This is a genomic window from Shimia marina (assembly GCF_001458175.1).
Lineage (GTDB): Bacteria > Pseudomonadota > Alphaproteobacteria > Rhodobacterales > Rhodobacteraceae > Shimia > Shimia marina.
Map to the genome: position 1 here is coordinate 57,672 of NZ_CYPW01000001.1, position 114,050 is coordinate 171,721.

Consider the following 114,050-nt stretch of genomic DNA (forward strand, 5'->3'; position numbering starts at 1 on the left):
GCGGCTGGTGATGGAAGCGCGGGGCGTGTTTGATGCACTTGGCATTGTGAACATCACCTCGCTGATTGCCGATGGCAGCTTTGGCCTGCCAGATCAGGCGCCTTTTGATCGCATTATTGTCACCGCCGCTGCCGAGGACCCGCCCGGCCCCCTCTTGGCGCAACTCAAGATTGGCGGTATTATGGTGGTGCCCGTCGGACAGTCAGATGCGGTTCAGAGCCTGATCCGCGTGCGGCGCACCGAAACCGGATTTGACTATGACGAAATGCGGGCCGTGCGTTTTGTGCCTTTGCTGGAGGGTGTGGCGCGGGAAAATGACTGATTTTGGGGCGCTTTCCCCTTGGCATTCCCGTAAGCTTTGACCATGTGAGGGCGCAAAGGTACAAAAACGCAAAACAGCGACCACAACGCAAACATGTCACAACTCCCCGTGACACAAACAACAGCGGCTTTGGCATCAGACCCCACCTAAGGGGCCGCATGTGAGGATTTCGAGATGGCTTATTCCATGCCCAAAAGCGCCCGTTTGATTGGCACCGGTCTGGCACTCAGTGTATTGGCGGCCTGTGAGGGTGGCTTTGATTACGACTTCCGCGGCGATGTTGGCGGCGGGCTGGACACCAGTGATGCGGCGCTGACGGCAACCGCCAAACGCCCGCAACCCGATGACCGGGGCGTGATTTCCTATCCGAATTATCAAGTGGCGGTGGCCCAGCGGGGCGACACTTTGCAGGATGTGTCACAACGCGTGGGCATTCCCGCCGAAGAGTTGGCCCGCACCAATGGCATCGCGGTGGATGCCGCGCTGCGCCAAGATGAGATCATCGCCCTGCCCTACCGCGTGGCAGAACCCTCTGCGGCCACAGGTGGCAGCGGCATGGTCACCCCTCCGGGCGGCGTGGACATCGCAGCATTGGCCGGTGGGGCTATCAACAATGCCGATACCTCTGTGCAAACAGAAACGCTGCAGCCTGTGGCACAGCCGCCCAAAGATGCGCCAACGGGTGTGGAACCGATCAAGCATATTGTGAAACGCGGTGAAACCGCCTTTACCATCGCGCGGCTGTACAATGTCTCCGTACGGGCCTTGGCCGAATGGAATGGGCTGGGCAGTGATTTCACCATTCGGGAAAATCAGACGCTGTTGATCCCGCCAGCGGATCCGGCCGCAGAGAAGAAAGCGCAACAAACCGCAGCGACCAGCGCGGCCGCCACCAGCAAACCCGGCGAAGGCTCCCGCACGCCGACACCGCCGAGCGCGTCACAACCGCTGCCTGATGACAGCGCCACAGCCGCAGCCGCAACGCTTGAGCCGCCCAAAGGGCCTGACCTGTCTAAAGAGCAGAGCGCCAGCACGGCGGCGATGAGCTATCCGGTGTCCGGCAAGATCATCCGCCCCTATGCCAAGGGTAAGAACAATGGCATCGACATTGCCGGTGACGCCGGCGCGCCGGTGTCTGCCGCAGCAGACGGAAAAGTCGCGGCCATCACCACAGATGCGGATGACGTGACCATTCTGGTGGTGCGCCATCCCAAAAATCTGATGACGGTCTATTACAACGTGGCGGATGTGAAAGTGGCCAAAGGCGCCAACGTCAAACGTGGACAGGCCATGGCGGCGCTGCCTGCGGAAAATGCCTTTGTGCATTTTGAAGTGCGGGACGGTTTTGACAGTGTGGATCCAGCGCCTTACCTGAAATAGGGCGCGGGCATTCACGGGACAACGTGGCGGTGTGGCAGGCTGCGTTTCGTCCCGACGTCAGCCGCAGGAGACAGCGATCAAACGCTCTTATGGCGCGCCGCCAGCCCCCAAACACAGCCCTAATTGGGGGCCAGCTCCCAAACACAGCCTTAAATTGGGGGCCAGCCCCCAAACCCAGCCTTAAATTGGGGGCCAGCCCCCAAACCCCCGGGATATTTCTGTCAAGAGGAAGCGAGTGGGCTTGTCTCTTTGGATCAGGGAAGCGCGACACCTTCGCGGCCTGCGAGATCCAGGAAGAACTGCCAAGCGACACGGCCAGAGCGCGCGCCGCGTGTGGCCTGCCATTCAATCGCTTCGGCGCGCAGGCGTTCTGGATCCACAGCGACACCATGGGCGGCGCAATAGCCATTAATCATTGCCAGATAGGCATCCTGTGAACAGGGGTGGAAGCCGAGCCAGAGGCCAAAGCGATCGGACAGGGAGACCTTTTCTTCCACCGCTTCCGCCGGGTTGATCGCACTGGAGCGTTCGTTTTCGATCATATCGCGTGGCATCAGGTGGCGGCGGTTGGAGGTGGCGTAGAAGACCACATTGTCCGGGCGCCCCTCGATGCCGCCATCCAGCACCGCTTTGAGGGATTTGTAATGCTGATCATCGTGGCTGAAGCTGAGGTCATCACAGAACAGGATGAAACGTTCCGAGCTGGCGCGCAGCAGGTTGAGCAGACGGGAGACGGTGGGCAGGTCTTCGCGTTGCAGTTCAACAATTTTCAGCGGGAAACCTTCGGCCAGCACCTGCGCATGTACGGCTTTGACAATGGAGGATTTCCCCATGCCACGCGCGCCCCACAGGAGGGCGTTGTTGGCGGGCAATCCACGCGCGAACTGGCGGGTGTTGTCCAAGAGCGTGTCACGGGAGCGATCAATGCCCACCAGCAGATCCAGCGCGACGCGGTTGATCTGAGCCACCGGTTCCAGACGGTCAGGATCCACATGCCAGACAAAACCATCCGCCGCAGCAAAATCCGGCGCGGCCAGAGGTGCGGGGCTCAGGCGTTCCAGCGCCTCGGCGATGCGGGTCAATGTGATGTCATCCATGGCGGGCCTCCGAAGTTGCTGCGCTTAAAAAGCACTTTCTTTGCACAACAACAAGGGCAGGCAGGTCGCAAAAAACGCGCCCCAAAGAGGCGCGTTTTGATCTTACTGGCAGCGGCGTTATTTGCTGTCGATGTCGGCGAGGTCTTCGGCCTCTTCGTCATCTTCAAAATAGACGCCCTCTTCCTTGAGTTTGGCGATGCGTTTTTTGTCCACACGGCGCACGAGGAAGATGGAGATTTCATAAAGCCCATAGACCACTGAGAAGAGGATCAGCTGTGTCACCACATCGGGGGGCGTGACCAGAGCGGCCAGCACCAGAATGCCCACCATGGCGTATTTACGCACAGAGGCCAGCCCATCGGCACTCACCAGACCCGCTTTGCCCATCAGGGTCAGCAGAACCGGCAACTGAAAGCACAGACCAAAGGCCATGATGAATTTCAGCGTGATATCAAGGCTTTCATTGACCTTACCAAAGAAGGTGATCTGCACCCCTTCGCTGGCTTCAGGGGCTGTGGCCGCCACAGCACCGGGCACGTCTTCGACCGCTGGCGCCATGAAGTTCGCAAAAACCGAGGCCACATCAGCAAAGCCGAGGAAGAATTGCATCGCCAGAGGGGTCACAACCAGCTGCGCAAAGGACGCGCCCAGAAGGAACATGAAGGGTGAGGCAATCATGAAGGGCAGGAAAGCGCCTTTTTCACTCTTATAGAGCCCCGGTGCCACAAAGCGCCAAAGCTGATAGCCGATCACCGGGAAGGCCAGCGCAAAACCGCCCACCATGGAAATGCGAAACAGTGTGAAGAGATATTCCTGTGGGGATGTGAACTGCAACGTGGGGGAGGGATCACCCAGATCACGCAACACCTCCACAATGGGGGCCACAAGGAAATGCAGCACGTGTTCGGCGATGAAATCACCACCGACGGGGATGAAGAAGAAGCTGATCGCCGCCACAAACGCCAGAACCGAGCGGATCAGGCGCGTGCGCAATTCGGCCAGATGCTCAATCAGCGGCGCAGCGCTGTCCTCAATCTCATCTGTGTTGCTCATGCCTCATCCTTCTTCGGCGCATCCTTGGCGGCCTTTTCAGCCGCGGCTTTCTCTGCCGCCTCTCTGTCCAGCCGTTCCTGTGCCATTTCTGCCGACTTCTGGCGGATTTTTTCCGCCGCTTCGGCGCGTTCTTTGGACAGCCGTGTGGTTTCGGCCCCCGGCTCATAGCTCATGGAGCGTTTGACCTCATTGGCGCTGTCATTGATGGCATCGGTGGCCGCTTTGAGCGGATTGGACACTTTGTTGAGCCCGTCGGTGGCGCCTTTCAGCGTATCGGTGACATCCTTGACGCCGGCCTGATCCGCCGCCTGGTTCATGGCGGAGGAAAACTCCCGCGCCATGCCTTTGGCCTTGCCCACAAAGCGCCCGACAGTGCGAAACAGCACTGGCAGATCTTTGGGGCCGACCACGATCAACGCGACAACACCAATCACCAAGAGTTCCGGTAATCCCAAATCAAACATCAGAAATGGGCCTCAGATCAGACTTTGTCTTTGTCGGTTTCCGGAGTGACATCCTTGGCCGTATCCGCCGCTTCTTCTTCCAGTTCCTGCTGGCCTTCGTTGATGCCTTTCTTAAACGAGGTGATGCCTTTGCCCACTTCACCCATCAGGCCGCTGATTTTGCCGCGGCCAAACAGCACCAGAACCACAACCGCAATCAGAAGAATGCCCGGCAGACCAATGTTTCCAATACCCATGATGTCTCTCCCATGTCTCAGGCGTTTGCCTGCAAATTTAAACCTGTCTTGTACCTACCCCTTGGCAGAAAGGGGGAAAAGGCACGCGCGGGACTGAATGGCGGGAAATTACAGGTTTTCACGGGCCATTTTGACACTATTCTGTCAGGTGACATTATTTTGTCAGTAATAAGGGGAATCGCCAGATGGCCAGCTCGCAAAATCGCTCTGATCGGCTCTTTGCCCTGATGGAGATGCTCAAAGATGGGGAGTTGCATCGCGCAGAAGATCTGGCTGCGGCTTTGGCGGTATCCCTGCGCACGATTTACCGGGATATGAAAACGCTGGCAGCCAGCGGTGTGGCCATTGAAGGCGCACGCGGCACCGGCTATCGCGCCAAGGCCGCGCTGACCCTGCCGCCGCTCAACCTGACCGAAGAAGAGCTTGAGGCCCTGCATATCGGGCTGGCGGTGGTGGGCACGGGCATGGAAGGGCCGCTGCGGGCGGCGGCGGAAAGCCTGAGCGCAAAAATTGATGAAGCGCTGCCGGAAGAGGTGGGCGGCTTGGCGCAGGGGTTTGGTTTTGCCAGCTACCCCTTTGATCAGAACGTGCAGGCGCTGCGCCATCTTGAGCCGCTGCGCACCGCGATCCGGGCGAAACAGAAGCTCAGGATTGTCGACAGCCAACAGGACACTCGCGATGTGCGGCCTCTGAAACTGGCCTATTGGGGGCGGGTCTGGTCCCTGGCGGTCTGGGATGAAACCGCCCATGGCTTTGCCAGCCTGCGGGTGGACCAGCTTGCCGAGGTCACCCCCCTGCCCGGCCTGTTTGTGGAAGAACCGGGCAAGAGCCTGAGAGATTTTGAAAAGCAGCGTTAGGTTCAGGCCTGGGCCGGGAACACAAAGCAGCGGTCGCGGCGGATGGTCAGCCAGAGCGCGGTGCCCTCTTTGGGCAGGAAGACATTGGGCACGGTCACCTTCAGATGTGAGGCGTCGTGATCCATTTGAAATTCCACCAGACTTTCATTGCCCATAAAACGCGCGCGGGTCACGATGCCACGCGCCGCCACCCCATCGGAGGCTGTGGGCAGCGGGCCTTTGCCAGCGCGGTCAAAATCCAGCTTGAGATGCTGTGGACGGATCACGATCTCCACGGGGGCCCCATCGTCCAGACCCGGCGTGAGAAACTGACCAAACGGGGTTTCGGTCAGCGCCCCATGGCTGGTGGAGCGGATCACGTTGATGTCGCTGAAAAAGGCCACGGCCTGTTTGTCCACCGGGGCGTTGTAGATGTTATATGGCGCGCCCTGCTGCACGATTCTCCCGTTGCGCATGAGCGCAATGTCATCAGCCATGCGCATGGCCTCTTCGGGCTCATGGGTCACCAGAAGGACGGCGGTGTCTTCCTCTTTGAGCACAGCGAGGGTTTCATCGCGGATGCCATCGCGCAGGCGGTTATCAAGGCCAGAGAACGGCTCATCCATCAACATGATGCGCGGGCGTGGTGCCAGCGCGCGGGCCAGCGCGATGCGCTGTTGTTCGCCGCCGGAGAGGACATGAGGGAATTTGTCGATGGCCCAGCCCAGATTGACCTTGGCAAGGAGTTCCTGAACGCGGGCGCGTTTGGCGTCTTTGCTGCCCTTGAGGCCAAAGGCGACATTGTCACAAACGCTCAGATGGGGGAACAGCGCGAAATCCTGAAACATCAGGCCGATCTGGCGGCGCTCTGGCGGGACACGAAAGACGGTGTCGCAGATCAGATTGCCGTCCACATAGATTTCACCGCTGTCCTGCATGTCCACACCGGCAATCATACGCAGCGTGGTGGATTTTCCGCAACCGGAGGGGCCAAGCAGGCAGGTGACCTTGCCAGACTGCAGAGACAGGGAGACATCATCCACAACCTGGCGATTGCCAAAGCGGCGGCGCAGGTTGCGGATTTCAAGTCGGGGTGTGAGCGTGTTGGTTTGCGATTGCACCTGAAGCCTCATGCGATCCCCGAGCGTTTCCATCGGGTTTCGCGCAGATGTATCAGCCCCCCACGCGTGCATCAACCCTGCGACTGCCCAAGGCAACTGCGGCAAAACCGATGGCCAGAACAATCACGCAGATCTGCAGAAGCTGTTCGTATTTATGGCCCTCATAGAGCAGCGCGGAAAACACAGGATTGTCGCGGAACATATAGGTGATGGCACCGGTGAAGGCGGCGGCGAAACTGACCATATAAGACCAGAGCGGCACGTCCCGCCCGGTCAGAAGCCCAACCACCAGAACCGGGGTGAGGAACATGGACGCCGTGCCAGAAACAGCCACCGCATCAAACAGGGTCTGATTGCCCCAAAGCGTCAAGGCCCCACCCGCCAGAGCAAAGACCACCATGGCGATGCGCCCACCGGCAAGCGAGCGTGGCGCGAGCCGCAGTTCCTCAACCACCAGACGCGCGGCAGAGCTGAGAGCGGAATCCAGCGTCGACAGGGCGGAGACCAGAAGGGAGACAATCAACAGGGTGAAGACCCAGCCCGGCAACATGGTGGCCCATGTGCCAATCAACTGGCCTTCATAAGCGGCCCCTTCCAGAGAGGCTTGAATGCCAAAAAATCCAAAGGCCAGAATGCAGAGGGTGGAGAGCCAGAAGGCGTGGAAGAAGCTCTTACGCGTGGTGGCGCGATCGGTGAGGAAGCCGCGATCCATCATCACCGGGTCATGCACGGGATAGGAAAACACCTGCAGCGCGGCAACCAGCAAGAGCACCCAGCCGTTGTGCGGGCCTGACGCGCCCGGCGCGGTCATGACGGCGGCAAAGTTGAATTCCGGGCGCAGCACAAGAGCAACAAAGGCAGCACCGAAAACCACAAGGAAGAGGCTCATCTGCACCACATCAGTGCGCAGCGCCGCAGAGAGCCCGCCCCAGGCCGAATAGGCCAGCGCCAGCACCCCGACTGTGAGAATGGCGATGGTGCCGATATTGGCCACATCCGGCAAGGCAGCGCTGAAAATCAACCCCACCACCAGCAGGTTGGCAAAGACCTCAGACAGCAGGCGCAGGGCGATCACGATGTTATAGGCGCTGGTGCCGGTGGTGCCAAAACGCTCTGATAGCCAAGATTGCACCGACCCCGCCCCCTGTGCGCGCATGCGGTCGACAATATACCCACCGGTGAGGAAGGAGCCGTAATAGGCGGCATAGGCCAGTGTGCCGGCAATGCCGTAGTAAAAGCCAAGAATGGCGGCATTCATCAGCGAGCGGGCAAAGATCCATGTGGTCACCTGAGAGAGCACCAGCGTCCAGAGCGATGGGGCCTGTCCGGCCTCTGATTGACCACCAAAAAAGCTGGCCACCGAGGCGCGTCTGGGGGCGAACAGCAGACTGAGAAGGATGATGGCGGCAAAAATGGAAATGATGGCGGTGGCCTGCATGGTCTTGTCCCCAGGTTGGTGAGACCTTTCGCCTAGCAGCCCGACATGTTGCGCACCAGCCGCCCCACAAAAATGTGAAAGCCTGTCAGGGAATTACCCGGCGTCCACCAGATCAAATGCCACTTCGGCGTGCTTCTGGCCGTTGACCTGCACCGCAAGCCTATGTGGGCCGGGGTGCAGTTTGAAGGTGGAGGCGTTTGCCTTGAGTGGATGTTTCTTGGTCAGGTCCAGACGGCCGCCTGCGGGCAGTTTGCCCTGTTTGAGCTTAAACACTTTCTGGCCGGTTTTGCCGTCTGGGCGGTGGAAGGTGAGCAGGTAATCCACCAGCACCGGGACGGGCTGTTTGGCATCGGTTTGCAGCGTCACCGCCACGTTCAGCGCATCCCCAATGGCGATCTGATCACCGCCCACTGAGAGAGACACAACGCTGACCGGCGCGTCTGCGGCAAAGCCCAGCAGAGCCAGCGCATCGGGATGTCCGGCTTTCACAGCGGTGCGCAGGGCATGGCGGGTCATCCAATCGAGCTCTTTGGCGGCCTGCGCGCCTTTGACCTGCCACGCGGTGAGATGCTGCACGACAAGATCGGTGTCGATCTTGGAAATGTCGTTGAGGTGATTGGCAACCGAGCGCGTGACATAGCGGGTTGGATCGCTGTGCAGCTGCGCGAGCAGCGGCAGGGGAGCAAGCGGATCAATGTCGATCTTTTTGGCCCATGGCAATTTGGGACGGGTGCCTTCGCTGACCAGACGGCGCACATGGTAGTTTTCATCCTGCGCCCAGTCCGCCAGACGGGCGAAGGTTTCCTCAGGCCAGCGGTTCAGGAAGGGGCGGATGTAGAACTCCATCGAGAAGCGCTGTGTTGCGGCGTGCAGCAGATCAAAGCTGCGGTCGCGATGGTCTTCCAACCCGTGGCGCACCGCAAGAATGCCGGGCACCGCATGAATGAAACGCCCGAAATCATCGTCTTTGCGTGTGGGATCAAGCGCGGGGGGCATGGCGGCCTCCAGCTGATCCGCCATAGTGGGGAAATCTGGCGCGAGGCGTTTTTCGACACAGTCAGCAATCCATTCCATGCGCTCCATGAACTCACGCTCAGGGAAGCCAGCAACAGCGTCCGCCTGAAAGGCCTCCGCGTCAAAACCGGGAATCCCGGCAGCATATTCTGCCGCCAGATCCGCCATGCTTTCTGCGTTAAAAATATGGTCTTTCAGTGAAAACCCCTGTGTCACGCCTGTACCTCGCGCCATAAAAATTCCTTTAGCTGGCAGAGGCGAAAGCGCCACCGTCCAGCAACACGTTTTGCCCTACAATGAAGCCTGCATGATGTGAGCAGAGGAAGGCGCAGGTTGCACCAAATTCATCCGCGGTGCCATAGCGACCCGCGGGGATGGTGGCGGCGCGCTGTGCCTGTGCCTCTTCCATGGTGATGCCCTGCTGCTGTGTCACGGCAGTGTCCAGCGCCACGGCGCGGTCGGTGGCATGGATACCGGGCAGCAGGTTGTTGATGGTCACGCCTGCGCCTGCCACCTGACGGGCGGTGCCTGCCACATAGCCAGTGAGACCCGCACGTGCGGCGTTGGAGAGTCCCAAGACCGGGATCGGAGACTTCACGGATACGGAGGTGATGTTCACCACCCGGCCCCAGCCACGTTCCATCATGCCGGGCACCAGCGCTTTGATCAGCGCGATGGGCGCGAGCATATTGGCATCCAGCGCGGCAATGAAATCGTCGCGCTCCCAGTCTGTCCACATGCCGGGAGGCGGGCCACCTGCGTTGTTGACCAGAATATCCACACCCTGTGCAGCCTCAATCAGACGGGCCTGCCCGTCCTCGGTGGTCACATCACAGGCGATGGCCGTGACCTCTACCCCAAACTCCGCACGAATGGCCGCCGCCGCCGCCTCAAGCGCCTCTGCGCCACGGGCATTCATGATCAGATCGACGCCTTCTGCGGCCAAAGCACGCGCGCAGCCCAGCCCCAAACCCTTGGATGAGGCGCATACCAGCGCCCGTTTACCTTTGATTCCCAATTCCATGCGATTCTCCCCACTGTTATGAGCACAAGAAATACCCAAATCTTTCTGGATGCCAGTATTCTTTCTGGATGCCAGTATAATGCCGACGCTAGGGCATGCTGCTGCCATATTTGTCCAAGAGGAAAGATGCGTGTAAAGGCCGTCTCAGGTTTGAAGTAGAAAGTAGAGTACAGTGTCAGAGGTTCACAATTCTTCGCTGCCGTCCCAGAGGCTGCCCGTTTATCGGGCTGAAGCTCTGACCGTGACGGATGGGGCAAATCTGGGAGATGCGCTCTCCTTTGCCGAAGAACTGGTGCCCGATGATATCTATACGCTGAGCGCGGATGCGCAGGAGCAGAGTCTGGCTCTGCGTACGGATGGCGAAGGCCAGAATTATGTTGCGGGTGGCGCGGGGCTGGGCACGGCGGATGCCCGTATTTTTCTGGATTGTGTGGCAACTTTCATGCCCCCCAGCGGAGACACCATCGAGGTACTCGTGCTGGTGGAAGTGGATGATGACGGCGGCGTGGTGCAGATTTACGGCGCGCCTCTGGCCCCCCTCACCCCCAAGATGGCCTATGTGCTTGTGGGGATAGACCGAGCAGCGGCCTCTACCCGTCTGGCACAGCTGGCCTGTGTGAGTTTCACCAAAGGCACCCGGATCACCATGGCCACCGGGGAACAGAAAGCAGTGGAAGATCTGCAAGTGGGGGATCGGGTGCTGACGCGTGACGATGGGCCCCAAGAGCTGCGCTGGATGGGGCATACCGTTCAGCGGGCCACTGGCGAATTTGCACCGATCGTGATCACAGCCGGAACGCTCAACAACACCGGGGATCTGCGGGTAAGTCCCGATCACCGGCTGTTTGTGTATCAACGACAGGACCATATCGGTGTGGGGCGCAGCGAGCTTCTGGTCAAGGCGCGTCATCTGGTGAATGGTGACACCGTCTATGCCGCCGAAGGTGGGTTCGTGGACTATTACCAGATCATGTTTGACACCCATCAGATCATTTTTGCCGAAGGAATTTCGGCGGAGACCATACAGATGGACATGCGCACGAAGGCGGCGCTACCCAAAGAGGTCACCGAAAAAATCCACCAGCACAGCGGCCACAATGGTCGGCGCAGCGCGCCTGCCCATCTTGAGGTGCATGAAAGCCTGCTGGATCGCCCGGATGCGGTTGAGTTGCTGCGCCGCGCCTCTTCCAAGTAGGATTGAGCCGCTTTTCCTTGCGAAAAGACGCTGTGGGACCTATACGCGCGACCATGTTGGACACGAGCACAAACCGCCCCGAATTGCCGCCCGAGATTGCGCGCCGTCGCACCTTTGCGATCATTTCGCACCCGGACGCCGGTAAGACCACGCTGACAGAAAAGTTTCTTCTGTATGGTGGTGCCATTCAGATGGCGGGTCAGGTGCGCGCCAAAGGGGAAGCCCGGCGCACGCGCTCGGACTTCATGCAGATGGAAAAGGATCGCGGGATTTCCGTATCCGCCTCGGCCATGTCGTTTGATTTTGGCAATTTCCGCTTCAATCTGGTGGATACGCCGGGCCACAGTGACTTCTCTGAAGACACCTATCGCACGCTGACCGCTGTGGACGCGGCAGTGATGGTGATTGACGGTGCCAAAGGTGTGGAAAGCCAGACGCAGAAGCTTTTTGAAGTCTGCCGTCTGCGGGACCTGCCGATCCTGACCTTCTGTAACAAGATGGACCGCGAAAGCCGCGACACTTTCGACATTATTGACGAAATTCAGGAAAACCTCGCGATTGACGTGACCCCGGCCAGTTGGCCGATCGGTGTCGGGCGCGATTTCCTTGGCTGCTATGACATGCTCAACGACCGGTTGGAGCTGATGGATCGCGCCGACCGGAATGTGGTCGCAGAAACGGTGCAGATCGCAGGTCTGGATGATCCGAAACTGGCCGACCATGTGCCGGAGCATCTGCTGGAACAGCTGCGCGAAGAGGTGGAAATGGCCAAGGAGCTGCTGCCGCAGCTGGATCCGCAGGCGGTGCTGGAAGGGCATATGACTCCGATATGGTTTGGCTCTGCGATCAACTCCTTTGGCGTGAAAGAGCTGATGGATGGCATTGGCACCTATGGGCCTGAGCCGCAGGTGCAGACCGCAGAGCCACGTAAGATTGCCCCCGAAGAGAAGAAAGTTGCAGGCTTTGTGTTCAAGGTGCAGGCCAATATGGACCCCAAGCACCGCGACCGTGTGGCCTTTGTGCGCATGGCCTCTGGGCATTTCAAACGTGGCATGAAGCTCACCCATGTGCGCACCAAGAAGCCCATGGCGATTTCCAACCCGGTGCTGTTCCTCGCTTCTGACCGGGAGCTGGCAGAAGAGGCCTGGGCGGGGGATATCATTGGTATTCCCAACCACGGCCAACTGCGCATTGGGGACACGCTGACCGAAGGGGAAGCGCTGCGGGTTTCGGGCATTCCGAGCTTTGCGCCGGAATTGCTGCAAGGCATCCGCGCAGGCGATCCGATGAAGGCCAAACACCTTGAAAAGGCGCTGATGCAGTTTGCCGAAGAAGGGGCGGCCAAAGTGTTTAAGCCGATGATTGGCGCGGGCTTCATCGTGGGGGTTGTGGGCCAGCTTCAGTTTGAGGTGCTCGCCAGCCGGATCGAGATGGAATACGGTCTGCCGGTGCGGTTTGAACAGAGCCAGTTCACCTCTGCGCGCTGGGTGCATGGCACCCGCCAAGCGGTTGAAAAATTTGCGGATATGAACAAGCAACACATCAGCTATGATCATGATGGCGATGTGGTGTTCTTGACCCGTCTGCAGTGGGACATCGACCGTGTGGCCCGCGATTATCCTGATGTCACGCTGAGCGCGACCAAGGAAATGATGGTCTGACACAGGTTGCGATTGCACGGGGATTTTCCCCGTGCGAACATCGCCCCATGACTGAGACATCCCTCACCTACCCCGGCGGTTTCGCCTATATGATGGAGCGCTACGAAGGCCGGCGCGATCCGTTTGACTTTGGGCCTGAAGACCTGCCTGCAGTGGACGTCAATCTGGGAGTGCTGCGGGAGGCGATTGTGCCGGAACGCGCCGCACAGAAAGGCCCGGCGGATCCCAATACAAGCTGGGTCCGCAAACGGCGCCAGATTGCGGAGGAGTTTGTCGGCCTTAGCGAGCTGGCCTTTTTGAATGCGCAGCTGATTTCCAACCTGCGCAAGCGCGCCTATCCGGCGCAGGCTCCGGCGCTGTTTCGCCGGATCTGGGCGGAAGAGGCCGATCACCTGTTGGGCACACTCAATCTGCGCTGGCTGGTGAGCTCGGTGCAGACTTTTGCCGATCATGGGGAAACCGCCGCACAGCGGGAGGCCGGACAGGGGCTGCGCATGCTGTTTGGCATGATGAAGCTTTATGAATTTGAGCGCAGTTTTGGTGGGCTGGACCCCAGCAAGGAGCATGGGTTTGGCAAACGTGTCAAAACTCGTCTGCCGCTGGATATGGAGCCGTTTTCACTGCTACATGGCGGGCTGGATATCAATGTGATCGCCCCCGTGTGGGAGCTGTCGCAAAAAGACCCGGTGATTGCGCCCTTGGCGGAGCATCTTTTGCAGGAGTTGATTGCAGAGCGCGGTGGCGTGTTTCGACGGCTGGCGCAGATGCGCGCCAAGAAGGCACGGCAGCAGGCGCGCAAATGACCAGACCCGCAGCCAGCTGGGGCGTGGTGGCCACCATCAAAGCCCCCGCGCAGGAGATCCTCAATTTTGCGGCCCATCATCTGGAGCTGGGCGCGCAGCATATCTGGATTTATCTGGATGCCCCCAACCCGGAGGTGAAGCCCTTTCTGAAGGCGCATCCACAGGTCACACCGGTGAGCACCGGCGAAAACTATTGGATCAAGGCGCGCGGGAAGACACCGCCGATGCATCAGGTGCGTCAGTCTTTCAACGCCCGACATGCCTATCAACGGGCGCAGCATGTGGACTGGCTGCTGCATTGTGATGTGGATGAATTCCTCTTCTCCGAGCGCGCGATTGGCGATCAGCTTGCCGCGCTGCCTGCGACCTGTTTGAGCGCCCGCGTGCGCCCGGCAGAAGCCTTGAGCAACCCCGATGGCAGCGCCGATCCGCTGTATTTCAAATCCTTCATCGAAGACAAAGCCGCGCGGCGGCGGATTGTGGCAGAGGTGTACCCCACCTTTGCGCCCTATCTTAAAAACGGCTTTGTCAGCCATGTGGCCGGAAAGATGTTTGTGCGCACCGGACAAGAGGACATGCGGCTGAAGATTCACAATGTCTTTCAGGGGGAGCAGCAAAACCCCGGTCAGCAGGCGCTGACGGACATGACACTCCTGCATGTGCACACCGCCGGTTGGGCCCATTGGGAACAGAGCTTTGTCTATCGCCATGCCAAAGGCTCTTATCGCGATGAACTGGGCGCGGCACAGGCGGAGGGCAAGGGTGGGCTTAATCTGCACAAGCTTTTTGCCCATCTGGCACAGGAGCCCGATGGGCTGCGCGATTTTTATGAGGCGGTCTGTGTGGCGCATCCAATGTTGCTGGAAAAACTGGCCGCGCATGGTGTTTTGCAAGAGCACCGGCTGGCTTTGGCGGTAAAACGGCGGAAACACTTCGCAGATTTTGAGCCAAGTGTTTCCCAGTAAACGTCAATTCCGACGGTAATGTCGGTTTCGTTGACCTGAGGCCCTGGGTGTTATAGAAGGCGTCGTGGATCGAATTCACCGCGTGTTGCGGGGCCATACGGGCCTGATCCTGAAAGCCGCTACGGGCCAAAGAGTGTCCGTAAATCACGGATACATATGACAAAATTCTCTGATCTGAATCTGAACCCGAAGGTGATGAAAGCCATCACCGAAGCTGGTTATGAAAGCCCAACCCCCATCCAGGCAGGCGCGATTCCTTCTGCGCTGGAAGGTCGGGATGTTTTGGGCATCGCGCAAACCGGCACAGGCAAGACCGCCAGTTTCACTTTGCCCATGCTCTCACTATTGGCCCGTGGACGCGCCCGCGCCCGGATGCCGCGCAGTCTTGTGCTGTGCCCAACGCGGGAACTGGCCGCGCAGGTGGCAGAGAACTTTGACACCTATTCCAAACATCTGAAGCTGACCAAAGCGCTGTTGATTGGCGGGGTGAGCTTTAAGGAACAAGAGCTGATCATCGACAAGGGCGTGGACGTGCTGATCGCCACCCCCGGTCGCCTGCTGGACCATTTTGAGCGTGGCAAGCTGATCCTGTCTGACGTGAAAGTCATGGTGGTGGATGAAGCGGACCGCATGCTGGATATGGGCTTCATTCCCGATATTGAGCGCATCTTTGGCCTGACACCTTTCACCCGTCAGACGCTGTTCTTCTCGGCCACGATGGCACCAGAGATTGAGCGCATCACCAACACTTTCCTGTCCAACCCGGAACGCGTGGAAGTGGCCCGTCAGGCCACAGCCAGCGAAACCATTGAGCAGAATGTTGTGATGTTCAAAGCCTCTCGCCGGGATCGTGAAGGCAGCGAAAAGCGGCGGGTGCTGCGCGCGCTTCTGGATGCGGAAGGCGACACGTGCACCAATGCGGTGATCTTCTGCAACCGCAAGACGGATGTGGACATCTGTGCCAAGTCTCTGAAGAAATATGGCTATGATGCCGCGCCAATCCATGGCGATCTGGATCAATCGCAGCGCACCAAGACACTGGATGCCTTCCGGGGTGGCGAACTGCGCCTTCTGGTGGCCTCTGATGTGGCCGCGCGCGGCCTTGATGTGCCCAGCGTGAGCCATGTGTTCAACTTTGACGTGCCGGGCCATGCGGAAGACTATGTGCACCGGATCGGGCGTACCGGCCGTGCCGGGCGTGAGGGCAAGGCGATCACCATTTGCAGCCCGCGCGACGAAAAGCAGTTTGAAGCGGTGGAAGCGCTGATCCAGAAAGAGATCCCGCGCATTGAAAACCCGGTGAAGGTTGAGCCCCGCAAGCCGCGCAAACCCAAGGAAGAGGCCCCCAAAGCGGAGGCCAAGCCTGAGGTGCAAGAGGCAGCAGCAGAGCCGCGCAAAGCGCCCGCGCAGGGCGGACGCGATGACACCCGTGGTCGCAGCAACAGCAACACGCGCGGACGTGGCCGTGGTCGCTATGACCGTCGCGACGACAATCAGGTTGTTGGCATGGGCGATCACATGCCCAGCTTCATCGCGCTTAGCTTTGAAGAACGCCGCAGCCAGTAAGGCGCCCCGCACCAACAGAGGGGCGGCGCTGAATACAAACATCTGATGCCAAGCATCAAAAAAGGGCCCTTTTGAGGGCCCTTTTCTTTTGTGCGGGTGCTGTTTTTGCTCGGATGGTGGGATGTCAGCTCAGGCGGCTGACAATCACGGTCACTTCGGGCTTTTTGCCAATTTCATCGCGCGCGCTGTTGCGGACGATGCGGCGGATGTCACCTTCGAGTTTGTCGTCATCAGAAAGCGTTTTCTCTTTCGCGCGGCCCAGATATTGGGTGACGTCCTCTTCGAGCACATCCACCAGCGGTGCCTGAGAGCGGCCGATTTCTGGCAGACCCATCAGTTCGCACCAGGCCTCGCCCAGTGGCTCATCATCTTCATCCAGCAGGATGGTCACGATCACATGACCATTCATCGCCATGCGCAGTCGATCACGCACGATGCCGTCCAGCGCGCCGATTTGCGCACTGCCGTCCAGATAGGTGCGACCGGTTTCCACATAGCCCGCAATAGAAGGCTGATCCCCGGTGAGGTCCAGCATGGTGCCGTTGACCGCGACAATAGAGGCGCGGCCGCTGGCGTTTGCGAGCTTGGCATGCTCCCGCAGGTGGCGGTGTTCGCCGTGGTTCGGGATCACCATGGTCGGGTTCACGATCTCATGCATGCGCGCCAGATCCGGGCGGTTGGCATGGCCGGAAACGTGATATTTGCCAGAGCTGTCATCGACCACATCCACGCCCATTTCAGAGAATTGGTTGATGATGCGGATCACGCCTTTTTCGTTGCCCGGAATGGTCTTGGAGCTGAAGAGGAAGAGATCGCCTTCTTTGAGCTTGATGCCATTGTATTTGCCGCGGGCGAGCTGCGCGCTGGCGGCGCGGTGTTCCCCCTGAGAGCCGGTCACCAGCAACATCAGGTTTTCGCGCGGGATGGTGGCGGCATCTTCGGGGCTCACCACCTTGGGGAAACTGTCGAGCACGCCGGTTTGAATGGCGGCTTCGATCATGCGGCGCATGGCGCGGCCCATCAGGCAGATGGAGCGCCCGGCCCGGTCGCCAGCCTCTGCCAGCGTTTTCACGCGGGCCACGTTGGAGGCAAAGGTGGTGGCCACAACCATATTGGGGGCCGCAGATACCAGCGCCTCAATCTCTGGCCCCACAGAGGCTTCAGAGCGGCCTGCATGGGGGGAGAAGACATTGGTGCTGTCACAGATCAGCGCCTTGACCCCATCTTTGGAGACTTCGGCCCAGAGCGCGGGATCAAAAGGTTCGCCAACCAGCGGGGTTTCATCCAGTTTGAAATCGCCAGAGTGGATCACGCGGCCTGCCGGGCTGTCGATGACCAAAGCTGCGCTTTCGGGAATGGAGTGGCTGACCGGCAGGAAGCCCACTTTGAACGGCCCCACTTCGGTGACCTCAGGCCATGGGGAGACGGTGCGCACCATCTCTTCGGGCTGTCCCCGATCCGTCATCTTGTGACGGGCCAGATGGGCGGTGAAGGCGCGCGCATAGACCGGCACCTCCAGTTTGCTCCAGTAGTGCCCCACAGCGCCGATGTGGTCTTCGTGGCCATGGGTGATGAACACGGCCTCAAGCCGGTGTTTGTTTTCTTCCAGCCAGCGGATGTCGGCAAAGATCAGGTCAACACCCGGGCTGGTTTCCATGTCGGAAAAGGCCACGCCAATGTCGACGAGGATGAGACGCTCATTGTCTGCTGGCCCGTAGCCGTAGACATAGGCATTCATGCCAATTTCGCCGGAGCCGCCGAGCGGCAAATAGATTAAGCGGTCGCTCATGCGCCCTGCTCCTTGTTAAAGTCGTGGATGACGGTCAAGCCGTGCATCGTTAAATCATCTTCGATGGAGTCAAACAGATGGTCGCCCTGCTCAAAGAGCGGTGCGAGCCCACCTGTGCCCACCACTTTCATCGGGGCGCCGTATTCGGCCTTGATCCGGGCAATGATGCCTTCGATCAGGCCGGTGTAGCCCCAGAACACCCCAGACTGAATACAGCCCACGGTGTTGGTTCCGATCACTTTTTCCGGCTGGCTGACATCGACGTGGGGCAAGGCCGCTGCGCCGGAGTGCAGCGCTTCCAGACTGAGGTTCACCCCCGGTGCAATCACGCCGCCCACATAAGCGCCATCCGCTGCCACAACATCAAAGTTGGTGGCGGTGCCAAAATCCACCACAACCACATTGCCGCCGTGACGGTCATAGGCCGCCACCGCATTGGCCAGACGATCCGGCCCCGGCTGCGCCCCCTGATCCACGCGCGGGGTATGGGGCAGTTTGCAATCGGGTTTGCCAACCACCAGCGGGCGGCAGTTGAAGAACCGATCCGCAAAGACCCGCAGGTTCCAGACCACACGTGGCACGGTAGAGGAGATAATCACATCGGTGATGTCCGCATCGATCCCATAGTGATTGATCAATGTGGAGTACCACGTGAAATAGGCATCTGCCGTGCGCGCGTGGTGCGTGGAGGTGCGCAGTGTGCAGAGAAATTTTTCACCATCCCAAATGGAGAACACGGTGTTGGTGTTGCCACAGTCAATGGTCAGAAGCATGGGTGGAGATCCCCCTTAAGTGCGGATCAGAAAAAAATGTCTGCCGCGGGGATGGCCACGCGGCCCTTCGCGGTCTTCAACACCAGATTGCCTGCGCTGTCCACTGTTTCAAAGGTTCCTGTCGTTTCGTCACGTGTGGTGCGTGCTGTGATCACCTCACCGATACGCGCAGCCCGGGCCAGCCAGGCGGTACGGATGGGCTCAAACCCATAGGTGGCAAACTGTGCTTCCCACTGTGCATAGGCCGGGGCCAGCGCATCCAAGAACTCTTCGGGACTGACCGCAGCGCCGGTTTCAGACAGGAGCGACACCGGGCGCGTGGCCTGTGTCTCGACCGCGCCTGTATCTGGTGCCTGTGCCAGATTGACGCCAATGCCGATGGCGATATGGCTGACTGCGCCGCCCGCCATGCCCGCGCTTTCCAACAAAATGCCCGCCACTTTGCCACCATTGAGCAGCACATCATTGGGCCATTTCAGAGACAGCCCGTCGCTGCGGCCGGTGACGGCGACAAAGGCATCATAGAGTGCCAGCGAGGCCACAAACGACCGCAGGGCCACCTGATCGGGGCTTTCGGCGGGACGCATGACCAGCGTGCCGGCAAAATTGCCATTTGGGTCCACCCATGCGCGCCCACGGCGCCCACGCCCCTGCGTCTGGCGCAGGCCGAGGATCCATTCCGGCCCGGCAAGCTGGGGCGCAATCCGTGCGGCTTCGGCGTTGGTGCTGTCCACTTCCGCCAAAACACGGCGACCATAGTCCTGAGGCCAGTTGCTCATCGTTTGTGTCTTCTCACCAGATTTGTTTGCTTGGTCGAAACGACCCGTCCCAATGCCCCTATCAAATGAAACGGCGCGCCCCAAGGGGCGCGCCTCATTCTTTTACCGATCCTCTACAGATCAGTGATGTGGCATCAACGCGGCAGCGGCGGTCTGTGCTGCGCTGTCAACGCCAAAGAAATTCACAATCCCCAGAAGCATCACCGCAGCGCTGGCGGCAAGCAGGATGTTCTGTACCGGGGAGCGCGCCTGATCAAGGCCGTCCGTCTCTTCACCGAAATACATGAAGTACACGATGCGCAGATAGTAGAAGGCCCCAATCACAGAGGCAATCACACCGGCAATCGCCAGCCATGCCAGCCCGCCTTCGAAAGCGGCGCGCAGCACATAGAGCTTACCAAAAAAGCCGAGGAATGGTGGCACACCTGCCAGCGAGAACAGCAGGAACAGCATGGCCAGTGCGCGGCCTGAGGACTGTTTGGAATACATGTTCAGGGAGGCAATGTCGGTGACCGGACGTCCGTCTTTTTCCATGGAGAGAATGAAGGCAAAGGTACCGATGTTCATCGCCATGTAGATCGCCATGTAGACCAGCATCGCTTCGATCCCAAGCGCGGTGCCCGCCGCAAGGCCCATGAGGGCGTAGCCCATATGCGCAATGGAGGAATAGGCCATCAGGCGTTTGATGTTGGTCTGACCAATGGCCGCGATGGCGCCAAGGAACATGGACAGCACAGAAAGCAAGGCCAGGATTTGTTGCCAGTCGCCAATCACACCGCCAAAGGCATCAAAGAGCACCCGTGCAAAAAGCCCCATAGCGGCCAGTTTTGGCGCGGTGGCAAAGAAAGCCGTGATCGGGGTTGGTGCACCTTCGTAGACATCCGGGGTCCACATGTGGAACGGCACGGCAGACACTTTGAACGCCAGACCAGAGACCACAAAGGTCAGGCCAAACAGAAGACCCAGCGGCGCATGGCCATGGCCGACCGCTTCGATGATGCCCGCAAACTGCGTGGTGCCTGAGAACCCATAGACCAGCGAAGAGCCATAAAGCAGAAGACCAGAGGACAGCGCCCCGAGCAGGAAATATTTCATCCCCGCTTCGGTGGATTTGACGCCGTCACGACGCAGGGACGCGACCACGTAGAGCGCCAGAGACTGAAGCTCCAGTCCCATGTAGAGCACAATCAGGTCGCCTGCGGAGACCATGGTCATCATGCCCACCATCGCCAGTGAGACGAGGATGGGATACTCAAACCGTAGCATGCCACGGCGGGACATGTGATCTTGTCCCATCACCAGAACTGCCGCCCCGGACAGCAGCATCGCCACTTTGGCAAAGCGGGAGAAGGCATCGTCGTTGAAGGTGCCATTGAACGCTGCATTGTCGCCGTTGCCGGACACACCAATCCAGACCCCAAGCAGGATGAACACCCCGGCCGTGACCCATGTGAGCAACGGTGCGAGCTTGTCCTTCCCGGTATAAACCACGGTCACCAGCGCCAGCATGGCATAGAGAGCCAGAAGGATCTCTGGGAGAATGATATTCAGATCAGCCTGAAGCATATCTCAAGCGCTCCTTAGTGCGACGCGGCTTGGTCAACGGACGCGCCGTGAGCCAATGCGGTTTCATAGTTAGAAATCAGGTTTTCAACCGATGTGTGGATGATGTCCGTGATCAGTGAGGGGTAGACCCCCAGGATCAGGGTCATGGCCACCAGCGGAGCAAAGATCATCTTTTCACGGCTGGTCATGTCGGTGATCGATTTCAGGCTTTCCTTGATCAGATCGCCAAAGACCACGCGGCGGTAGAGATACAGCGCATAGGCCGCCGAGAAGATCACCCCAGCCGTGGCCACCAGTGCCACCCATGTGTTGACCTGGAACACGCCCATCAGCGTCAGGAACTCCCCAACAAAGCCGGAAGTGCCCGGCAGGCCGACATTGGCCATGGTGAAGAACATGAAGATGGTTGCATAGGCTGGCATGCGGGTCACAAGGCCGCCATAGGCGTCGATGTCACGGGTGTGCATCCGGTCATAGATCACACCCACACAGAGGAAGAGCGCGCCGGAAATGAAGCCGTGGCTCAGCATCTGGAAGATCGCGCCATCAATGCCCTGTTGGTTGGCGGCAAAGATGCCCATGGTCACATAGCCCATATGCGCCACCGAAGAATAAGCAATCAGCTTTTTCATGTCTTCCTGCACCAGTGCCACCAGCGAGGTGTAGACAATAGCGATTGCAGACATCCACAGGATCAGCGGCGTCATGACCTCTGATCCAATTGGGAACATGGGCAGGCTGAAGCGCAGGAAGCCATAGCCGCCCATCTTCAGCAAAATCGAGGCCAGAACCACCGAGCCCGCAGTTGGGGCCTGAACGTGGGCATCGGGCAACCATGTGTGCACCGGCCACATCGGCATTTTCACCGCAAAAGAGGCGAAGAAGGCCAGGAACATCAGGGTCTGCACGCCACCAATCACCGTGAAGCCCAGAACATGCATGGTGTCGGATGCAAATTCATGGGTCATGAGTGTTGGAATGTCGGTGGTCCCCGCCTGAACAAACATCGCGACCATCGCCACCAGCATCAGCACCGAGCCAAGGAAGGTATAAAGAAAGAATTTGAAGGAGGCATAGATGCGGTTTGCGCCGCCCCAGATGCCGATGATCAGGAACATCGGGATCAGGCCTGCCTCAAAGAACAGGTAGAACAGCACCAGATCCAGCGCCATGAACACGCCCAGCATCAGGGTTTCCAGAAGCAGGAAGGCAATCATATATTCTTTGACGCGCTTGGTGACGCCCCAAGAGCCCCAGATCACCAAAGGCATGATGAAGGTGGTCAGCATCACAAAGAGCACCGAGATGCCATCAACCCCCATTTTATAGGTCATGCCCATGACCCATTCGCGTTCTTCCACAAACTGGAAGCCCGGATTGGAGGGATCAAAGCCCGCAAGAATAAACAGCGACACAAGGAATGTGATCACTGTGGTGGTCAGAGCGACGCGTTTGGCATTGCGCTGTGCCATCTCATCTTCGCCGCGCAGGAAGATCACAAGGATCAGCGCTGCAAACGTCGGCAAGAAGGTGACAAGGGAGAGCAAGCTGTCGTTCATTAGTGCGCTCCTCCGCTGAGCGTCATCCATGTGATCAGCACAACGATGCCGAGGACCATGGCCAGTGCATAGGTAAAGATGTAGCCGGACTGTGCGCGGCCCGCCAATTTGGTGACCCAGGGCACAATGCCCATGGCGAGACCGTTGATGCCGCCGTCAATGACGTCACCATCGCCGCGCTTCCAAAGGAAACGTCCCAAAGCCTGCGCCGGGCGGACAAAGATGAAATTGTAGATCTCGTCAAAGTACCATTTGTTGAGCAGGAAGAGGTACAGCGGACGCTGGCTCTCTGCCCATTTGGCCGGCATGGACGGGTTCCAGATGTAGAACCACAGCGCCATCACAAGGCCTGAGAGCATTGCGATGAACGGGCTGACCTTGACCCATGTTGGCACGTAATGCGCATCGTGCATGACGTGGTTGTCCGGGTGGGTGAAGATCGCCCCTTTGGGGGCCTCGCCGTGATGTGCCATGGCCACAGCCGCATGCGCCGGATCGTCATGTTTGGCCGCGTGATCCTCATCCCAATGCGCGTCATGAGAATGATCGTCTTGCTTGGCCTCGGCATGATCGTCTTTGTGACCCTCCGCATGGTCTTCGCTGTGCTCTGCATGATGCGCAGGCACGCCGTAGAACTTGTTGACCTGATCATGATCACCAAAGAAGGAGCCATACCAGATCATGCCTGCAAAGATCGCCCCAAGTGAGAGCACCCCCAGCGGGATCAGCATGACCATCGGGCTTTCATGGGCGTGATCATGGGTGTGTTTGTTGCCACGTGGCTCGCCATAGAAGGTGAGGAAGATCAAACGCCAGCTGTAGAAGCTGGTGAGCGCGGCCGCCACAACCAGCATCCAGAAGCCATAGCCTCCGGCAGTGCCCGCATAGGCGCTTTCGATCACGGCGTCTTTGGACAGGAAACCGGCAAAGCCAATATGCGTGAGCGGGATACCCACACCGGTGATGGCCAGGGTGCCGATCATCATCGCCCAGAAGGTATAGGGGATCTTCTTACGCAGACCGCCGTAGTTGCGCATGTCCTGCTCGTGGTGCATCGCGTGGATCACAGAGCCTGCGCCAAGGAAGAGCATCGCTTTGAAGAAGGCGTGCGTGAAGAGGTGGAACATCGCCACGGAATAAACGCCGACACCTGCCGCCACAAACATGTAGCCCAGCTGAGACATGGTTGAATAGGCGATCACACGTTTGATGTCGTTTTGCACCAGACCGATGGTGGCGGCCACAAAGGCCGTGGAGGCACCAAGGAAAACGATGAAGGCTTTGGTGTCGCCAGCATATTCCATCAGCGGCGACATGCGCGACACAAGGAAGACACCGGCGGTCACCATGGTTGCCGCGTGGATCAGAGCGGAGACCGGGGTCGGGCCTTCCATCGCGTCCGGCAACCATGTGTGCAGGAAGAGTTGGGCCGATTTGCCCATCGCGCCAATGAAGAGCAGGAAGGCCAGCAGGTTGGCCGCATTCCAATCACGCCACAGGAAGGTGATGGTCATATCCGCCAGCGCCGGGGCGGCAGCAAAGATGTCATCGAACTTGATGCTGTCGGTCAGCATATAGATGCCAAAGATGCCCAGCAGGAAACCAAAATCGCCCACACGGTTGACCACGAATGCTTTCATCGCGGCCGCATTGGCCGAAGGTTTCTTGTAGTAAAAGCCAATCAGCAGGTAGGAGGCCACACCCACACCTTCCCAGCCAAAGAACATCTGAAGCAGGTTGTCGGCCGTCACCAGCATCAGCATGGTAAAGGTGAAGAAAGAGAGATAGGCGAAGAAGCGCGCCTTGTAGTGCTCGCCCTCTTTCCAGTTCTCATCATGGGCCATGTAGCCCATGGAATAGAGATGCACGAGGGCGGAGACCGATGTCACAACGATCAGCATGATCGCGGTCAGACGGTCCACGCGAATGGACCAGGCGGTGTCCAGGTGGCCGGATTGGATGAAGTCCAGAACATGCACCTGTTTGACCTGTTCGGCATCCAGACCGATGAAGACGATCCAGCTCAGGAAACAGGACCAGAACAACAGACCGGTGGTGAGCCATTGTGCGCCTTTTTCGCCAATCACCCGCCAGCCGAAGCCTGCGACCAGAGCGCCGAAAAGCGGCGCGAAGAGGATGAAGCTTTCCATGATCGCTTAGCCTTTCATCACGTTGACATCTTCCACCGCGATGGTGCCGCGGTTGCGGAAGAAGGAGACGAGGATGGCCAGACCGATGGCAGCTTCTGCGGCGGCCACAGTCATCACGAAGAGCGCGAAGACCTGCCCGACCAGATCGTCGAGGAATGCCGAGAAGGCCACAAGGTTGATGTTCACAGACAGCAGAATAAGTTCAATCGACATCAACAGAATGATGATGTTCTTCCGGTTCAGGAAGAGGCCGAAAATGCCGATGACGAAAAGCGCTGCCGCCACGCCTAGGTAGTGTTCCAAACCAATCATATTTGGTCCCTCGGTTCTTTTTATCTCTTCCGGGGGGCTTACAGCCCCTGCCCCGGTTTTACGTCTTTCAGTTCCATCGCGTCTTTGGGATCGCGCCACATTTGCTGCAGCACGTCCTGACGTTTGATGTCTTTGCGGTGGCGCAGGGTCAGCACGATCGCCCCGATCATCGCAACCAGCAGGATCAGACCCGCCAGTTGGAAGAGCAGGAAGTATTGATCATAGAGGATCAGACCCAGAGCCTGCGTGTTGTGGGCATCGGTGGGGGTGACAGCACCGCGCAGGGCCTGCGCCTCATCGGCAAATTGCCAGACGCCAAAGGCCATGCCCAGTTGCATGAGCAGGATCACCCCGATCAGCAGCGCGAGCGGCATATATTGTGCCATACCTGCCTTAAGTTCGGCGAAGTCCACATCCAGCATCATCACCACAAAAAGGAAGAGCACGGCCACGGCCCCGACATAGACGATGATCAGAAGCATCGCCACAAACTCTGCCCCCAACAGTACAAAAAGCCCCGCCGCGCTCAGGAACGCGAGAATAAGCCAGAGCACCGAGTGCACCGGGTTGCGGCTGATGACGGTGAAAAACCCGCCGGTGATCACGCAGATCGAAAACAGCCAGAACGCAAGAGCTGCGATGGTCATGTGTCACTTCCCTCTTTTTCCGCCAGAACCTCCTGCACAATTTCCATTGCGCGGGTGGTGGCGGGGATACCTGCGAACATCGACATCTGTCCGATGGTTTCCACGATTTCTTGTTTTGTGGCTTCCACTTCGATCAGGTGCCGAATGGTGAGCCGAATTTGAGAATCTGCCTGAGCGCCCAGCATGGTCAGCGCGCCCAAGGTCAGCAGCAGGCGGGTCTTGGCATCAAGCCCACCCTGATTGATGGTGTTGCCAAAGAACATCTCCATGACGTCTTTGGGCATGGTGGGCCAGAGCGCCTCAAACCCTTTGGGCGTGAAGGATTCCAGCGCAGGATTGAAGGCTTTGGCCATCTCCTGATACTGGGCGAACATCGCCTGATAGGGATTTTTGCTGTCGCTCATCGGGTCTCACTCTTTACTGAGGCATCAACGGTACGGGGCGTCGATTTCCAGGTTGCGTGCGATCTCTGCTTCCCAACGTGCGCCATTCTCCAAGAGCTTGGCCTTGTCATAGAACAGTTCTTCGCGGGTTTCGGTCGCAAATTCGAAATTTGGGCCTTCGACAATCGCATCCACCGGGCAGGCCTCCTGGCAGAAGCCGCAATAGATGCATTTGGTCATGTCGATGTCATAACGCGTGGTGCGGCGGGAGCCATCTTCGCGGGGTTCTGCATCAATGGTGATGGCTTGCGCCGGGCAGATCGCCTCACAGAGCTTACAGGCAATGCAGCGCTCTTCGCCGTTTGGGTAACGGCGCAGGGCATGTTCACCACGGAAGCGCGGCGACAGCGGGCCTTTTTCATGTGGGTAGTTCACAGTGGCCTTGGGTTTAAAGAAATACTTCATGCCCAGTTTGAAGCCACCGATGAAATCCTTCAGCAGGAAGTAGCCGGCGGCACGTTTGTAGTCGATTGCCGTCATATCAGCCTCCAATCGCCCAGCGGGCATATGCGCCGCCGAAGAGTTCGAATTTTGCAAGGAAAGACACCAGCACAACCCAGATCAGGGACATGGGCAGGAAGACTTTCCAGCCAATGCGCATCAGTTGGTCGTAGCGGTAGCGCGGGGTGATTGCCTTCACCATCGAGAAGATGAAGAAGACAAAGCAGATCTTAGCCAGCATCCAGAAAATGCCATCAGGCAAGAAGTTCACCGGGGACAGCCAGCCACCAAGGAACAGCAGGGACACCAGCGCGCACATCAGCACGATGGCCACATATTCGCCGATCATGAACAGCAGGAAGGGCGTGGAACTGTATTCCACCTGATAGCCGGCCACCAGTTCGGATTCCGCTTCGGGCAAGTCAAACGGGGGGCGGTTGGTCTCGGCCATGGCGGAAATCAGGAAGAGGAACAGCATTGGGAAATGCGGCAGCCAGTACCAGCTCAACGCACCATAGTTGCCATCCTGTGCGTTGACGATGTCACCAAAGTTCATCGAGCCGGTGGTGATGATCACACCGATGATGATCAGGCCCAGCGAGACCTCATAAGAGATCATCTGTGCCGCAGAGCGCAGCGAGCCAAGAAAGGGGTATTTGGAGTTGGAGGCCCAGCCGCCCATGATCACGCCATAGACTTCAAGCGAGCTGATCGCCATGACATAGAGAATGGCCACGTTGAGATCAGAGACCACCCAGCCATCGTTGAAAGGAATCACCGCCCAAGCGATCAGAGCCATCACGAGGCTCACCATTGGGGCGAGCAGGAAGACCACTTTGTCAGAGCCCGCCGGATACACGATCTCTTTCACCGCATATTTCACGAAGTCGGCGAAACTCTGTAGCAGGCCAAAGGTGCCCACGACGTTGGGGCCACGGCGCAGCTGCACGGCGGCCCAGATCTTACGGTCGGCATAAAGCAGGAAAGCCAGCGCGACCAGAAGCGGCACGACAACCAGCAGCACCTGCCCAAGTGTCAGGAGGAAGATGCCGAGGTATGTGGTGGTAAAGAATTCAGTCATGGGTCCTCACACCGTGGGTATTCCGTTGTCTTCGCAGTCTGCGACAACGACTTCTGCGTCAATTGTCTTCAGACCACGCGGCAGCGCGGGGGAGATGGTATAGACCGCATCTCCACTCCAGAGGCCACCTTGATTATCTGTTGTTGTGCGCACATGGCGCGCAAAACCGAAGCCGCGGATCAGCGCGTATTGCGCCGCGGCACATTCAGCGTAGTCATGCACATCTTCTGCATCCCGCGCGCCGCTCATGGCGACGCGGAAATTCACCAAATCCCCTTCCAAAAGGCGGGTTTCCACGCCTTCGTAGATGGGATCAAACGCGACTTCGCCGCGCGCCACCTCCCCGCCGGTCTGCGCCGTGCAGGCCGAGAGCCCGGCCAGAGCGACTGGAGCAAGCAGGATATGACGGAAAGACAGAGACATGTTCTTGATTATTCCGCCGCCATCTTGGTTTCGGACCGCGCTTTGGCCGCTGCGGCGAGCTCTGCCATCAGCGCGCTGGCGCGTGCGATTGGATTGGTCAGATAGAAGTCGGAGACCGCAGATTTGAAATCACCGTTTTTCAGCTTGGCAGGTTCCAGCGGCTGCCATTCATTTTCCACAACCTGATCGATCTGTTTGAGGTGCGGCACCTCTTTCACCAGCGCCTGACGCAGCTGCGCCAGCGAGTCATAAGCCAACGTGGCACCCAGCTCTGCGCTCAATGCGCGCAGGATGGCCCAGTTTTCTTTGGCCTGCCCCGGTGCGAAGCCTGCGCGCATGGCCAACTGTGGGCGTCCTTCTGTATTTACGAACAGTCCGTTTTCTTCGGTATAAGCTGCGGCTGGCAGGATCACATCGGCGCGGTTTGCGCCACGATCGCCATGGCTGCCTTGGTAGATCACAAACGGCCCTTTGGCGATGTCCACTTCATCCGCGCCAAGGTTGAAGATCACCTCAGCCCCCTCGGTGGCGACGTCCAGACCACCAGAGGTCACCGCGCCCAGATCAAGCGCACCAACACGGGACGCCGCGGTGTGCAGCACCAGCATTTTGCCGCCCATCTTTTCGGTGGCCGCCATGGCGTTGCTCAGCACGGCCACGCCGTCCCCTTCGCCAATCGCGCCCTGCCCCACGATCACGATGACACCCTCTTTGGTGGCGGAATCATCAACCAGCGCGCCAAGGGCTGCGCGATCTGCGCCAGCGTGCGTGTAGTCATAGGTCAGATCCATGGTGCCATCACCAATCACGGTGACATTGGCCCCTTTGCTCCAGGCCTTGCGAATGCGCGCGTTCAGAACCGGCGCTTCGTTGCGCGGATTGGTGCCAATCAGGATGATCTCTTTGGCACCCTCAATGTCTTCGATGGAGGCGTTGCCCACATAAGCAGAGCGGTTGTCCGCCGGAATAGGCGCGCCATTGGTGCGGCTTTCAATGGCCCCACCGAGCCCTTCGACAATCTGTTTCAGCGCAAAGATCGCTTCGACTGGCGCAAGATCCCCGACCAACGCGGCCAGTTTCTTGCCTTTCATGGCTGTGGCAGCAGCAGAGAGCGCCTCGCCCCAGGTTGCGGGCTTCAGCTTGCCATCGACACGCACATAAGGCGTGTCCAGACGCTGACGGCGCAGGCCGTCCCAGACAAAACGGGTTTTGTCCGAAATCCACTCTTCGTTCACGCCGTCATGGTTGCGCGGCAGAATGCGCATAACTTCGCGGCCCTTGGTGTCCACGCGGATGTTGGAGCCAAGCGCATCCATCACGTCGATGGTTTCCGTCTTGGTCAACTCCCAAGGACGGGCGGTGAAGCTGTAAGGCTTGGAGGTCAGCGCGCCCACCGGGCAGAGATCAATGATGTTGCCCTGCAGGTTGCTGTCCAGAGTCTGGTTCAGGTAGCTGGTGATCTCCGCATCTTCGCCACGACCGGTTTGCCCCATCTGAGTGATGCCGGCCACCTCGGTGGTGAAACGCACACAGCGGGTGCAGGAAATGCAGCGGGTCATGGTTGTGGCCACCAGCGGGCCGAGGTTGAGATCATCCACCGCACGTTTGGGCTCTTTGAAGCGGTTTTCGCTTATGCCATAGGCCATGGCCTGATCCTGAAGATCACACTCGCCACCCTGATCGCAGATCGGGCAATCCAGCGGGTGGTTGATCAGCATGAATTCCATCACACCTTCGCGTGCTTTTTTGACCATGGGGGAGCTGGTTTTCACCACCGGCGGTTGACCCTCTGGCCCCGGGCGCAGATCGCGCACCTGCATGGCGCAGGAGGCGGCGGGCTTGGGCGGCCCGCCGACAACTTCCACAAGACACATCCGGCAGTTGCCTGCGATCGACAGGCGCTCGTGGTAGCAGAAACGCGGGATTTCGACCCCGGCCTGTTCGCAGGCCTGGATCAAGGTCATTGCGCCCTCTACCTCGACTTCTTGCTCGTCGATGATGATTTTGCGGAGGTCAGACATGCTCACTTCGCCCTCAAATACACGCCGATCTGGCTGTTTCGTTCGATTTCTATCCGCCCGAGCGCACAGAATGTTTCGGGATCGTCGTAAGACGCGCCCTTATGCTTGAAATAGGCCTCACCACGGGCACGCATACGCGCCTTTTCGGTGTCAGACCTCATATAGCTTTTGATTTCTTCGTCGCTGTAGCCCAACTGACGGGCCTTGCGGATCAAGCCCCAGCCATCAGAGAGCCCCTTGACGGTGCGCGCATCAATACTGTCGCAGACTTCGGAAATTTCAAAAGCGACCAGCGCCCAGTAAAGCGGATCGTCAATCTCTTTGACCTCCCGCAGAGGGGGATTGGCCAGCGCCATGCTGCCAGTCAAAATGGCGGATACCAGAACGGCAGACATCAACGGTTTCATGCGGACACTCCTTTTGCATTGGCAAAGCAAGTCTTTGCCGCGCTCAGGTGGGACGCAGGACGCGCTGATAGGCAATAACAACCGGGGTATGTCAGATAACAGGTCACGGACGACAGAACCCCTCGAGTTGAATTTTGTCATCCACAGGAATGAGCCCTTCGCTTTCAGGGCCAACAACCCACTCCACATTGGAGGTGCCATATTCACTGATGCAGTATTTGACCGCCTCATGGGCCCCGGCCTGACGCGCACCGTTCAGGCTTTGGTTGACGCGAGACACAGAGACCGTGAAGTGATCACGCGCATCCTTGCTGACTTCTTTGGCCTTGGCCTTGAAGACAAAACCGTCGAAAGCGACGGAGGTGCGCTTGTTGCGGAAACTATCGCGGAAGCCCTCACCGCATGCCGAAAGCGCTGTGGCTGCGACAAGCAGCACCGCGATAGAGGCTGGCGACAAACGCTGGCTGTTTACGATAGTTCTGATCATGGTCTTGGATTACTCCGCTGCAATGGCGCTTTTGCGCCCGGTTTTATTGGCTTTGATCCGGTCCTCGATCTCATCGCGGAAGTTGCGGATCAGGCCCTGAATTGGCCAGGCCGCCGCATCGCCAAGCGCGCAGATCGTGTGGCCTTCAACCTGTTTGGTCACATCCCAAAGCATGTCGATCTCTTCGATCTCTGCTTCGCCTTTCACCAGACGATCCATCACGCGCATCATCCAACCGGTGCCTTCGCGACACGGGGTACACTGACCACAGCTTTCGTGTTTGTAGAATTTGGACAGACGCCAGATCGCTTTGACGATGTCGGTCTGCTTGTCCATGACAATCACCGCAGCCGTTCCCAGGCCAGAGCCAAGGTCGTTGCGCAGATAGTCAAAATCCATGATCGCATCGCGCATGTTTTCGCCACGCACACAAGGCACGGAGGAGCCACCGGGGATCACCGCCAGCAGATTGTCCCAGCCGCCGCGAATGCCGCCGCAGTGCTTCTCTATCAGTTCCTCAAAGGAGATCGACATCTCCTCTTCGACCACACAGGGATTGTTCACATGGCCGGAAATACCGAAGAGTTTGGTGCCTGCATTGTTGGGGCGACCAAAGCTTGCAAACCACTCGCCGCCGCGCCGCAGGATGGTCGGCACGACTGCGATGGATTCCACATTGTTCACCGTGGTCGGGCAGCCATAAAGACCTGCGCCCGCCGGGAAGGGTGGCTTCATGCGGGGCATGCCTTTTTTGCCCTCAAGGCTTTCCAGCAGAGCGGTTTCTTCACCACAGATATAGGCCCCTGCCCCGTGGTGCAGGAACAGGTCAAAATCCCAGCCGGAGCCCGCTGCGTTTTTGCCCAGAAGACCCGCATCATAAGCTTCATCAATGGCTGCCTGCAGCGCCTCGCGTTCGCGGATGTACTCGCCGCGGATGTAGATGTAGCAGGTATGCGCATTCATCGCGAAAGAGGCAATCAACGCCCCTTCGATCAGCGTATGCGGATCGTGGCGCATGATTTCGCGGTCTTTACAGGTGCCGGGCTCGGATTCATCGGCGTTGATCACCAGATAGGCCGGACGGCCATCGCTTTCCTTGGGCATGAAGGACCACTTCAGGCCGGTCGGGAAGCCCGCACCACCGCGCCCACGCAGGCCAGAGGCCTTCATGGTGTCGATGATCTTGTCACGCCCCTCTTGGATCAGCTTTGCGGTGCCATCCCAATGACCACGCGCCTTTGCACCTGCCAATGTACGGTCATGCATGCCGTAGAGGTTGGTAAAGATACGGTCTTGATCTTGGAGCATCCCGTTACCCTTTGTCTTCCTGACGCGCGCGCCAAATTCTGAATATCAACACCAAGGCGAAGACAAACCCCGCCAAAGCGATCAGATCGAGCAGGGCCCGCGTGCGCTCTGGCAGCGCAAGCCATTCCCCGATCACAATGGCTGCAATCCAGAACAACCCCGTGCCTGCGATCACCAGAGCCGCAAAGCGCCCCTGTTTGGCAGTGGGAGAGTTCTGAAAATCAGCCGCCATGGATTAATCCTCGTACACGTCGCCCTTGGCGACTTTCTTTGAGAATTCGGTCTCTTCGCCAGCGGCAAGGAGTTTGGCCTGTTCGACCCAGCCGTCCCGTTCAATGCGGCCCTTGAAGGAGAGCTTGTCATCCATTTCTGCAATGTCGTCAGCCCCCCATGCTGCGATCTGTGCAAAAGATGTCACGCCAGCATCGTGGAGTTTCTTCTCCAATGCAGGGCCAACACCTTTCAGCTTTTTCAGATCATCAGAGCCTTCAGAGACCTCTGGCGCAGATTTTGCCGCCTTTGGCGCATCCGCTTTTTTGGCTTCTTCCGCCTGTTTCACAGCCGGTTTGGGCGCGGGCGCAGGTTTGGGTGGCTGGCCTTCGGCGGCACGGCCTGCAACCACACCGTCCTTGCCCACCCATGGGGTCAGGATTGGCACTTCGGTGCCGTCAATGCGCTTGATGCTGTCGCCAATGTCGGTCGCCAGTTGCACGGAGGCATTGTATTGCGTCTTGCCGCTGTCATGGTCCGTCAGGCTGGTCAGGCCGGCAAGCGGCTCGGAGGCGTAACGGCCATTCTGTGGACCCGGCGTGGGCACCTTGCCTGCGGCCATCTCATCCAGCATCTTGGCAAAGCCTTCGGCGGTCAGATCCTCAAAATAGTCTTTGCCGATCTGTGCCATGGGGGCGTTGGTGCAGGCCCCGAGACATTCGACCTCTTCCCAAGAGAATTTGCCATCTGCCGAAAGTTCATGCGGCTTGGCAGCGATTTTATCTTTGCAGACCGCGATCAGATCTTCTGCGCCGCAGATCATGCAGGAGGTGGTGCCGCAGATCTGAATATGGGCCACAGAGCCCACTGGCTGCAGCTGGAACATGAAGTAGAAGGATGCCACCTCAAGCACGCGCATATAGGCCATGCCAAGCATGTCGGCGACGGCCTCAATCGCGGGCTTGGACAGCCAGCCTTCCTGTTCCTGCGCGCGCCACAAAAGCGGGATCACGGCAGAGGCCTGACGGCCTTCGGGATATTTGGTGATCTGGCCTTCCGCCCAAGTCTGGTTGGCGGCGGTGAAAGCAAAGCTTTCGGGCTGTTCGTGATACAAACGGCGCAGCATTAGCGGTCGATCTCCCCAAACACGATGTCCATGGTGCCAATGATGGCGGCAACGTCAGCAAGCTGGTGGCCGGTGGCGATGTGATCCATCGCCTGCAGGTGCAGATAGCCCGGCGCGCGCAGCTTGGCGCGGTAGGGTTTGTTGGTGCCATCCGCCACCATATAGACGCCAAATTCGCCTTTGGGCGCTTCGACAGCGGCGTAGACTTCACCGGCAGGCACGTGGAAGCCTTCGGTGTAAAGCTTGAAGTGGTGGATCAGGCTTTCCATCGAGGTTTTCATATCGCCGCGTTTGGGCGGGGTCAGCTTGCCGCGCGACAGCACATCGCCGGTGGCTTCGCGCAGTTTCACGATGGCCTGACGCATGATGCTGACCGACTGGCGCATCTCTTCCATGCGCATCAGGTAGCGGTCATAACAGTCGCCGTTTTTGCCAACCGGAATCTGGAATTCAAACTCGTTGTAGCACTCATAAGGCTGCGCGCGGCGCAGATCCCATGCCATGCCCACAGAGCGCGCCATCACACCGGACATGCCATAATCAAGCACGTCTTTTTCGGTGACCACACCAATGTCCACATTGCGCTGTTTGAAAATCCGGTTTTCGGTCAGCAGGTCATCAATGTCCTGGATGACCTCTGGGAACTCGATGGCCCATTCTTCGATATCATCCACCAGCTTGTCCGGCAGATCCTGATGGACACCACCGGGGCGGAAATAGTTGGCGTGCAGACGCGCACCACAGGCGCGCTCATAGAACACCATGAGCTTTTCACGCTCTTCAAACCCCCAGAGCGGCGGGGTCAGCGCGCCGACGTCCATCGCCTGTGTGGTGATGTTCATCAGGTGGTTCAGCACACGGCCAATTTCGCAGAACAGCACGCGAATGAGCTGGGCGCGGCGCGGCACCTCTGTGCCGGTCAGTTTTTCAATCGCCAGACACCATGCATGTTCCTGGTTCATCGGCGCCACATAATCGAGGCGGTCGAGATAGGGCAGGTTTTGCAGATAAGTGCGGCTTTCCATCAGCTTTTCGGTGCCACGGTGCAACAGGCCGACGTGCGGGTCGCAACGCTCAACGATCTCGCCATCCAGCTCCAGCACCAGACGCAGCACGCCGTGGGCCGCTGGGTGCTGCGGGCCGAAGTTGATGTTGAAGTTGCGGATCTTCTGTTCGCCGCTCAGCGCATCCACGCTGCCGTCGTCAAATTTGGAGCCGTCCATCATTTGTCTACTCCCTGTGTCCCTTTGGCCGGAAACCGATGATCCACAGCCACACGATCACTGCTGGCGGAAAGGCTGCGCTGAGCGCCCACCACTTTGAATATCCGACGCGCGGCAAAATCCGCCAAAGAGGTATGGCGGCCAATACCAATGCTACGGAAGCCAGTTGCGTAATTTGTATCGAAATTTCTAGCCACAGCATTGCCAGTTGGGCAGCAGACATGCGCATTGGAGTCACCACAAACTGATCTAATGGCTGAATTTCCAATTGATACTCCCATCACTTGTCTACACCGGTTTTCTCGTCACCGGGCAGGATATAGTTGGCCCCTTCCCATGGCGACATGAAATCAAACTGGCGATAGTCCTGTGTGAGCTGCACAGGCTCATAGACCACGCGCTTCTGCACTTCGTCATAGCGCACTTCGGTGTAGCCGGTGGTCGGGAAATCCTTGCGCAGCGGGTGGCCACGGAAGCCATAATCGGTCAGCAGGCGGCGCAGGTCCGGGTGATCGGAGAAGATGATGCCGAACATGTCAAAGACTTCGCGCTCAAACCAGTTGGCAGAGGGGTGCACCGGCACAATCGAGGGCACCATTTCATCTTCGCGCACAGACACACGCAGGCGCACGCGCTGGTTCTGGAACATGCTGAGGAAGTGATAGACCACATCAAACCGTTTCGCACGCTCTGGGTAGTCTACAGCCGTCACATCCACCAGAGTGGAAAACCGGCAGGTTGCATCGGTTTTCAGGAAGGACACAAACGGCGCGATGTTGGCCGGGGCCACATCAATTGTCAGCTCGTCAAACGCCACATCCCAGCCAATGACACAATCCGGACGCTTGAGTTCAATGTAAGCGCCAAGTTCTTTGAGGTCTTCGCTCATCTTTCAATGGTCCCCGTGCGGCGAATTTTGCGTTGCAGCTGCAACAGACCATAAAGCAGGGCTTCGGCGGTCGGAGGGCAACCGGGCACGTAGATGTCGACAGGCACAATACGGTCACAACCGCGCACCACAGAATAGCTGTAGTGATAATAGCCGCCGCCATTGGCACAAGAGCCCATCGAGATCACATAGCGTGGCTCTGGCATCTGGTCATAGACCTTGCGCAATGCAGGTGCCATTTTGTTGGTGAGCGTACCTGCCACGATCATCACATCAGACTGACGTGGGGAAGCGCGTGGAGCGATGCCAAAACGCTCTGCATCATAGCGCGGCATGGAGGTGTGCATCATCTCAACCGCGCAGCAGGCCAGACCAAAGGTCATCCAGTGCAGAGAGCCGGTACGGCCCCAGTTGATCAGATCTTCGGCATTGGTCAGCAGGAACCCTTTGTCCTGCAACTCAGTATTCAGCGCCTGAGTGACAACTTCCTTGTCCACACCAGCGGTATTTGCGCCCGTCATCACTCCCATTCCAAGGCCCCTTTCTTCCATTCATAGGCAAAGCCAATGGTCAGGACAGCGAGGAACACCATCATGGACCAGAAGCCGATCATCGAGACATCTTTGAAGGCCACCGCCCAGGGGAACAGGAAGGCAATTTCGAGATCGAAGATGATGAAAAGGATGGAAACGAGGTAGAACCGGACGTCAAATTTCATACGCGCGTCATCAAATGCGTTGAAACCACATTCGTAGGCAGACACTTTTTCCGGATCAGGATGGCGAACGGCCAGAACCACGGCTGCGAGGATGAAGACCAGTCCAAGACCTATGGCGACGGCCATGAAGACGAGAATGGGGAAATATTCCCTGAGTATCTCTTCCAAAGGTAGCTCCTTTCATGCCCGCATCTGCGGCGCAGTCAAATGGCTGTAAAGGCTCTCTGCGGGTTTACTCCCGCCCCTTGCCGGGGTCAATAATTCCCGCGATATTTTAGATGGGTATAAAATTGGTTAATATTGTTTATTTTCAAAGCATTAAGCCAATTTCACAAAGACGTGCGTCAATCGGCCAACCAGTTTTTTTGTACCGTCCCCCTTGAATACTGGACATTATGTCTTTGATTCCACGTCCTGCGCTTTTTCCGACTAAAATAGTCATATTAGCGACTCTCCCGATGCATTTCTGCAATGCCTCTCCCGACAGAAACGCGGCAACGCTCAATTTCCGCTCTGCGCATTGTCGCGCGACCACCACCACAGGATGAAAGCAGCTTACTCGCAATAGCTTACCCCATAAAGAAACCGCGACCACCCAGTGTAGGGTGATCGCGGCGGGAAGACCTAACATCGCATTGCAGCTCAGTTGAGCGCAGCAGGGTCCGCGCAGTTTCTTGCAAAAATGCGGCCTATCGCGCCCAGGACGGCTTTTCCTTATTGAAAAACGCCTGAATGCCATCTTGGGCCTCCTGCCCTTCCCAACAGGCCACCAATTCCCCAATGGTGTGATCAATCACCGCATCATCGATGCGCGGGCCCAGCGTGCGCGCAAGGGTTTTGGCGCGCGCCACAGCCTGTGGCGCGCAGGACAGATAAGGCTGCACTTCCGCCTCAACGGCCGCGTCCAGCGTCTCGGAAGAGACGGCTTTGGCCAAAAGCCCCAAAGTCACCGCTTCGGCGGCACCAAACAGGCGCGCAGACATAAACACGCGCCGCGCCATGGCCTCTCCCATACGCGACAGAACATAAGGACCGATGGTGGCCGGGATGAGACCCAGTCTGGTTTCGGTCAATCCCATGGTCAAACTGTCCATGCCAATGGCCACGTCACAGACGCTGGCCAGCCCAACACCGCCGCCAAACGCATTGCCCTGCAGCCGGCCGATCAACGGCTTTGGCAAGGTGTTCAGAGCCTGCAAGGCCTCCGCCAGTTTGCGCGCCTCTATAAAGCGCGTTTTTGCATCGGCGGCCATCTGAGCTTGCATCCAGCCCAGATCCCCGCCTGCACAAAAGCTCTTGCCCGCGCCAGTCAGTACAACCACACGCACAGTCTCATCCGCGCCCAGCGCCTGTGCTGCTGCTTTCAACTCCACGATCATCTGGCCGGACATGGCATTGTGCTTTTCGGGACGGTTCAGGGTGAGAGTGGCAACACCCCGGTCATCCATGTCAATCAAAAGTGTCTCATAAGTCACTGGTGGTGTTCCTTATCTTTAAAGAGTGGGCAAACTGCGCATGTTGCGTGCCAGATCTGCGGCCTGTGCGAGGACATCGCCATCAAGCCCGGTACTATAGCCCAAGGTCGTCAGCCGCCCATGCACCGCTTCTGTGGCAACATTGCCCGCAGCTCCCGGCGCATAGGGGCATCCCCCTAGCCCGCCGACAGCCGCATCAAACACCCGCAGCCCGTGATCAAGGGAGGCTTCGATATTGGCCAGCGCCCGTCCAGACGTGTCGTGATAATGCCCGGCCAACCGGTCTGCTGGAACGTGATCCAGTACCGCTTCAAGCATTGCGGTGATGGTTTCAGGTGTCCCCTGCCCGATGGTGTCTCCAAGGCTGACTTCATAGCAGCCCACCTCATGCAGATGCTGTGCCACCTTTGCCACCGCCTGTGGGGGGGTTGGCCCATCGTAGGGGCAATCGGTGACACAGCTGACGTAGCCGCGCACCGGGAGGCCAATCTCTTTGGCCGCCGCGACAATGGGAGCAAAACGCTCAAAACTCTCTGCGATTGTTGCGTTGATATTGGCCTTGGAAAACCCTTCAGAGGCGGAGCCGAAGATCGCAATTTCATCCGCCTTGGCGGCAACGGCTCCCTCAAAACCACGCATATTGGGCGTCAGCGCCGCATAGTGCACCCCGTCATGTCGACAGATGCCTGCAAGGACGTCGGCACTGTCCGCCATCTGCGGCACCCATTTCGGGCTGACAAAGCTGGCGACCTCAATACGGCGAAACCCGGCGCGGCTGAGACAGTCGACCAGTGCGATTTTCTCCGCCGTGGGGATCTGACGTTTTTCATTCTGTAACCCATCACGCGGGCCCATTTCAAAAATCTCAACGCGGGATGCCATGGGTCAGGCTCCTTCCGGCACGGGGTAAAAATCCTGCGTGTAGAACTCCTGTTCGCCATCTTTGGCACGGGCCGCCACATAGGCTGGACGCGCAGCAATGCGGTCGCGATAGGCACATAGCTTTGGAAACTCTGCGAGATCCACATAGTAAGGTGCAGCAAAGAGATTGAACCCCATCATGATGTCCGCTGCCGAAAATCCTTGCGCCAAAAGGAACTCCTGATCGCCGAGCAGGCTTTCCAGCGCGCCCAGCGTGGCGTGCAACCGCATGGTGGTGAGCTTGATGACCGTTGGGGAGGCCTGCGCCGGGTCACGCAGAAACACATGCGACATGTTCAACTGTTCCAGCAGAGACGCCTGAGTTTCGGCAAAATGCACCATTTGCAAATACCGCGCGCGGTCGGGCGTGCCGGGCAAAGCGGCCAAGCCAGCCTCTGGATGGGTTTCGGCAAGATATTCAACGATTGCGCCGCTTTCAAAGAGGCACATCCCGTCAATTTCCAGCGCAGGCACACGCCCTGCGGGACTGAGTGCGCGCATGTCCGGCTGGCGCATGGTGCCTGCGCGGATGCTGTGCATGACAATCTGTGCAGAAAGCCCCAGCTCTTCTAACAGCCAGAGCACCCGAAAGGAGCGTGAAAAGGGGACGTGATGCAGCGTGATGCTCATGCGTCTTCCTCTTCTTCCAGCAGGATCAGCGCCGTGCCATCTTCCACTTGCGCCCCTTCAGCAACCACAACATCCGCCACGACACCATCGCGGGGAGCCAGCATGGCGTGTTCCATCTTCATGGCTTCCAAAATGGCAAGACGATCCCCCTGGGTCACCTCTTGCCCCGCAACGGCGAAGACCGCCTTCACAAGCCCCGGCATCGGCGCAACAATCGTGTTGCCACCGGCCCCGACATCCTCTTCTCGCTCAAGCGGATCCACCACCACAAAGCGGTATCCATTGCCCCAGAACACCGTCAGTTCTGCACCGTCGCGAGCCGTACGGGCGGTGACCTTGGTGCCCTCCACCCACCAGCTCCCGCCCCGGAACGTGACGCGATGTGTCGCATCCTCAAGGGCAACCAGATACTCTGCGGTGTCGGTCACCGTGACATCCACCGAAAAGGGCACATCATTGTGGATCAGGGACAGGCTATGGGTCAGAGAAGACCACAGAACCAGCGTCTCGGCCGGCGCAGATCCATCCAGTGGCCGCAACCCCAAAGCTGTCAGCGCCGCCACCGCACGGGCTTTGGAACAGGCCGTTGGCTGGGTTGCGAGTGCGTCCATGTGGCGCTCGATCAAGCCGGTGTCCACGCGCCCGGCGGCAAAATCTTCCTGCGCGGCCAAAAGCGCCAGAAAGCTGACGTTGGTGACCGTGCCGCCCACATCCGTGTGGCGCAGCGCATGTTCGAGCTGTTTGAGCGCCATAGCCCGGGTTGGCCCATGCACCACAAGCTTGGCAATCATCGGATCGTACCATGGGCTGATCGTGTCGGCGGCGCGCACACCACTGTCGATGCGCGCATCCTGTGGGAACGCAAGGTGGGACAGGGTGCCGGTTGCGGGCAAAAAGCCCTTGGGCACATCTTCGGCATAGATCCGGGCCTCAAAGGCATGCCCTGTGATGCTGAGCGCCTCTTGCGTTTTGGGCAGAGGCTCGCCTGCGGCCACCCGCAATTGCCACTCGACAAGATCCACACCGGTGATCATCTCGGTCACGGGATGTTCGACCTGAAGGCGGGTGTTCATTTCCATGAACCAGAACCCATCGGGCCGCAGACCATCGCTGCCATCCACGATAAACTCAATGGTGCCTGCCCCTTTGTAGCCAATGGCCTCGGCCGCCCGCACTGCTGCTTCCCCCATGGCGGCGCGCATCGCCTCTGTCATGCCCGGTGCGGGCGCTTCCTCGATCACCTTCTGGTGCCGACGCTGCAAAGAGCAGTCGCGTTCAAACAGATGCACCGCCTCTGTGCCATCGCCAAACACCTGCACCTCAATATGGCGGGGGCTGGTGACAAATTTCTCGATCAGCACATCGGGATTGCCGAAGGCTGTGGTGGCCTCCCCCTGCGCGCTGGCCAGCGCATCCGCAAATTCAGCAGGCTCTTGCACAAGCCGCATGCCTTTGCCGCCGCCGCCCGCAACCGCCTTGATCAGAACAGGGTAGCCGATTTCTGCAGCCTGCTCTGCCAGAAACGCACCGTCCTGATTGGTGCCGTGATAGCCAGGCACCACCGGCACATTGGCCTCTTCCATCAAGGCTTTGGCCGCATCTTTGAGGCCCATCGCACGGATCGCGCTGGCGGAAGGGCCAATGAACGTAAGCCCTGCGGCCTCAACAGCCTCCACAAACTCAGGGTTTTCCGACAGGAAACCATAGCCCGGGTGGATGCCCTGCGCGCCGGTATCCAGCGCCGCCTGAATGATCACATCCCCTTTGAGATAGCTCTCTGCCGGTGCTGCACCGCCGATGTGCACGGCCTGATCGGCCAGCGCCACATGTTTGGCGGTGGCATCCGCATCAGAGTAGACGGCGACGGTTTTCACGCCCATGGCACGGGCGGTCTCCATCACGCGGCAGGCGATTTCGCCGCGATTGGCAATCAGAATTTTATCAAACATCGGGCGCATCCTTTGTGTTGAGACGTCGGACCGGGGGCTGCCTGCCCCCGGACCCCCGGGGATATTTTAGGGTCAAGAGAAGATCACATGCGGAAGACGCCAAATTTGGTCTCTTCAATTGGGGCATTCAAAGACGCCGACAGGCTCAGATGCAGCACGTCGCGGGTTTTGCGCGGGTCCACAATGCCATCGTCCCACAGGCGTGCAGAGGCGTAGAGCGGGTGGCTTTGCTCTTCGAACATATCAAGCGTTGGCTGTTTGAAGGCCGCTTCTTCTTCCGCTGACCATTCCCCCCCCTGACGCTCGATGGCATCGCGTTTGACCGTCGCCAGCACACCTGCGGCCTGCTCGCCGCCCATCACAGAGATGCGGGAGTTGGGCCATGACCACAAGAAACGCGGCGAATAGGCCCGACCCGCCATGCCGTAATTGCCCGCCCCAAAGGAGCCGCCCACCAGCATGGTGATTTTCGGCACTTTGGTGGTGGCCACGGCGGTCACCATTTTGGCGCCATGGCGGGCGATGCCTTCGGCTTCATATTTCTGCCCGACCATAAAGCCGGTGATGTTTTGCAAGAACACCAGAGGAATGCCTCGCTGGGAACAGAGCTCCACAAAATGCGCCCCTTTGGCCGCGCTTTCAGAATAGAGCACCCCATTGTTGGCGATGATCCCGACGGGGCAGCCTTTGACATGGGCAAAACCGCACACCAGCGTTTCGCCAAAGCGCTTTTTAAATTCGTCAAACCGCGAGCCATCGACGACGCGGGCAATTACCTCACGGATGTCATAAGGCGTGCGCAATCCGCCCGGCACCACACCGAGAATATCCTCAGGGTCATAGGCTGGCTCTTCTGGCGACTGCCACGCGACGGTCTGCGGTTTGCTGCGGTTGAGATGTTTGAGCGCATCGCGCGCCAGGGCCAGCGCATGGGCATCATCATCTGCGAGATAATCCGCCACACCGGAGAGACGCGTGTGCACATCCCCGCCGCCCAAATCTTCGGCGCTGACCACCTCCCCTGTGGCCGCCTTCACCAATGGCGGGCCTGCCAGAAAAATGGTGCCCTGCTCTTTGACGATGATGGTCACATCAGACATGGCCGGAACATAGGCGCCGCCGGCGGTGCAGGAGCCCATCACCACAGCGATCTGGGGGATGCCCTTCGCGCTCATGTTGGCCTGATTGAAGAAGATGCGGCCAAAGTGATCGCGATCCGGGAAGACTTCATCCTGCTGGGGCAGATTGGCCCCGCCACTGTCCACCAGATAAACGCAGGGGAGATTGTTCTGCTCTGCAATTTCCTGCGCGCGCAGATGTTTTTTCACGGTCATCGGATAATAGGTGCCGCCCTTTACGGTCGCATCATTGCAGACAACCATGACCTCCTGACCATGCACGCGCCCGATGCCTGCCACCACGCCAGCACAGGGGGCTGCGCCCTCATACATGCCATGCGCTGCGGTCGCCCCCACCTCCAGAAACGGCGACCCCGGATCCAGCAACCCGGCCACGCGGCGGCGCGGCAGCATTTTGCCCCGGCTTTCATGACGGGCGCGGGATTTTTCACCGCCCCCCATTCGGGCAGCCTCAGCCACCTCACGCACGGTGGCGAGCATCTCCAGATGTGCCGCGCGGTTGGCGGCAAACTCTTCGGATCCTGTGATGATTTTGGATTGCAGCTTCATAGGCCCCCCATCTTGGATTGTGGCGCTGAGCTATGGCGTCTGTGCTGGACTGCGCGCAAAGTTCCAGCGGCCCGAAGGTCGACGCCGCGCGGTATTTGACGCAGCTCAAACGGGTTTGTTTTTCGTTTTTGACTCATATCAGAGTTGCGACTCGGCAAATCCCCTACGCGGGACTCACGACATGGAATAACAATGAAAGAATGGGTCTCACCATGAAACGTATCAGTACTGTTTTGGCTCTTAGCACAGCAATCGCGACAGTGGCGGGTGGCGCAGCCTATGCGCAGTCTGCGGGGGATTGGACCTTGGGGATCGGTCTTGGCTACCTGAACCCGAAATCCGACAACGGCACCGTGGGCGGCGCAGCGGCCACCATCGACAGCGACGTGCGCCCGATCTTCACCGCAGAATATTTTGTCTGGGACAATATCGGCATCGAATTGCTGGCGGCGACGCAGTTCAAACATGAAATTTCTTTGGACGGCAACGCAGCGGCCACCACCAAGCACCTGCCGCCCACCCTCTCGATCAACTACCACTTTGACACCGGGTCCAAATGGTCGCCCTACGCCGGGATCGGTCTGAACTACACCGCTTTCTCCGATGAAAAGCTGATCGGTTCCAACACGTCCATCGAACTGGACGACAGCTGGGGCGTGGCCGTGCAGGCCGGTCTGGACTATCAGATCTCTGAAAAAGGCGCAGTGCGTCTGAACGTGCGCTGGTTTGACATCGACACAGACGTCACCATTGGCGGTAACGCAGCGGGCACCGCTGAGATTGACCCAATTCTGGTTGGCATGTCCTACGTGCATAAATTCTGATCCTGATGGGTCAGGGCACCCTGCCCTTGCATGTGACCGGCCTTTCACAAGGCCGGTCATTTTGTTTTTAAACAGCCCAGCTGTCAGGCCTGTGCGCTCATTAGTTCACGACCAATCAGCATGCGGCGGATTTCGCTGGTGCCTGCGCCGATTTCCATCAGCTTGGCATCACGGAAGATGCGCCCCACCGGATTGTCAGACAAATAGCCCGCGCCCCCCATGGCCTGCACCGCCTGATGGGCCTGCGTCATCGCCACTTCGGAGGCATAGAGGCAGCAGGCCGCCGCATCCTGACGCGTGATACGGCCCTCATCACAGGCTTTCGCACATTCATACACATAGGCGCGCGCGGAGTTCATCGCGGTGTACATATCCGCAATTTTGCCCTGCATCAGTTGGAAGTTGCCAATCGACTGACCAAACTGTTTGCGCTCCACCATATAAGGCATGATCTCATCCAGACAGGCCGCCATGATACCGGTGCCAATGCCTGCCAAAACAACCCGCTCATAGTCCAACCCCGACATGAGTACAGCGACGCCCTTGCCCTCTTCGCCAAGGACATTTTCAAACGGCACTTCGACATCTTCAAAGATCAGTTCAGCCGTATTGGAGCCACGCATGCCCAGTTTGTCAAAATGCGGGCTGGTGGAGAAGCCTTTCATCTCTTTCTCGATTAGGAAAGCGGTGATGCCGCGCGGGCCTGCATCTGGGTCGGTCTTGGCATAGACCACAAGCGTATCCGCATCCGGGCCATTGGTGATCCAATACTTGTTGCCGTTGAGCACATAGCGATCATTGCGCTTCTCAGCACGCAGCTTCATCGACACCACATCAGAGCCGGCTGAGGGTTCGGACATGGCCAAAGCGCCGACATGTTCGCCCGAAATCAGGCGAGGAAGGAACTTGGCCTTTTGCTCTTCACTTCCGTTGAGCTTGATCTGATTGACGCAGAGGTTGGAGTGCGCGCCGTAAGACAGGGACACAGAGGCGGACGCCCGTGCGATTTCTTCGACCGCGATCACATGCGCCAGATAGGACATGCCTGCACCGCCATATTCCTCAGACACGGTCACACCAAGCAGCCCCAAATCGCCAAACTCTTTCCAGAGCTCGTTTGGAAATGCGTTCTTCAGATCGATCTCCGCCGCCATGGGCTTGATACGCTCCTGAGCGAAGCGATGCACCATCTCACGCAGCGCGTTGACGTCCTCACCCAAGTCGAACTTCATCGTGTGCATGAACATTGGGACCCTCCTCCGAATTATTTGAACACTTGTTCATATAACTAGTCTGACTCGCTTTTTGGATCAAGAAAAATTCCCAACACGTACGCAAACAGCACAAGGCAGGCCACGCGACCTGCCTTTGGCGGACCCTATTTTGAACAAACGTAAGGATCGCCCTTAAGAGGTTTTTGCCTCAAGCGCGGGATAGCGCAGAGCGAGGGAGAGCCCCCGCGCCACGAAGCTGACCATCAATGCGGCCCAGAGGCCGTGATTGCCCCAAAGCGGCACCATCACCAGCACGCACAGGAAGTAAATGATCGCAGAAACGGCCATCATGTTGCGCATATCGCGGGTCTGAGTGGCGCCGATAAAGATGCCGTCCAACATGAACGGCGCAATGCCCAGTACAGGTGACAAGATCACCCATGGCAGAAAATCGCGCGCCAAGTCCCGCAAGTTGAGCGACGTGGTCATGGCGTCAATGATGAGCCCACCCAATCCCCCATACACCACACCCAGCAGAACGCCGCCAACTGCGGCCCAGATCCCTGTCATTTTGGCCGCACGACGCAAAGCTGAGCGATTGCGCGCGCCAACAGCCTTGCCGGAAAAGGTTTCCACAGCAAAGGCAAAGCCATCCAGAGTATGAGCCGTAATATAGAGAAACTGCATCAAGATCTGATTGGCCGCCAAAGTATCATCTCCGAAATCGGCACCAAACAGCAGAAAAGACATAAAAATCGACTGCAACATCAGAGATCGCAACAAAATATCTCCGTTCACGCGCGCCATTTCTCCAAGCGCCGCGCGATCCAGAATGCGGGCAACCGACTTCCATTCAGGGCTTTCGAAGACCTCTCGGCACATCCAAAGCGCCAATGCACAGCCGGAGACTTCTGCGATGAGCGTGGCAAAAGCCACCCCTTCAACGCCTAAGTTGAGCCCCAGCACAAACCAGAGATCCAGCAGGATATTGAGGCCGTTCATCCAAAGCTGCACCACCAGCACGGCCTTGGTGCGCTCCTGTGCGATCAGCCAACCGGTCACCCCATAAAGCGCAATTGCGGCGGGCGCAGACCAGATACGGATCTGCAGATATTGCGCGGCCAGTGCCTCAACTTCGGGCGAGGCGGGAGACAGCCAGAATGCAGCTTTGAATAGCCCCACCTGCGTGAGGATCAGCAGGACACCCGCAAAGAGGCCGATCACCACGGCACGCGTCAGCATAGCGGCAACTTCACCGTGACGGCCTGCTCCAAGTGCTTTGGCCGTCAGGCCGGTGGTGCCCATCCGCAGGAACCCAAAAATCCAGTAGAGTCCCGCCAGTACCACTGCGCCAATACCGACGGCGCCAATCGGCGCAGCCTCCCCCATCTGTCCAACAACACCCGTATCCACCGCGCCCAGAATCGGCACAGTGGCATTTGAGATCACAATCGGAAGCGCGACATGCAAAATTCGCCGATGGGATATATCCCCTAGCTCACCGGTGGCCGCCTTAAGGTCATTCATCCCGTGTTGGCATCAAGAAATGGCCGGTGGCCTGTGCATAGAGCACGTCGCGCTGATCTTGCCAGGCCTCCACATGCACAGAAGCATAGCGGCGCCCAGAGCGGTTGACCCGCGCGCGGGCATAGGCATCACGCGGCAGTCCGGACCGCAGATAATCGACCGTAAAATCAATGGTCTTGGGCAGACGTGGCAGATGCCCTGCGGTCAGGCTTTCCATTGTGATGCGCCCGCTTTCGATATCATCCCACAAGCCGGACCACGCCAAGCCGATCACGGCAGTGGTTTCCAAAAAACCTGCGGTGACGCCCCCATGGATGGCGGGCAACATAGGATTGCCAATCAGCTTGTCATCAAATGGCAGGATGGCGGTGAGTTCATCGCCGCGGCGCTCAAACTCGATGCCGAGGAAATTGATATAGGGAACACCGTGCACAAGCGCGCTCATCGCCGCATCGCGGCGTTGCTTCACGACCTGTACAGGTTCGGGACGGGACCGGGCCATGGATCAGCTCCTTTGCACAGTGAAAGTACCGGTGGCGGTCGCCACTGGCAGCGCGTCATCGTCATCCACTGCGGTGGCACGAACAAAAGCAACAGAACGCGTGATATGATAGCATTCAGCCTTGGTGCGGATGCTTTGCCCCGGCGTGGCGGCGCGCATGTAGTCAATACGAAGATCGATTGTTGCCGTGCTGGAGGGCGACGACGGGTGGCACATGGCAGCCGCTCCGCAGCAGGTGTCCATCAAAGCGAACACAGCTCCGCCATGCAGAACGCCTGTTTCTGGATCCCCAACAATATTATCATTGTAGGGCAGAACCATCTCCGCCTTACCGTCCCCGATATTGGTCAACTTCATGTCCAACGCTTTGCAATGCGGAATCGCATTTATGAAGTGTTCCGCCATTTTTGCTTTCTGGGTATCCATTCGCTCTCTCCGCCCGCAATCCGTCATTTATGAGCGTCAATTGTCGCGGTGTTCAAGGGGGCGGTTGCTCTTGCTGCAGATGCAAACTAAGTTTCGCTTTCAAGGAGGCCCTGCAAATGTCTGATACTCGCCTGAGCTTTAAGGAAATGTGCGCACGATTCGACGTGACCCCACGAACCCTGCGTTATTATGAGTATATTGAACTGCTTCAGCCCGAACGCGAAGGACGCAGCCGGTACTTCGGCCCCCGCGAAGTCGCACGCATGACGCTGATCATGCGCGGTCGCCGGTTTGGCATCAAACTCGAAGACATTCGTCAATGGCTCCTCATCTATGAACACGAAGGCACTTCAGCACAGATGCAGGCCTTTGTGGATATGGCCGATCGCCAAATGGAAGAGCTCGAAGAGCAGCGGCAACAGCTTGAGGAAGCGATGCGTGAACTCAAAGAACTGCGCGACGAAACTGCGGGCTTCTTAACGAAAGCGACCAGCTGACCTTCTTTTTAAGACGAAAGCCGCCATCGGCATCGTCGCCATGACGTCGAGGTCTACAGCTTAAACTTATGCAGAAAGCTCCCGCATTTCGGGGGCTTTTTCTTTTGCCTGCGCTCGCCTGCAGCGCGGTTTTTTCCGGGAAAGTCCGCCTGATCTTACTTAAAAAAATGATCCTACGTCACATAGAATTGTGACGTGACGTCCTACTTACGTTAACGTCAAGCACTATAGTAAATCAATTCCCGAAGCCCATTTTGTAACCACCTTCCGACACGAAAGGACGCAATGATGAGCGAAGACACGATGACCATCCGCGAGATGTGTGACGCTTATGACGTCACACCTCGGACTCTTCGGTTCTATGAATCCAAGGAACTTTTGTTCCCAATTCGCGAAGGCCAAAAACGTTTGTTCACCAAACGTGACCGCGCCCGCCTCAAGCTGATTTTGCGCGGCAAACGGTTTGGGTTCTCGCTTGAAGAGATCCGCCAGCTTCTCGACCTTTATGACATGGGCGACCAACAGGCGACCCAGATGCAGCGCACCTATCAAGTGGCGCAGCACCGTCTCAAGGACATGGAAGAACAGCGCGATGAACTCAACGAGGCGATCCATGACCTTCGTGAACAGTTGAAGTGGGGCGAGCAATTCATTGCTGATCTCCAAGATCATAAAGACGCCGCGCAGTAAGCGCTGCACAGACATTCCGTAACGGATCATCCAAAGGGAAGAGGCCAATGCCAACATATACCGCACCCGTCAAAGACATGCAGTTTGTCCTTCACGAAATGCTGAAAGTTTCGAGCTCTGACATTCCGGGCTACGACGAGCTGGAAGCTGAATTCACCAATGCCGTTCTGGAGGAAGCCGGCAAACTGACAGCAGATGTGCTGGCACCGCTGAACGTGGTGGGTGATCAGGAAGGCTGCCGTTTTGAAAATGGCATCGTTTACACTCCGACTGGCTTCAAGGCTGCATTTGAGCAGGTCAAAGAAGGCGGCTGGACCGGGCTGGATATGCCCGAAGAGTATGGCGGTCAAAACATGCCGTACCTGCTGGGCACCGCCGTTGGCGAGATGTTCTCTGCCTCCAACCAAGCTTTCACCATGTATCAGGGCCTGACCCACGGGGCCGCAGCTGCGATCCTTGCGCACGGCACAGACGAGCAGAAAAACAAGTGGCTGCCCAAGATGGTCTCCTGTGAGTGGACCGGCACCATGAACCTGACAGAGCCACATTGCGGCACTGATCTGGGCCTGATGCGCACCAAAGCCGAGCCACAGGACAATGGCACCTACAAAATCTCCGGCCAGAAGATCTTCATCTCCGCCGGCGACCATGACATGGCCGACAACATCGTGCATCTGGTTCTGGCAAAAGTGCCCGGTGGCCCAGAAGGCATCAAAGGCGTGTCCCTCTTTATCGTGCCGAAATTCCTCGTGGATGACGAAGGCAACATCGGCGCGCGCAATGGCGTTTCTGTTGGCAACATCGAAAAGAAGATGGGCATCCACGGCAACTCCACATGTGTGCTGAACTACGACGAAGCCGAAGGCTATCTGATTGGCGATCTGAACAAAGGCATGCGCGCCATGTTCACCATGATGAACGAAGCGCGTCTGGGTGTGGGCATGCAGGGTCTGGCTCAGGCGGAAGCCGCCTATCAAAACGCTCTGGCATATGCCAAGGATCGCCTGCAGGGCCGTGATGTGACCGGTGTCAAGAATCCGGATGGTCCAGCCGATCCACTGATCGTGCATCCTGATATCCGCCGCTCGCTGATGGATCAGAAATCCTTCGTGGAAGGCGCACGTGCGTTCATCCTTTGGGGCGCGACCATGATCGACAAAGCACATCGCAGCGAAGACAAAGATGCTGATGGTCTGGTCTCCCTGCTGACGCCGGTCATCAAAGGCTTCCTGACCGATGAAGGCTATGACATGACCGTGAAGGCACAGCAGGTCTACGGTGGTCACGGCTATATCGAAGAATGGGGCATGAGCCAGTTCACCCGTGATGCGCGTATTGCGATGATCTATGAAGGGGCCAACGGCGTTCAGGCGCTGGATCTGGTCGGTCGTAAGCTGGCTGTCGATGGTGGCAAGCACGTGATGGCCTTCTTTGATCTTGTGAAGACCTTCTGCAAAGAAAACGGGGAAGACGAGGCTCTGAAAGACTTCGTGGAACCGCTGAAAGCAGCCTCCAAGGATCTGCAGGCCGCGGGTATGTATTTCATGCAGGCTGGCATGAAGAACCCAAATGACGCGCTGTCTGGCTCCAACGACTTCATGCATCTCTTTGGTCACGTCTGCCTCGGCCTGATGTGGGCACAGATGGCCAAGGCGGCGAATGCTGCGCTGGCATCTGGCGCAGGCGACGCAGCGTTCTATGAGACGAAACTGGCAACAGGTCGTTACTATATGGCACGACGCCTGCCTGCGACTGGCATGCATCTGGCACGCATCCAAAGCGGTGGCGACACCGTGATGGCTCTGACTGCCGATCAGTTTTAATCAGGCTGGGCGGGGTCTCCCCCGCCCTCCTCTCGTTTCTGGCGTCACTGTGGAGGACAGATGCCCAAGCGTTTCAGACTGACCCGTCGGTTCCCAGTTGCCATGACTGAGGACGGCTACCGCAAGCTCAGAAGCTTTGCGGCACAGGCAGGTCTGGATGAAGGCGAAGCGCTTTCGTTTCTGTTTGAGAACTTTGACACTGTCACGGACCACGAACAACTGGCGCAGCGCCTGCGCCAGTTCAACGCGACTTTGGACGCACGAAAACGCTGACAATGGCCGCGCATCACATTGCCAAGGGGAGGACGGCATGACAATCAAACTCTACTGCTTTGGGGAAAGCGGACATTCCTACAAGGCCGCTCTGGCGCTGGAGCTTTCCGGCCTCGACTGGGCCCCAGTGAAAGTTGATTTCTTTGCCGGAGAAACCCGATCCGACGCCTATCGTGAGACGGTCAACGAAATGGGAGAAGCCCCTGTTCTGGTGGATGGGGACGTGAAACTGTCTCAGGCCTCCGTGATTCAGGACTACATCTCTGAAAAAACCGGTAAATTTTCCGGCAAGGATGACGCGGAGCGTCGCGAGATCCTGCGCTGGCAATTCTGGGACAACCACAAGTTCAGCTCTGTTGCTGGCGTGACCCGTTTCCTGATCCACTTCCTGCCTGCTGATAAGCAGCCCAAAGAAGTGATCGCATTCAATCAAGGCCGTCTGAAAGCGGCCTATGATATTTTGAACAAACACCTTGAAGGCCGCGATTGGATTGTGGGGGAAAGCCTGAGCAATGCCGATCTGACCTGCTGTTCGTATCTTTACTACCCTGAACCCTTTGGTTTTGACCGCAGCCAGTGGCCCAATGTTGATCGCTGGCTGAGCAATATTTCCGAAACACCGGGGTGGAAACACCCCTATGACCTGATGCCCGGCTCCCCCGCGGACCGTGCCTAAAATCGCCTGATAATAGGAGACCACAATGACCGAAGCCTATATCTATGACGCCGTGCGCACCCCGCGCGGCAAAGGCCGCAAGGACGGCAGCCTGCACGAGGTGACTTCTGTTGCCTTGTCAAAGACTGTTCTGAACAGCCTGAAAGAACGCAACGGCCTCGAAGGCCACGCCGTGGAAGATGTGATCTGGGGCAATGTGACCCAAGTCAAAGAGCAAGGCGGCTGCCTCGCACGGACGGCCGTGCTCGCCTCCGATCTGGATGAGCGCATCCCCGGCCTGGCCATCAACCGTTTCTGCGCCTCCGGCATGGAAGCCGTGAACCTCGCCGCCAACCAAGTCAAAGGCGGCGCGGGCGATGCCTATATCGCTGGCGGTGTTGAGATGATGGGCCGCGTGCCAATGGGGTCGGATGGCGCGGCCATCGCCGTTGACCCATCCGTGGCCATGGACATGTATTTTGTCCCACAGGGCATCTCTGCTGACATCATCGCAACGGAATATGGGTTCACCCGTGATCAGGCGGACCAACTGGCCATGGAATCTCAGCGCCGGGCGGCAATGGCTTGGGAAGAAGGTCGTTTTGACAAATCCATCGTGGCAGTCAAAGACATCAACGGGCTGACCATTCTGGACAAAGACGAATACATGCGTCCGGGCACAGACATGCAGTCACTGGGCGGTCTGAAGCCAGCGTTTAAAGAACAGGGCGAAGTGATGCCCGGTTTTGATAAACTGGCGCTGATGAAGTACCCGCATCTGGAGAAGATCAACCACATCCACCACGCCGGGAACTCCTCTGGCATCGTGGACGGCTCTGCTGGTGTTCTGATCGGCAACAAGGAATTTGGTGAGAAATACGGCATCAAGCCCCGCGCGGTGATCAAGCAGACCTGCAAGATCGGTCTGGACCCAACCATCATGCTGACCGGTCCTGTCCCTGCGACTCAGAAGATCCTGAAAGACGCAGGCATGGCGATCAGCGACATTGATCTGTTTGAAGTGAACGAAGCCTTCGCTTCTGTTGTGATGCGCTTCCAGCAGGCCTTTGAGGTGGATCCTGAACTGATCAACGTGAACGGCGGCTCGATTGCCATGGGTCACCCGCTGGGCGCGACCGGTGCGATCATCATTGGCACGCTGCTCGACGAGCTTGAGCGTCAGGACAAAGAAACAGGTCTGGCCACGCTCTGCATCGCATCCGGCATGGGTGCTGCCACCATCATCGAACGCGTGTAATCCGCCGACAACAGGATAAGAGACATGACTGATTTCACAATGAACGTCGGCGACAACGGTGTCGCCATCATCACCTGGGACGTGGCTGACAAATCCATGAACGTCCTGCGCAGCGAGTCTTTTGGTGAGCTGAACGCGCTGATCGACGAAGTGCTGTCCAATGACGACATCAAAGGCGCTGTGATCACTTCCGGCAAAAAAGGCACCTTTGCGGGGGGTATGGATCTCAACGTTCTGGGTTCCATCCGTGAGGAAGCGGGTGATGAGCCTGCGCAGGCGCTGTTTGATTTCACGATGCAGGGCCACCAGTTCCTGCGCAAAATCGAACGCGCGGGCATGGACCCGAAAACCAACAAGGGCGGCAAGCCAATTGCCTCCGCGCTGCCGGGCACCGCACTGGGTATTGGTCTGGAGCTGCCGCTGGCAACGCACCGGATCTTCTGCGCCGACAATCCAAAAGCCAAAATTGGCCTGCCTGAAATCATGGTTGGCATTTTCCCAGGCATGGGTGGCACCACGCGTTTTGTGCGCATGATGGGCGCGATGGCGGCCTCCCCCTTCCTGCTGCAGGGCAAGATGGTCGACCCGAAGAAAGCCAAAGCGGCTGGCATCATTCATGAAGTGGTGGACGATCCTGTCGCCGCAGCGACCGAATGGGTGCTGAACGCCACAGATGCGGACATCGTGAAACCATGGGATGCCAAAGGCTACAAAATGCCGGGCGGCGATCCGTATCACCCCGCAGGCTTCATGACCTTCGTGGGTGCCTCTGCTATGGTCAACGGCAATACCTGGGGCGTGTACCCAGCGGCCAAAGCCATGCTTTCTGCGATCTATGAAGGGGCGCAGGTGCCATTTGACACAGCTCTGAAGATCGAAGCGCGCTGGTTTGTGAACGTTCTGATGAACCCGTCGTCTTCTGCCATGATCCAGTCCCTGTTCATCAACAAGGAAGCACTGGAAAAAGGCGCAAACCGTCCCGACGTTCCAGATCAATCCGTCAAGAAAGTTGGCGTTCTGGGCGCAGGCATGATGGGCGCAGGCATCGCGCTGGTATCTGCACAGGCGGGCATGGATGTTGTGCTGATTGACACCTCTCAGGAAGCGGCGGATCGCGGTAAAGCCTACACAGAGACATATCTGGACAAGGGCATGAAGCGCGGCAAGGTGACGGCCGAGAAGAAAGAGGCCATGTTGGGCCGCATCAATGCGACCACAGATCTCAACACCCTCTCTGACGTCGACCTGATCATCGAAGCCGTATTCGAAGACGTGGGTGTGAAGGCGGAAATGACCAAGAAGGTCGAAGCCATCATTCCTGAAGACGCGATCTTTGCCTCCAACACCTCGACCCTGCCAATCACCGGTCTGGCCGAAGCCTCTGTGCGCAAGGAGCAGTTCATCGGCATTCACTTCTTCTCCCCGGTGGAGAAGATGGCCCTGGTGGAAATCATCAAGGGCGGTGAAACCGGCGATCGTGCGGTTGCCAAGGCGCTGGACTATGTGCGTCAGATCAAGAAGACCCCAATCGTTGTGAACGATGAGCGCTTCTTCTACGCCAACCGCTGCATCATTCCTTACATCAACGAAGGCGTGATGATGGCTGGCGAAGGCGTTGGCCGTCCGCTTCTGGATCACGCTGCACAGCTGCTGGGCTTCCCAGTGGGTCCGGTTCAGCTGGTGGATGAAACATCCTTTGATCTTGGCGCGAAAATTGCCAAGGCGACCATGGAAGCCATGGGCGATGCCTATCCGAAATCCGTTGCAGATGACGTGACCTTCTGGATGGTGGAAGAAGGCCGACTGGGCCGCAAATCCAAAGGCGGCTTCTTTGACTACGATGAAAAGGGCAAGCGCCTTGGCTATTGGGAAGGCTTCAACGAGAAATTCCCTCTGCTGGAAGAACAGCCTGATGTTGTCGAAGTTCAGCACCGCCTGATCTTTGCGCAGGTTCTGGAAGCTGTGCGCGCATTGGAAGCCGGTGTTCTGGAAGACATCCGCGAAGGCGACGTTGGCGCGATCTTGGGTTGGGGCTTCATGCCATGGTCCGGTGGCCCCTTCAGCTGGCTCGACATTGTAGGTGCCGCTTGGGCTGCGGAGCGTTGCGACGAGTTGGCCGCAAAATTCGGCGACCGTTTTGCGTGCCCACCGCTGCTGCGTGAAATGGCGGACAAAGGTCAAACCTTCTACGGCCGCTTTGGCCCAGCTGCAAAAGCTGCCGCCTAAGTCACTCTTCAAAAAAATGAAAACGCCCGGACCTTTTTCAGGTCCGGGCGTTTTGTGTTTACCCGTAAGCTTTGCTTGATGTGGCGTCAGGCCGCCTGCCTGAGCTCTGGAACCGGCACTCCCAACGTTTTGACGCGGCCAGTTTCCAGCAACGCCTGCGCCGCGTTCACAGGTAGCATTTTATAGTTAGGCGCTCTACCAAAGCGCGGCCGCACCCCTGCACGCAATCCCCAGAAGCATTGGGAAAACGCAAGTGTGCCCCCGTTCACAAACACCATCTGATCCTCCGCAAAGACCGGGAGCACCGCAGACAGGCTGCCCTGTGGCTCAATACGCTCGACACCTTCGACAATCTCCAACGCAGCGGCAGGGAGCAAGGCATAGGGATCGCCCCAAGCATCCCGCACGTCAGGGCTTTCCACAAGAATACCCTGATGCGGAGGTACAATCAGATCCTGTCTGTTTTCCAAAGTGCCCTTTGGCACATGCAGAGGCCACAGAGGGCGTGGCGTCAATTGTTCAGAGGTAAAAACAACCTCAGGAACCAGCGCTGTGATGCGCTGAAATCCTGCGTCAAATGTGAGAACCTCGTCGCCTATACAAAGCCGCTCTACAAGCGCCCATCCCCCGGGCGTCGCCACGCGGCTTCCGGCAACAAGACCACAGCCAACTGTTAATAAGACGGGTTTCTCTCCCGTTGTTTGTTTGCGCGCTGCCAAAGCAAGACGCGCCCTTTCTCTCAGTGTGCCCACCATTCCATCCACCAAATTCTAGAGGGTTTTCCATCCGAGTGCTTGCCACTGCACGTTTTCAATGTGCGCGCAGTTGGCCGCAATTGGGATTATTTTGTGTCGGCATCTAGAATTGGTAAACAATTCCAATTGGATAGCGGGCATTCGATCGAAAATTTCAACAAAATCACTTCTAACTTTTGCAACCCAAACGTCAGTTCAGCCTCTATGACTGCACACCCCACAAACAGAGAAACCGCCGATCGCGCACATTAATTTCCAGAAAACCCCTCAACCCGTGCGTATTATTACCGACTTTTCATTTCCCACGACAGATAGCAATGTGCCCGCAAAATTTTTATTCGGGAGGAATCGCCCATGGGTTGGATGGCTGACGAAACAGGATTGGAAAAATGCGCGGCGAACTATGTGCCGCTGACCCCGTTGTCCAGTCTCAAACGCGCTGCACAAGTCTTTCCTGAGCGGCTTGCACTGGTGCATGGTACAACACGTCTATCTTACCGGGCCTACTATGAGCGGTGCAGTCGACTGGCATCTGCCCTCAAGCAGCGCGGCGTTGCACCCGGAGATGTGGTGGCCACGCTGTTGCCCAATGTGCCAGAAGCCGCCGAAGCGCATTTTGGCGTGCCCGCCTGTGGTGGGGTTCTGAACGCGATCAACATCCGTTTGGACGTGGCCACTGTGGCCTACATCTTTGAGCATGGGGAAGCCAAAGTTGTTTTGGTGGACAGCGCCTTTGTGTCTTTGGCCGAAGCGGTCGTGGCGGAAATGTCGGGAACGCCGCCTCAGATCATTGAGGTGGCGGCGCCAGAGTTTGGACATCCCGCAAGTGGCCGGCATCCCACATATGAGCAGTTGATCGAGGAAGGCGCGCCCGATTTCGAATGGATCATGCCCGAAGATGAATGGGAGAGCATTGCGCTGAACTATACCTCGGGGACCACGGGCAAACCAAAGGGCGTGGTTTATCACCACCGGGGGGCCTATCTCAACGCCATGGGGCAGGTCCTGAGCTGGCGGATGACGCTGCACCCCGTGTATCTGACAATCGTGCCGTTGTTTCACTGCAACGGATGGTGCCACACTTGGATGATGCCCATGGTGGGCGGCACCATTGTCTGTTGTCGCGACATCACCGCGAAGAACATCTTTGATGCCATCGCCGATGAGGGCGTCACCCATTTTGGCGGCGCGCCTATTGTGTTGAACACTTTGGTAAATGCCCCCGAAGCAGAACGGCGCGGCTTTGAGCATGTGGTGGAGGTCTTCACCGCGGGGGCTCCCCCTGCCCCGGCCACTTTGGCAAAGATTGAACCGATGGGCTTTCATGTCACCCAGGTCTACGGGCTGACCGAAGTCTATGGGCCAGCGACGGAATGCCTTTGGGACACAACGCGTTGGAACGACCTTGAAGGCACGGAACGGGCGGCCATCAAAGCACGTCAGGGCGTGCCGATGCCCTTTATGGATGACATCACCGTCATGGACGAAAAAATGGAGCAAATTCCGATGGATGGTGCCGCGGATGGTGAGATCATGATCCGTGGCAATGCGGTGATGAAAGGCTATCTGAAAAACCCGGAAGCGACCAAAGAGGCCTTTGCTGGTGGATATTTCCACTCTGGGGACATCGCGGTACAGCACCCCGACAGCTATGTGCAGATCACGGATCGCGCCAAGGACATCATCATTTCCGGCGGTGAAAATATAAGCTCCGTCGAAGTGGAAGGCGTGCTGATGCATCACCCCGCCGTGAGCCTCGCCGCAGTTGTGGCAAAGCCCGATGAAAAATGGGGCGAAGTGCCCTGCGCCTTTATCGAGCTTCTGGACGGACAGAGCGCAGACGAAGCCGAGATCATCGCTTTTGCCCGCAAAGAACTGGCCGGGTTCAAGACACCCAAGAAGGTGGTTTTTGGCGAGTTGCCCAAAACCTCAACCGGGAAAATTCAGAAGTTTGCCCTGCGCGAAGCCGCCAAAAACTTCTGAGCACGCGGACCTGCACTGGCATAAATTAGCACAGGTTTGCCAGTTGGCGGGCCTGACACAAAAAGTTGCGGCAATTGCGAAACCGCTCTGATAAGATTGCTGCAACGACCCAAAATGGCACGGATATGAGCAGTAACCCAAAAATCGAAGATGATCTGCGTGAAAAGATCATCTCTGCGCCCGATGTGATTCTCGAAGACCGCGATCTGATGCGCGCGCTGATTGCAGAAAATGAAAAAACCATGGGCGGCAATATTGTCGATCTGCGCGGCATTGCGATGGAACGTCTCGAAGCGCGGCTTGATCGTCTGGAAGACACCCACCGCAGTGTCATTGCCGCCGCATATGACAATCTGGCTGGCACAAATCAGGTGCATCGGGCGATTCTGCGGATGCTGGATCCGGTTGAGTTTGAGCGCTTCCTGCATGATCTGGGCGGCGAAGTTGCCGATATTTTACGCGTAGATGCCATCCGGCTTGTGCTTGAAACGGAACAAGAGACCGATGGCGACCACGCCTTGGCGCGTTTGGGCGATGTTTTGTCCACAGCCGCGCCGGGCTTTATCGAAGACTATCTGACCGGTGGACGCAATATACCACAGCGTCAGGTCACGTTGCGCCAAGTGCAAAGGGGCCGCGCGCTGGTCTATGGAGAGGATGCGGACTGGATCCGCTCTGAAGCCTGTCTCAAGCTGGATTTCGGTGCGGGCAAACTGCCCGGTCTTCTGGTGATGGGAGCGGAAGATCCACATCAGTTCACACCGCAACAAGGCACTGATCTTCTGGCCTTTTTTGCCGGTGTCTTTGAGCGCGCGATGCGCCGCTGGCTGGCGTGATCAGCCCGGCCGCGCAGGAGGCTCTGGAGCGCTTTCTGGCGCATAAGGTGGCGCTGGAAAATGTTTCAGATAACACCGTGGCGGCCTATCGGCGCGATGTGTCTGATTTCATTACGTTTATGACAATGCACAGGGGAGAGCCGCAAGGGCTGGCCCCGCTGAAAGACATTGACGTTCCGGATATGCGCAGCTGGATGGCGCAGGCCAGAAGCAGCGGTATTGCGCCTCGGTCTTTGGCGCGTAAGCTCTCGGCAGTAAAGAGTTTTTACCGCTGGCTGGCAGAACGCGAGGGCTTTGAACCAACGGCGGTGCTGGCCATGCGAGCGCCGAAATTTCAGGCCAAGCTGCCACGTCCGTTGGCGGAAGATGCCGCGCTGCAAGTGCTTGAAACTGTTGAACTTCAATCACAGGAAGACTGGGTCGGGGCGCGCGATGTCGCCGTGATCACCCTGCTGTATGGTTGCGGATTGCGGATTTCAGAAGCCCTTGATTTAAAAGGCAAAGACGTCCCCCTTCCTGAAACCCTGCGGATTGTTGGTAAAGGCGGTAAGGAACGGCTTGTGCCCGTGTTGGATGCGGCGCGCGCGGCGATGGAACACTATATTTCCCTTTCACCTCATATGGTTACAGAAGATGGCGCCGTATTTCGTGGCGTAAGAGGTGGCCCATTGAGTGCGCGCGTGGTGCAGAAAACCATGCAGCAGACACGGCAACAGCTGGGGTTGCCCGCAAGCGCGACACCACATGCACTGCGCCACAGCTTTGCAACGCATTTGTTGAGTGCTGGCGGGGACTTGCGAGCTATTCAGGAGCTTTTGGGCCATGCCTCTCTGTCCACGACACAGGCCTACACGCAGGTGGATACGGCCCGTTTGATGGAAGTCTACAACCGCACCCACCCCAAAGCGTGATCTGAACGCCTGCAGGGGTGTTAACACTTTGGAGGTCGGCGAAAGTCACGTCTGTATTGCGTCGGTATTCCAACAGCAACGCGGCGGTGGATTTTGCGCGATCAACATCTTAACCGACCGCGCGTTGCGCCCCTTTGGGGATCACTTCATAGCCCGGCTCCTCGGGCTCATCATCCACCATCTCTGACGGGAAGCCCGGAGCCTGCACGCAAAGCCCCGTGGCCTCCTCCAGCCGTTTGATGATGTTGGGGCTGAGTTCTCTTTCCCCATAGCGGGCAATGGCGTCGTCAAACATCGCAATCATCAGCGGATTGAGTTCAAGCGGCACACCGGCGCGGTCGGCCACATCCTGAAACAGGCCGATGTCCTTTTTGACCAGATCCATGGTGAAAGAGATGTCGCGCGAGCCATTAAGGATGACCTGACTTTCGGTTTCATGACTGAAGGAATTGCCAGAGCTGATACGGATGGCCTCATAAGCGGTGTTGAGATCCATGCCTGCAGCGGCGCAAGTGGTGAGCGCCTCGGCACTGGCCACCAGATGCGCGGTGGCAAGATAGTTTGTGACCACTTTGAGCACGGAAGCCGAGCCGAGATCGCCGGTGTGCAACACACGCCGCCCCATGGTGGTGAGCAGCGGCAGGACGCGTTCAAAGGTGGCGCGATCACAGCCCGCGAAGATGGCGATATTGCCGGTATCTGCCCGGTGACAGCCGCCCGAGACCGGACAATCCACCGCCGCACCCCCTGCGGCGATGACCAGCGCGCCAAGGCGTTTGACCTCGGCCTCATCAGTGGTGGACATTTCCATCCAGATCTTGCCGGGACGGACCTCTGGCAGCATCTCCTGCATCACAGCATCTGAGGCGGCGGGGGACGGCAGGCAGGTGATGACCACATCACAAAGGCGCATCATCTCCGCCGGGCCAGAAACCGCCTTGGCCCCATCCGCCAGTTTGTCCGCCACAAGATCAACGTTGAGATCATGGACATAAAGCTCCTTGCCGTTTCTGAGCAGGCTGCCGCTGAGTTTGCCGCCCACGTTGCCCAATCCGATAAATCCAATTTTCACAGGCTCTCTCCCCCTATCCTCCATTGCAGCCTGACGCGGGATGAGATGCGCGGCAGGTCGGGGCGCGACACATCTGGCGTTTTTGTACCTATTGCTTGCCAAAGAGATGGCCCGGTGCATCGGCGGCAAGCGGCGCGCCGGAAAGCTGGGCCATGTGCCAGGCCAGCGCGGTGTTGGAGCTGAATACCGGCTTGTTAAGCGTGGCCTCTAGATCGGCAATCAGATCCAGCGTTTGCAGGTTGGTACAGCTGAGAAACACCGCCTCCACATCTTGCAGACCCACTTGGGTTGCGGCGGCTTTGACGGAGGTGGCGGTGATACGAGCGACGTTCTCCTCCCCCGCTTCGCCAAAAGACACCAGTGCAGGCACCGAAATGCCTGCGGCCTCAAAGGCGTGTTGCACAGGCAGGGAGACCTCGGACACATAAGGTGTGACCATGCCGAGGCGACGGATATCGAGCGCGCGGCAGGCGGCGATGGCGGCGGTGAGCGGGTCGGTCACGGCGGGGGTTTTCACACCCTGCCCAACAAGCGCGGCGACTTTGGCGGCCCCGATCATGGTGGTGCCGGAGGTGCAGCCGTAGCCAACCACATCAAAGCGCGCGGCGGGTGGGAAGAGCGCAGCACTGGCAGGCAGCGTTTGGGACATTTCCTGCAAAGTGTCGGTGGTGACTTCGGCGCCTGAGGCCACACGGGAGGTGTAAAGCGCGAGGTTGCGGGAGGGGAAGAGGCGGCGGAAATCCTGCTCCAGCGTTTCGTCGTATTTGAGCACGATGAGGCCCAGCGTGTGTTGGCCAGAGGCGGGGGGGCCGAGCGTGAAAGGGATGGTCTCCATCAGGTTACCTCAGGATCGGGAGGGCTGCGGGGGCGCGGGTGGAAAGGAGTTCGCAGCCATGCGCGCGCAGGACGATGTTTTCTTCGTGCACCTGAAAGCGGCCCGGGGCGATTTCCACGCCCGGCTCCAGTGTGAGCACCATGCCGGCGCGCAACTCGGTGGTGTCATGTGGGGTGAAGCTCGGCCATTCGGTGAGCGTGACACCAAGGCCATGGCCGAGACGCCCGGCGCCGGGGGTGGCACCCTGCGCGGTGAGGCTTTGGGCAAACATGGCGTGCACATCACAGGCGCGGTGGCCGGGGCGCAGGGTGGCAAGCACGTGGTCGGTGGCTTGGTAGAGTTGGTCGTAGGCGCGTTTGGCGGCGTCATCGGCGCGGGTGATGGCGAAGTTGCGGTCAAAATCGCAGAAATAGCCATCGAGCACTGCGCCGGTGTCCAGCATAAGGATGTCGCCTGCGATGAGTTTCTGATCGCCAGCGGGGGAGATGACATCGCCGTAGCCGCCCTGCCCTGCGCCGCCAGCGGTATAGCTGACCCAATCGGCGCCTTCCTCCAGCAGCACACGCTGGAAATCGCGGAAGACCTGCGCGTGGCTGCGGCCTTCGGCGGCGTAGTCAGAGATGCGGGCGAAGGCGCGATCGGCCACGGCGCAGGTGGCACGGATTTTGCGGATTTCGACCTCTGATTTGATTTCGCGGGTGCGTTGGACTGTGTCGGTGGCGTCGACAAAGCGGCGCGGCGCGAGGGTTTGGGTAATTTTTGTGTAATCGGCCAGCGGCATGCGCAGCTGGGTTTCAAGGCCCATAGGCAGGCCGATGGTGCCTGTTTCAGGGACGATTTCGGCAAGGGTGTCGCTGAGCAGGCTCAGGCCGTCGTCCTCCGGAAAGGGCGCGTCCCATGTGCGGATGTCGGTGATCCATGTTTTGCCCATGAGGTCGGCGCCGATGGCGGGGATCACGGCGATGGGTGTGCCGGTGGCTGGGATGAGGACAAACCACGGGCGGGCGGGGCTTTCCCAGAAGCGGGTGAGGAAGCCGGTGGTGTAGAAGATGTCGGCGGATGAGGTGAGCAGCAGGGCGGAGTGGCCTGCGTGGGCCATGGCGGTTTGAAGCCGGGTGATACGGGTCTGGAATTCCGCAGGAGGGAAACCGCGGGCAGGCATCGGCTCAGACATCTTCGGGTCCTTCGCTGACGATCGTCAGAATGCGGGCGTCTGGACCAAGGTTTGGACGTTTGAGCAGCGCGGCGGCGACACCTGCCACCCCAGAAGGCGTGCTGGCGATGCCGTGGGCTGTGAGGATCTCGACAGCCGCGCGGGCCTCCTGCTCTGAAATGGTCACGAAGGTGTCGGCATCCATCGCCAGCCCATTGAGCGCCACCATGGAGGCGGTTTTGCAATCCAGCCGCCCCATCTCAGAAACCGGGCCGCTGGTGTCCACAAGCTGACCCGCGCGGATGGACTCGATCAGCGCAGGGGCCGCTTCGGGTTCGACCACGATGATCTGCGGCGCATCGCCCCAAGTGGCGCGTGCAAAGGCCGCGACGGCGGCGGCGAGCCCGCCAACACCGGCCTGCAGAAAGATATGCGTGGGCGGCGCGGGGATTTGCGCGGCGGCCTCTGACGCCATTTGCAGATAGCCTTCCATGACGCGGTAACCCGACGCCTCACTGCCAGCCCATGTGCTGTCAGAAAGCAGCGTCCAGCCTTTGTCCTCTGCTGCGGCTGCGGCGGCGGCCATGCTGGCTTCATAATCCTCTCCCGCCCAAGCGACCTCGGCCCCCTGCGCCTCAAGACGCGCACCAAAGGCGGCTGGCACGGTGTGGGAGAGATAGATCACCGCCTTGGCACCAAACAGCCGTGCGCCAGCTGCGACGGACAGGCCATGGTTGCCGGCCGACGCGGTGACATAGGTGCGGCCCGTCAGCGCCCGCGCCCAGTCTTGCGGCTGTGCGCGGGCCGCATCATGGGCGATGGCGTAGGCGGCACCCAGCGCTTTGAAGGACCCCAGCCCCATGCGCGCGCGTTCATCCTTGATGTGAAACCGCGCAATCTGCAGCATCTCCGCCAGTGCTGACATGTCATGCAGAGGTGTTGCGGCATGCGCAGGACAGAGCGCCAGCAAACGCGCCACTGCGGCGGCATCGCGGCTTGGCAGGGTGTCGGATTGGCGGCGGGGCAACCCATGGCTGCGGTGGGGATTGGTGAGGGTGTCACACATGGTCTGAGCTGGCTTTCCAGAGGGCGGGCAAGTGGACTGCGCTCTCCTGAGAGAGCGAAGGGTTGACAGCAGCGGACTGCTCGACACAGGCTACCGCAGGATTTTGGGCAGTTTGCCTGATTTACCTCAAAATTCGCCCGATCTGCCCTCAGTTCTGAAATAAGAGCCTCAAATGCCCGATACCCTGGATGATATCGACCGACGCCTGCTCTCCGCCGTGCAGAAGAACACCCGTCTGACGGCTGATGAACTCGGAGAGATCGCGGGCATCTCCCGCTCCGCGGTGCAGCGCCGTCTGGCAGGCTATCGGGCGGAGGGCATCATAGAGGCGGAGATCGCGGTGGTCAGCGCCAAGGCCGTGGGGCGGCCGATGACCTTTCTTGTGGAGGTGGAAATGGAACGCGAGCGCACGGATCTACTGGATGAATTCCGCCGATCCATGCTCACATTGGATGATGTGCAACAGTGTTATTACGTGACCGGACAGGCGGATTTCATCCTCGTGGTCACCGCTCAGGATATGGGCGCCTATGAGGAGTTCAGCCGCCGGGTCTTCAATGACAATCCCAACATCCGGCGCTTTCATAGCAATGTGGTGATCGATCGCGTCAAGGCCGGGTTACAGGTGCCACTGAGCTGACCGCGCGCGGCGCTTATGACGCTGGCCAGAGGCGCGCCAGCGGACGCCGCGCTGTCTTGCTCAGCCGCAGCAGCTACAGGAGGAGCTGTGCGCAATGGGCTGCACTGGCTCCAAGTTACCCTCGCCCAGTGGCAGCTCCCCGGTGAGTGCAGGCGCTGGGATCTGCAGCACAGTGGCGATGCGGATCAAAGTGGCTTCTGGCAGCGTCGCGCTTGCGGAAGCGGTTTCCAGCTTGGTCAGTTGCCGCTCTGTCAGGCCCACGAGCTTGGCGAGCTTCGGCCGACCGATTTTACGTGCCTTGCGCACAGTGTTGAGACGCTGGGGATCAATCGTAAGCGCAGTCATAACAGGGCCCTTGAGTACAGTTTTCGGGACCATTGCATAGGCTGCAGGCGGGCTGCTGCCAAGCAGGAAAAGACTTTGCTCTTTGTCCTGCTGCCGATGGCACGGCCTTATGGCGCAGGCAGCTCAAATGGCACGGTATAGAGCACCAGCAACGCCAGAGTGACGGCAAGTGTCATGAGCATGATCACCACACACAGATCGCGGCACCAGGCGTTGTGTTTTAAAAAGGATCGAATGGCTTTCATCGCACCTCACAGCAAGTTGGCTGAGAGACAGATAGGCATGGCGCAGGACGGCTTCTTTAGAAAGTCGGACAGTTGTTGTGGAAGAAACGCCAAAGCGCGGAGCAGAGACCCGCTAATAAAGTAGGACAGAAAGGGTGCATGGAGGGGCACAAACAGCGGCATTTAAAGGCACCGCCCTTGCACCTTTATATTGCATGCAATTACTTAAAATCAATCAAAGGCGATAAAGAGACTTGCTCATGCACAAGGCATATGTTGGATTTTCTGCACCAGTTGGATACGACTACGAGTATCCAGCTGAAAAAACGGCTCAGGATACGCGCAGTTCACCGAATCCTATTTTGGTTGGCGTTACAGGTCTTCTCATTCTGTTTGATGAAATCTGGTTCCCATGTCGCAGTATTTGTCCTCAGTCAATGCGGAGCCTTGATTACGTCAAATTCGTCAACGAAGAATTTGACAGCCTTCACCTAGATGACAAACAGGTGGCCCCCCTTCTGGAGGAAATGCCGCAACATATACCTCTTAAGGAGCTGCACCCTGAGGGGTATTCACGCTTTATGGAGCTTCACTACGGGTCAGGACGTCCTGACAATCATACGCACGCCCTTTCGGTCTTTGGGGCTACGTTGGGCGGCGACCCAAGTCCGCGCAATCTCATCCGTGATATGCTGCTGCTGGATATGATTTCAGAAGATTTGACTCCAGTATTTAATGGTCTCACTCGTAAGATTCCCTATCCAGACGAATTCCTATGGCAAAAGAGAGATGATGAGGATCACTCCCTGCGTATCGCCGACCGGGCGCTGACCATTGCCGGACTATATGATCTGACCGGACATGCCGGCCCATATCACCCGGTGTTTGAAGAGCTTCGTGAACATGAGTTCATCCAGTCTTTCCGGAAATGGATTCGTGGCGAAGCCTCTTCGCTGCACAACAGATCGATAGACGATGTGGTGGCTGAGATCGAGGAAACGACAACTGAGTTTGGCCACCGTGCGCGCCGCACATCAATTGGCAAAGATGGTCTAAAGGATGTGACCGTAACATTTACAAAAGACCTTGTATTGAGTGCCATCCCTGGTGCCTCGGCTGTTGAAAAAGCCCTAGGGATATCGAAGCAACGCAGGCAGGCAGAGAAACACAAGATGAACACGTTTGTGGCTGAAGGTCAGGCAGCTCTGTGGAGAGAGAAAGTCTCAGTTACCCCATATTTTGACTGATCATGTGCCTCAACCTTCCGTTTTGGGACAGATCTATCTTTTTTGGCTCACTACGCACAAAGCCGCCCAGTATCTGGGCGGCTTTGTGTTGTTTTCGCGAGGCCCCGGATCATGTCCGGGGCGGGGTTTAGCCGATGATTGCGTTCAGTGTGGCCGAAGGGCGCATCACTTTGGCTTTCAGCTCAACAGAGGGGCGGAAGTAGCCGCCGATGTCTGCGGCTGGGCCTTGGGCGGCTGCGAGCTCGGATAGGATGGCCGCTTCGCCTTCTGCCAGCGCTTTGGCAACAGCGGCGAACTCTGCCGCCAGATCGGCGTCGTCAGACTGTGCCGCCAGTGCTTCGGCCCAGTAGCGCGCAAACCAGTAGTGGCTGTCGCGGTTGTCAGGCTGACCCACTTTGCGGGATGGGGAGCGGTTGTCGTCCAGAATGCCCTGGGTTGCGGCCTCGGCTGCGACGCCCAGAACACCCGCTTTGGCGTTGCCTTTGACATCCGCGAGGAAGTTCAGGCTTTCGCCAAGAGCACAGAATTCGCCCATGGAGTCCCAGCGCAGGTGGTTTTCTTCGACCAGCTGTTGAACGTGCTTTGGTGCGGAACCGCCAGCACCCGTTTCAAACAGACCACCACCCTGCATCAGCTTCACGATGGAGAGCATTTTGGCGGAGGTGCCAAGCTCAAGGATCGGGAACAGATCGGTCAGGTAATCGCGCAGCACGTTGCCGGTGATGGCGATGCTGTCGGCACCGGACGTGATGGTTTTCAGGGACTGTGCGGTTGCCTCACGTGGCGCGAGGATCTGGAACAGGTCCGCCTTGCCCGCCGCTTCCAGTGCCGGGGTGACGTATTTGATCAGCTCAGCATCATGGGCGCGGTTTGCGTCCAGCCAGAAGATCGCCTCGGACCCGGTCAGACGCTGACGGTCCAGAGCCAGTTCGATCCAGTTCTCAATCGGGGCTTTCTTCACGGTGCAGGAGCGCCAGATGTCACCCGCCTCAACGTTGTGGCTGTGCAGCGTGTCACCGTTGGCCAGAACAACGCGGATGGTGCCGTCTGCTGGGGCTTCAAAGGTGGTTGGGTGGGAGCCGTATTCTTCCGCCTTTTGTGCCATCAGGCCCACGTTTGCGACGGAGCCTGCGGTGGTCACATCCAGCGCGCCGTTGGCTTTGAAGAAGTTGACGGTTTCATCATAGACGGTGGCATAGCAGCGGTCCGGGATCACGCAGTTGGTGTCACCCTTGTTGCCAGCCTCATCCCAGCCTTTGCCGCCAGCGCGGATCACGGCAGGCATGGAAGCGTCGATGATCACGTCAGATGGCACGTGCAGGTTGGTGATGCCTTTGTCGCTGTCCACCATATACATGGAGGGACGCTCCAGCGCGGCGATCTCTGCTTTGATGGCGTCGGCGTTGTCAAGCGTGTCGATGGCGGCCAGAACCGCGCCCAGACCGGAGTTCGCAGAACCGCCAGCTGCTGCGATGGCTGCGCCGTGGGCGTCCCAGACCGGGCCAAGCCATGCTTTGACCGCGTGGCCAAAGATGATCGGGTCGGAGACCTTCATCATGGTGGCTTTCATGTGCAGGGAGAACATGGTGCCGTCGGATTTGGTGTCTTCAATGGCCTCGGCCAGGAAGGCACCCAGTGCTTTGGCGGACATGAAGGTTGCGTCAGCCACAGTGCCTTCTTCCAGCGGCCAGCCGTCTTTCAGAACGGTCACGGCGCCGTCTTTGGCGACAAATTCGATTTTCGCATCACCGGCCTGATCCGCAGAAATGGTGGCAGAGACTTCGTTTGCATAGAAGTCATTGCCCGGCATGGAGGAGACTTTGGTTTTGCTGTCAGAGGCCCAAGCGCCCATGGAGTGTGGGTTGTTCTGAGCAAAGTTTTTGACCGCACGTGCGGAGCGGCGGTCGGAGTTGCCTTCGCGCAGCACTGGGTTCACAGCGGAGCCTTTGATGCCGTCGTAACGGGCGCGGATCGCCTTTTCTTCGTCCGTCTGTGGTGCCTCTGGATAGGACGGGATGTTGTAGCCCTGCCCCTGCAGCTCTTCAATCGCGGCCACCAGCTGTGGCACAGAGGCGGAGATGTTTGGCAGCTTGATGACGTTAGCGTCAGGGGTTTTCACCAGTTCGCCCAGCGCGGCCAGATCATCAGACTGGCGCTGATCGTCGGTGAGGTTTTCCGGGAAGGTCGCGATGATGCGGCCCGCCAGAGAAATGTCCGGGGTGCCCACGGTGATGCCCGCGGCAGACACAAATTTGCGGATGATTGGCAGGAAGGACGCGGAGGCCAGCTCCGGTGCTTCGTCTACAATGGTATACAATATGTCAGGCGTTTTGTTTTCAGCCATTTTTCTCACATCCTTTTTTGCGTCAGGGGTGTCTGTGACTTGCGGTATCGGATCAGCGGATCCGATCACATCCGAATGGTTCTCCTCTGCCAGCGGCGGGACAAAAAACGCCCGCACGACGGCATCGTGCGGGCGCTGTATAGGCCGCTGCGGGCCAAAGATCAATTCCGTGTTGCCTGTCAGGCAGAGGCTTTTTGCCGCGTATCCTGCATATAGGCGTCCAAAGCGGCAATTTCCTGCTCTGAGAGGCGCAGGCCGAGTTTGGACCGCCGCCAGATCACATCTTCGGCGGTGCGGGCATATTCCTTCTCCATCAGCCAGCGCACCTCAGATTCTGTGAGGGTGGCGCCGAAATCAAGACCGAGATCGGCCTCTGTTTTGGCCGCGCCAAGGACCTCTGTGGCCTCGGTGCCGTAGGCGCGGATCAGGCGGGTCGCCCAGCGCTCTGTCAGGAAAGGGTAGCTGCGCAGAAGCTCTGCGATTTTGCTGGGCACCTCCTGCACCTCAAAATCGCCGCCCGGCATGGCCACCCCTGCGGTCCATGGTGCGGTGGCTTCGGGGAAGAAGGGCACAATCTTGGCCAGCGCGGCCTCCGCCAACTTACGATAGGTGGTGATTTTGCCGCCAAAGACGTTGAGCACCGGCGCGCCTGTGTCATCAAGATTAAGCACATAGTCCCGCGTTGCCGCCTGTGCCGAGGATGCCCCATCGTCATAGAGCGGACGTACACCAGAATAGCGCCAGACGATGTCTTGAAGCCCAATGGGTTTGTCAAAATAGTTGGAGGCAAAATCGCAGAGATACTGCGCCTCCTCGTCGGTGCAGCTTGGCGCGGTGTCGGCGTCTGTGTGTTCTTTGTCGGTGGTTCCGATCAGGGTGAAATCATCCTGATAGGGAATGGCAAAGATGATGCGGCCATCTTCGCCCTGAAAGAAATAACAGCGGTCATGATCAAACAGGCGCTTGGTGACAATGTGGGAGCCGCGCACAAGGCGCACCCCCGCAGAGGAATTCTGCTTCATCACCCCACGAATGATATCGGCCACCCAAGGCCCACCGGCATTCACCAGAGCGCGGGCGCGGGTCACACGCCGTTCGCCACTGTCCACATCTTCCATTTCGATCTGCCACAGCCCCTCGCTGCGTTCAGCAGAGATCACTTTGGTGCGGGTGCGGATGGTGGCGCCGCGCGCTTCGGCATCACGCGCGTTTAGCACCACAAGGCGGCTGTCTTCGACCCAGCAATCGGAATATTCAAAGGCCTTGGTGAATTTGGATTTCAGCGGCTTCCCTGCGGCATCGGTGGTGAGATCCACCGTACGGGTGCCGGGCAGGATTTTACGCCCCCCCAGATTGTCATACATAAACAGCCCCATGCGGATCAGCCAGCTGGGACGGCGGCCTTTCATCCATGGCATCACAAATGAGAGCACACGGGAGGTGGGGGTTTCACTGTCAAAGCGCATGTCTTTGTGCATGGGCAACACGAAGCGCATCGGCCAGCTGATGTGGGGCATGGCGCGCAGCAGGGTTTCGCGCTCAATCAATGCCTCGCGCACCAGACGCACTTCAAAATACTCCAGATAGCGCAGACCGCCGTGAAACAGCTTGGTGGAGGCCGAAGAGGTGGCCCAGGCCAGATCCTTCATTTCCGCCAGTTCGACGGAGAGCCCCCGCCCCACCGCATCGCGGGCGATGCCGCAGCCGTTGATGCCGCCGCCGATGACAAAGAGATCAACGGTTTTTTCTGTTTGCGCTTCCATTGGAACACCTTCGAACATTTTCGCGCCCTTACGAACAAAAAAATGTTCGCAGGTCAAGAAATTTCCACGTGATCGCGCAGGTTTTCATTGTAACTTCATAAAAACCCTGCCACGGCTTGGCAGATCAAAACGAAGAATAACGAACATGCGCAACAGTTTCCGCGAACGTGAAATCCTAGACATCGCCCGCAGCAGCGGCAAAGTGACCGTTGAAGGGCTGGCCGCGCATTTTGATGTGACGGTGCAGACCATTCGCCGGGATCTGACCCAACTGGCCAATGCCGGGCGACTGGAACGGGTGCATGGCGGCGCGGTGCTGCCGTCGGGTGTGCGCAACATTGCCTATGAAGAGCGCAGTCGGGTGAATGCGGAGGCCAAGGCGGCCATGGCGCAGGCCTGTGCGGCGCAGATCCCCAATGGCTCCTCCCTGTTCATCAATATCGGCACCAGCACAGAGGCGCTGGCCAGCGCGCTTTTGGGGCATGACGGGCTTTTGGTGGTCACCAACAATCTGAATGTGGCGCAGATCCTCGCGGGCAACGAGCGCTGTGATGTGCTGTTGACTGGCGGCCGCCCACGGCCCGAAGATGGCGGGCTGGTCGGGCCGATGGCCATGCGGATGGTGCAGGAATTTGCCTTTGACATCGCAGTGCTGGGCTGTTCGGCCGTGGCAGAAAGCGGCACGGCTTACGATTTTGCCATTGATGAGATTGTGGTGTCACAGACCGCCCATGCGGCGGCGCGGGAAACCTGGCTGCTGGCAGATCACAGCAAGTTTCAGCGCAACGCCCCCACACGTATTCTGGATTTTACTGAGGTGGACCGGCTTTTCACCGACGCCCTGCCAGAGGCGCTGACGGAGGTGTGCCGGGACAAGGCCACCGAAGTGACGCTCTGCCCCTGAGGACGCCCTGCCCTGCGTTAACTGACGCTGCGCAACCCGGCGTTGCGGTATTCAAAGCGCGGGACTGGCTCTATGCTGTGCACATCGAGCCCGCCCCAGCCGCGAATCCTGCCAGAGATGCTCTGTCAGTCACAGCAAGAGACCGGCGCAAGCTGCTTTGGAGGGGCGTCCGTTGGCACACGCTCCAGAGACAATGATGCAAAATACCCGAAGGAGGCCCATGATGACGGTCACACAGCTTTCCCCCGCCCCGACTGCAGAGAGTGATCTGGATGCGCTGTTGCTGGCGCAGAAAAAGGCGGCGCTGGCCGATCCGATGCCAGATCATGCCAGCCGCATTCGCCGGTTGGACAAATTGCACAATGCCATTTTAGACAACCGCGACCGCATGATTGCAGCCTGTCGCGCGGATTTCTCCAATCGCGCGGCGGCAGAGACAGAAATGGCGGAAATTGGCCCGGTGCTGGAAGGCATTGCCTATTACCGCAAGCGTTTGAAAAAGTTCATGAAGCCACAGCGCCGCCACACGCCGCTGGTGGCCATGCCAGCGCGTGTCGAGGTGCATTATCAGCCGGTTGGTGTGGTGGGCATTGTGGTGCCGTGGAACTTCCCGTTCTTTCTAGGGCTGTCGCCGCTGGTGGGGGCCATCGCTGCAGGCAACCGCGCCATGATCAAAACCTCCGAATATGCCCCGGCCTCAGGCGCGTTGATGCAGGAGATGCTGGCAGAGATTTTTGCAGAAGATGAGATCACTGTGGTCACAGGCGGGGTCGAGGTGGCCACCACCTTCACCAAATTGCCGTTTGATCATCTGGTGTTCACCGGCTCAACGCAGGTCGGCAAGATCGTGATGCGCGCAGCGGCGGAAAACCTGACGCCTGTAACGCTGGAACTGGGCGGGAAATCCCCGGCGATCATCCACCCGGACTACCCATTGGATGAGGCCGCAAGCCGGATCGGATTTGGCAAAGGCTTCAATGCCGGACAGATCTGTGTGTCCCCTGACTATGTGCTCTGCCCGCGCGACAAGGTCGATGCCTTTGCCGCCGCGTTCACCAAGGCCATGTCGAGGTCTTATCCATCCTTGCGTGACAATGACGATTACACCGCGATCATCACCGATCAGCAGAAGGCGCGGCTGGAAAGCTATCTGAGTGATGCGGAGGCCAAAGGGGCCAATGTGATCCGCATCAACCCCAAAGACGAGGAGTTCACCGGCACACGCAAAATGCCGCTGACCATCGTGTTGGGCGCGACCGATGAGATGCTGGTGATGCAGGAAGAGATCTTTGGGCCGATCCTGCCGATCCTGCCCTATGATACAATGGACGCCGCGCTGGCCTATGTGCATGAACGCCCACGTCCGCTCGCGCTGTATTACTTTGACTGGGACAAGGCGCGCGGCGATGACATTCTGGCGCGCACCCATTCTGGCGGTGTCTGTATCAATGACACCGTGATGCATGTGGGCGTGGACGACATGCCCTTTGGCGGCATCGGCCCGTCAGGCATGGGGCATTATCATGGCGAAGAAGGCTTCCGCACCTTCTCAAAGGCGAAGGGCGTGCTGCGCAAGGGCAAGATCAATGCCACCGCTTTTGTGGCGCCACCCTGGGGCAACTTTATGTACAGGCAGCTTATGAAAATGCAGGCGCTGCGGTTTCGCAAGCGCAAGATAGACTGACAAGCTGGACTGAGCGCGCCCAAAGGGGCGCTTTGTCCACAGAGGCCGCGCGCTCACATCTTCTTTTGCGGAGGGATATGTGTGGCGCGCTGCTTTTGCGCCTCAAGGGTCAGCCGCTCCCGGACATCCTCTGCACTGCTTGAAGGGCTGAGCAACGCACTCTGCAGTTCACTTGCGGCGCGGGAGTATCCCATCGACCACCCGGTGAAGCGCCGAGATGAAATGTCATCCACTTGCAGCACCTGAAAGTCCGTATGGCGCTTGTCTTTGGCGATGCGTGGCAACAGATCGTCAACGATGTCTGCAGTACCTTCAAAATACTGATAGTAATGCTGATGACAGCGATACAGAAACCCCGTGATGCCATGCGTCGCGTTGAACTTAAAGGCTTCGCGCAGAATCTCCATATCAACGGTTTCGAACGCAGGATGCAGGCTTAAACTGTTGTAAATTACGAATTTCAAGCGCGAACTCCTCGCATATTCTATTGGAGGTCATAATACTCCTAAGGTGAATATCCCCTTTATACTCTCCTAATAAGAGCATTGCACTCATTACGAATTCTTTATGACGAAATCTTTGGACGCAGGATATCGCTCGTGTTTTGATCTGGCGCTTTGATTAGGGGGGCACGCGGCAGTGCGGTCAGCGGCGTATCACAGGAATGTTGAACCATTTTTACCCACGCCCACATCAAGGCTTCAGGCTGGTGCCAAGTGCGTTTTATGAAGGGTGGCGAGCCGTGGAGGACTCGAACCCCCGACCTGAGAATTAGAAGTTCCCTGCTCTAATCCAGCTGAGCTAACGGCCCGCACTTCTGATCGGTGTATCAGGCAAATCTGTGGCCTTGTCAACGTGGTAGAGCGCGCTGCGCACAGCGAAAATGCCCGCCTAATTTAAGGATCTTGGGACCGGTCAGAAGCGGAAGCATACGTCTTTTTGAATTGGGGGCGAGGCGTGCCTGCCAAGACGCACCACTGGCAGGGATCATTGGTTATTTTGATGATACCACAGCTTTTTCCGATTTGACCCACGTGGCACGCCAGCGTCACAAATGTGTTACACAGGCTCTCGCGGCCACACTCAGGCGTCAGCCTCCAGCTTCCGGAAATACTCTCAATGCCTCTTTTTCTTGCCGTCGTGTCTGTCACATGACGCCGTCTCTGCTTCTGATCATTCTGTCGGCGGCGTTTTTGCACGCTTTGTGGAATGCCATTGTCAAAGGCGCGCCAGATCGCACGCTCGTGCTTGGCTTTATTGCGCTCGGACATGTGGTTCCAGCGCTGTTTGTGTTGCCCTTCACCGGCCTGCCCGCCCCGGCCTCCTATCCGTTTATCATCGGCTCCACGGTGGTGCATTGGGGCTATTACTGGTTTTTGCACATCGCCTATCGCACCGGGGATCTCTCCGTGGTCTATCCGATCTCGCGCGGCATCACGCCGGTGCTGGTGACCACGGGCGCGGTGGTCTTTGCCGGGGAATATCTGCCCTTTGAAGCCTGGATGGGTATTTTGCTGATTTCAGCAGGTATTGCCTACCTGTCGCTGGGTGGAGCCGGGCAAGGAAAAAACCTGAGCGCCATTGCCGCAGCGCTGGCCACAGGTGCCATGATTGCGAGCTATTCGCTGATTGATGGGTTTGGCATCCGGCTGTCTCAGAACAACCTTGGCTATATTGCCGTACTCTTTGTGGCCGAGATTTTTGTGGCGGTCTTTGTGCTCACCACCCGCTGGGAGCGGGTGCATCGCCTTGCGCCGCGTCATGTGCTGACGGGGTTGGCCGGTGGGGTGATCTCGGGGCTGGCCTATGCGCTGGTACTTTACGCCAAAACCCTCGCACCGTTGGGCATTGTCTCAGCGCTGCGTGAAAGTTCGGTGATTTTTGCCGCGTTGATCGGGGTGATGTGGTTTGGAGAAGGCCCCAAATCCAACCGGCTTTTGGCGGCAAGCATTGTGGCGGTGGGTATTGTGGTGCTGGCGTTTTACAAGTGAGGGGCTGGCGATATCGGCCTCCCGGCCCGACACGATATACTCAGATCTTCGCGCATAAAAAATGAGGCCCCGAGGGGCCTCATAGTTACGGGAAGAAAGAGATGTCTTTGGCGTCAGCCGGGCCAAGGCAGCGAGTAGGTCTTGACGTTGGTGAAGAATTTCATCGCTTCGATGACCCCTTCCTTCACGCCATTGCCGCTGTCTTTGATCCCGCCGAAAGGCGACATTTCAATCCGGTAGCCGGGTTGCTCCCAGATGTTGCAGGTGCCCACGTTCAGACCATTGATATAGGCAATCGCCCGGTTCAGATCGTTGGTGCAGACGCCAGAGGACAGGCCAAACTCGGTGGAGTTTGAAATTGCCATGACCTCATCGTCATTGTCGGGCACGCGCACGATGGGCACGATGGGGCCAAAGGTCTCTTCCATGACAAGTTCACTGTCATGGGGGACTTTGTCGACCACGATCGGCGGCAGCAAAGCGCCCTGACGGCCCGGATGATACAGGATCTCTGCCCCATCCCGTTCGGCCAGATAGACCCGCTGCTCAAACAGCTCAGCGGCCTTATCGTGAATCACACAGCCCAGCTCGGTTTCAGGATCCTGCGGATCGCCGAATTTGATGGATTTGGCCTTCTCAAGCACCAGTGGCACAAAGCGATCTGCCACGCTTTCCTGAACCAGAATGCGTTTCACCGCCGTGCAGCGCTGACCGGAGTTGCCGGTGGCCCCGGCCACGGCGATGGTGGCCGCCTTATCCAGATCCGCATCACTGAGATCGTTACAGATGATCAGGGGGTCATTGCCGCCCAGCTCCAGCGCGGTGCGTTTGTACCCCGCCTTGGTGGCAATCATCTTGCCCACAGGCACACCACCGGTGAAGGTGATGATGTCGATGTTGTCATTGGTGATCATTTCATCACCAATATCGGCTGGCAGCCCGGTCACCACCTGGAACATCTGTGGCGGCAAGCCCGCCTCATAGAGGATATCCGCCAGCGCCAAAGCCGTGAGTGGTGTCAGCTCGGTGGGCTTGCAGACCATGCAGTTGTTGGTCGCAATCGCCGGGGCGATTTTGTGGCTCACCATATTGAGCGGGTGGTTGAAAGGCGTGATGGCGGAAATCGTGCGCACGGGTTCGCGGGTGGTGAAGATCTTGCGCGCCTTGCCATTGTGGGTCAGGTCACAGGAGAAAATCTCTCCATCATCCTTGAGCGCCTCAGCGGCAGCAAACTGATAGACGTCCTGCGCGCGCTTGGTCTCATAAATGGCGTGCTGGTGGCAGATGCCAAGCTCCAGTGTCAGCCATTTTGCCAGATAGTCGCGGCGTTCCCCAATCAGCTCTGACGCCCGATGCAGGATCTGGCTGCGCTCATAGCGGGTGAGTTTTGGCGTGTAGTTCGCCGCAATCTCAAAGGCCTGACGCGCATGTTCTGCCGTGCCTGCAGGCACCGTGCCAACCACCTCATTGGTGTAAGGATAAAGCACCGGGATGGTGTCTTCGGTGAAGACAACCTTCCCATCAATGCGCATCCCTTCGTTGCGGATTTCCGTTGTGGACATGGTTTGATCTTTCATGGCGTTACAGCGCTGCCGCTGTTGTGGCGTAGAAGAAGGCATCAAAGTTGCGCAGCACGGGTGCCTCTGGCAGCTCGATCACGCGGTTCACGATAAAGGGCACTTCCTGCTCGGTCAGGCCGCCATGGCTGCGCAGCGGCTCTTTCAGAGCGGCCAGATCATGGCGGTGCTCAGAGGTGCCGATGGTGACGTTTTCACCAGAGATCACCACAAGATCGCCAATCCGGTCACCGGGCAGCTCAAAGCGCTCCATGGCCTCTTCTTTGTCCACCGCCAGAATGATGCCGTCCTGTGCGCTCAACTTGGCGATCATCTCCGCGCGGTCTGCACCTTCGGGCAGATAGATGGTTGCAAAAGAGCCCAGCGCGCCATGGTGCACCACATAAGGGTCAGTGATCGGCAGGATCACGCGCGCGGCGTCTTTGCCCAGCCACTCATCCATCAGATCCTGAGTATAGATCACATTGGGCGTGCCATCTGCGTGGTGCTTGGGCTTCATGCCGTGGTCAGCGGTGACCACGATGGCCGCGCCCAGCGCGTCCAGTTCGCCCAGATAGCGATCAAACATTTCATAGAAATCCAGCGCGCCCTGCTGTTCTGGAGCGAATTTGTGCTGAATGTAGTCCGTGGTGGAGAGATACATCACGTCCGGCTTGAATTCTTTGAGCAGCTTCACACCGGCGGCGAAGACAAATTCGCTCAGTTCAGCGGAATAGACTTCTGGCACTTCCATGCCGAGCCACTCAGAGGCGTTGTCGATGCCATGCTCTGCTTTGGTGGTTTCGCCGGAGCGTTCGGAGGAAAAGGCCACCGCGCGGTCTTCGTCAAACTTAAGACCAGCGCCCAGAAGCGCGCGCAGCTTGTCTTTGGCGGTGACCATAGCGACGCGGGCGCCTGCTTCGTAGAACTGAGAGAAGATGGTTGGCGCGCGCAGGAAACGCACATCGTTCATCATCACTTCTTCGCCGGTATCAGGATCAATCAGATAGTTGCCGCAGATACCGTGTACTTTTGGTGGCTGGCCGGTGGCGATGGAGAGGTTGTTGGGGTTGGTGAAGGACGGGATCACCGAATGCGCAAGACGGTCAGTGCCGGTTTCGCGCATCTTCTTGAGGTTAGGCATCAGGCCTTTGGCGATGGCGACTTCCAGATACTCTGGCTCGCAACCGTCCAGACAGATGGCAATCGCCGGGACCTTTGGGGTGGGATAAACGCGGGTGTTCGCTTCTACGGGCGCGTGAATGGTCATGTGATATTCCTTTGTAAACTTTAAGCGGCCAGCTTGGCGCGTTCTTGAAGGGCCAGAGCCGGAGGCGCGGCACTCGCCACCCCCATTTCCGCCAGCGTTTCTTTGGCGGCGGTGACGACCTGCCGCATGATGTGTTCGTCCATCTGCCCGATGCAGCCGACGCGGAAACTGTCCACAACGGTCAGTTTTCCGGGATAGATGATAAAGCCCTTTTCTTTCATCAGCGCATAGAACTGATCAAAGACGAAGTTCTCATCCGCAGGGCAGAAGAAGGTCACGATGATCGGCGACAACCAGCGGTCTTTGAGCAGGGTTTCAAAGCCAAGCTCGCGCATGCCTTCGACCATCACATCGCGGTTGCGGGCATAGCGTGCGCCACGGCCTGCTACGCCGCCTTCGACCTTATGCCCCTTCAGCGCTTCAAGGAAGGCCGCAACCACATGGGTTGGTGGAGTGAAGCGCCACTGACCGGTCTTGTTCATGTGCGCCCATTGGGCATGCACATCCAGCGACAGGGAGTGGCTGTTGCCCTTGGCGGCCTCAAGCTCGCTCTTGCGGGCAATGATAAAGCCAAAGCCGGGCACGCCTTCGATGCATTTGTTGGCCGAGGACACCATCGCCTCATAGCGGATGTCGGCGACTTTAAGCTCGATGGCCCCAAAGGCGGACATGCTGTCGATCAGCAGTTTGCGACCCGCGCCATAGGTGGCTTCAGAGATTTCTTCAATCGGGTTCAAAATGCCGGAGCTGGTTTCGCAGTGGATGGCCACAACATGGGTGATGGCGGGATCCTCTGCGAGGATTTTGGCCACTTCCTCACCGCGTGGCGGGAGATAGTCCCCTTTGTCCAACACGATGTGTTCGCGGTTCAGATACGCCAGCGTCTGGGCAGACCGTTTGCCATAGGCGCCATTGGCCAGAACCAGTGTCTTGCCATCTTTTGGGATGAAGGAGGCAAGCATGGCCTCCACTGCGAAAGAGCCGCTGCCCTGCATGGGCACGCAATCAAAGTCATCCGCCCCCTCGCCCAGCATCTCAAGTAGCTGGCTACGCATGGATTTGGTCATGGCGCGGAAATCATCATCCCAGCTGCCCCAATCACGCAACATCGCCTCTTTGACCGCGTAAGACGTGGTCAGTGGGCCAGGTGTTAACAGGAAGGGTTCCCCCAATTTGGGCGGGGCAATTTGCGTCTTCTGAGCGACCATTTCAGCTCTCCGAAATTGATTGTTGAGAACAGCATTGCAGCAATGGCATCTATATGTGAAATTGCAAATATCAATCGTTATATAGGCTCAACCTATAAGCAAAGTCAGGGACAAAAATGCGTCACAGCCAGCTGAAAGCCTTTCATCATGTGGCCCTCATGGGCGGCTTCTCCAGGGCGGCGGAGGCCTTGTTTTTGTCGCAGCCTGCGATCTCTGAGCAGGTGCGCAAGCTCGAACAGGATCATGACGTTCTGCTGTTTCACCGTGAGCGTAAACGGGTGCGCCTGACCCTCGCCGGAGAGCAGTTGTTCCGCCTGACCAAGCAGTTTTTTGAGATTGAGCAGCAGATCGAAGAGAATCTCTCAGAGGCCTCTGCCTCAACCGAAGGGGAGATCCGCATTCTGGTGGATTCGGCGCACCACGTGACAGATATTCTGCGCCGTTTTCTGAAGCGCTATCCGAAGGTGACCGTGTCCATGCAGGTGGGGAACACGGAAAACATCATCGAAGCCCTGCGAGCGTATAACGCGGAAATCGGGGTGATCGGCAGCCAGGAAGCGGGCAAGGATGTGACAACACTGGATCTGGGGGCTACGGATATTGTGGCCTTTGTCGCGCGGGAGGTCATTGCCGAAGACAAACCCTCGATCACGCTTGAAGAGTTGTCAAACTATCCGCTTGTGTTTCGCGAACAGGGTTCGCAGACGCGTCAGAAGCTGGTGGATGCCGCAGCCGGACAAGGCCGCGCGTTGACCCCGGCGATTGTCGCGGAGGGTCGTGAAGCGGTGCGGGAGATTGTGGCCTCTGGGGCAGGGATCGGCTTTGTGTCCAAGGCAGAATATGTACAGGACCCGCGCGTGCAGCAGATGGAACTGGCTGATCTGGATGTGAGCATGAGCGAAACGCTGGTGCATCTCACACAGCGTCGCGATGTGCGGGTGATCCGCCTGTTCATGGAAATCGCACGTTCCGTACAGGCTCAGAAAAAAGCCCCCACCACATAAGCGGCGGGGGCATTGTCTATTTAGCGGTGGTTGCAGGTTTAGCGCGTGCGCCAGGCCTGTGTGCGGCGCAGGATGCCACGCGATGCGATCAGGTGAATGATCCGTGCCGCCGCATTGGTGTAAAAGATCATCATCCCCATGGCCGCAGCCGGTGCGATGTCGCCCGCATCGTCCATGTTCAACACGGCAATGGAGGCCAATGTTGTTTTGGGCGAATAGAGGAACACCACGGCAGATACCGTCGTCATGGCATTCACAAACAGATAGATGGAAATGTCCAAGACGGTGGGCAGGCTGACCGGAACGGTGACACGGGCAAAGAGCTTCAACGTGGGCTGCTTGAGTGACGCAGACACAGATTCAAACTCACGGTCCATCTGTTTGAGCGAGGTCATCGCGGTCAGATGGGACACGGTGTAGAAGTGTGTCACCGTGCAGATCACCAGAATGGTCATGGTGCCGTAAATCGCATTAAGCGGATTATCCGGGTTGTTGAAGAAGAAGATGTAGGCGAGGCCCAGCACCATGCCCGGGATGGCCATGGGCAACATGGCAAACATCTGAAACACCGCGCGCCCTGCGCCAAAGCCGTTGGATTTCTCCACCAGATAGGCCCCGAAGAACACCACCGATGTCCCACAGATCGCGGTCAGCAACGCCAATTTGATGGAGTTGAAGTAAGAGGCCCAGCCGCCGCCGTCCATTTTATCGAACTGGTAGTTGTTCAGGCTCAGACTGAGATCATAGGGCCAGAACTTCACCAGCGCAGCAAATTGACAGACCGCCAGCATGCCCAAGATGAACAGCGCCACAAGAGAACAGTAGATCAGGAAGCCCCGGTCTGCCGCCGCATTGGGCGTGGGCTGATAGGGCACGGAGCGCGCCGATAGCAGCGCCACCTGTTTGGATTGCACCATCCGGTCGATGGCAAAGGCCAGAATGGCAGGCACCACAAGCACCACAGAGACCACCGCACCCATTTCAAAGTTCTGCTGACCGATCACCTGTTTATAGATGTCCACCGCAAGCACATTGAATTGTCCGCCAATCACCTTGGGCAAGCCGAAGTCGGTGATCACCAGATTGAACACCACAAAGGCGGCAGAGATCAGACCATAGCGCACACCGGGGACCGTGACCGTCCAGAAGGTGCGCCATGGGGTGGCACGCAGGCTGGTCGCGGCCTCATAGAGACGGGCATCTGAGATGGCCAATGCCGCCGAGATGATGATGAAGGCATGTGGGAAGGTGAAGAAGACTGAGCCAATGACAATGCCGATTGGCCCATAGATACTGGCCCCAAACAGCAGCTCTTTGATCATGCCCTGATTGCCGAAGAGATAGACCAGCGCGATGCCGGGCAAGAGCGACGGCACAAGGATGGGTGCCATAGCAATCAGTCGGAAGAAGCCTTTGAAGCGCATGCAGCTGCGGTTGAGCGCATAGGCAAACCAGAAGGCCAGAGAGACTGTGACCACCGTGGAGAGCACTGCAATCCAGAGCGAGTTCTTGATAGAATTAAACAGCGCTGGCGTAGAGAAGTAGCTGATAAAGTTGTCCACGCCGGTGGATTTTGTCGGTCTCAGCTGCACCCGTCGAAAGGTGTTGGAATCCAGCGTTTGCCACGCGGTGTCATCATAAAGCGTGGAGCCGACCAGAAAGCGGCCGTTTTCTGCAACGTTGCGGATCTGATACATCACCGGGCTGCGGAAGCTGAACTCCGGGAAGAACGCTGTCACGCCAAGGCGGCCATCGGCACCGGTGCTCAGATCGCTGTCGGCATAGGCCTCTGTCTGGGCATTGAGCGCCGCGCCGGTGAGCACAGAGCCATCAAACACGCCGGCCTCATCGCTGACCTGAAACTCATATTGGGAGAGTTCAAAGCGATAGGTCGAAAAGGATTTGGACAGCATGGAAAACAGCGGGAACGCCAGGGTGATCACCAGATAGAGCGCAATGATGATCATGCCGCCGCGCATCATCAAATCATCGCGGCTCAGCTTTCCCTTGATGTCCTTGCCCGGGGGCAGTTCGGAAGTATGTGAAGACGCCAGTGTCATCAGCTCTCTCCCGAACGATCAAACGCCATCAGCCGGTCTGCGGGCAGCTCGATGATCATCGGTTTGCCCTCGGCAAGACCCAGACGTCGCACGGCGTTGATGGAGAAATCGGCAATCAGCTCTGCGCCGCCAAAGCGATCATTCTGCAGACGACAGCGCCAGAAGGATCCGAGGAACTCCATCTCATGTAAGAGCACTTCGATACAGTTCTGCTCAGCACTCTCAGGCTGATATCCCACCTCATGAGGGATGATGTCTTCGGGGCGGATGGCGGCCACAACGGCGGCACCATCGGAAAAATCATGGGCATGGCAGGCAAAGCTATCTTCACCAATGGCAAGGCGGCCGCCATTGGCCACAGCGCTGTCGATCTGGTTCATTTCGCCAATGAAGTCGGCGACAAACAGATTGCTAGGCTCGCGGTAGACCTCAGTGGGGGAGCCGACCTGTTCGATCACCCCATGGTTCATCACAACAATGCGGTCGGCCATGGCGAGCGCTTCTTCCTGATCGTGGGTCACCATGACAGTTGTGACCCCCAGCTTGCGCTGCAGCTCTTTGATTTCGTGGCGCAGATGCACGCGCACTTTGGCATCCAGCGCCGAGAGCGGCTCATCCAGAAGCAGAAGCCCCGGTTTGGTGGCGATGGCGCGGGCCAGCGCAATACGCTGCTGCTGACCACCTGAGAGCTGAGCGGGGTATTTTTTGCCCTGATCGGGCAGGCCAACCAGCTTCAGCAGATCTTTGACACGGGTGGCGATTTCCGCCTTGCTGCGCCCGGCATTTTCCAGACCGAAGGCGATGTTTTTCTCAATCGTCAGGTTTGGGAACAGCGCGTAGGACTGAAAGACGATACCAAAATCGCGCTCTGAAGGTGGCAGGTTGGAGACGTCTTTGCCGTCCTGCGTGATCGACCCGCGGGTTTGCAGATCAAGGCCAGCAATGGCCCGCAGCAGGGTTGTTTTTCCGCAGCCCGATGGCCCGAGAAAACAAATGAATTCGCCTTCTTTGATGTCCAGTGAAATGTCTCTGAGAGCCAAAAAGGTTCCGAACGCTTTCCATAAGTCTTTTATGCTCAGGTAAAATTCGCCTGATGTTTGTTCTGCAGTCACGGGTTCAGTCCTTAGATCTTCGCTGATCGCGCACACCAACGGCTCTGGCAGGGGCCAGGCTCTGTCGGGACAGCGGGTAATTGACGGATCTGTGCGGGGGCCTGCGCCCCCGCAGCTGTTGGATTATTTAGGGTCAGATTTGCCATCGTAGCGCGACTGCCACTCTTTGAGGATGGCCGCACGGTTGTTGGCAGCATACTCAAAGTCGTTGTCAATCATCGCATCCAGCAGGCCCTCTGGGAAATACTCGACCGGCTTGGCCACACCAGGATAGGCGACAACGGCATAGCCGGAGTTGTACATCTCATTGGCTGCCTTGGTGACAGAGAAGTCCAGAACCTTCTGGGCGGCTTCAAGATTGGCGGTGCCAGCCACAATCGCAGAGGCTTCCATATCCCAGCCTACGCCTTCGCTTGGCACGATGATTTCCAGCGGCGCGCCTGCGGCTTTGGACTTGGCGCCACGGAAGGCAAAGGAAATACCAATCGGGATTTCGCCTGCGGCGGCCAGTTTACAAGGCTTGGAGCCGGAATGGGTGTAGCGCGCAATGTTGTTGTGCAGCGCATCCATATATTCCCAACCGCCCTCTTCACCGAAGAGCTGCAGCCAGCTGGAAACGTCAAGGAACCCCGTGCCCGAAGAGTTCGGGTTTGGCATGATCACGTGACCTTCATACATCGGGTCGGTGAGATCCTGCCAGGAGGTCGGCGGGGTCAGACCGTTCTTTTCGGCCTCAACAGTGTTGTAGCAGACAGAGGCCACCCAGGCATCCATGCCCACCCAAGACGGTGTCTCACCGCTGTCGACAAATTTGGCGTCAAGCTTCTCCACACCTTCTGGTGCGTAGGGTTCGAGCATGCCTTCGGACTTCAGCAGCAGAAGTGACGTGGCCGCCAGCCCCCAGACAAGATCGGCCTGCGGATTGTCACGCTCGGCCAGCAACTTGGCTGTGATGATACCGGTGGAGTCACGCACCCAGTTGATTTTGATGTCCGGATAGCTTTCGTTGAATGTTTCAGCGTATCTGGCCAGATCTTCCGCCTCGACTGCCGTATATACTGTCAGCTCGGTTTCGGCGACAGCCCCCGTGGCAACCAGGGCGCTCAAGGCCAGGCTTGCGTAAAATGACGCAGCTTTTTTCATTTTTCTTCCTCTGTTGGTTTCAGATCAGGACGCAGGATTCTTGGTGATCACTTTCGTCTTTGATCAGTTTGTCATGTTTCATAGACAAGAGAAGTTGATTTAACCTACAACTTTATAACTTCAGCCTATGGATATTTTAAGCACAGGAATAGGAAAAAGCCTTAAAAATAAGCCCTCCATAGAAAAGCGCGCTCTTGCCCTTAAAAAGAAGGGGCATGTGATCGGCAAAGCCGCCCTGCTATTTTTGAAGAAACGGCAGAATGGCTGTCTAAAAATTAGGCAACACTTCGCATGATAGCTCTTTGCATACTCCCTCAGTCGCAGAGCAGATCGGAACGAGCACTGCTCCCCCACGCACCGACGATGCCCTCAAATGCGCGGCGATTGGCTTGACCCGCTCCGAGCCCGCCGATTACGTGGCGCAGGACCTCCGCCGTATTGGGACAGCAGATGAAATCGCGGAACTCGCGCGCTATCTGGCCAGCGACGCCAGCAAATACACTTCGGACCAGCCCTTCGCCATCGACGGCGGCTGGACCATCTGAGCTAGAAAGGACACGTACATGAAACTTTTGCGCTATGGCCCCGTTGGGGCAGAGAAACCCGGCATGCTGGATGACAATGGAGCGATCCGCGATCTCTCCGGCGTGTTGGACGACATCGCAGGCGATGCGTTGAGCGATGCCAGCCTGAACTCCCTGCGCGGCCTGGATCTCAGCGGCCTGCCTGTGGTTGAGGGCGATCCCCGCATTGGCGCCTGTGTTGGCGCGGTTGGCAAATTCATCTGTATCGGCCTGAACTACGCGGACCACGCTGCGGAATCTGGCATGGCCCTGCCCGAAGAGCCGGTGATTTTCTTCAAAGCCACTTCCGCGATCATGGGCCCCAACGATGACGTGGAGATCCCGCGCACATCCGTCAAAACCGACTGGGAAGTTGAACTGGGCGTGGTGATTGGCAAACATACCAAATACGTCAGCCGCGAAGAGGCGCTTGACCATGTGGCTGGCTATTGTGTCGTGAACGACCTGTCAGAGCGTGATTTTCAGCTGCACCGCTCCGGCCAGTGGGTGAAGGGCAAAAGCTGTGACACTTTTGGCCCCATTGGCCCATGGCTGGTGACACGGGATGAGGTTGCCGATCCACAGGATCTGGCGATGTATCTGGAAGTGAACGGACACCGCTATCAGGACGGATCCACCAAGACGATGCATTTTGACGTGGCCACAGTGATCTCACATCTGTCTCAGTTCATGAGCCTGCAGCCGGGGGATGTGATCTCCACCGGCACACCCCCGGGCGTGGGCATGGGGCAAACCCCACAGACCTACCTGAAGGCTGGAGACAAAATGGAATTGGGCATCGCGGGTCTGGGCGTGCAGAAGCAAACCTGTTTTGACGCCAAATAAACCTGGTTTCACAGTAGCTTAGACCGGGTTTTCTGAATCCTTGACGCGATGAGCGGGCGTGTGGTGACACGCCCGCTTTCTTTTATCCGCATATACGCGAGATGCCGCGCATCTGTGCGGCGGCGGCCCTTGATCCCTTGCGATATGAGATGCAATAACATAACAAATTACTCAATTTTGATGTCATTTCCCGGGAGCCTTCCATGACACTGAAAACAACCTTGCTGTGCACCACTTTGATCGGGGCCGCCCTGCCCGCCTTAGCAGAGGAAAAACGCGCGCTGGACGCCCATGAACATGGCCATGGGGCGCTCAACATAGCGGTGGACGGGAACACCATCGCGCTGGAACTGGACGTGCCGGGATTTGATATTGTGGGCTTTGAACATGCCGCAACCACAGACGCGGACAAAGCGACGCTTCAAAAGGGCATGGCGCAATTGAAAGATCCGCTGAGCCTGTTTGCTCTGCCAACGGCAGCGGGCTGTGAGGTGACCTCGGTGGAGGTGGCGCTGCATGGCGGGGATGAGCATGAGGAACATGACGATCATGACCATGACGATCACGCAAAAACCGACGGTCATGATGACCATGATCACGACGACCATGCACATGAGAACGAAGATCACGACAGCCATGAGCATGACGCCCACGCTGACGAGGACGCGCATTCTGAGTTCCATGCGCACTACAGCCTGAGCTGTGCAGATGCGTCAAAAGTGAGCGCGATCACTTTGGCCTATTTCAATGTCTTCCCAAATGCGGAAGAATTGGAGGTACAGGTGGTGACCGAAGCGGGCGCGCGCGCCGTTGAAGCCTCTCGCGATGCCCCTGATGTGGAACTGAACTAACCGTCAAGGATAACACGCTTTTATGCGCCCCTTCCTCTCTCTCAAAGACCTGCAATTTGAATGGCAGGGGCGCACAGGCTTTGCCCTCTCTGTACCAGAGCTTTCGGTCGCAGAAGGGGAAAAACTCTTTCTGCTGGGAGAAAGCGGAAGCGGGAAATCCACGCTACTGAGCCTGATCTGTGGCATTATAACAGCCGACGCAGGCCATGTGCAGATTGACGGCACGGATCTTGGCGCGCTGCGCCCGGCGGCGCGGGATGCCTTTCGCGCCGACCACATCGGCGTGATTTTTCAGATGTTCAACCTGTTGCCCTATGCCTCGCCGTTGGAAAACATCCTGCTGCCGCTCTCCTTTGCCAAATTGCGACGGCAGCGCGTGGAAAACCCGAAAGAAGAGGCCCTGCGGTTGACCTCGGCGCTGGGGCTGGCGCCAGAACTGGTAGAGCAGGCCGACACACGCGAACTCAGCATTGGGCAGCAGCAGAGGGTGGCGGCGGCCCGCGCTCTTTTGGGGCGGCCCCGCCTGATCGTGGCGGATGAGCCGACCTCCGCGCTCGATGCCACGGCTCAGGCGGCTTTCCTTGACGTGCTGATGACACAAACCCAAGCCGCCGGGGCGACGCTTATCATGGTGTCCCACGATGAGCGGCTCGCACAGGCGTTTGACCGCTGCCTTGACCTCTCCGAAATCGCAGAGGTGACACGCACATCGCCGCGCGCCATGGGAGGTCCGCTATGATCCTGTTGCGGCTCGCCGTCAAATCCCTGCTGAGCCGGGGGCTGACCGTGGGGCTGACGATTTTTGCCATTGCCCTTTCTGTTGCGCTCTTCCTCGGTGTGGAAAAAATCCGCACCGGCGCCAAGGCCAGTTTCGCCGATACAATTTCGGGCACCGACCTGATCATGGGCGCGCGCTCTGGTGGGATACAGCTTCTGCTCTACTCGGTCTTCCGCGTGGGCAATGCCACCAACAATGTGACCTGGCAAAGCTATCAGGACATCGCCGCCCGCCCCGAGGTGGATTGGATTGTGCCCCTGTCCCTCGGAGACAGTCACCGAGGCTTTCGAGTATTGGGCACGACGGAAGCGTTTTTTGAGCGCTACAAATATCGTGGCGGACGGGATGTGGATTTTGCGCAGGGCGCGGTGTTTGACGATCTGTTTGACGCGGTGGTGGGGGCCGATGTGGCCGCAGAGCTAAACTATGCGCTGAACGATGAAATCGTGGTGGCCCATGGCGTGGCCTCTTTCACCGAACATGACGACAAACCCTTTCGCATCAAAGGCATTTTGCAAAAGACCGGCACCCCCGTAGACCGCACCGTCTTTGTCAGCCTGCAGGCCATTGAGGCGATCCATATCGACTGGCAGGGCGGTGGACGCTCCCAGACCCCCATCAGCGCCGAAGACGCCCGTAAGATGGACCTCACCCCCAAAGCTGTCACCGCCGCATTGATTGGCACCCAATCACGGCTGCAGATCTTTGGCTTGCAACGCTGGATCAACGACTATTCAGAGGAGCCCCTGCTGGCGATCCTGCCCGGCGTGGCCCTCAGCGAACTCTGGAACCTGATTGGCGTGGCAGAGGCCGCCCTACTTGCGGTCTCCGTGATGGTGGTGGTGACCGCGCTGCTGGGCATGGTGGCGATGATTTTCTCAGGCCTGAATGAGCGACGTCGAGAGATGGCCCTGCTGCGCGCCATTGGCGCAAAACCCCGCACCATTCTGGGCCTGCTGATGACGGAGGCCACGTTGATGAGCCTTTTGGCCGTGGTGTTGGGCGTGGGTCTGCTTTACACGGGATTGTTTCTTGCGCGCAGCTATGTGGATGCGGCATTTGGGCTATATCTTGAGATCAGCCTGCCAACCGCGCGGGAATATCTGGTGCTCTGCGCCGTGGTCTGTGCGGGCACAATTGTGAGCCTGTTGCCTGCGCTGCGCGCCTATCGACTGTCCTTGAGTGACGGCATGCAGCTGCGCTTGTGAGGCATAAAACTTACGGAGATGGGCCAATGACAGCTTCAAGACGCCAGTTTTTGCGGATAGCCCTTGCTGCGGCCACACTCCCGCTCGCCACACGGTCCTGGGCCGATAAAGTGCGCACTCTGGCGTGGGCGGAGTTGATTCCGGAGGGCGACACAGGCCAATTGCTCAAGCAGCTGCGCGGGATTGGCGTGGTGCAGCATGGTCAGCTCACGACCGGCTTTGACCAACCAGAAGCCAAGAGCGTGACAAATGCATTTGATGGCATGACGGTGCGCCTGCCCGGCTTTGTGGTCCCGCTGGATTTTGGAGCCTCCGGCGTGTCTGAATTTATTCTGGCCCCTTTTGTCGGTGCCTGCATTCACGTGCCACCACCGCCCGCAAATCAGCTGGTGCTGGTGACGGCGCAAACACCGTATGACATGCGTGATCTGTTTGACCCCGTCGAAGTGACCGGCGTTTTCCACAGCAACGCCACCAGCACCGGCCTCGCCGAAGTGGGCTACAGCCTTCAGGCCAGCAAGGTGAAACGCTATCGCGGATAGGGCAGCACCCCCCTTTGGCAACGGCACAAAAGGAATTCGAAAAATCGTAAATTTGGGTCTTGTGTCCCCCCAGCCTGCCCCATATACGGGTCAGCGGAGACGTGGCCGAGTGGTCGAAGGCGCTCCCCTGCTAAGGGAGTATACCGGAAACGGTATCGAGGGTTCGAATCCCTTCGTCTCCGCCATAAACCCGAAATCGTGATTGATTACTGTATGTTAACCCATACTTGGGTTTTGCGTCGCTGATTTACCCCAACTTATGACACCTCCGCGCCCACCCAAGGTCGGACGACAGCTGGCGGCGCGCATATCTCGGCGCCTCATGACCCGCTGCACCGCGCGCCAAGGTGTAAAGCCTGCAACAAAACGACAAGAAGGTTTGCGCCTGCCTCGCACCGCGACAATGCGCCTCAAACTCTACGGGCAAGGAAGCAAAGTCTGATCCTGTTTCAAGACATGAAATCGGAAAATTTATCTTCGCTTCCGCAAGGCGCGGCGTTGCCGGTTGCAAGCGAAAGCGTTAAGATGAGATATGAAGTCTGACGCCGTGACATGACCACAACAGTTGCACAGCCCCCGAGCCATCAGAATTCTTAAATTGCGCCTCATTGCATGAGTTTGACCTGTGATTGCTCAAAGTTTGAGCAAAAGAAATTCCATATGGGCCCACCCTATATGTTGACAGCAAATCACATTTACCCCCAATATCGTGATGCTTCGGTTCCTTCGATTCAGGTCGGAGGCTAAGAGGGAAGCCGGTGAAAATCTGGCACTGCCCCCGCAACTGTGAGCGGTGAGCAAGGTTGAAGTCGCCACTGAAAGTGTGCTTTTGGGAAGGCCAGCCAAGCAGAGAACCGCGAGTCAGGAGACCTGCCGCAGGCGCAAAAAATTAACCACGAACGGAGGGTTCGGGGACGTAAAAAAACGGGACTCGCCCGGCACTGCGTCCTCGGCTTTGTCTAAACTAAAGAGGACAGTATGAGCATCATCGTCTACTCCAAACCCGCCTGTGTGCAATGCACCGCCACCACACGCGCGCTGGATGCCAAGGGCATCTCTTATGATGTTGTCGATCTGACCGAAGACAACTCTGCTCTCGATCACGTGACCGAACTTGGTTACCGTCAGGCCCCCGTTGTTGTGGCTGGTGGCGACCATTGGTCCGGCTTTCGCCCTGACATGATTGCGCGTCTGGGCTGAGGCTGTGGTGGGCCGACCTCCGGCACTGGTTTACTACTCTTCAGCTTCAGGCAACACGCGCCGGTTTGTGGACCGGCTGGGATATGAGGCAGCGCGCATACCGATTGAGCCAGATGCGCCGCTGCCTGATCTGCGTGATCCCTTTGTCCTGATATGTCCGACCTATGCCGATGGAGAAGGACGCGGAGCAGTGCCAAAGCAGGTGATCCGCTTTCTGAATATTCCGGAAAACCGAAATCAGCTTTGCGGCGTAATCGGATCCGGAAATAGAAACTTTGGTGCGACCTATGCTTTGGCGGGTCGCATCATTTCTGAAAAATGCAATGTGCCCGTGCTTTACACGTTTGAGCTGGCTGGCACGCAAACCGATATTGACCGCCTGCGCGCCGGGCTTGAGAAACTGGGAGATAGCCTATGCTCGACAACGAGCTGAGCACGATGGATTACCACGCGTTGAACGCAATGCTGAATCTCTATGATGGAGAGGGCAATATTCGCTTTGATGCGGACCGTATGGCCGCAAAGCAGTATTTCCTTCAGCACGTGAACCAGAACACCGTGTTCTTTCACTCGCTGGACGAAAAACTCGGCTATCTTGTCGAAGAAGGCTATTACGAAGAAGCGGTTCTGGATCAGTATTCCAAGAACTTCATGCGGGCCATCTGGGAAGCGGCCTATGCCAAGAAGTTCCGGTTCCCGACCTTCCTCGGCGCCTTCAAATATTACACCTCCTACACGCTGAAAACCCGTGACGGGCAGCGCTTTCTGGAGCGCTATGAGGACCGTGTGGTGATGACCTCTCTGGCGCTGGCGCGCGGGGATGAGGATCAGGCCATGGCCTTTATGGAAGAGATTCTGGAGGGTCGTTTCCAGCCGGCCACGCCCACCTTCCTGAACGCGGGAAAAGCCTCCCGTGGCGAGCTGATCTCCTGCTTCCTGCTGCGTCTGGAAGACAATATGGAAAGCATTGGCCGCGGCATCAACTCGGCGCTGCAGCTCTCCAAGCGTGGCGGCGGTGTGGCGCTTCTGCTGACCAACATTCGTGAGCATGGTGCGCCGATCAAAGGCATTGAAAACCAATCCTCCGGGGTGATCCCGGTGATGAAGCTGCTCGAAGACAGCTTTTCTTATGCCAACCAGCTTGGCGCACGTCAGGGCGCAGGCGCGGTCTATCTGAACGCGCACCACCCTGACATCATGCGCTTCCTTGATACCAAGCGTGAGAACGCGGACGAGAAAATCCGCATCAAGACACTGTCGCTGGGTGTGGTGATCCCCGATATCACCTTTGAACTCGCCAAGAAAAACGCCGATATGTATCTGTTCTCTCCGCATGATGTGGAGAAGGTCTATGGCGTGCCATTCTCTGAAATCTCGGTGACCGAGAAGTACCATGAGATGGTCGAAGACAAGCGCATTCGCAAATCCAAGGTGAACGCCCGCGAATTCTTCCAGACCATTGCCGAAATCCAGTTTGAGAGCGGCTATCCCTATGTAATGTTTGAGGACACGGTGAACCGGATGAACCCGATTGAGGGCCGGATCAACATGTCCAACCTCTGTTCGGAAATCCTGCAGGTCAATGAGGCGTCTGAGTTCAACGAAGATCTCGGCTATGCCAAAATGGGCAGCGATATCTCCTGTAACCTCGGCTCCCTCAACATCGCCAAGACCATGGACGGTAAAGACTTTGGCCGCTCTGTTGGGGCCGCGATCCGTGCGCTGACCGCTGTTTCGGAAATGTCTGCCATCGACTCTGTGCCTTCTGTGCGCAAGGGCAATGATGACAGCCACGCCATTGGTCTGGGTCAGATGAACCTGCACGGCTATCTGGCGCGCGAGCGTATTCACTACGGCAGCGCGGACGGCATTGAGTTCACCTCGGTCTATTTTGCCACGGTGGCCTATCACGCCATCCGCACCTCCTGTGATCTCGCACAGGAGCGCAAAGCCAGCTTCAAGGGCTTTGAAACCTCTGACTATGGCTCCGGTGTGTTCTTTGACCGCTACACCGAGCAGGACTGGCTGCCGCAAAGCGATGTGGTGAAAGCGCTGTTTGAAGGCATTGACCTGCCGACGCGGGACGATTGGGCCGCGCTGAAGGCGGATGTGATGAAACACGGGTTGTTCAACCGCAACCTGCAGGCCGTCCCCCCCACCGGATCGATCTCCTACATCAACAATTCGACCTCCTCGATCCACCCGATCGTGTCCAAGGTGGAAATCCGCAAAGAAGGCAAGATTGGTCGCGTCTACTACCCGGCGGCCTTCATGGACAATGACAACCTTGAGTATTACCGCGATGCCTATGAGATCGGCCCTGAGGCGCTGATTGACACCTATGCGGCGGCCACAGAGCATGTGGATCAGGGCCTGTCACTGACCCTGTTCTTCCCGGCAGAGGCCACCACCCGCGACATCAACCGCGCGCAGATCTACGCGTGGAAGAAAGGCATCAAGACCATCTATTATGTGCGCCTGCGCCAGGAAGCCCTTGAGGGCACCGAGGTTCAGGGCTGCGTGTCCTGCACGCTGTGATCGGAGAGAGACCTATGAAAGATATGCACACCACCAAGATCACCCGCGCGATCAACTGGAACCGGATGGACGACGAGAAAGACCTTGAGGTCTGGAACCGGTTGACGGTGAACTTCTGGCTGCCGGAAAAAGTGCCGCTTTCCAATGACATCCCGAGCTGGGGCACGCTGACGGATCACGAAAAACAGCTGACCATCCGGGTCTTCACCGGGCTGACGCTGCTGGACACGATTCAGAACACCGTGGGCGCGCCCTCGCTGATGCCTGATGCGGTGACCCCGCATGAAGAGGCCGTGCTGACCAATATCGCCTTTATGGAAGCGGTGCATGCGCGCAGCTATTCGTCGATTTTCTCGACGCTCTGTTCCACCAAGGAAATTGACGAGGCCTTCCGCTGGTCCGAGGAAAACCCGCATCTGCAAGCCAAGGCGCGCACCATCCTTGACACCTATGCGCCGGGCAATGACCCGCTGAAGCGCAAGATTGCCAGCGTGTTTCTGGAAAGCTTCCTGTTCTATTCAGGTTTCTACCTGCCGATGTATTGGTCCAGCCGCGCCAAGCTGACCAACACCGCAGATCTGATCCGTCTGATCATCCGCGATGAGGCGGTGCACGGCTATTATGTGGGCTATAAATTCCAGCGCGGCTATGAGAAACGCACCGAAGCGGAGCAGCAGGAGCTGAAGGATTATGCCTTCGCGCTGATGTTTGAGCTTTATGGCATTGAGAACGAATACACCGAAGAGCTTTATGACGAGCTGGGCCTGACCGAGGATGTGAAAGTCTTCCTGCATTACAACGCCAACAAAGCCCTGCAAAACCTCGGCTTTGAAGCGCTGTTCCCACCGGAAGTCTCTGAGGTGAACCCCGCCATTCTGGCCGCCCTCAGCCCGGACAGCGAAAACCACGACTTCTTCTCCGGCTCCGGCTCCTCCTATGTGATCGGCAAAGCGGTGGCGACAGAAGACGACGACTGGGATTTCTGATGTCTCAAGACACGCTTTCGATCGTGAAGGAATGGCATGAGGCCTTTGATGTGCCCGTGGTGGACAGCCCTGCCATTCCGCAAGAGCGTGCGCAGATGCGGCTGGCGATCCTTGAAGAAGAGGTCGCCGAGCTGCGCGAAGCCGTGGAAGCGGGCGATATGGTCGAAGTGCTCGATGCGCTCTGCGACATCCAATATGTGTTGGACGGCACCTTTCTGGAGTTCGGCCTGCATGGGGTCAAACAAGCGGGCATGGAGGAGGTGCATGCCTCCAACATGTCCAAACTGGGGGCCGACGGCCGCCCGGTGTTACGCGAAGATGGCAAGGTGCTCAAGGGACCGGATTTTCGGCGGCCGGATCTGGGGCGGGTTTTGAAGGACGGGTGAGTGAGGGTTAGGTTGGTTAGAGGCGTAGGCTCGAACGACTTTAAACAAGCAGCAGAGTAATCAAGGCGAAACTAGGGGGTGCTAAGAAATTGCTGACGAAGTTGGCATGGTGATGACAGCCGTAATCAGTATATCTCCTGCGACTTTACCATTCGGCTATTCCCAGTGAGACAAACAGGAACCCTAATACGATCATGCCAATTATCGACAGGATAGCGATAGTCTGCGCTGCTTCTTTGTCGTCTTCATGAAACATAATTTGGCCACCGCATTTCGGGCACGGCTTCCGCCCCATGTTTTTAAATGTTCGTCTAGTGACCCAGCCACACTGGGAGCACCGACCTTTCATTTTATCTCCGGAAGACATCGACAAGCCTCTCGTTTGCTAACACTACTCCTACACAGGAAGCGTTTGGATGCAATCAAAGCAAGCATTTTCAGTGCATCAGCAACCCCTAGCAGATAAGGGTCACGCCACTACAAAACATTGGGCTTGCTAAAAATGCTGACTTTCGCTTTGCAAAGCGAAAGTGGGGATTGCTGCAAATTCTTCTCTGTAGTCAATCGAAACACTTCCAGAACACCATCGCCTCAAAAGCCATAGAACACAAAAAAGCCCGGCATGTCTGCCGGGCTTTTCTTTGAGCCCGAGAGCGGGGGGCTCAGACCTCTACTGCCACTTTCCCAATCGGGTTGGAGCAGCAGGCGAGGATATAACCGGCTTCGATGTCGTCGTCCGAAATACCGCCGTTGTGGACCATATGCACCTCGCCTTCGGTCTTTTTGACCTTGCAGGTGCCGCAAACGCCGAAGGTACAGCCTGAGGGGATGTTGAGCCCGACCGAGCGCGCGGCGGCGAGCACGGTTTCGGTTTCGGCGACTTTGGCAGTGACATCGGAGGTGGCAAAATGGATTTCCGCCTTGCTGTCCTCATCAGGCACCACATCATCCAGCGCGGGCTGTTCGGCTTCGGTTTCCACCGGCGCGCCAAAGCTTTCCTGATGGTAGTTGTCCATGTCAAAGCCCAGACCGGCGAGCGCTTCGCGCACCGCTGTCATGAACGGCTCCGGCCCACAGCAATAAACCTCCCGCTCCAGATAATCCGGCGCCATCAGGCCCAGCATCAGCTGGTTGAACTGGCCCTGATAGCCGGTCCATGGGGCATAGGGATCCGGCTCTTCGACCACAAATTTCAGATCCAGACCGGGGGTGCGACTGGCCATCTGTTCCAGCCGTTGGCGGAAGATGATTTCCGAGGGACGTTTGGCGCAGTTAATAAACACTGCGTCAAGCTCTTGGCCCTCATCCCACATACAGGTGGTCATGGACATCATTGGGGTGATGCCGGAGCCCGCAGAGATAAACAGATATTTGCGCGCGCGGCTCTTGGCATTGGTGAAGAGGCCAGCCGGGCCAATCGCTTTCAGGCGGACACCGGGGCGCAAATTGTCCAGCATCCAGCGGGTGCCGATGCTGTCTGGCTGGGCCTTGGCGGTGATGGTGATCGAGCGCGGCCGCGAGGGCGACGACGAGATCGTATAGGTGCGGTGCACCACACCGCCGGGTTCCCCTGGGGCAGGAATTTCCAGCGTCAGAAACTGGCCTGCATCATAGTCAAACAAGGCGCCGGATGGGGCGCGGAAAGTGAAGCTGGCGGTGTTGGGCATCTCTGGCACAATCGACACGCATTCCAGCATTTCGCTGTCACGCCAGATGGTGGGGGCGGTGGTGAGGTCTTTCATCGGGGTCACTCCGCTGCCATGGTGCCGGGGGCCAGATGGGTGGCCAATGTGGCGCAATACCACTCCACAAATTGCAGCACGCCAGATTCCTGTGTCGGAGAATACGGGCCGGGCACATAGGCCGGGCTGTTGATACCCTGCTGGTTGTCCTCGACCACGCGGCGGTCTTCATCATTGGTGGCCATCCAGACTTCGGTCAGGCGCTTGAGATCATAATCCCGGCCTTCCACTGCGTCTTTGTGCACCAGCCATTTGGTGGTGACTTCGGTCTCTGTGGGGCTGATCGGGGTGACCCGGAACAGGATGGAGTGATCCGCAAGGAAGTGGTTCCATGTGGTCGGATAGTGGAACTGCAACAGCGCGCCAGCATCGGAGAACGGCACCCGGCCCAGCCATGGGCGCACGGCGGTTTTGCCATCCATCGTGTAGCTTTCCGCGCCTTCTTTCAACGGCATACGCGCCACGCGGTATTGGCCGTCCGCGCTGAGGTGGAAATTGGCGGGCAGGCCAGCGGCCTCGCAGCGGTCGAAATGCGCCTGCAGGTGATCCGGGGTTTCGCCGCCTTCGCCGATGCCGGTGACGCTGGGATCATCGGGATAGGTGCGGCACAGTGCCGGGTGGTTGCCGCCACAGTGATAACATTCACGGTTGTTTTCCCAAACCAGCTTCCAGTTGCCGTTCTCTACGATAGAGCTCTCAAAGGCCACTTTAGCATTGCCCAGATCATGGGCCTCCAGATAGGGGCGCACGGTCTCAGCAAAGGCTGCGAAATCCGGGGCGTCTTCGGCCAGACAGATATAGACCAGCCCGGCCAGTTCACGACAATGCACGGTTTTCAGCCCGTGTTTGGTGGGGTCAAATTCCGGCCCCATGTCACGCGCCCAGAGCAGAGAGCCGTCAAGCTCATAGGTCCATTGGTGATAGGGGCAGACCAGTTTGGGTGCATGGCCTTTGGCCGCTTTGCAAATCACAGAGCCGCGATGGCGGCAAGTGTTGTGGAAGGCGCGGATTTCATTGTCCGCCCCGCGCACGATCACCACACGGTAGGCGCCCACATTGTAAGTGACATAGCTGCCCGGCTTTTCCAGCTCACAGGCCGCCGTGGCAAACAGCCAGGTTTGGTAGTGAATGGCCTCCAGATCGGTCTGAAACACCTCGGGATCGGTGTAAAAAGCCTGCTCCAGCGCATGACCTGGGTTTCGACGCGCCAGCAGGGTGTGAATATTACTCATTTCTTGGCTCTCCTGCCGCACCCCGCGGCCTTGCTTGAGCAAGTGGCAAAGGAGACACAGGCGGCACCGAAGAGGAACGGAGCCAAGCCAAGTGCCCCCACCGCCACCCGCGGTTTGACATATCTGCAAGGCTGGTTTCCGGACTTGGAAGTGGCTTTCGCCCGATTGCGGCACCTTCCCGGGATCCTCCTCCCAGTGGTCGTATTGCCGAACCTAACTTGCCTTACCGTTGCGGGGGCAGTACCGGACTCTCACCGGCTTCCCAATTCTCCACCCAATCAAACTGACGGGATGGCACCTTACAGGGCAACCCTACGCCACGGGTCTGGGTTCGGTTGAATGTTAACGACATTCTAAGACGCAAAAACGCTGCGACTGTTTGTGCATGGCAAAATACCGTTTTACGCGTGTCTCTTTTACGAGACGTCACGACAGGCGTAGCTGTCGTTGCACCGCCTATTTGCCCAAGGCATCTCGCAGAGAGGTCGGGGCAGGATCGTGTTCGCGCAGGTCCAGCTGGGTGAACAAATCCAGAAGGTGCCCTTTCATCAGCTCTTCTGCACCATCCCCATCGCCCATGCGCAACGCATTGATCAGCGCATGATGCGCGTGACTTTCACACAGCGCATTGCGCCGCCGCCAGTAAAGCGCAATCACCAGCGAGGAGCGCGAGATCAACTGGCGCAGGAAGTCCTCAATGATCTTCTGATCCGCAATCCGTGCAATCGACATATGAAAGTCGCCGGACAGCTTCAGCGCCACCCCGGCTTCACCCCGGTCCAGCGCATCATGTTCGGCTGTGATGTGCCGCTCCAACTGCGCGATGTCCTCAGGCGTGGCGCGCTCCGCTGCGGCCCGGGCGGTCTGGGGCTCTAGCAGGGCACGGGCTTCAAAGACTTCCCGCGCCTGCTTGATAGAGGGGCGTGCAACAAAGGCGCCACGATTGCGCTCAATCGTTACCAGCCCCTCATGCGCCATGGCCCGCAGGGCTTGGCGCACAATGGTGCGACTGACCCCAAAAATCTCTCCGACCTCATCCTCGCGCAATTTAGCACCGGGCAGGATACGGTGTTCATGCACCGCTTCGGTCAGTTGTCCAACAATATGGTCTAGGTTTGAAGTCTGCAGGGTCATACCGGGGTTCATATCAGTCACGCCCCTCACCGGTGCAAATTTTTTTGCCAACCTCAAGACTGTGTGCAACCAAAAATCATATTGTATACAATTTTAGCCTCAAAAATACACAACTGTGGGCATGCCTGCACAAAATCCAAGACTCTCTGAAGAGCGCATCAGCGCATTTCACGAATAATCTTGGTTTTGAGAAGCGTTGCCACTCATGGTTTTCCTAACCTTGGGGGTGTCGCATGACTTTGAAACCTGATCTTGAATTGGTGAGCCTTGTGAAGCGTTACGGCGAGACCGTGGCTGTGGACGGGATTTCCTATCACTTTGACGCGGGCACCTATGCCTGTCTGCTGGGGCCGTCAGGCTGCGGCAAATCCTCGACCCTGCGCATGATCGCCGGGCATGAATCCGTCTCTGATGGCGCCGTTCTACTGGGCGGACGAGATGTCTCACATCTGCCCCCGGCCAAGCGCGGTACCGCGATGATGTTTCAAAATTATGCGCTGTTTCCGCATCTGAGCGTGCGCGACAATGTGGCCTTCAGCCTAAAAATGCAGGGCACGGACGCCACAACGCGCAAAAGCCGCGCCAATGAGATGCTGGAGCTGGTGGACATGCTGCCCCTCGCAGACCGCCTGCCCGCGCAGCTCTCTGGTGGACAACAGCAGCGCGCCGCGCTGGCACGGGCCCTGATCACCAAACCCGAGGTTCTACTGCTAGATGAACCGCTGTCAGCGCTGGATCCGTTCCTGCGCATCAAGATGCGCGCCGAGCTGCGCAAGCTTCAGCGCGAACTGGGCATCACTTTCATTCATGTCACCCATGGGCAGGACGAAGCCTTGGCGCTGGCTGATGAGATCGTGGTGATGAACAACGCCCGCATTGAGCAGGCCGGTGCCACCCGGACTGTGTTTGAAGCGCCAAAGACGGCCTTCGTGGCGCGTTTTCTGGGCTCCCACAATGTGGTGACCATGCCAGAGGGCAAGATTGCCATCCGCACTGACGCGCTAAGAATTCGCCCGGCGGGCGCAGCGCGGCTGCCGGCCACGGTCACCGCCATTGAATATCAGGGCACCCATGTGGCGCTCACCGCGAGCATTCCCGGCGATCAGGAAGTCACCGCGCTTTTGTCAGACCGGGATTTCTTCGACGCCCCGAAGATGGAAGGCGAGGCGATCGGCCTCGATTGGGATGCCCAGGAGGCGCATGCCCTGGCTGGATAACAAACTGTTCAACAAAGAGGATACTGCTATGACGACAATCTCAAAGATACGCTATTCGCGTCGCGGCCTTTTGAAGGCAGGTGGCGCGGCGGTGGCGGCCGCCGCGCTTCCGGCTCCAATGGTCTGGGGACAAGAGACAAAAAACATCACCTTGCGCCAGTTTGGCACCGGGGTGTCCAACCTGAACGAGGTGGCCAAGAAAGTCAAAGAAGACCTTGGCTTCACTCTGGAAATGACCGCGCTGGATTCTGACAGCGTGACCCAGCGCGCAGCCACTCAGCCGGACAGCTTTGACATTGCAGACATTGAGTACTGGATCTGTAAAAAGGTCTGGCCCACGGGCAATCTGCAGGCGATGGACACCTCCAAAATCGCCAATTACGACAAGATCGTGGGCACCTTCCGCTCTGGCAAGCTGACCCCTGAGAGCGTGATTGCACAGGGCACCGCGCCGCATACGGTGGGCTTTACCACAGGCGTTGATGGCACGGAATTTGTGCAGGAAGAATCCGGTTGGATGACACTCATCCCCACGATCTATAACGCCGACACGCTGGGCATCCGTCCGGATCTGATTGGCCGGCCAATCAAGAACTGGTCAGAGCTGCTCAACCCGGAGTTCAAAGGCAAAGCCTCCATCCTCGACATCTCCTCTATCGGCATCATGGATATGGCGATGGTGGTCGAATCCATGGGGGAATACACATATCCGGACAAAGGCAATATGACCCGCGAAGAGATCGACATGACGCTTGGCATCTTCACCGAAGCCAAGAAAAACGGTCAGTTCCGCGCCTTCTGGAAGAGCTTTGATGAAAGCGTGAACCTGATGGCCTCCGGGGAGGTTGTGATCCAATCCATGTGGTCCCCCGCGATCACCGCGGTGCGCAGCCAGGGCATTCCCTGTGTCTATCAGCCGCTGGAAGAAGGCTATCGCAGCTGGGGCGGTGGGCTTGGTCTGTCGGCCTCCCTGTCTGGCATCGAGCTGGACGCGGCGTATGAATACATCAACTGGTACCTCTCCGGTTGGGTGGGCGGCTTCCTGATGCGTCAGGGCTACTATTCTGCGGTGCCTGAAACCTCCAAAGCCTTCATGTCAGAAGACGAATGGGGCTTCTGGTTTGAGGGCAAAGAGGCCAAAGGCGACATCACCAATCCTTTTGGCGATGTGATGGAAAAGGCCGGTGCCGTGCGTGATGGCGGCTCCTTCTATGACCGGATGGGGGCCGTGGCCTGCTGGAACGCGGTGATGGATGAAAACCAATATATGGTGCGCAAGTGGAATGAGTTCATTGCCGCCTGATCCATAAGGCGCGGGGGCTTTCGGCCCCCGTTTGCCGCTCGGGCACCCCCAAACGCAGTTTAAAATGGGGGCCAGCCCCCATACGCGGGTTCAAATGGGGGCCAGCCCCCATACCCCCGGAGTATTTCCGGTCAGAAGAAGAGAAAGAGGGCAGGAATGATATCGCGTCATGTGCAGGGGTGGCTGATGGCTGCGCCGCTGACATTGGTCTTGGCTGTGTTTTTGCTGGCCCCGATTGTGATGATCGTGGTGGTCAGTTTCTGGGGAGCCACGGAATGGTCGATCTATCCCGCCTTCCTTTGGGACAATTATGATTTTTTGCTGACCTCCAAAGTGACCTATCAGGTGTTTTTCAACACCTTCAAATATGCCGCGATCACATGGGCCTGCACCCTGCTGATCGGGTTCACAGTGGCCTATTATCTGGCCTTTCATATCCGCAGCACCACATGGCAGATTGCGCTGTTTCTGCTCTGCACCATCCCCTTTCTCACCTCCAACATCATTCGCATGATCAGCTGGATCCCCTTTCTTGGGCGCAATGGGCTGGCCAATTCCACACTCCTGTCCTGGGGCGTCATTGATGCGCCGCTGGAGTGGCTTCTGTTCAGTGATTTTAGTGTGATCCTCGCCTTTGTGCATCTGTACACGCTGTTCATGGTGGTGCCGATCTTCAACACGATGATGCGTATTGATCCTGCGCTGATTGAGGCGGCCACCGATGCCGGTGCCAGCGGCTGGCAGACCCTGAGACATGTGGTGATCCCGCTGACCAAACCCGGCATCATGATTGGCACGATTTTTGTGCTGGCGCTGGTGATGGGGGATTTCATCACCGTGCGGTTCATGTCGGGCAGCCAGTCCGCCAATGTGGGGCGCATGATCCAGAACGATATTGGCCTGCTGCAATATCCCTCAGCCTCCGCCACAGCGGTGATCCTTCTGATCACGGTGCTTTTGCTGATTGGCACGCTGTTGCGCTTTGTTGACATTCGCAAGGAGCTTTGAGCCATGGACAGCCGGCCCAGATCTTTCTACCTGCTCACCGCGTTTTTTGCGCTGTTTCTGATCTTTCTTTATGGTCCCACCCTGACCATTGCGATCCTGTCCTTTCAGGGGCCCGGTGGGGGGCTGACCTTTCCGATGCGGGGTGTCTCTCTGCATTGGTTCCGTGACCTGTTTCAAGAGCAGGCCGTGGGCGACATCTGGGGCGCGTTCCGACGCTCTTTTGTGCTGGGCGTGATGGTGATGATGACCACGGTTGTGGTCTCACTTATGGGCGGGCTGGCCTTTCGCAAGCGCTTTGCCGGGTCGACCGCCCTGTTTTATCTGATCATCACTGCGCTGGTGATCCCCTCGATTTTGGTATCTCTGGGGGTGGGGTTAATCTGGTCGCAATCCGGTCTGCCGGTGCATTGGGCGACCTCTGGCTTTGGGGCACAGCTCACCTGGGCACTGCCTTTTGGGCTTTTGATCATGTTTGCCGTCTTCAACCGCTTTGACAGTGTCTATGAAGAGGCGGCGCGCGATCTTGGCGCCTCCTCCTGGCAGGTGATCCGGCATGTGGTGCTGCCCATCATTGCGCCTTCACTGATTGGAGTGGCGCTGTTTGGCTTCACCCTGAGTTATGACGAATTTGCTCGCACGCTGCTGACCTCTGGCAGCTACAACACTTTGCCGCTGGAAATTTTCGGCATGACCACCAATGTCACAACGCCGGTGCTGTTTGCGCTGGGCACGCTGACAACCGTGTTTTCCCTATTGATCATTCTGGTGTTTCTGCTGAGCGCCTGGATCCTCAGCCGTCGCAGGGCACGACGGGGATCAGATGCGGGCAGAGGAGATCTGTGATGGCGGTGGCGCTGATCAATCCCAACAGCACCGCCGCAATGACAGCGACAATGACAGAGGTGGCTCGTCACGCCGCGCCCGAGCTGAGTATTGAGGGGATCACCTCCACCAAAGCGCCTGCGGCCATTCAGGGCCCGACGGATGGCGCAGCGGCAGAACCGTACCTTCTGGAGCTGGTATCACAGACCGCAGCTCAGGGCGCGGAGGGCATTATCATTGGCTGTTTTGACGACACCGCCCTTTTGGCAGCCAGCAAGCGCGTGCCCTGCCCGGTGGTCGGCATCGGGCAGACGGCCTTTCACTACGCCGCGCTGCGCAACTGGTCCTTTAGCGTGGTGACAACCCTCTCGGTTTCTGTGCCCGTCATTGAGGCCAATATTGCCGCGCAGGGTCTGACAGGATTTCAGCGGCGGGTGCGCGCCTCTGATGTGCCGGTGCTGGAGCTGGAGCACGCCCCGGAAGCGGCGGCGCAACGGATCCTTCAGGAAGCCCTTGTGGCCCAAGAACAGGATCAGATCGATGCGCTGATTTTGGGCTGTGCGGGCATGACAACTGTGGTGGAAAAGGTCCGGAATGCCCTAGACATCCCGGTGATTGATCCGGTGGTTTGTGCAACGCAAAGCCTGCGATGGCTGTTGTCGAGATAGTGACCGCGGGCCTTTACCGTCAATGGATCTGATCTAAAACCCCTGCTCTTGCAAGCAGGGGCTTTGTATTGGTGTGATCTTTCAGCCTCAGTAGACGTCACGCACATAGCGTTTGTCGCGCTTGAGGCCGTTCACATATTCCACTGCCCCGTCTGCGGAGACGCCGCCATGGGTCTGCACGATCTGATGCAATGCATCATCGACATCGCGCGCCATACGGGTGGCATCGCCACAAACATAAAAGTATCCGCCTTCTTCCAGTTGAGCGAACAGATCCTTGCCATTTTCCACCATCCGGTGCTGTACATAGACCTTCTCGGCCTGATCGCGGGAGAAGGCCAGATCCAGACGAGTCAGCAGGCCCGAGGCGCTAAAGGCGCTGATTTCGTCCTCATAGATGAAATCGCTGGCGCGGTGCTGATCGCCAAAGAACAGCCAGTTGGCGCCACTGGCCCTGCGCTCCCGGCGCTCTTCAAGGAAAGCCCGGAACGGCGCGATGCCTGTGCCGGGGCCGACCATGATCATTGGCACGCTGTCATCTTCGGGCACGCGGAAGCTCTTGTTGGCGGACATGAAGATCCCGGCCTGTGCGCCTTCTGGCACATGATCTGCGAGGAAGGTGGAGCACACGCCGCGATGCGGGCGGTTTTCATACATCCAGCGCACGGCCGCGACAGTGAGATGCACCTCCCCCGGGTGGGCCTTGGGGCTTGACGAGATGGAATAGGCCCGATGCTGCAAAGGTTTGAGCCAGCTCATGACCTCGGCGGGATCTAGGGCCAGATTCGGGTTCAGGTTCAGCAGATCAAGCGCATCCTTGCCCCAGAGGTAATGCTCCAGCGCTTCTTTGTCACCGTTGCTCACCACATGGCTCAGTTCATCGTTTTTGGCCAGAGGCTCTATCGCACGGATCAGATCGCGCGAGGGCGTCATGATTTCCCGACCGGTAGTGAGAAGATCCCCCAAGGCGGTGCCGTTGATGTCTGTGTCTGCGCCCGCGCCCAGCCGATCCAGCCAAGCCTGCACCAGATCAGGCGCATTCACCGGCATCACACCAAGTGCATCGCCTGCTTCGTAGGTCATGCCGCTGTCGCCCAGATCAAAGGCAATGTGACGAATCTCTTTGGCGGATTTCGAACCAGAGACAATGTGGTTGTCCAGCATGGTCGACACATAGGGATTTTTACGCCCCCAACCGGATTTTTCCTTCTTGGGAGCGGCATCTGCGGCAGGCTCCGCCGCGCTCACACTGCCTGCATCGGGAATGGTCGCCGCAATCCAGGCTTCGGCGGCATCTTCAAAATCGACATCACAATCCACACGCGCACCAAGACGCCGCGCGCCCAGTTGTTCCAGACGGGTGTCCACCAGTTTGCCTGCCTGACAGAACTCGTCATAAGAGGTATCGCCCAGCGCCAGCACGCCGTAGCTCAGATTTTCGAGCCGGGGTGCAGTGGTCGCGCTGAGCGCCTCCCAGAACTGGTGCGCATTATCGGGCATCTCCCCTTCGCCATAGGTAGAGACCACCACAATCAGGTTTTGCATGGTCGCCAACTGCTCCATGCTGACATCGTCCATTTCCGCAACACGCGGCGCAAAGCCCTTGGCCTTGGCCATCGCGGCGGCCTCTTCTGCCACGGTTTCGGCATTGCCGGTTTGCGTGCCAAAGAGAATATCAAGGTGCTTGACGTCTGCGGCCTGTGCCGCAGGCGCGGCAGCGACCCCACCGCCCGTGGCAAGGCGGGAATGCAGCCCGGCCAGAAAGCCCCCCAGCCAGGTCTTTTGCTCACCAGAAAACGGCGCGTCCTCAGGGATGTAGGGCACTTTGGTGTTCATATCGTTCACTGTTTTTTACTCCGATGCGGTGCGTGCGATCACATCGGGGATCGCGTTTTCAGCAAAGAGCGCGTCAAAACTGGGGACTTCGCCCAGAGCCGCGCGGTTTTTGGCACTTTGGTGCAGAATCCAGGCATAGGTGCCCGGGCTGTCCATACTCAGGATGTTGCGCAGGCTCAGCGCGCGCTTGAAATCACTCAGACGTTTGTTGGCCACCAGCGCCGCCAGACCGGCGTCATCATAGGTTTCCACCGAGGCCTTGGCATGTTTTGCCAAAGCCGCCATCAACCCAAAATCTTCGGTCAGGATCAGGTTGCGGGCTGCCTTGTCTCGCGCAATGCGATCAGTCGTTTTGACACGTTTGGCGGCGATCACCTGTGCCTGTTCCAAAACGATGTAGCTGCCCAGCAGGCGGAACATTTCATCGGTGTCCATCTCGCCATAGGCGGGCACAGCCCCACGATGCACAGGACGGCCATGTTTCCAGGCTTTCTTGAGTTCCGCAATCTGATGCGCCGCCAATGCGGAGGCCAGCTCATCCATCAGTTCCTTGCGGCTGCGCGCGGCCAGAATGGCATCAGCATCCTGATATTGCAGCAGCGCTTTGGGCATGATCCAGGCCATATGGCTGCGCGTGTTCTCCCAATCGCCCAGCAAATCCTGCCCCTTGGCAGAGCCGGTGGCCTCCACATGCCATGTCAGCATCTGCCGCACGGCCTCTTCATGAATGCGCGCATGATCTGAGCCATCCACAAGCGTGCCCATCAGCACGGAGTCCTTGCTGATCATGTCATTCAGTCGCCCCTGCGGGTCATACTGATAGGCAAACCCGCCGGACATGCCGTTGCCAAAGCCCTTGGCAAACTCCCCAATGTTCAGAATGGCCCCATTGGTCATATATTCCGCACAGAAGTCGCCGACGCCTTCGACCACAGCGGTTGCGCCCGAGTTACGCACGGCAAAACGGTCGCCTGCCTGCCCCTCCACAAAGGTCCGCCCACCGGTGGCCCCAAAGAGGGCAAAGTTGCCGATCAATACGTTTTCGCGCCCCTTGGCACCGCCCGGGCTGCGCACGATGATCTCGCCACCCGATGCGCCTTTGCCCACACCGTCATTGCAGGTGCCGGTGTGCTCCATCACCATGCCATCGTTACAGAAAGCGCCAAAGCTCTGCCCTGCGGAACCGTGGGTCTGCACATGGATGGAACGCGGATCAAGATAACGCCGCCCCCTGACATCTTCGTGAGCCGCGATGGGCAATTCGGCGAGCTCATGATTGAGCAGACGCTCGATATCCACGCCCAGCTGCCCCCCCACCGTCTTGTTGCGGTTGTTCAAAGGCGCATTGGGCCGCAACTCAATCCGGCGCTCCCCGCCCTCAATCAGACGTGATTTCACCTGATCCAACAACGCATCATCCACAGAGAAGTCTTTTTCGAGATAGATCGGGTTTTCGACTTTGATCTCCGCCACATTGGTCAGCATGGCCCGCAGATCCAGCTTGCCCACAGAGGAGGGGTGATCCAGCAGATGCAGCAAGTCAGACCGCCCACGCGCCTCCTCCAGAGAGGTCAGCCCCAGTACGGCCAGAATCTCGCGGACTTCATGGGCAATGTTGAGCAAATATTGCGCAAGCGCACGCGGGTCGCCATCAAACACTTCCGGATTGGTCGTAAGACCCGCCGGGCATTTCACGTTGCAGTTCTTGGCCATCACGCATTTCAGCATCATCAGCGCGGTAGTGCCGAACTCAAAGCTGTCCCCGCCCAAAAGCGCGCCTTTGACCACGTCAGAGCCGGTCTGCATCGCGCCTGAACAGCGCAGCAGAACCTTCTGACGGATGCCATTGGCACAGAGCGCCTGATGCACTTCGGCGATACCGATTTCCGCCGCACGCCCGGTGTATTTCAACGAGGTCACAGCCGCCGCACCGGTGCCGCCGGTGTTGCCGGCAATGTTGATCACATCGGCGCCTGCCTTGGCCACGCCCACCGCGATGGTGCCGATGCCTTCGGAGGAGACCAGTTTCACGATGACGCGCACCCGCGCCGCCTTGGCATCATGGATCAGCTGACCAAGGTCTTCGATGGAATAGGTGTCATGGTGTGGCGGTGGCGAGATCAGCTCTACGCCGGGCGTGCCGCCCCGTGCCGCTGCAATCTCAACCGTGACTTTGGGGGCGGGCAACTGGCCGCCTTCGCCGGGCTTTGCACCCTGACCGATCTTGATTTCAATCTCTTCGAGGTTTGGATCCGCCAGATAGCCCGCCCAGACGCCAAAGCGGCCAGACGCAAACTGTTTGATACGGCTGGCACGGATGGTGCCATAGCGGGTGATGTGCTCCCCACCTTCCCCAGAGTTGGACATGCCGCCCACCATATTGGTGCCATGGGCCACGGCTTCATGGGCGGAGGCCACCAGCGCGCCATGTGACATGGCACCAGAGGCCAGACGTCCGGTGATTTCAGAGGCCGGTTGCACATCTGCAAGCTCAACCAGCGCAGGCGCAGGTCGCATGCGGGAGACATAATCCAGCGCCATACCTGTCACGGACACCTTAAGCGCGCCCTTGGTGATGTAGTGGCCTTCCACATCTGTGCCGAAACGATCCACCAAGGTTTCCGCCAGCACATCAAGACGGCCAAGATCTTGCGCTTTTGGACCCGTCAGGCGCAGCAAAAACGCGCCCTCTCCAAGCGCTTCGACCTCCACGCCCCGAATGACAAAGTCATTGTTGCCCGCACGGTTGAAGAGCATCATCTCGCGCTTCATATCCGCCACGGTATCAAGGAACGTAATGTCGGCCGGGAAAGACAGCACATCGCGCAGCGCGGCCGGACGGCGGTGACGCTCTTCTGCCATCATTGCGCTGAATGCGCGATAACCCGGCGTGATCTTAAAGCCGTCGATTTTCTCTTTGGAGAGTTTTTCAAAGGACGTGTTCACATAGCCTTTGTCATCCACTCCAAAGGCATCATCCATCTGGCGCAGCGTCATCAGGCGGAAAGGATCGGTCTCCCCATCAAGGCTTCCATCGTCGCCATCTGTACCTGCATCAAAGCTGATTTTCTCTTCGGTCAGGTCCACAAACCCACGCACGGCTGTCGTGCCATAAGAGTGGCCCGCGCCTTCGGCGCGCTCTTTGAAGAGGCCGAGGATCGGAATGTCTTTCTCACTTTCCACGGTGAGCGCACGCGCATGCCAATCCGCCACAGAGTTTGCCACCACATCAAAGCGCACCCCACCCACGGGGGTTTTCATATTGGGCAGGTATTTGGCAAAGACCGGATCATTCGTATCAAGGAAGTTTGGCTCAAAAAACTCGCCGCCAGAATAGCTTTCAACGGTGCAAAGCCCCACTTTGCCCATGGTCTTCATCAGGGCCTTCTCAGCGGCCTTTTTGAATTTGCGATAGGCCTCCGGCGCATCCGTGCCATAGAGTTCTTCGGCCCGCATGCGCACGGCCATTGGATAGACCGCAGAGGCCCCAAAGCCCAAAGCGCAGGAAATGTGATGGGACGAACAGATCTGCCCGCTTTCCACCACAAGGCTGGCCTTAAAGCGCATGCCTTCTTCGATCAGACGCTGGTTGATCGCTGAAATGGCCAATGTCATCGGCATAGGCGCACGCGCGCGGCTCAGATGCCGGTCGGTCAAAATGGCAATCCCGCCTTGTTCACGGGCAAAGGCCACGACCGCATCCGCCACCGCATCAATCGCATCGGTCAATGAGGCTTCATTGGCCGCGCCATTGTCAAAAACCGGCGTATAGAGAATGTCGAACTTGGCCCACGGCGTGTCCGTCTGGGCTTTGATTTTCAATACATCGGTCATCAACAACACCGGGCTGTTGACCACAATTTGACGCGCCCGGCTTTGGCCGAGATGGGGCTTTTCGCCCAGCGCCACACGCAGGGTCATTCCATCCGCCTCACGAATGGAATCCAGCGGCGGGTTGGTCACCTGTGCAAAACGCTGGCTGAAGTATTTGGCCACGCCGCCTTCATTGTCTGACAGCGCATTGATCGCATTGCCGTATCCCATGGCCGAGACTTTCTCGACCCCGGTCTGCAACATCGGATCCATCAGGAATTTGAAGCTTTCCTGATTGAGCGTGTAGCCTACATAGCGTGCCGCCCAGACCAAATCACCGTCATAGCGCGCCGCCGCATCCGCAGGCAGGGTTTCCGCCACGGGCAGGTCATCAATATTGACCTGAGCTTCGGCCAGAAGCGCCGCGTAATCCTTGGCCTGTGCCAGCTGTTGCAGCGCCTCTTCGGTTTCATAAATCCGGCCTTCGGCGTGGTTGAGGTAAATCATTCCCCCCGCTTCCACACGGCCCCGGCGCAACACCTCTTCGGGCGGAAAATCAATCTGTCCGGCCTCAGACATCACCGCCAGATAGTCATGGGTTTCCACCGAACGCATCGGGCGCAGACCCAGACGGTCCAGACGGGCGCCGATGATATTGCCATCGCCAAACACCAGCGCAGCGGGGCCGTCGTTTTTCTCTTCACTCAGAGAGAAATACTCCAGCATGGCGCGCACATCCGGGCTGACCCGGCTGTCATTTTCCCAAGCAGGCGGCATCATCGCCACCACGGCGGTCACAAGATCCAGCCCCTCGTCATAGACCCGCGCATTCAGCGTCTGATCCAGACGGCAGCTGTCGGATTGCCCTTTCGGGCGTACAATCGCCTTGTTACGTGCCAGCGCAATGGCCGCTTCACTCAGGCGGTTTTTCTTGTCGGTGTTGAGCTCGCCATTGTGCGCCATCAGCCGGAAAGGCTGCGCCATCGAGGGATGCGGGTCGGTGTTGGTGGAAAAACGTGTATGAAAATACAGCGTGTGCACCGCATGATCCGGATCCATGAGATCCGCGAAATAAGGGATGATCTCCCAGGAATTCAGCCGCCCTTTGAAGACCTGCATGCGCGAAGACAGCGACAGGGGATAAAGGCCCTCAAGCGCCGGGTCCGTATAGGCTTCCGCCTCAATCGCCAGCAAGGCCACATGAATGCGGCGATCAAACTCCGCCTGCGCCACGCCTTTGGGAGCGACAAAGACCCATTGCGCGATAGGCAATTGGCATTTGACCGCCCGCGCCCCAATCGCCTCATTGTTCACCGGCATATTGCGGATAAGCTTGGTCTCAAAACCCGCCTCGCCCAGCGCGGTTTCAATCAACTGCGCAGCGCGGTCATGTTGGCTTTCGTCCGCAGGCAGAAAGAAGTTGCCCACGCCAAACTGCCCTGCGGCCAGATCAATACCGGTCAGCTTGCGGAAAAAGGGCACTGACAAATCTACAGAGACACCGGCCCCGTCGCCAACACCTTCGGAGGACATGCCGCCACGGTGCGGCACCGCACAGAGCGCCTCATGCCCGCGTTTGAGCACATCATGGGTCTGCCGCCCATCTTTGCGTGTCAAAAAACCAACGCCGCAAGAACTTTGTTCGCGGTCAGGATCGTAAAGGCCAAAAGGGGCTGGCTTGGTCTGCATTCCGAGCTCCAAAGACAAAAGAGGGACGGGACCACCCGCGTGCGCGGTGTGGGCATAGGCTGTCTCTGGCGATTGGCTGGAGGTCTATCGGACCCTGCTGTTAACGGACCCATGCCAAAACTTCAAGTCTGCCGTGACTGAAACGCCGCAACAGACTTCGGAAGGCACGGGGGAATAGCTGTGGAAACGCCATGTTTTTATGGATCTTTTCCGTCCGCGACAGGTCTGTTTGCGACGGTGCGTCCTCTTGAGACCAAAGTGAACGCATGCGCCCCTGAAAGCGTTTCGGGTTTTACCTGAAACGCCATAGGGCGGACATTTCCTCACGGAAACAGATGGCGCAGCCCTCACTCTGCAGCCAAAGCGAAATCCGCTGTCCACACATTGTCCTGAAACTTCGCATCCAGCTCAGTATCCGCCACGTGGCTTGTATAGTTTGACAACATTTTCAATGCCATACCGAGGATGACATCCAAAACGGTTTGAAGCCCATATCCCGCCGTCACCAATGCTGCGATGTCTGCCTCACTCGGCCAGCCGCGCGTTTCATTCATGACAATCACAAACTGACGCAGCGCCTCAAATTTGGCATCCGCAAGCGGCCTATTGCTGCGCAGGGCGGCGATCACCTCGGGATCCACGCCTGCCAGTTGCGAGAGCGTTGTATGCGCCGCCATGCAATATTGGCACCCATTGAGCCGGTTGCAGGTCATCAGAATGATCTGGCGTTCCGTTTCGGTCAGATGGGTTCTGGCAAAACTGCCTGCCAGAGAGATGTAGCCCTCCAAGATCGCAGGGGATTCCGCCATCTTGGCATATAGGTTCGGCAAAAACCCATACCCGCGCACCGCATTTTCCATAATGGGCTTGGCCGCCTCAGGGGCGGTTTGAAGGCTGTGGGTTGGAAAATCAGTCATGGCTCTCTCCTAATGAGGTTTCACAAAAAATCGTCAGATTGGGGGCACTATCGCCCAAGCGGCATCGTCCAGCGCAGGCTCAGCGCATCCAGACCGGGGTTGCGCGAGGCGGTGGAAGCGTTTGAGATATGGGACAACGCCAAAGACAGAGAGCTGCCGTTTTTCAGGCGCCTCCCAATGGCCAGAAGGCTGCGAATTTCAAACTCAGACCCCAGATCGTTGCGCGGCTTGTCATGGGCAAACAGACCCGGCATGACGCTGCCTTCCAGAAACCAGCGCTGCCCCATCTGATAACGGCCCACCAAACCTGCGCCGACATGTGCGTCTTGCGTCTCAAAAAGGGTGAGCGCCCCACCCCACGCAAGCGAAAACCGCTGGCGCGTGACAAAGGGGCGGGCGTGATACTCCACCGAGATCATGCCCGCGTCTTCGGCCTGCGCATCCGCAAAATCCGCATAGCCTGCGCCCAAGACCCAATGCTGTGCCTGCAGCGCGTTGCCACTCAACAGGAACGCATATAGCAGTTTCCTCATATCTCCCTCACCCTCTGAAGCTCTGCCCTGCGCGCAATCACGCCATGAACAGATCGGTTAATGTTAAGATAGAGATACGGTTTTGACAGGCGCAGGGTATTGACCCTGAATGCCAAGCTCTTGACCGCAGATGTCAAACGCGGCGCGCATCCACAGGCGTAACAAAGCGATGACCCCAACATGATCACATCCGAAAAGGGTCCGGGCGCGTAGTCTTCTCAAAGCCGTCACAGGACGCGTAACAAAAGGGCATCGGATGCAAATCGTCTGGTTCAAACGGGATCTTCGGGTGCAAGACAATGCTGCCCTCTGGCAGGCGGCACAGCGAGGGCCGTTGATCCCGCTCTACGTGGTGGAGCCGGACTATTGGCAACAGCCAGATGCCTCAGCCCGCCAATGGGATTTTGTTGCCGAGAGCCTCGCCGAACTGCGCCAAAATCTGCATAGCTGCGGCCAGCCGCTGGTGCTGCGCATGGGAGACATGGAGACGGTCTTGCAGGATCTCCACAACAGACATGGGCTCACCGATCTCTGGTCACACGCGGAAACCGGCAATGACTGGACCTACAGGCGGGATCGGGGTGTCGCCGCATGGTGCCGCGATAAGGGCATCACGTGGCATGAGCTGCGCCAAAACGGGGTGCAACGCCGCCTGAAATCGCGCAGCGGCTGGGCCCGAGACTGGGATAGCTTTCATAATACGCCCCTCTGCCCCTCCCCCACACTGAAGCCTGTTTCAGAGCCCCTTGGCGAGCTGCCAGATGCAAAGACGCTGCAGCTTGCACCAGATCGCTGCGCCGCGCGCCAGCCCGGAGGGCGACGGGCTGCAGAAGAGCGACTGTCGAGTTTTCTGACAGTGCGTGGCCGGACCTATCGCAAAGCCATGTCCTCCCCGCACACGGGCGCATATGCCTGTTCCCGGCTGTCGCCACATCTGGCATGGGGCACGCTCTCGATGCGCGAAGCCACGCAGGCCACACAGCGGCGGCACCTGGCGCTGGCCGCTGCGCCCGCACGCGGCGCGACACAATGGCAAGGCGCGCTGTCCTCCTTCAATGCGCGCCTGCACTGGCATTGTCACTTTATGCAGAAACTCGAAGATGAGCCCCGCATTGAATTTGAAAACATGCATCGCGCTTATGACGGGCTGCGGCCATCGGCCCCGGATCACGACAGGCTCAGCGCATGGCGCAATGGAGAAACCGGTCTTCCGTTTGTGGATGCCTGTATGCGCGCGCTACAGGCCACGGGATGGCTCAACTTCCGCATGCGCGCCATGGTCATGTCGGTGGCCAGCTATCACCTTTGGTTGCCATGGCGCGACAGCGGCCTCGCACTGGCGCAGCTCTTCACCGACTATGAGCCGGGAATCCACTGGAGCCAGACGCAGATGCAATCCGGCACCACCGGCATCAACACCCCGCGCATCTACAACCCGATCAAACAGGGCTCAGACCAAGACCCGGACGGCCGTTTCACACGCAGATGGGTGCCAGAGCTGCGCGACATTCCCGATCAGCACCTGCAAACGCCCTGGAAAGCCGACACTGCGGGGCGTGTGCTTGGCAAGGCCTACCCCCATCCGATTGTCGACCCTCTGACCGCCGCCAAGGCTGCGCGTGACAAAATCTGGGCTGTGCGGCGCGGCCCCGGCTTCAAACAGGAAGCCGCAGCGATTGTCACCAAACACGCCAGCCGAAAGCCCACGCGCAGGCGCGCGGCAAAAGCCAAAACCACCCCGCCGCAGCAGCTTAAGCTGCCATTTTAGGTTCCCTCATGAAGATGAGCAAAAAGGCAGATCTGCCTCAAAAGATATGTGTGACCTGTCAGCGGCCTTTCAGCTGGCGCAAGAAATGGGCCAAGGTTTGGGAGGAGGTGCGGTATTGTTCAGACCGCTGCCGACGAGAGGCGCGCCGCTAGCACCTGAAACCCACTCAAGCTCAGTCCCAGAGCCGATCCAGCAACGCTTTGGCACTGTCCAAATACTCAGCCTGCTTCCCCTCTGACATGCGATCCCACGTGCGGTA

107 protein-coding genes, 2 tRNA genes and 2 riboswitches (2 of these 111 cut by a window edge) are annotated in these 114,050 nt (G+C 58.2%); of the genes, 44 read left to right on the forward strand and 65 right to left on the reverse strand.

What is annotated here, in order from left to right:
* A protein-coding gene (locus SHM7688_RS00270; protein ID WP_058238022.1) for a protein-L-isoaspartate(D-aspartate) O-methyltransferase crosses the window boundary here: on the forward strand, positions 1–322 show its 3' portion. It extends 335 nt beyond the left edge of the window; 322 of the gene's 657 nt are visible here — the last part of the coding sequence; its start codon lies off the left edge, out of view; the stop codon is at positions 320–322.
* Between the two features lie 174 nt (positions 323–496).
* Positions 497–1,702, forward strand: a complete 1,206-nt coding sequence (locus tag SHM7688_RS00275) for a LysM peptidoglycan-binding domain-containing protein (protein WP_058238023.1) — start codon at positions 497–499, stop codon at positions 1,700–1,702.
* A 254-nt stretch (positions 1,703–1,956) separates the two neighbouring features.
* Here SHM7688_RS00275 and SHM7688_RS00280 read toward each other — a convergent pair whose 3' ends face one another.
* The 4 genes from SHM7688_RS00280 to SHM7688_RS00295 form a co-directional block, all read right to left on the reverse strand.
* Positions 1,957–2,799 (reverse strand): ATP-binding protein, encoded by an 843-nt coding sequence (locus tag SHM7688_RS00280; protein WP_058238024.1) that lies wholly within the window; start codon positions 2,797–2,799, stop codon positions 1,957–1,959.
* A gap of 117 nt (positions 2,800–2,916) precedes the next feature.
* A complete protein-coding gene (tatC, locus tag SHM7688_RS00285; protein WP_058238025.1) occupies positions 2,917–3,852 on the reverse strand; it encodes a twin-arginine translocase subunit TatC in 936 nt (311 codons plus the stop codon).
* Positions 3,849–4,316 carry a Sec-independent protein translocase protein TatB gene (gene tatB / locus SHM7688_RS00290; RefSeq protein WP_058238026.1) on the reverse strand — a complete coding sequence of 156 codons (468 nt, stop codon included), beginning with the start codon at positions 4,314–4,316 and terminating at the stop codon, positions 3,849–3,851. The genes tatC and tatB overlap by 4 nt, the downstream gene beginning before the upstream one ends.
* Before the next feature lie 17 nt (positions 4,317–4,333).
* Positions 4,334–4,552 (reverse strand): twin-arginine translocase TatA/TatE family subunit, encoded by a 219-nt coding sequence (locus tag SHM7688_RS00295; protein ID WP_058238027.1) that lies wholly within the window; start codon positions 4,550–4,552, stop codon positions 4,334–4,336.
* A 185-nt stretch (positions 4,553–4,737) separates the two neighbouring features.
* On the opposite strand from SHM7688_RS00295, the gene SHM7688_RS00300 reads away from it, so the two are divergent.
* Positions 4,738–5,409 (forward strand): helix-turn-helix transcriptional regulator, encoded by a 672-nt coding sequence (locus SHM7688_RS00300; protein WP_058238028.1) that lies wholly within the window; start codon positions 4,738–4,740, stop codon positions 5,407–5,409.
* Between the two features lie 2 nt (positions 5,410–5,411).
* On the opposite strand, the gene SHM7688_RS00305 is transcribed toward SHM7688_RS00300, so the two are convergent.
* The 4 genes from SHM7688_RS00305 to SHM7688_RS00320 form a co-directional block, all read right to left on the reverse strand.
* Positions 5,412–6,521 carry an ABC transporter ATP-binding protein gene (locus SHM7688_RS00305; protein ID WP_058238139.1) on the reverse strand — a complete coding sequence of 370 codons (1,110 nt, stop codon included), beginning with the start codon at positions 6,519–6,521 and terminating at the stop codon, positions 5,412–5,414.
* A 40-nt stretch (positions 6,522–6,561) separates the two neighbouring features.
* The gene (locus SHM7688_RS00310) at positions 6,562–7,947 is read right to left on the reverse strand and encodes an SLC5/6 family protein (protein WP_058238029.1); all 1,386 of its coding nucleotides are present in this window, start codon (positions 7,945–7,947) and stop codon (positions 6,562–6,564) included.
* Positions 7,948–8,040: 93 nt separating this feature from the next.
* Complete coding sequence (locus SHM7688_RS00315) at positions 8,041–9,195, reverse strand: YhaZ family DNA alkylation repair protein (protein WP_058238030.1); 1,155 nt, start codon at positions 9,193–9,195, stop codon at positions 8,041–8,043.
* Between the two features lie 10 nt (positions 9,196–9,205).
* The gene (locus SHM7688_RS00320; protein ID WP_058238031.1) at positions 9,206–9,985 is read right to left on the reverse strand and encodes an SDR family oxidoreductase; all 780 of its coding nucleotides are present in this window, start codon (positions 9,983–9,985) and stop codon (positions 9,206–9,208) included.
* Between the two features lie 172 nt (positions 9,986–10,157).
* Here SHM7688_RS00320 and SHM7688_RS00325 point away from each other — a divergent pair, with 172 nt between their 5' ends.
* From SHM7688_RS00325 to SHM7688_RS00345, 5 genes are all read left to right on the forward strand, one after another.
* Positions 10,158–11,180: a Hint domain-containing protein gene (locus tag SHM7688_RS00325; protein WP_083498796.1), complete on the forward strand. Its 1,023-nt coding sequence runs from the start codon at positions 10,158–10,160 to the stop codon at positions 11,178–11,180.
* A 53-nt stretch (positions 11,181–11,233) separates the two neighbouring features.
* Positions 11,234–12,841 (forward strand): peptide chain release factor 3, encoded by a 1,608-nt coding sequence (locus SHM7688_RS00330; protein ID WP_058238032.1) that lies wholly within the window; start codon positions 11,234–11,236, stop codon positions 12,839–12,841.
* A gap of 47 nt (positions 12,842–12,888) precedes the next feature.
* A complete protein-coding gene (locus SHM7688_RS00335) occupies positions 12,889–13,644 on the forward strand; it encodes a hypothetical protein (RefSeq protein WP_058238033.1) in 756 nt (251 codons plus the stop codon).
* On the forward strand, positions 13,641–14,609 hold the full coding sequence (locus SHM7688_RS00340; protein WP_058238034.1) for a glycosyltransferase family 2 protein: 969 nt from the start codon (positions 13,641–13,643) through the stop codon (positions 14,607–14,609). Before SHM7688_RS00335 ends, SHM7688_RS00340 begins: the two co-directional genes overlap by 4 nt.
* Before the next feature lie 156 nt (positions 14,610–14,765).
* The gene (locus SHM7688_RS00345) at positions 14,766–16,175 is read left to right on the forward strand and encodes a DEAD/DEAH box helicase (protein ID WP_058238035.1); all 1,410 of its coding nucleotides are present in this window, start codon (positions 14,766–14,768) and stop codon (positions 16,173–16,175) included.
* Between the two features lie 124 nt (positions 16,176–16,299).
* Here SHM7688_RS00345 and SHM7688_RS00350 read toward each other — a convergent pair whose 3' ends face one another.
* The 28 genes from SHM7688_RS00350 to SHM7688_RS00485 form a co-directional block, all read right to left on the reverse strand.
* Positions 16,300–17,964 (reverse strand): ribonuclease J, encoded by a 1,665-nt coding sequence (locus tag SHM7688_RS00350; RefSeq protein ID WP_058238036.1) that lies wholly within the window; start codon positions 17,962–17,964, stop codon positions 16,300–16,302.
* A complete protein-coding gene (locus SHM7688_RS00355) occupies positions 17,961–18,737 on the reverse strand; it encodes a type III pantothenate kinase (protein WP_058238037.1) in 777 nt (258 codons plus the stop codon). Before SHM7688_RS00355 ends, SHM7688_RS00350 begins: the two co-directional genes overlap by 4 nt.
* 26 nt (positions 18,738–18,763) lie before the next feature.
* Positions 18,764–19,516 (reverse strand): biotin--[acetyl-CoA-carboxylase] ligase, encoded by a 753-nt coding sequence (locus SHM7688_RS00360; protein WP_058238038.1) that lies wholly within the window; start codon positions 19,514–19,516, stop codon positions 18,764–18,766.
* A gap of 120 nt (positions 19,517–19,636) precedes the next feature.
* Positions 19,637–21,082 (reverse strand): NADH-quinone oxidoreductase subunit NuoN, encoded by a 1,446-nt coding sequence (nuoN, locus tag SHM7688_RS00365; RefSeq protein ID WP_058238039.1) that lies wholly within the window; start codon positions 21,080–21,082, stop codon positions 19,637–19,639.
* Between the two features lie 14 nt (positions 21,083–21,096).
* A complete protein-coding gene (locus tag SHM7688_RS00370) occupies positions 21,097–22,671 on the reverse strand; it encodes an NADH-quinone oxidoreductase subunit M (RefSeq protein WP_058238040.1) in 1,575 nt (524 codons plus the stop codon).
* Positions 22,641–24,791: an NADH-quinone oxidoreductase subunit L gene (gene nuoL / locus SHM7688_RS00375; protein ID WP_058238041.1), complete on the reverse strand. Its 2,151-nt coding sequence runs from the start codon at positions 24,789–24,791 to the stop codon at positions 22,641–22,643. The genes SHM7688_RS00370 and nuoL overlap by 31 nt, the downstream gene beginning before the upstream one ends.
* A 6-nt stretch (positions 24,792–24,797) precedes the next feature.
* A complete protein-coding gene (nuoK, locus tag SHM7688_RS00380) occupies positions 24,798–25,103 on the reverse strand; it encodes an NADH-quinone oxidoreductase subunit NuoK (protein WP_058238042.1) in 306 nt (101 codons plus the stop codon).
* A 38-nt stretch (positions 25,104–25,141) separates the two neighbouring features.
* Positions 25,142–25,750, reverse strand: a complete 609-nt coding sequence (locus SHM7688_RS00385) for an NADH-quinone oxidoreductase subunit J (RefSeq protein ID WP_058238043.1) — start codon at positions 25,748–25,750, stop codon at positions 25,142–25,144.
* Positions 25,747–26,154, reverse strand: coding sequence for a carboxymuconolactone decarboxylase family protein (locus tag SHM7688_RS00390; protein WP_058238044.1), 408 nt, complete (start codon positions 26,152–26,154; stop codon positions 25,747–25,749). Before SHM7688_RS00390 ends, SHM7688_RS00385 begins: the two co-directional genes overlap by 4 nt.
* Positions 26,155–26,178: 24 nt before the next feature.
* Positions 26,179–26,673 carry an NADH-quinone oxidoreductase subunit NuoI gene (gene nuoI, locus SHM7688_RS00395; protein WP_058238141.1) on the reverse strand — a complete coding sequence of 165 codons (495 nt, stop codon included), beginning with the start codon at positions 26,671–26,673 and terminating at the stop codon, positions 26,179–26,181.
* A gap of 1 nt (position 26,674) precedes the next feature.
* Positions 26,675–27,715, reverse strand: a complete 1,041-nt coding sequence (nuoH, locus tag SHM7688_RS00400) for an NADH-quinone oxidoreductase subunit NuoH (RefSeq protein WP_058238045.1) — start codon at positions 27,713–27,715, stop codon at positions 26,675–26,677.
* A 6-nt stretch (positions 27,716–27,721) separates the two neighbouring features.
* The gene (locus SHM7688_RS00405) at positions 27,722–28,138 is read right to left on the reverse strand and encodes a YNQ4 family lipoprotein (protein ID WP_058238046.1); all 417 of its coding nucleotides are present in this window, start codon (positions 28,136–28,138) and stop codon (positions 27,722–27,724) included.
* An 8-nt stretch (positions 28,139–28,146) separates the two neighbouring features.
* Complete coding sequence (gene nuoG, locus SHM7688_RS00410; protein ID WP_058238047.1) at positions 28,147–30,159, reverse strand: NADH-quinone oxidoreductase subunit NuoG; 2,013 nt, start codon at positions 30,157–30,159, stop codon at positions 28,147–28,149.
* Between the two features lie 2 nt (positions 30,160–30,161).
* The gene (locus tag SHM7688_RS00415) at positions 30,162–30,566 is read right to left on the reverse strand and encodes a DUF5333 domain-containing protein (RefSeq protein WP_058238048.1); all 405 of its coding nucleotides are present in this window, start codon (positions 30,564–30,566) and stop codon (positions 30,162–30,164) included.
* Positions 30,567–30,669: 103 nt separating this feature from the next.
* Complete coding sequence (locus SHM7688_RS00420; RefSeq protein WP_144432443.1) at positions 30,670–31,053, reverse strand: hypothetical protein; 384 nt, start codon at positions 31,051–31,053, stop codon at positions 30,670–30,672.
* Positions 31,054–31,062: 9 nt separating this feature from the next.
* Positions 31,063–32,361, reverse strand: a complete 1,299-nt coding sequence (gene nuoF / locus SHM7688_RS00425) for an NADH-quinone oxidoreductase subunit NuoF (RefSeq protein ID WP_058238050.1) — start codon at positions 32,359–32,361, stop codon at positions 31,063–31,065.
* A gap of 4 nt (positions 32,362–32,365) precedes the next feature.
* A complete protein-coding gene (locus SHM7688_RS00430) occupies positions 32,366–32,593 on the reverse strand; it encodes a DUF5337 domain-containing protein (RefSeq protein ID WP_058238051.1) in 228 nt (75 codons plus the stop codon).
* A gap of 3 nt (positions 32,594–32,596) precedes the next feature.
* Positions 32,597–33,697: an NADH-quinone oxidoreductase subunit NuoE gene (gene nuoE / locus SHM7688_RS00435; protein ID WP_058238052.1), complete on the reverse strand. Its 1,101-nt coding sequence runs from the start codon at positions 33,695–33,697 to the stop codon at positions 32,597–32,599.
* Positions 33,697–34,920 (reverse strand): NADH-quinone oxidoreductase subunit D, encoded by a 1,224-nt coding sequence (locus SHM7688_RS00440; protein WP_188128129.1) that lies wholly within the window; start codon positions 34,918–34,920, stop codon positions 33,697–33,699. The genes nuoE and SHM7688_RS00440 overlap by 1 nt, the downstream gene beginning before the upstream one ends.
* Before the next feature lie 7 nt (positions 34,921–34,927).
* Positions 34,928–35,188 (reverse strand): hypothetical protein, encoded by a 261-nt coding sequence (locus SHM7688_RS00445; RefSeq protein ID WP_144432444.1) that lies wholly within the window; start codon positions 35,186–35,188, stop codon positions 34,928–34,930.
* 12 nt (positions 35,189–35,200) lie between these two features.
* Complete coding sequence (locus SHM7688_RS00450; protein ID WP_058238055.1) at positions 35,201–35,809, reverse strand: NADH-quinone oxidoreductase subunit C; 609 nt, start codon at positions 35,807–35,809, stop codon at positions 35,201–35,203.
* Positions 35,806–36,339 carry a NuoB/complex I 20 kDa subunit family protein gene (locus tag SHM7688_RS00455; protein WP_188128126.1) on the reverse strand — a complete coding sequence of 178 codons (534 nt, stop codon included), beginning with the start codon at positions 36,337–36,339 and terminating at the stop codon, positions 35,806–35,808. The genes SHM7688_RS00450 and SHM7688_RS00455 overlap by 4 nt, the downstream gene beginning before the upstream one ends.
* Positions 36,330–36,695, reverse strand: coding sequence for an NADH-quinone oxidoreductase subunit A (locus tag SHM7688_RS00460; RefSeq protein WP_058238057.1), 366 nt, complete (start codon positions 36,693–36,695; stop codon positions 36,330–36,332). Before SHM7688_RS00460 ends, SHM7688_RS00455 begins: the two co-directional genes overlap by 10 nt.
* 521 nt (positions 36,696–37,216) lie before the next feature.
* Positions 37,217–38,002, reverse strand: a complete 786-nt coding sequence (locus tag SHM7688_RS00465; RefSeq protein WP_223229259.1) for a crotonase/enoyl-CoA hydratase family protein — start codon at positions 38,000–38,002, stop codon at positions 37,217–37,219.
* Between the two features lie 18 nt (positions 38,003–38,020).
* On the reverse strand, positions 38,021–38,884 hold the full coding sequence (locus tag SHM7688_RS00470; RefSeq protein WP_058238059.1) for a hydroxymethylglutaryl-CoA lyase: 864 nt from the start codon (positions 38,882–38,884) through the stop codon (positions 38,021–38,023).
* A 3-nt stretch (positions 38,885–38,887) separates the two neighbouring features.
* The gene (locus tag SHM7688_RS00475; protein ID WP_058238060.1) at positions 38,888–39,553 is read right to left on the reverse strand and encodes a glutathione S-transferase family protein; all 666 of its coding nucleotides are present in this window, start codon (positions 39,551–39,553) and stop codon (positions 38,888–38,890) included.
* The gene (locus SHM7688_RS00480) at positions 39,550–41,502 is read right to left on the reverse strand and encodes an acetyl/propionyl/methylcrotonyl-CoA carboxylase subunit alpha (RefSeq protein ID WP_058238061.1); all 1,953 of its coding nucleotides are present in this window, start codon (positions 41,500–41,502) and stop codon (positions 39,550–39,552) included. Before SHM7688_RS00480 ends, SHM7688_RS00475 begins: the two co-directional genes overlap by 4 nt.
* Before the next feature lie 83 nt (positions 41,503–41,585).
* Positions 41,586–43,190: a carboxyl transferase domain-containing protein gene (locus tag SHM7688_RS00485; RefSeq protein ID WP_058238062.1), complete on the reverse strand. Its 1,605-nt coding sequence runs from the start codon at positions 43,188–43,190 to the stop codon at positions 41,586–41,588.
* A 212-nt stretch (positions 43,191–43,402) separates the two neighbouring features.
* Between SHM7688_RS00485 and SHM7688_RS00490 the strand changes: the two genes are divergently transcribed.
* Entirely contained in the window at positions 43,403–44,014 is a 612-nt protein-coding gene (locus tag SHM7688_RS00490; protein WP_058238142.1) for an OmpW/AlkL family protein, read from the forward strand.
* A gap of 83 nt (positions 44,015–44,097) precedes the next feature.
* On the opposite strand, the gene SHM7688_RS00495 is transcribed toward SHM7688_RS00490, so the two are convergent.
* The 4 genes from SHM7688_RS00495 to SHM7688_RS00510 form a co-directional block, all read right to left on the reverse strand.
* Positions 44,098–45,261 carry an isovaleryl-CoA dehydrogenase gene (locus SHM7688_RS00495; protein WP_058238063.1) on the reverse strand — a complete coding sequence of 388 codons (1,164 nt, stop codon included), beginning with the start codon at positions 45,259–45,261 and terminating at the stop codon, positions 44,098–44,100.
* Positions 45,262–45,420: 159 nt separating this feature from the next.
* Positions 45,421–46,755, reverse strand: coding sequence for an MATE family efflux transporter (locus SHM7688_RS00500; RefSeq protein WP_058238064.1), 1,335 nt, complete (start codon positions 46,753–46,755; stop codon positions 45,421–45,423).
* Positions 46,748–47,257 (reverse strand): PaaI family thioesterase, encoded by a 510-nt coding sequence (locus SHM7688_RS00505; RefSeq protein WP_058238065.1) that lies wholly within the window; start codon positions 47,255–47,257, stop codon positions 46,748–46,750. Before SHM7688_RS00505 ends, SHM7688_RS00500 begins: the two co-directional genes overlap by 8 nt.
* 3 nt (positions 47,258–47,260) lie before the next feature.
* Positions 47,261–47,683: a PaaI family thioesterase gene (locus tag SHM7688_RS00510; RefSeq protein WP_058238066.1), complete on the reverse strand. Its 423-nt coding sequence runs from the start codon at positions 47,681–47,683 to the stop codon at positions 47,261–47,263.
* A gap of 116 nt (positions 47,684–47,799) precedes the next feature.
* Here SHM7688_RS00510 and SHM7688_RS00515 point away from each other — a divergent pair, with 116 nt between their 5' ends.
* From SHM7688_RS00515 to SHM7688_RS00545, 7 genes are all read left to right on the forward strand, one after another.
* Positions 47,800–48,180 carry a MerR family transcriptional regulator gene (locus SHM7688_RS00515; protein WP_058238067.1) on the forward strand — a complete coding sequence of 127 codons (381 nt, stop codon included), beginning with the start codon at positions 47,800–47,802 and terminating at the stop codon, positions 48,178–48,180.
* Positions 48,181–48,468: 288 nt separating this feature from the next.
* Entirely contained in the window at positions 48,469–48,870 is a 402-nt protein-coding gene (locus SHM7688_RS00520) for a MerR family transcriptional regulator (protein WP_058238143.1), read from the forward strand.
* 47 nt (positions 48,871–48,917) lie between these two features.
* Positions 48,918–50,693, forward strand: a complete 1,776-nt coding sequence (locus tag SHM7688_RS00525; protein WP_058238068.1) for an acyl-CoA dehydrogenase — start codon at positions 48,918–48,920, stop codon at positions 50,691–50,693.
* 60 nt (positions 50,694–50,753) lie between these two features.
* Positions 50,754–50,966 carry a hypothetical protein gene (locus SHM7688_RS00530; protein ID WP_058238069.1) on the forward strand — a complete coding sequence of 71 codons (213 nt, stop codon included), beginning with the start codon at positions 50,754–50,756 and terminating at the stop codon, positions 50,964–50,966.
* A 37-nt stretch (positions 50,967–51,003) separates the two neighbouring features.
* Entirely contained in the window at positions 51,004–51,642 is a 639-nt protein-coding gene (locus SHM7688_RS00535; protein WP_058238070.1) for a glutathione S-transferase family protein, read from the forward strand.
* A gap of 25 nt (positions 51,643–51,667) precedes the next feature.
* Positions 51,668–52,879, forward strand: a complete 1,212-nt coding sequence (locus tag SHM7688_RS00540; RefSeq protein WP_058238071.1) for an acetyl-CoA C-acetyltransferase — start codon at positions 51,668–51,670, stop codon at positions 52,877–52,879.
* A gap of 24 nt (positions 52,880–52,903) precedes the next feature.
* Positions 52,904–55,105 carry a 3-hydroxyacyl-CoA dehydrogenase NAD-binding domain-containing protein gene (locus SHM7688_RS00545; protein ID WP_058238072.1) on the forward strand — a complete coding sequence of 734 codons (2,202 nt, stop codon included), beginning with the start codon at positions 52,904–52,906 and terminating at the stop codon, positions 55,103–55,105.
* A gap of 86 nt (positions 55,106–55,191) precedes the next feature.
* Here SHM7688_RS00545 and SHM7688_RS00550 read toward each other — a convergent pair whose 3' ends face one another.
* Positions 55,192–55,860 carry a Hint domain-containing protein gene (locus SHM7688_RS00550; protein ID WP_058238073.1) on the reverse strand — a complete coding sequence of 223 codons (669 nt, stop codon included), beginning with the start codon at positions 55,858–55,860 and terminating at the stop codon, positions 55,192–55,194.
* A gap of 354 nt (positions 55,861–56,214) precedes the next feature.
* Here SHM7688_RS00550 and SHM7688_RS00555 point away from each other — a divergent pair, with 354 nt between their 5' ends.
* From SHM7688_RS00555 to SHM7688_RS00565, 3 genes are all read left to right on the forward strand, one after another.
* On the forward strand, positions 56,215–57,843 hold the full coding sequence (locus SHM7688_RS00555) for an AMP-binding protein (protein WP_058238074.1): 1,629 nt from the start codon (positions 56,215–56,217) through the stop codon (positions 57,841–57,843).
* A 125-nt stretch (positions 57,844–57,968) separates the two neighbouring features.
* On the forward strand, positions 57,969–58,679 hold the full coding sequence (locus tag SHM7688_RS00560) for a DUF484 family protein (RefSeq protein ID WP_058238144.1): 711 nt from the start codon (positions 57,969–57,971) through the stop codon (positions 58,677–58,679).
* Positions 58,676–59,590 (forward strand): tyrosine recombinase XerC, encoded by a 915-nt coding sequence (locus SHM7688_RS00565; RefSeq protein ID WP_058238075.1) that lies wholly within the window; start codon positions 58,676–58,678, stop codon positions 59,588–59,590. The genes SHM7688_RS00560 and SHM7688_RS00565 overlap by 4 nt, the downstream gene beginning before the upstream one ends.
* A gap of 109 nt (positions 59,591–59,699) precedes the next feature.
* Here SHM7688_RS00565 and SHM7688_RS00570 read toward each other — a convergent pair whose 3' ends face one another.
* The 4 genes from SHM7688_RS00570 to SHM7688_RS00585 all read right to left on the reverse strand — a co-directional run bounded on the left by SHM7688_RS00570 (position 59,700) and on the right by SHM7688_RS00585 (position 63,716).
* On the reverse strand, positions 59,700–60,662 hold the full coding sequence (locus SHM7688_RS00570) for an NAD(P)-dependent oxidoreductase (protein WP_058238076.1): 963 nt from the start codon (positions 60,660–60,662) through the stop codon (positions 59,700–59,702).
* A gap of 88 nt (positions 60,663–60,750) precedes the next feature.
* A complete protein-coding gene (locus SHM7688_RS00575) occupies positions 60,751–61,497 on the reverse strand; it encodes a maleate cis-trans isomerase family protein (protein WP_058238077.1) in 747 nt (248 codons plus the stop codon).
* A 4-nt stretch (positions 61,498–61,501) separates the two neighbouring features.
* Positions 61,502–62,671, reverse strand: coding sequence for a M24 family metallopeptidase (locus SHM7688_RS00580; RefSeq protein WP_144432445.1), 1,170 nt, complete (start codon positions 62,669–62,671; stop codon positions 61,502–61,504).
* Positions 62,664–63,716, reverse strand: coding sequence for a pyridoxal-phosphate dependent enzyme (locus SHM7688_RS00585; protein ID WP_058238078.1), 1,053 nt, complete (start codon positions 63,714–63,716; stop codon positions 62,664–62,666). The genes SHM7688_RS00580 and SHM7688_RS00585 overlap by 8 nt, the downstream gene beginning before the upstream one ends.
* A gap of 172 nt (positions 63,717–63,888) precedes the next feature.
* Here SHM7688_RS00585 and SHM7688_RS00590 point away from each other — a divergent pair, with 172 nt between their 5' ends.
* Positions 63,889–64,356: an Lrp/AsnC family transcriptional regulator gene (locus SHM7688_RS00590; RefSeq protein WP_058238079.1), complete on the forward strand. Its 468-nt coding sequence runs from the start codon at positions 63,889–63,891 to the stop codon at positions 64,354–64,356.
* Between the two features lie 60 nt (positions 64,357–64,416).
* On the opposite strand, the gene SHM7688_RS00595 is transcribed toward SHM7688_RS00590, so the two are convergent.
* Both SHM7688_RS00595 and SHM7688_RS19695 read right to left on the reverse strand, forming a co-directional pair.
* Entirely contained in the window at positions 64,417–64,701 is a 285-nt protein-coding gene (locus tag SHM7688_RS00595) for a helix-turn-helix domain-containing protein (RefSeq protein ID WP_144432446.1), read from the reverse strand.
* Positions 64,702–64,808: 107 nt separating this feature from the next.
* Positions 64,809–64,946 carry a hypothetical protein gene (locus SHM7688_RS19695; protein WP_158500631.1) on the reverse strand — a complete coding sequence of 46 codons (138 nt, stop codon included), beginning with the start codon at positions 64,944–64,946 and terminating at the stop codon, positions 64,809–64,811.
* 239 nt (positions 64,947–65,185) lie between these two features.
* Between SHM7688_RS19695 and SHM7688_RS00600 the strand changes: the two genes are divergently transcribed.
* Positions 65,186–66,172 carry a hypothetical protein gene (locus SHM7688_RS00600; protein ID WP_058238081.1) on the forward strand — a complete coding sequence of 329 codons (987 nt, stop codon included), beginning with the start codon at positions 65,186–65,188 and terminating at the stop codon, positions 66,170–66,172.
* A gap of 127 nt (positions 66,173–66,299) precedes the next feature.
* On the opposite strand, the gene SHM7688_RS00605 is transcribed toward SHM7688_RS00600, so the two are convergent.
* Together SHM7688_RS00605 and glpD are read right to left on the reverse strand one after the other, a co-directional pair.
* The gene (locus SHM7688_RS00605; protein WP_058238146.1) at positions 66,300–68,516 is read right to left on the reverse strand and encodes an NADP-dependent isocitrate dehydrogenase; all 2,217 of its coding nucleotides are present in this window, start codon (positions 68,514–68,516) and stop codon (positions 66,300–66,302) included.
* Positions 68,517–68,695: 179 nt separating this feature from the next.
* The gene (gene glpD / locus SHM7688_RS00610) at positions 68,696–70,297 is read right to left on the reverse strand and encodes a glycerol-3-phosphate dehydrogenase (protein WP_223229258.1); all 1,602 of its coding nucleotides are present in this window, start codon (positions 70,295–70,297) and stop codon (positions 68,696–68,698) included.
* A 127-nt stretch (positions 70,298–70,424) separates the two neighbouring features.
* Here glpD and SHM7688_RS00615 point away from each other — a divergent pair, with 127 nt between their 5' ends.
* Positions 70,425–71,183: a DeoR/GlpR family DNA-binding transcription regulator gene (locus tag SHM7688_RS00615; RefSeq protein ID WP_058238082.1), complete on the forward strand. Its 759-nt coding sequence runs from the start codon at positions 70,425–70,427 to the stop codon at positions 71,181–71,183.
* A gap of 223 nt (positions 71,184–71,406) precedes the next feature.
* A complete protein-coding gene (locus SHM7688_RS00620; RefSeq protein WP_058238148.1) occupies positions 71,407–72,867 on the forward strand; it encodes a coniferyl aldehyde dehydrogenase in 1,461 nt (486 codons plus the stop codon).
* Between the two features lie 53 nt (positions 72,868–72,920).
* On the opposite strand, the gene SHM7688_RS00625 is transcribed toward SHM7688_RS00620, so the two are convergent.
* On the reverse strand, positions 72,921–73,331 hold the full coding sequence (locus SHM7688_RS00625) for a BLUF domain-containing protein (RefSeq protein ID WP_158500633.1): 411 nt from the start codon (positions 73,329–73,331) through the stop codon (positions 72,921–72,923).
* 269 nt (positions 73,332–73,600) lie between these two features.
* Positions 73,601–73,678 (reverse strand) — tRNA-Arg (locus SHM7688_RS00630).
* 340 nt (positions 73,679–74,018) lie between these two features.
* On the opposite strand from SHM7688_RS00630, the gene SHM7688_RS00635 reads away from it, so the two are divergent.
* Positions 74,019–74,858 carry a DMT family transporter gene (locus SHM7688_RS00635; protein ID WP_058238149.1) on the forward strand — a complete coding sequence of 280 codons (840 nt, stop codon included), beginning with the start codon at positions 74,019–74,021 and terminating at the stop codon, positions 74,856–74,858.
* 113 nt (positions 74,859–74,971) lie between these two features.
* Here SHM7688_RS00635 and phnY read toward each other — a convergent pair whose 3' ends face one another.
* From phnY to SHM7688_RS00650, 3 genes are read right to left on the reverse strand one after another with little or no spacing between them, the layout of a single operon-like run.
* Positions 74,972–76,420: a phosphonoacetaldehyde dehydrogenase gene (phnY, locus tag SHM7688_RS00640; RefSeq protein WP_058238084.1), complete on the reverse strand. Its 1,449-nt coding sequence runs from the start codon at positions 76,418–76,420 to the stop codon at positions 74,972–74,974.
* Positions 76,421–76,439: 19 nt separating this feature from the next.
* The gene (phnA, locus tag SHM7688_RS00645; RefSeq protein ID WP_058238085.1) at positions 76,440–77,684 is read right to left on the reverse strand and encodes a phosphonoacetate hydrolase; all 1,245 of its coding nucleotides are present in this window, start codon (positions 77,682–77,684) and stop codon (positions 76,440–76,442) included.
* A 20-nt stretch (positions 77,685–77,704) separates the two neighbouring features.
* Complete coding sequence (locus tag SHM7688_RS00650) at positions 77,705–78,892, reverse strand: 2-aminoethylphosphonate--pyruvate transaminase (RefSeq protein ID WP_058238086.1); 1,188 nt, start codon at positions 78,890–78,892, stop codon at positions 77,705–77,707.
* Positions 78,893–79,008: 116 nt separating this feature from the next.
* Between SHM7688_RS00650 and SHM7688_RS00655 the strand changes: the two genes are divergently transcribed.
* The gene (locus SHM7688_RS00655) at positions 79,009–79,896 is read left to right on the forward strand and encodes a LysR substrate-binding domain-containing protein (protein ID WP_058238087.1); all 888 of its coding nucleotides are present in this window, start codon (positions 79,009–79,011) and stop codon (positions 79,894–79,896) included.
* 38 nt (positions 79,897–79,934) lie between these two features.
* Here the strand turns inward: SHM7688_RS00655 and SHM7688_RS00660 are convergent, their stop codons facing one another.
* The 3 genes from SHM7688_RS00660 to SHM7688_RS00670 all read right to left on the reverse strand — a co-directional run bounded on the left by SHM7688_RS00660 (position 79,935) and on the right by SHM7688_RS00670 (position 84,211).
* A complete protein-coding gene (locus tag SHM7688_RS00660) occupies positions 79,935–81,956 on the reverse strand; it encodes a putative 2-aminoethylphosphonate ABC transporter permease subunit (RefSeq protein WP_058238088.1) in 2,022 nt (673 codons plus the stop codon).
* On the reverse strand, positions 81,956–83,104 hold the full coding sequence (locus SHM7688_RS00665) for a putative 2-aminoethylphosphonate ABC transporter ATP-binding protein (RefSeq protein WP_370732926.1): 1,149 nt from the start codon (positions 83,102–83,104) through the stop codon (positions 81,956–81,958). Before SHM7688_RS00665 ends, SHM7688_RS00660 begins: the two co-directional genes overlap by 1 nt.
* Before the next feature lie 87 nt (positions 83,105–83,191).
* Complete coding sequence (locus tag SHM7688_RS00670; RefSeq protein ID WP_058238089.1) at positions 83,192–84,211, reverse strand: putative 2-aminoethylphosphonate ABC transporter substrate-binding protein; 1,020 nt, start codon at positions 84,209–84,211, stop codon at positions 83,192–83,194.
* A 302-nt stretch (positions 84,212–84,513) separates the two neighbouring features.
* Between SHM7688_RS00670 and SHM7688_RS19525 the strand changes: the two genes are divergently transcribed.
* From SHM7688_RS19525 to SHM7688_RS00725, 12 genes are all read left to right on the forward strand, one after another.
* Positions 84,514–84,756, forward strand: a complete 243-nt coding sequence (locus tag SHM7688_RS19525) for an SDR family oxidoreductase (RefSeq protein WP_144432447.1) — start codon at positions 84,514–84,516, stop codon at positions 84,754–84,756.
* An 18-nt stretch (positions 84,757–84,774) separates the two neighbouring features.
* The gene (locus SHM7688_RS00675; protein ID WP_058238090.1) at positions 84,775–85,620 is read left to right on the forward strand and encodes a fumarylacetoacetate hydrolase family protein; all 846 of its coding nucleotides are present in this window, start codon (positions 84,775–84,777) and stop codon (positions 85,618–85,620) included.
* A 203-nt stretch (positions 85,621–85,823) separates the two neighbouring features.
* Positions 85,824–86,471 (forward strand): zinc uptake protein ZrgA, encoded by a 648-nt coding sequence (gene zrgA / locus SHM7688_RS00680; RefSeq protein WP_058238091.1) that lies wholly within the window; start codon positions 85,824–85,826, stop codon positions 86,469–86,471.
* A gap of 22 nt (positions 86,472–86,493) precedes the next feature.
* Positions 86,494–87,210: an ABC transporter ATP-binding protein gene (locus tag SHM7688_RS00685; RefSeq protein ID WP_058238092.1), complete on the forward strand. Its 717-nt coding sequence runs from the start codon at positions 86,494–86,496 to the stop codon at positions 87,208–87,210.
* Entirely contained in the window at positions 87,210–88,457 is a 1,248-nt protein-coding gene (locus SHM7688_RS00690) for an ABC transporter permease (RefSeq protein ID WP_058238151.1), read from the forward strand. Before SHM7688_RS00685 ends, SHM7688_RS00690 begins: the two co-directional genes overlap by 1 nt.
* 26 nt (positions 88,458–88,483) lie before the next feature.
* Positions 88,484–88,999: a DUF3299 domain-containing protein gene (locus SHM7688_RS00695; protein ID WP_058238093.1), complete on the forward strand. Its 516-nt coding sequence runs from the start codon at positions 88,484–88,486 to the stop codon at positions 88,997–88,999.
* 95 nt (positions 89,000–89,094) lie between these two features.
* Positions 89,095–89,184, forward strand: a tRNA-Ser gene (locus SHM7688_RS00700).
* A 516-nt stretch (positions 89,185–89,700) separates the two neighbouring features.
* A riboswitch (cobalamin riboswitch) is annotated at positions 89,701–89,891 on the forward strand.
* 86 nt (positions 89,892–89,977) lie between these two features.
* On the forward strand, positions 89,978–90,199 hold the full coding sequence (nrdH, locus tag SHM7688_RS00705; protein ID WP_058238094.1) for a glutaredoxin-like protein NrdH: 222 nt from the start codon (positions 89,978–89,980) through the stop codon (positions 90,197–90,199).
* Positions 90,200–90,206: 7 nt separating this feature from the next.
* A complete protein-coding gene (gene nrdI / locus SHM7688_RS00710; RefSeq protein ID WP_223229257.1) occupies positions 90,207–90,632 on the forward strand; it encodes a class Ib ribonucleoside-diphosphate reductase assembly flavoprotein NrdI in 426 nt (141 codons plus the stop codon).
* Complete coding sequence (gene nrdE / locus SHM7688_RS00715; protein ID WP_058238095.1) at positions 90,614–92,737, forward strand: class 1b ribonucleoside-diphosphate reductase subunit alpha; 2,124 nt, start codon at positions 90,614–90,616, stop codon at positions 92,735–92,737. The genes nrdI and nrdE overlap by 19 nt, the downstream gene beginning before the upstream one ends.
* Before the next feature lie 14 nt (positions 92,738–92,751).
* Positions 92,752–93,723 (forward strand): class 1b ribonucleoside-diphosphate reductase subunit beta, encoded by a 972-nt coding sequence (nrdF, locus tag SHM7688_RS00720; protein ID WP_058238096.1) that lies wholly within the window; start codon positions 92,752–92,754, stop codon positions 93,721–93,723.
* Complete coding sequence (locus tag SHM7688_RS00725) at positions 93,723–94,109, forward strand: pyrophosphohydrolase domain-containing protein (protein ID WP_058238097.1); 387 nt, start codon at positions 93,723–93,725, stop codon at positions 94,107–94,109. Before nrdF ends, SHM7688_RS00725 begins: the two co-directional genes overlap by 1 nt.
* 662 nt (positions 94,110–94,771) lie before the next feature.
* Here the strand turns inward: SHM7688_RS00725 and SHM7688_RS00730 are convergent.
* The 3 genes from SHM7688_RS00730 to SHM7688_RS00740 form a co-directional block, all read right to left on the reverse strand.
* Positions 94,772–95,851: an FAD-binding oxidoreductase gene (locus tag SHM7688_RS00730; RefSeq protein WP_058238098.1), complete on the reverse strand. Its 1,080-nt coding sequence runs from the start codon at positions 95,849–95,851 to the stop codon at positions 94,772–94,774.
* A gap of 5 nt (positions 95,852–95,856) precedes the next feature.
* Positions 95,857–97,083: an aromatic ring-hydroxylating oxygenase subunit alpha gene (locus tag SHM7688_RS00735; RefSeq protein ID WP_058238099.1), complete on the reverse strand. Its 1,227-nt coding sequence runs from the start codon at positions 97,081–97,083 to the stop codon at positions 95,857–95,859.
* Positions 97,084–97,195: 112 nt separating this feature from the next.
* A riboswitch (cobalamin riboswitch) is annotated at positions 97,196–97,400 on the reverse strand.
* Positions 97,401–97,539: 139 nt separating this feature from the next.
* Positions 97,540–98,229 carry a GntR family transcriptional regulator gene (locus SHM7688_RS00740; RefSeq protein ID WP_370732941.1) on the reverse strand — a complete coding sequence of 230 codons (690 nt, stop codon included), beginning with the start codon at positions 98,227–98,229 and terminating at the stop codon, positions 97,540–97,542.
* A gap of 221 nt (positions 98,230–98,450) precedes the next feature.
* Between SHM7688_RS00740 and SHM7688_RS00745 the strand changes: the two genes are divergently transcribed.
* From SHM7688_RS00745 to SHM7688_RS00765, 5 genes are all read left to right on the forward strand, one after another.
* Positions 98,451–99,434: an ABC transporter ATP-binding protein gene (locus SHM7688_RS00745; RefSeq protein ID WP_058238100.1), complete on the forward strand. Its 984-nt coding sequence runs from the start codon at positions 98,451–98,453 to the stop codon at positions 99,432–99,434.
* Positions 99,435–99,471: 37 nt separating this feature from the next.
* Positions 99,472–100,737 (forward strand): ABC transporter substrate-binding protein, encoded by a 1,266-nt coding sequence (locus SHM7688_RS00750; protein WP_188128127.1) that lies wholly within the window; start codon positions 99,472–99,474, stop codon positions 100,735–100,737.
* Positions 100,738–100,893: 156 nt separating this feature from the next.
* The gene (locus SHM7688_RS00755; protein WP_058238101.1) at positions 100,894–101,745 is read left to right on the forward strand and encodes an ABC transporter permease; all 852 of its coding nucleotides are present in this window, start codon (positions 100,894–100,896) and stop codon (positions 101,743–101,745) included.
* A 3-nt stretch (positions 101,746–101,748) separates the two neighbouring features.
* A complete protein-coding gene (locus tag SHM7688_RS00760; RefSeq protein ID WP_058238102.1) occupies positions 101,749–102,588 on the forward strand; it encodes an ABC transporter permease in 840 nt (279 codons plus the stop codon).
* A complete protein-coding gene (locus SHM7688_RS00765) occupies positions 102,588–103,235 on the forward strand; it encodes an aspartate/glutamate racemase family protein (RefSeq protein WP_058238103.1) in 648 nt (215 codons plus the stop codon). Before SHM7688_RS00760 ends, SHM7688_RS00765 begins: the two co-directional genes overlap by 1 nt.
* A gap of 87 nt (positions 103,236–103,322) precedes the next feature.
* On the opposite strand, the gene SHM7688_RS00770 is transcribed toward SHM7688_RS00765, so the two are convergent.
* The 4 genes from SHM7688_RS00770 to SHM7688_RS00785 form a co-directional block, all read right to left on the reverse strand.
* A complete protein-coding gene (locus SHM7688_RS00770) occupies positions 103,323–105,071 on the reverse strand; it encodes a diflavin oxidoreductase (RefSeq protein WP_058238104.1) in 1,749 nt (582 codons plus the stop codon).
* Positions 105,072–105,086: 15 nt separating this feature from the next.
* A complete protein-coding gene (locus SHM7688_RS00775) occupies positions 105,087–110,573 on the reverse strand; it encodes a glutamate synthase-related protein (protein ID WP_058238105.1) in 5,487 nt (1,828 codons plus the stop codon).
* A 347-nt stretch (positions 110,574–110,920) separates the two neighbouring features.
* A complete protein-coding gene (locus SHM7688_RS00780) occupies positions 110,921–111,490 on the reverse strand; it encodes a carboxymuconolactone decarboxylase family protein (protein WP_058238106.1) in 570 nt (189 codons plus the stop codon).
* Positions 111,491–111,537: 47 nt separating this feature from the next.
* Positions 111,538–112,023 carry an acyloxyacyl hydrolase gene (locus SHM7688_RS00785; protein ID WP_058238107.1) on the reverse strand — a complete coding sequence of 162 codons (486 nt, stop codon included), beginning with the start codon at positions 112,021–112,023 and terminating at the stop codon, positions 111,538–111,540.
* A 256-nt stretch (positions 112,024–112,279) separates the two neighbouring features.
* Between SHM7688_RS00785 and SHM7688_RS00790 the strand changes: the two genes are divergently transcribed.
* Positions 112,280–113,791 (forward strand): FAD-binding domain-containing protein, encoded by a 1,512-nt coding sequence (locus SHM7688_RS00790; protein WP_058238108.1) that lies wholly within the window; start codon positions 112,280–112,282, stop codon positions 113,789–113,791.
* A 14-nt stretch (positions 113,792–113,805) separates the two neighbouring features.
* The gene (locus SHM7688_RS19305; protein WP_083498810.1) at positions 113,806–113,943 is read left to right on the forward strand and encodes a DUF2256 domain-containing protein; all 138 of its coding nucleotides are present in this window, start codon (positions 113,806–113,808) and stop codon (positions 113,941–113,943) included.
* Positions 113,944–113,963: 20 nt separating this feature from the next.
* On the opposite strand, the gene SHM7688_RS00795 is transcribed toward SHM7688_RS19305, so the two are convergent.
* On the reverse strand, positions 113,964–114,050 hold the 3' end of the coding sequence (locus SHM7688_RS00795; protein ID WP_058238109.1) for a cryptochrome/photolyase family protein. Its footprint extends 1,482 nt past the window's final position; only the last 87 of its 1,569 coding nucleotides appear in the window; its start codon lies beyond the right edge, outside the window; its stop codon occupies positions 113,964–113,966.

Excerpts from the sequence above, each read along its gene's own strand:
- SHM7688_RS00275 (WP_058238023.1), top strand. The coding sequence starts at position 497 with ATGGCTTATTCCATGCCCAAAAGCGCCCGTTTGATTGGCACCGGTCTG.
- SHM7688_RS00280 (WP_058238024.1), bottom strand. The coding sequence starts at position 2,799 with ATGGATGACATCACATTGACCCGCATCGCCGAGGCGCTGGAACGCCTG.
- tatC (WP_058238025.1), bottom strand. The coding sequence starts at position 3,852 with ATGAGCAACACAGATGAGATTGAGGACAGCGCTGCGCCGCTGATTGAG.
- tatB (WP_058238026.1), bottom strand. The coding sequence starts at position 4,316 with ATGTTTGATTTGGGATTACCGGAACTCTTGGTGATTGGTGTTGTCGCG.
- SHM7688_RS00295 (WP_058238027.1), bottom strand. The coding sequence starts at position 4,552 with ATGGGTATTGGAAACATTGGTCTGCCGGGCATTCTTCTGATTGCGGTT.
- SHM7688_RS00300 (WP_058238028.1), top strand. The coding sequence starts at position 4,738 with ATGGCCAGCTCGCAAAATCGCTCTGATCGGCTCTTTGCCCTGATGGAG.
- SHM7688_RS00305 (WP_058238139.1), bottom strand. The coding sequence starts at position 6,521 with ATGAGGCTTCAGGTGCAATCGCAAACCAACACGCTCACACCCCGACTT.
- SHM7688_RS00310 (WP_058238029.1), bottom strand. The coding sequence starts at position 7,947 with ATGCAGGCCACCGCCATCATTTCCATTTTTGCCGCCATCATCCTTCTC.
- SHM7688_RS00315 (WP_058238030.1), bottom strand. The coding sequence starts at position 9,195 with ATGGCGCGAGGTACAGGCGTGACACAGGGGTTTTCACTGAAAGACCAT.
- SHM7688_RS00320 (WP_058238031.1), bottom strand. The coding sequence starts at position 9,985 with ATGGAATTGGGAATCAAAGGTAAACGGGCGCTGGTATGCGCCTCATCC.
- SHM7688_RS00330 (WP_058238032.1), top strand. The coding sequence starts at position 11,234 with ATGTTGGACACGAGCACAAACCGCCCCGAATTGCCGCCCGAGATTGCG.
- SHM7688_RS00335 (WP_058238033.1), top strand. The coding sequence starts at position 12,889 with ATGACTGAGACATCCCTCACCTACCCCGGCGGTTTCGCCTATATGATG.
- SHM7688_RS00340 (WP_058238034.1), top strand. The coding sequence starts at position 13,641 with ATGACCAGACCCGCAGCCAGCTGGGGCGTGGTGGCCACCATCAAAGCC.
- SHM7688_RS00345 (WP_058238035.1), top strand. The coding sequence starts at position 14,766 with ATGACAAAATTCTCTGATCTGAATCTGAACCCGAAGGTGATGAAAGCC.
- SHM7688_RS00350 (WP_058238036.1), bottom strand. The coding sequence starts at position 17,964 with ATGAGCGACCGCTTAATCTATTTGCCGCTCGGCGGCTCCGGCGAAATT.
- SHM7688_RS00355 (WP_058238037.1), bottom strand. The coding sequence starts at position 18,737 with ATGCTTCTGACCATTGACTGTGGCAACACCAACACCGTGTTCTCCATT.
- SHM7688_RS00360 (WP_058238038.1), bottom strand. The coding sequence starts at position 19,516 with ATGAGCAACTGGCCTCAGGACTATGGTCGCCGTGTTTTGGCGGAAGTG.
- nuoN (WP_058238039.1), bottom strand. The coding sequence starts at position 21,082 with ATGCTTCAGGCTGATCTGAATATCATTCTCCCAGAGATCCTTCTGGCT.
- SHM7688_RS00370 (WP_058238040.1), bottom strand. The coding sequence starts at position 22,671 with ATGGATGACGCTCAGCGGAGGAGCGCACTAATGAACGACAGCTTGCTC.
- nuoL (WP_058238041.1), bottom strand. The coding sequence starts at position 24,791 with ATGGAAAGCTTCATCCTCTTCGCGCCGCTTTTCGGCGCTCTGGTCGCA.
- nuoK (WP_058238042.1), bottom strand. The coding sequence starts at position 25,103 with ATGATTGGTTTGGAACACTACCTAGGCGTGGCGGCAGCGCTTTTCGTC.
- SHM7688_RS00385 (WP_058238043.1), bottom strand. The coding sequence starts at position 25,750 with ATGACCATCGCAGCTCTTGCGTTCTGGCTGTTTTCGATCTGCGTGATC.
- SHM7688_RS00390 (WP_058238044.1), bottom strand. The coding sequence starts at position 26,154 with ATGAGCGACAGCAAAAATCCCTATCAGGCGATGTTCGCCCAGTATCAG.
- nuoI (WP_058238141.1), bottom strand. The coding sequence starts at position 26,673 with ATGACGGCAATCGACTACAAACGTGCCGCCGGCTACTTCCTGCTGAAG.
- nuoH (WP_058238045.1), bottom strand. The coding sequence starts at position 27,715 with ATGACTGAATTCTTTACCACCACATACCTCGGCATCTTCCTCCTGACA.
- SHM7688_RS00405 (WP_058238046.1), bottom strand. The coding sequence starts at position 28,138 with ATGTCTCTGTCTTTCCGTCATATCCTGCTTGCTCCAGTCGCTCTGGCC.
- nuoG (WP_058238047.1), bottom strand. The coding sequence starts at position 30,159 with ATGTCTGACCTCCGCAAAATCATCATCGACGAGCAAGAAGTCGAGGTA.
- SHM7688_RS00415 (WP_058238048.1), bottom strand. The coding sequence starts at position 30,566 with ATGAAACCGTTGATGTCTGCCGTTCTGGTATCCGCCATTTTGACTGGC.
- SHM7688_RS00420 (WP_144432443.1), bottom strand. The coding sequence starts at position 31,053 with ATGATCAGAACTATCGTAAACAGCCAGCGTTTGTCGCCAGCCTCTATC.
- nuoF (WP_058238050.1), bottom strand. The coding sequence starts at position 32,361 with ATGCTCCAAGATCAAGACCGTATCTTTACCAACCTCTACGGCATGCAT.
- SHM7688_RS00430 (WP_058238051.1), bottom strand. The coding sequence starts at position 32,593 with ATGGCGGCTGATTTTCAGAACTCTCCCACTGCCAAACAGGGGCGCTTT.
- nuoE (WP_058238052.1), bottom strand. The coding sequence starts at position 33,697 with ATGCTGCGCCGTTTGTATCACGAACAGCCCGAAAGCTTTGCTTTCACC.
- SHM7688_RS00440 (WP_188128129.1), bottom strand. The coding sequence starts at position 34,920 with ATGGACGGCTCCAAATTTGACGACGGCAGCGTGGATGCGCTGAGCGGC.
- SHM7688_RS00450 (WP_058238055.1), bottom strand. The coding sequence starts at position 35,809 with ATGAGCGAAGACCTCAAAGAACTTGGCGCTTACATTGAACTCAAGCGT.
- SHM7688_RS00455 (WP_188128126.1), bottom strand. The coding sequence starts at position 36,339 with ATGGGAGTGATGACGGGCGCAAATACCGCTGGTGTGGACAAGGAAGTT.
- SHM7688_RS00470 (WP_058238059.1), bottom strand. The coding sequence starts at position 38,884 with ATGGCATCCCGCGTTGAGATTTTTGAAATGGGCCCGCGTGATGGGTTA.
- SHM7688_RS00475 (WP_058238060.1), bottom strand. The coding sequence starts at position 39,553 with ATGAGCATCACGCTGCATCACGTCCCCTTTTCACGCTCCTTTCGGGTG.
- SHM7688_RS00480 (WP_058238061.1), bottom strand. The coding sequence starts at position 41,502 with ATGTTTGATAAAATTCTGATTGCCAATCGCGGCGAAATCGCCTGCCGC.
- SHM7688_RS00485 (WP_058238062.1), bottom strand. The coding sequence starts at position 43,190 with ATGAAGCTGCAATCCAAAATCATCACAGGATCCGAAGAGTTTGCCGCC.
- SHM7688_RS00490 (WP_058238142.1), top strand. The coding sequence starts at position 43,403 with ATGAAACGTATCAGTACTGTTTTGGCTCTTAGCACAGCAATCGCGACA.
- SHM7688_RS00495 (WP_058238063.1), bottom strand. The coding sequence starts at position 45,261 with ATGTTCATGCACACGATGAAGTTCGACTTGGGTGAGGACGTCAACGCG.
- SHM7688_RS00500 (WP_058238064.1), bottom strand. The coding sequence starts at position 46,755 with ATGAATGACCTTAAGGCGGCCACCGGTGAGCTAGGGGATATATCCCAT.
- SHM7688_RS00505 (WP_058238065.1), bottom strand. The coding sequence starts at position 47,257 with ATGGCCCGGTCCCGTCCCGAACCTGTACAGGTCGTGAAGCAACGCCGC.
- SHM7688_RS00510 (WP_058238066.1), bottom strand. The coding sequence starts at position 47,683 with ATGGATACCCAGAAAGCAAAAATGGCGGAACACTTCATAAATGCGATT.
- SHM7688_RS00515 (WP_058238067.1), top strand. The coding sequence starts at position 47,800 with ATGTCTGATACTCGCCTGAGCTTTAAGGAAATGTGCGCACGATTCGAC.
- SHM7688_RS00520 (WP_058238143.1), top strand. The coding sequence starts at position 48,469 with ATGAGCGAAGACACGATGACCATCCGCGAGATGTGTGACGCTTATGAC.
- SHM7688_RS00525 (WP_058238068.1), top strand. The coding sequence starts at position 48,918 with ATGCCAACATATACCGCACCCGTCAAAGACATGCAGTTTGTCCTTCAC.
- SHM7688_RS00530 (WP_058238069.1), top strand. The coding sequence starts at position 50,754 with ATGCCCAAGCGTTTCAGACTGACCCGTCGGTTCCCAGTTGCCATGACT.
- SHM7688_RS00535 (WP_058238070.1), top strand. The coding sequence starts at position 51,004 with ATGACAATCAAACTCTACTGCTTTGGGGAAAGCGGACATTCCTACAAG.
- SHM7688_RS00540 (WP_058238071.1), top strand. The coding sequence starts at position 51,668 with ATGACCGAAGCCTATATCTATGACGCCGTGCGCACCCCGCGCGGCAAA.
- SHM7688_RS00545 (WP_058238072.1), top strand. The coding sequence starts at position 52,904 with ATGACTGATTTCACAATGAACGTCGGCGACAACGGTGTCGCCATCATC.
- SHM7688_RS00550 (WP_058238073.1), bottom strand. The coding sequence starts at position 55,860 with ATGGTGGGCACACTGAGAGAAAGGGCGCGTCTTGCTTTGGCAGCGCGC.
- SHM7688_RS00555 (WP_058238074.1), top strand. The coding sequence starts at position 56,215 with ATGGGTTGGATGGCTGACGAAACAGGATTGGAAAAATGCGCGGCGAAC.
- SHM7688_RS00560 (WP_058238144.1), top strand. The coding sequence starts at position 57,969 with ATGAGCAGTAACCCAAAAATCGAAGATGATCTGCGTGAAAAGATCATC.
- SHM7688_RS00575 (WP_058238077.1), bottom strand. The coding sequence starts at position 61,497 with ATGGAGACCATCCCTTTCACGCTCGGCCCCCCCGCCTCTGGCCAACAC.
- SHM7688_RS00580 (WP_144432445.1), bottom strand. The coding sequence starts at position 62,671 with ATGTCTGAGCCGATGCCTGCCCGCGGTTTCCCTCCTGCGGAATTCCAG.
- SHM7688_RS00585 (WP_058238078.1), bottom strand. The coding sequence starts at position 63,716 with ATGTGTGACACCCTCACCAATCCCCACCGCAGCCATGGGTTGCCCCGC.
- SHM7688_RS00590 (WP_058238079.1), top strand. The coding sequence starts at position 63,889 with ATGCCCGATACCCTGGATGATATCGACCGACGCCTGCTCTCCGCCGTG.
- SHM7688_RS00595 (WP_144432446.1), bottom strand. The coding sequence starts at position 64,701 with ATGACTGCGCTTACGATTGATCCCCAGCGTCTCAACACTGTGCGCAAG.
- SHM7688_RS19695 (WP_158500631.1), bottom strand. The coding sequence starts at position 64,946 with ATGAAAGCCATTCGATCCTTTTTAAAACACAACGCCTGGTGCCGCGAT.
- SHM7688_RS00600 (WP_058238081.1), top strand. The coding sequence starts at position 65,186 with ATGCACAAGGCATATGTTGGATTTTCTGCACCAGTTGGATACGACTAC.
- SHM7688_RS00605 (WP_058238146.1), bottom strand. The coding sequence starts at position 68,516 with ATGGCTGAAAACAAAACGCCTGACATATTGTATACCATTGTAGACGAA.
- glpD (WP_223229258.1), bottom strand. The coding sequence starts at position 70,297 with ATGTTCGAAGGTGTTCCAATGGAAGCGCAAACAGAAAAAACCGTTGAT.
- SHM7688_RS00615 (WP_058238082.1), top strand. The coding sequence starts at position 70,425 with ATGCGCAACAGTTTCCGCGAACGTGAAATCCTAGACATCGCCCGCAGC.
- SHM7688_RS00620 (WP_058238148.1), top strand. The coding sequence starts at position 71,407 with ATGACGGTCACACAGCTTTCCCCCGCCCCGACTGCAGAGAGTGATCTG.
- SHM7688_RS00635 (WP_058238149.1), top strand. The coding sequence starts at position 74,019 with ATGACGCCGTCTCTGCTTCTGATCATTCTGTCGGCGGCGTTTTTGCAC.
- phnY (WP_058238084.1), bottom strand. The coding sequence starts at position 76,420 with ATGTCCACAACGGAAATCCGCAACGAAGGGATGCGCATTGATGGGAAG.
- phnA (WP_058238085.1), bottom strand. The coding sequence starts at position 77,684 with ATGACCATTCACGCGCCCGTAGAAGCGAACACCCGCGTTTATCCCACC.
- SHM7688_RS00650 (WP_058238086.1), bottom strand. The coding sequence starts at position 78,892 with ATGGTCGCTCAGAAGACGCAAATTGCCCCGCCCAAATTGGGGGAACCC.
- SHM7688_RS00655 (WP_058238087.1), top strand. The coding sequence starts at position 79,009 with ATGCGTCACAGCCAGCTGAAAGCCTTTCATCATGTGGCCCTCATGGGC.
- SHM7688_RS00660 (WP_058238088.1), bottom strand. The coding sequence starts at position 81,956 with ATGACACTGGCGTCTTCACATACTTCCGAACTGCCCCCGGGCAAGGAC.
- SHM7688_RS00670 (WP_058238089.1), bottom strand. The coding sequence starts at position 84,211 with ATGAAAAAAGCTGCGTCATTTTACGCAAGCCTGGCCTTGAGCGCCCTG.
- SHM7688_RS00675 (WP_058238090.1), top strand. The coding sequence starts at position 84,775 with ATGAAACTTTTGCGCTATGGCCCCGTTGGGGCAGAGAAACCCGGCATG.
- zrgA (WP_058238091.1), top strand. The coding sequence starts at position 85,824 with ATGACACTGAAAACAACCTTGCTGTGCACCACTTTGATCGGGGCCGCC.
- SHM7688_RS00685 (WP_058238092.1), top strand. The coding sequence starts at position 86,494 with ATGCGCCCCTTCCTCTCTCTCAAAGACCTGCAATTTGAATGGCAGGGG.
- SHM7688_RS00695 (WP_058238093.1), top strand. The coding sequence starts at position 88,484 with ATGACAGCTTCAAGACGCCAGTTTTTGCGGATAGCCCTTGCTGCGGCC.
- nrdH (WP_058238094.1), top strand. The coding sequence starts at position 89,978 with ATGAGCATCATCGTCTACTCCAAACCCGCCTGTGTGCAATGCACCGCC.
- nrdE (WP_058238095.1), top strand. The coding sequence starts at position 90,614 with ATGCTCGACAACGAGCTGAGCACGATGGATTACCACGCGTTGAACGCA.
- nrdF (WP_058238096.1), top strand. The coding sequence starts at position 92,752 with ATGAAAGATATGCACACCACCAAGATCACCCGCGCGATCAACTGGAAC.
- SHM7688_RS00725 (WP_058238097.1), top strand. The coding sequence starts at position 93,723 with ATGTCTCAAGACACGCTTTCGATCGTGAAGGAATGGCATGAGGCCTTT.
- SHM7688_RS00730 (WP_058238098.1), bottom strand. The coding sequence starts at position 95,851 with ATGAAAGACCTCACCACCGCCCCCACCATCTGGCGTGACAGCGAAATG.
- SHM7688_RS00735 (WP_058238099.1), bottom strand. The coding sequence starts at position 97,083 with ATGAGTAATATTCACACCCTGCTGGCGCGTCGAAACCCAGGTCATGCG.
- SHM7688_RS00740 (WP_370732941.1), bottom strand. The coding sequence starts at position 98,229 with ATGAACCCCGGTATGACCCTGCAGACTTCAAACCTAGACCATATTGTT.
- SHM7688_RS00745 (WP_058238100.1), top strand. The coding sequence starts at position 98,451 with ATGACTTTGAAACCTGATCTTGAATTGGTGAGCCTTGTGAAGCGTTAC.
- SHM7688_RS00755 (WP_058238101.1), top strand. The coding sequence starts at position 100,894 with ATGATATCGCGTCATGTGCAGGGGTGGCTGATGGCTGCGCCGCTGACA.
- SHM7688_RS00760 (WP_058238102.1), top strand. The coding sequence starts at position 101,749 with ATGGACAGCCGGCCCAGATCTTTCTACCTGCTCACCGCGTTTTTTGCG.
- SHM7688_RS00765 (WP_058238103.1), top strand. The coding sequence starts at position 102,588 with ATGGCGGTGGCGCTGATCAATCCCAACAGCACCGCCGCAATGACAGCG.
- SHM7688_RS00770 (WP_058238104.1), bottom strand. The coding sequence starts at position 105,071 with ATGAACACCAAAGTGCCCTACATCCCTGAGGACGCGCCGTTTTCTGGT.
- SHM7688_RS00775 (WP_058238105.1), bottom strand. The coding sequence starts at position 110,573 with ATGCAGACCAAGCCAGCCCCTTTTGGCCTTTACGATCCTGACCGCGAA.
- SHM7688_RS00780 (WP_058238106.1), bottom strand. The coding sequence starts at position 111,490 with ATGACTGATTTTCCAACCCACAGCCTTCAAACCGCCCCTGAGGCGGCC.
- SHM7688_RS00785 (WP_058238107.1), bottom strand. The coding sequence starts at position 112,023 with ATGAGGAAACTGCTATATGCGTTCCTGTTGAGTGGCAACGCGCTGCAG.
- SHM7688_RS00790 (WP_058238108.1), top strand. The coding sequence starts at position 112,280 with ATGCAAATCGTCTGGTTCAAACGGGATCTTCGGGTGCAAGACAATGCT.
- SHM7688_RS19305 (WP_083498810.1), top strand. The coding sequence starts at position 113,806 with ATGAGCAAAAAGGCAGATCTGCCTCAAAAGATATGTGTGACCTGTCAG.